This window comes from Roseburia sp. AF02-12 (assembly GCF_003461765.1).
Lineage (GTDB): Bacteria > Bacillota > Clostridia > Lachnospirales > Lachnospiraceae > Roseburia_C > Roseburia_C amylophila.
This window is the reverse complement of the sequence record NZ_QTXS01000002.1, coordinates 115,344-230,686: the sequence shown is the minus strand read 5'-3', so window position 1 is coordinate 230,686 and position 115,343 is coordinate 115,344. Positions and strand designations below refer to the sequence as shown.

Below are 115,343 nucleotides of genomic sequence, written 5' to 3'. Positions count from 1 at the left end.
TCCCCTTTCCAAGCAGTTTTTTCACTTTATATTCTTTTCCGTTTAATGTCATTATCTCTTCTTCCGGCAGCTCCATTTCCGCTCCGATATCCAGTTTCTTTTCATAAGCCAGCTTATCCGCCATGCGGATGCTGCGCTGTTTTCCGGTATCATCCACCAGAAGAATCGTAACCATCGGTTCTTCCCCTTCCGGCCGTCCTTCACAGCCGAATTCATCCTCAATAATATCTGTGATTTTGTATTTTTTCATCTGTTGATTCCTTTCCTGTTACTTCCTTTATTTCTTTTGAAATATCTATGCTTCTATTACGAGACCAACTTTTAACTGCTCCACCATATCGCCTAACTCCTGCTGTAGAATCCGAAAAGCTCTTCCTCCCGTACAGTGACCGGTATAAATCTTTTTTACACCGGTTGCCTTTATTTTTTCTGCCAACTGCCGAATTTCAGTTTCCCCCTTTTGAAAAATGTGGAAGCCACCAATCATCATTTTTGCCGGCTTTTCAAACAGTTTGCTGACCTCATTTATAATATTGTCTGCGCCACCATGCGAACAGCTGTTAAAAATAATAAGACCATCCTCTTCCTCTATTACAAGACTTTGTTCATGGGCGAAATCGTCCGGTCGCCAACGTCTGCCGTCTCTGATATACATTTTATTGGCGGCTCCGATTGTCTCAAGACCTTTTGTCGTATGGGGAATCAGATATACATTTTCATAAAGTTTGTACTTTCCGGTCACATATTCAATTCTATCCTTCTGTCTGGTTAAGATATGTTTTGGAATTCCAATATATTTATGAATAAACCACTTCTTAAAATAACAGTTTTCACCGGTTCCCTTTTGAAGATAAAATTTCGCATTCTCATTTTCTTCAAAAAATGCCTGCATCCCATTTGCATGGTCATAATGGGCATGGGACAATACCCCATAATCCACTGCCCCGATATCCTTTTCCAATGCTTTTGCATTTACCAGAAAACGGTTTGATGCACCCGTATCAAGCAGTATATTTTTTCCTGCCTGTTCGATATAAATGCTCAACCCCCATTCTCCAGTTGCAATTTCCGTTCCTATATTATCTACTAATACAGTTGCTTTCAAATTGAATCCCCCTTTTCTTATCTCATTACTTTTCATTATACCAATTTCCACTATTTCTACAATCATATCCTGGCAGCTTTCTTCCTGCAATTTTCTTCATGCATCTATCATCCATTGTAGTTTCTCCTGTTTCTCGTATTGTTAACTCATATCTTATTTCAGGTTGACATTCTATTGATTTTTGTTTATCATAAAGAACTGTAAAATTCATACAGATACAAAGGAGACAAACCATGGATGCACTGACACTGGCACAGGAAATTATTGACGGACGACGCATTACGAGAGAGGATGATTTATCCTTTTTTCTTACCTGCGATTTAAAGGAATTATGCGAAGGAGCCGACAAAATCCGTGCTGCAAGAATCGGAGATAAAGTAGATTTATGTTCTATCATAAACGGACGAAGCGGACGCTGTCCGGAAGACTGTAAATATTGTGCCCAGTCTGCACATAACCATACCAACTGCGAAGTATATGACTTCCTGCCGGAAGAAGATATCATCAAAGCCTGCAAAATGAACGAAAGCGAAGGCGTTGACCGATTTTCTATCGTAACTGCGGGAAAAGCACTAACCGGTCCGGAGTTTGAAAAAGCCATTCACGCCTTTGAATCCATGCATCGGGAATGCAAAATCGATTTATGTGCTTCCATGGGATTTTTAGACGAAGAACAACTGCACCGCCTTCATGAGGCAGGCGTTACCAGCTATCATCATAATATAGAAACATCACGCCGGAATTTTCCAAATATCTGCACCACCCATACCTACGATATGAAAATTGAAACTTTAAAGAAAGTAAAAGCGGAAGGCATGTGCGCCTGCTCCGGTGGTATTATCGGAATGGGCGAAACCTGGGAAGACCGTCTGGATATGGCAGTAAGTTTAGCTGAACTGGGAATTGATTCTATTCCAATCAATGCTTTAATGCCAATCCCGGGAACTCCTTTAGAAAATCTGCCGCAGTTAAGTGAAGATGATATTCTGCGTACCATCGCATTCTTCCGTTATATCAATCCGGATGCAAATATCCGTCTGGCTGCCGGCCGTGCGCTGCTTACCAACGATGGTGAAACTGCTTTTCAGGCTGGTGCATCTGCAACCATTACCGGAAATATGCTGACTACCGTTGCCTGCGCTACCATAAGAAGTGACCGAAAATTGTTAGAAGATTTAGGCAGGGATGTAACTCCGGATTACTGGAAAGAAGCATAATAGATTCTTATGGACCTTTGATAGAAAAAAGGAAGCCGTTCCACCATCGGAACTGCTTCCTTTTTTTTATGCGGATAACCCACAAAATATTTTCCCGCGTTTATACGATTTTCCTACACCTGTATTCGGTCTGCAATTTCATTTCCCATTGCAAATCTGCTGTCTTTTGCCCCAATAATTACACAGTCACGCATTTTCTGGATGAGCTGTATGCGTTCCCCCTCATCTACAGAGTGGCTATGCAAGAAATCAAGCACTTCCGGCTGACCAAACATCCACTGAATGGTATAGGTTTCACCTGGTGTTGCTTTTGACAATGCCTGCATAGAAATTCCTCCTTTTCTCCTATTGTAGTTTTCACCTGCCCTGTTAGTCAATTGCTATCTTAGTTGCAATCTTCCAACAAATAGTATACATATATAACAGGAGTAAGATACGGATTTTCTCTTTTATCTTTTTAAAATATCTTCCAAATCCAGACCATAACGTTTGGCAATATCTCTTGCATAACTTAAGCCATCCGGTGTCGTCCGGATGACCCGGTAACTCCGGGTACCCTCTTCTTTACTTTCCATCATTGCCACCAGATTATCGATTTTGCCTTTATTCTCCGGATGCTCATTATAGGTATCCAGCTGTTGTGTCAAATCATGAATATGGGTCACATAAAGACCGCAGCAGCCGATAATTCCAATTCCGGTCAGCACCTCTGACGCTATGTAGCCAGCCTCAAGTCCGCTGGTACTGGAAAAAGATTCATCCATCAACAGCATATCCGTATCTGACAGTTGTTTCATGATTTCACTCAGCCTTGCACACTCACTTTCCAGCCTGCCCATTCCATAATTATTTTCATCAGAGGATGGAAAATGTGTAAATATTCCGGACACCGGACTCATTACCGCCTCTTCTGCCGGAACAAACAGCCCCAGTTGAAATAACGCCTGCGCCATTCCGATAGAATAGGCAAAAATAGATTTTCCTCCGTGATTTGGACCGGTTATCAGATAGAATCGTCCATTTTCATCCAGTTCAAAGGAATTAGACACAATCGTTTCCTCTACGGAATTCACTGCCAGCATAGGATTGTATACATGCTTTAACTCACAGCGTTTTTCCTGCATGGACGCTATCTTCGGTCTGCACATGGCAAATCCCTTTTCTTTCATGGAAAGAATAAATTTTACTCCGGCAGTCAGAAAACGGATATCATCCAATAAAGCAATAAACATATTGGTATTAATGTGATAATAATTCTGTACCAGCGGTTCAAACTCCCTCAGCGACTTTGCAAAAATAGTCTGCAAAGCCGCATTCATGGAATAGTCTATAGCATCCTGTTCATCATTGTGCAGCACCCGGCTCAGAGGATAGAGTGCCGACATCAGATGCCATTTATCATTTTTCCCTTTTTTCAAAAGCCGGTCCATGATGGTTCCCGGATGGAATTGTTCCTCATTGACAGAAATCAGCCCGGCTTCTTTCGGTCTTAAATTGCCATCAAGATTAATGCCTACGGTTACGCTTTTGATATGCCCGAAGTTCATTTCCATTTTAGGAAGTTCCTCATTCAGGCTCTGGTACTCACTGCCTGCTACGATTGAGTGAATTTCTTTTTTGAAATTCTGCATACCTTTTGAATGAATCTCTGCTTTTTCCAATGCATCCGCAAATAAATTTACAATTTCCTGATACATTTCAAGATATCGCACCGAACGCAGGGCTGAATCTGTCGTAAAATCGCTGTTCAATACCCTTCGCATGTCATTGATATTATAGATAATGGATACCGCCTTGCAAAATGCCTCATAAAGCGACGGATTCTCCACCAGATCTTCTACTACACCCAGACGATACTCTAATACCCGCTCATCTGTAGAGAAGAAATTTTCCAGTGAAAGATCTGCCACTCCCCGGTAGCTTTCTTTAATCAGTATCACCATGGCATCAATTTTTAATGCCTGGATAAACTTATAATCCTTCATGGGAACTGCTTTGCTCCGGTCATAATCCGGTGGATATAATAAATGAAAATCTGTCTGCATTGCACTTATGCTCCTTTTCTCTATCGTATCTTTCTTCGTTATGCATCTGAGCGTGAATATGCATTTTTCATCTGGCTGCTTAATTCAAACAGCACTTTATCCAAAGTATCCTGTGTCTCTTTCTTAAGCATTTCTGCAATTGCATCATTTGCCTGCTGCATCAGCTGCTGTCTTTTGGCAGTCTCTTTTTCTGCCGCTAAAAGCGCATCATATTGATGTAATAGTTCCCGTCCTTTTGCCATAACATGCATCTGATAGCGTTCAATGTGAAACAGGGAGCTGCGGTAAGAAGCATCTGCCATTGCAGCAATCATGCGGCTTGCCCAGTAGAAATTGTCTGTGGAAACTTCTCCTGTGGTATTGGATACATATTCCGGCGTTGTCTCCACTTCACCATAAAATGGAACCAGCACATTAAATGCATTGGATGCAAATGCCACCCACTGTATAATGCTTCCTGTATTTTCGGTAATGTCTGCCTGCTCCGGCCGCATTTCAATGACAGAAAGGAAATCATTCCGGTTGACTCCAATAGAACGGAATGCGCCCTTCATGGATTTCTCTCCATAAGAACCGTATGGGTCATAAGGTGTTCCCTGAAAATGTGCGGACAAGACATATTTTACATCTTCGATTGTTACCTTTTTCTCCGGTTTTAAGCACCATGGAATATCGTCGGATGCCGGCGTATAATCTGCCTGCTCGCCATCCCATTTATAAGTATGTGGATTCAGATAACGCTCCATAAACCAGGCTCTCGGTGTATTGTATACATGGTCGGAATCATCATGGGAACCAAATGCATCTCTTGGATTTAACTTTCCATCCAAAGAAAGGTCAAGATGATTCTTTTCAATAAATTCCCGCAGATTCTTTGAGCACATATAGTCCTTCTGTGTAGTAAGGGCATCCTCTAAATCAAAGCTGTCAAGTCCCAGCTGGTTTGGCATTACCACATAGACATCATCCGGCACTCTTCCTGCCATCCAGTGATGTCCGCCAATGGTCTCAAGCCACCAGATTTCATCCTTATCCTGAAATGCAATTCCATTCATCTCATAGGTTCCATACTGCTCCAACAAACTGCCCAGGCGAATGACACCCTCTCTTGCACTGTGAATGTACGGAAGCACAATGTATACAATATCCTCTTCTCCAATGCCGCCGATAATCTCTTCCCTGCCATTTTCTGCCGGATGGTAGGTCACCAGAGGATCTGCTCCTAAGACGCGGGGATTGGAAGTTATGGTCTCTGTTGCAGTCATGGCAATCTTCGCCTCATTGACACCGCAGGCAGCCCAGACACCTTCCCCGTCTACCGCATTCGGCATTGCCGTGTAACGCATCGGATGCTCCGGCAATTCTATTTTCACATGAGATAATACCGACTGATAGATTGTCGGCTGTTCTTCCGGATGAATTACCACATATTTCTTAGGTGTAAAATGTCCGGCACCGGAATCATCATTTCGTGCAATTATAGTTGCTCCATTATAAGAAGCTTTTTTCCCTACTAAAATAGTTGTACATGGCATATCTGTTCTACCCCTTTTCCTGTTTCATTGAATGTTATTTCTAACGATAGCCCATCTTCGTCTCATAGTTCACGATGGTATCCTCATTGGTTCTCTCTATTTCCGATAACATATCTTCTTTGAAATCGTCCGGTTCAATGGTTCCGTTGTACCAGGATTTTCCATCGAAATATTCCTGCAGTCCTTCATCTAAGAATTTTCTTCCATGTCTTGCATAGATTTCATTTCTGGCAATCCGAAGGTCCTCCTGGGTCAGATTCTCCAAATCAGCTTCCGTTAATAATCGGCTGGCACTCTCCGGAAGAATATATTCTGCTTCCTCTTCTCCAACTGCTCCGTCTGTTCCCATGTCCTCATTTCCGGTTGTATCTTCTTTATTTATTACTTCGGAAGTTTTCTCAGATGCTTCCTGCTGTCCGCTTACACCTTTCCTATCTGTCTGCTCTGTAGACATTTCCGTCTCTGTGGTCTGCTCCGTTGTAACCACCGGCTTATCGGTAATATCATCCTGCTTTGCCGGCTGATTGCCCTTGATAAATAACAATACTATAATTGCAATCAGAATAATAAGAAGAACTGCTGCACCGATTAATAAATATACCATGGCACCGGAGCCGGATTTCTTCTCAGTTTCATTCTTATTTTTATTTGATATTTTTTCACTGTTCTTTGTTTTTGTTACTTTCTCATTCTCATTCTTTTTTTGTTGTGGATGTGGTGCCGGGCTTGCCTGTCTTACCGGGGTCTGCTGCTGTGTCGGTGCCTGTTGCGGTACTGAGTTTCTCTGCGGTACCGGAGTCGGTTGATTTACCGGTGCTTTCTGCGGTGTCGGATTTGGCTGGATTGCTCCCGGCTGAAAAGCTTCTACTTTCGTTCCGCATTTGGTACAGAATTTTGCATTTACCGGTAATGCATTTCCACATTTTGTACAAAACATTTTCTTTCCTCTTTTCTGTTATTTTATGTTTCTTTTGTTTCAAATTTTCAAATTATTTTTATTATAGATTCTATTGTACAAAAATGCGGGACACCAATTCCGTATCCCGCATTATCTTTTTTATCTTTTAAATTTCTTCCCGTCCTGTTTTGGAACGAATTACGAATAATACGCCAATTAATACCACGATACAAACCGGAAGTGCCAGCCATGAAATTCCTGCCAGTCCGACTGCCTGCAGGATACCAATCAGGAAATAGCCTAATAAGCAGACAACCGCAACAGTCAATGCATACGGAAGCTGGGTTGCTACATGGTTAACATGCTCACAGTGACCACCGGCAGATGCCATAATTGTGGTATCTGAAATCGGTGAGCAATGGTCTCCACAAACTGCTCCTGCCAGACAGGACGCAATGGAGATTACCATCATCTGTCCACTTGGGAATACACCAAGGACAATCGGAATCAGAATGCTGAAGGTTCCCCAGGAGGTTCCGGTTGCAAATGCTAAGAACGCTGCTACCAGGAAGATAATCATTGGCAGGAAGCCCTGCATTGCATTTGCTGAATTTGCTACCAGATCAGCCACGAATACTTTTGCTCCTAAGAGATTGGTCATTCCGGATAAGGTCCATGCCATAGTCAGAATCAGAATCGGAGCAATCATCGCCTTAAATCCTTCCGGAATACATTCGGTAAATTCCTTAAAGGATAAAACATCACGCAACATGTAATAGATAAAAGTAAATACCAGTGTTACTGCGCCGCCAAGAACCAGTCCGACGGAAGCATCACAGCCAGAGAATGCCTCTACAAAGGAAGTTCCGCTGAAGAAGCCACCGGTATAAATCATGGCTACGATACAGCTTACAATCAACACAGCTACCGGAAGAATCAAATCCAGTACGTGAGAGTTTTCTTTTACAACTTCCTCTTCATTATCTTCATACGGTCTTCCCGGTGTGGTAAACAAATCACCTTTGATTGCATTCATTTCATGGGTTTTCATCGGTCCGAAATCCACGCGCAAAAGAGTAATTCCAATTAACATTACCAATGTCAGCAATGCATATAAGTTATATGGAATTGTCTGGATAAATACCGCAAATCCATTGATTCCGGAATCTGCCGGAACAGAAGAAGTAACTGCTGCTGCCCAGGAACTGATTGGTGCGATGATACATACCGGTGCTGCCGTTGCATCAATAATATAAGATAATTTTGCACGGGACACCTTGTGCCGGTCTGTAACCGGACGCATTACACTTCCTACGGTCAGACAGTTAAAATAATCATCCACGAAAATCAATACACCAAGAATCATAACGGAAATCTGCGCTCCGATTCTGGTTTTAATATGCCGGGATGCCCACTTTCCAAATGCGGCAGAACCACCTGCACGGTTAAGAAGGGATACCAAAATGCCAAGCATGACAAGGAATACTAAAATTCCCACATTCCATGCATTCGCAAGCTTGTATACCATACCGCCCTCTTCTTGGAAGAAAATGGTATTTATCATCAACTCAAGGTTGAAGTTGGAATACAGCAAACCTCCTGCAATAATTCCTGCTAGAAGTGAGGTATATACTTCCTTAGTAATCAGTGCCAGTCCGATTGCAATAACCGGCGGAAGCAATGATAAAATTGTCGCATAAGCTTTACACTGATAGCTGTCAGCATCAGCAATTGTTCCAGGTGTCTGGCTTGTTACGACCATAAATATCACGATAATCGCAATAAATACCAGCATACCAATCTGTTTTCTTTTCATTTTCACTGTTTTCGTCTCCATCTCATTGTATTTTCAAAATAACCTACTCTGCCTTAATTGCCCAGCGCATCTTAGTAGAACGTGCCCGTCCGTTCTGCGCACACTCCTGTGCAGATGGGCGGATTACATCTTTGGCATAATCGGCATAAATGCCTGCCCGATAGCCTTCTTTTAATGCTTTCTTTACTAACTTGTCTTCGCCGGAATGGAAAGTTAAAATTGCAGCTCTTCCGCCCGGTTTCAATGCATCCGGCAGTTTCTCCATGAATTCATACAGTACTTCAAATTCACGGTTCACATCAATACGAAGTGCCTGGAAGGTTCGCTGGCAGGTCTTTTTTATCGTATCCTTCTTCTCTTTTTCCGGTAGAAAATCAAGCGTCTTTTCAATGATATTCCTTAACTTTGTGGTGGTATCAATCCGGTTGCCTTTTCGAATCTCATCGGTAATCGCTTTTGCCAGTTCTTCACAGTATGGCTCATCCGAATTTTCATAAAGCATTCCCGCCAGTTCATCCTTTGTAATGGCAGCCAGGCGTTCTGCTGCACTGATTCCGGCTTCCTGGTTCAGCCGTAAATCCAGTGGGCCATCCACTTTAAAAGAAAATCCACGCTTCGGATTATCAATCTGCATGGAAGATACACCCAGGTCCGCAAGAATAAAATCAAATCCGCCGGCTTCTTTTGCAATTTCATCTATCGTACAGAAATTCTGTAATCGTATTGTCAGAATATCTTCTCCAAAACCGGCCTCTTCTAACCGCTTTCTTGTCCTGGCTGATTCCTCCGGGTCTACATCCGTTGCATAGATATGTCCCTGCCCGTTTAAGCACTGCAGCATGGCTTTCGTATGACCGCCATATCCCAAGGTCGCATCAAAGCCTGTTTCTCCCGGCTGGATTTTTAAAAAATCCAAAATTTCATTTACCATTATGGAAATATGCATTCCGGCAGGTGTGTTTCCTTTTTTTATTACATGCTCAATCGTATCTTTATATTTTTCCGGCTGAAGTTCTTTATATTTTTCTTCAAATTTCTTCGGATATTTTCCACTGTAACGCACCCTGCGTTTGTGGGTTGTCTGGTTTTCCTCTGCCATAATTAAAGAGCCTTCTTGATTGCTTCCATTAACTCATCATAAGTCTCAAATGCAGGCAGTTCCGGATGGTCTTTCTTAATCTGCTCGGTGCTGCGGAATAAGAATCCTGCTTTACTCGCCTCAATCATGCCTAGGTCATTGTGGCTGTCTCCGCTGGCAATCGTCTCATAACCAATGGACTGTAATGCTTTTACTGTAGTCAGCTTGGAATTTTCAATTCTCATCTTAAATCCGGTAATCTCACCGTCCTCTGCCACCTCCAGAGAATTGCAGAAAATGGTAGGCCAGCCTAATTTCTTCATCAGAGGTCCTGCAAACTGGGTAAAGGTATCACTGATGATGATAACCTGTGTCATGGAACGAAGTTCATCTAAGAACTCTTTTGCTCCCGGCATCGGGTCGATTTTTGCGATGGTTTCCTGAATCTCTTTTAATCCAAGTCCATGTTCTTTTAAGATGCCAAGTCTCCATTTCATCAATTTATCGTAATCCGGTTCGTCTCTTGTAGTTCTCTTTAATTCAGGGATTCCGCTTGCTTCTGCAAATGCAATCCAGATTTCCGGTACCAATACTCCTTCCAGATCAAGGCATACAATGTTCATGTCCATAATTAATCCTCCATACAAACATATTTAATTCAACAAATTACTTCCCTAAAGTATACCTTATTATGAATAAAAGTACAAGAAAGAACCTCATTTTTCAGAAAGCTAAAGCTTTTCTCATAGCCAATATGTGACAAGCTATGTTAATCTTACCAGAGGTATCGGTACACCATACAAACATTCCGCCATCCGGCTCAATACACTTTATCGCCTTTGGAAGCTTTTCCCTGATTAATTTGCACATATATTCGCTCTTTTTCGCATAGAAAGCGGATACCTCTGCAATATGTTTCTTAATATCATAATTCTTATAATACTCATAAACAATCATCTGTGCAAGAATATTTGTATGTACATCGGTAAACTGTTTTAACAGTGTTCCATGTTCTATAATCTTCTTGTTGGCAATCATAAATCCCACACGAAGCCCCGGTGCCACAACCTTGGAAAAGCTGCTGGAATAACATACAATTACCTCTGTTGGAAATGTAAGCTTCAGTCTTGCGCTGATTTTCCTGGGTGCAGCTCTTTCTTATATTTCCTTAAAGAATCTCGACTTTATTTATGATTATTTCTTTCTGGTAATTGTCAAAATGATTCTGATTCCGGTTGGTGTTGCTGCTGTGGTATCACATTTTCTTTCTCCGACCGAAACAACCATTCTTACCCTGATGGCATGTATGCCAGCCATGTCCGCCATTCCGATGATGGCAGAAAACTACCATTCCGATGCGGAATTTGCTTCAAAGACCTGCTTTGTCATGACACTTTGCTCTGTCTTTACAATTCCGCTGGTCTTCTTCCTCTTAGAGCTTCCCGGCATCCACATTGGCTGATGATTTATCTTCTTTCTGAAATATGCTATAATGAGCAGTGCGTACTAACTTAATAGTGACTTATCAAATGCTTATTTTAACTTTAAGAAACCCTTCAGAAAGGAGTCTCCATGAGTATCTTATCCAACCTATCCAGTAAAAAACGTACCTTTGAAGTAGCAGAACCGGACCGGAAATACCTGGCACAGGGCATCTTCTTCATTGCCCTTGGAACCATTCTTATTTCCTGCATTACCGTTACAGAGCTTGATCTGATGCCTCGTTATCTGCTGCTGGCTGCCGGTATTATCCTTGGCATCTTCGGCTGTTTTCGATTATTGAAATTCTATAAAGACGCCAAAGCTTTCCGGGACTACGAACCCGCCTGGGACAAAGGCCGAGGCATGTATGACCGGTTTGCCAAAGAATATAACCAGTGGAATGAAGATGGAACTCCTCCGGTAAGCTGTGATGGTGATATTACATATTTTTTGAAATTGCAGCAGGAGCGTCTTAAGGAAAAGGGCCTTCGTATGAAAAACCGTGTCATTCCGGGAAAAGGCAATACCTACGGCACTGCCTGTCTCACCCACAAGAGTACCTGGTATACCTCGGATACAACTTATGAAGAAATCCGCCATAAGTTCTCTTTTTCCAACACTTCCGGTGAACTCTATTCCCGTGATACCGAGCAGGTTATGTATGAAACAATTGTACACAGCCCTAACGAACAGCAGCTTCCCTTTATTACCGCAACCTGTCCAAGCTGTGGTGCCGTTAATCTGGTTTCCAATCTGACGGAAGGCTGTCCTTACTGCGGTACAAAATTTCGCATAACGGATTTATTTCCCCGTGTCATGAATTTATCCTTTGTAATAAATCCATCCTCTAACCGGAATATGCAGGTATTTCACAATACCATTTTACTTACCATGCTGACATTTTTTGCTGGATTCTTCCCATTCTTTCTCATTGAAAAACAGGAAATTCTTCCTCTGGCACTGTTCTCTGCTTATCTTGCCGCACTAATTGGTGGCGGATTCTTAGGCTTGCTGTTAGGAGATTTGCTGCTTCTTATGGGGCTTGGCAACCGGGATGGCATGAAACATATTTCGGCTTTTGGCTTTCTGCGTACAAAACGGAAGTTAAAGGATACGATGCTTCGTTATGATCCGAATTTCTCTTATGAAAAGTTTGAAAGCCAGATGATTTCTCTTGTACGCATGGCGGTATTTTCCAATGACCCATCCACGCTTTCTTCCTATCGTGGTGGTACATTAGACGAGCGTTTCAAAGATATCATTGAAATGACTTATACCAGTGGCATGACACTGAGAAATCTGTCCGTGGAAAACAATCAGCTGCATATGACCTTACGAACCTGGTGGATAAATTACAGCGAAAAAAATGGAAATATTTCCAAAACCGGTGACTGTATTGATGTCACTCTTTTGCGAAATATTTCCACTCCGGAACCACCTGGATTCTCCATCAGTTCCGTTATCTGTAATAGCTGCGGTGCCAGCTTTGATGCAGTACGACAGCGGTATTGTCCATTCTGTCACAGCGAATATCATATGGAAGATAAGACTTTTATTATCGAAGATATGAAATTAATCCGATGAACTATTCTTTTTCTTCAAAACCATGCTGCAGAAATTCATTCCATGCAGCATTGGTTTTTTCTAATTCTTTTTTCTGCATAATCGCATTCCGGTCACTTAAAATGGCAAGCATTTCATCTACAATTTCACCCTCCGGCAGATATTCATAGTGTGATAAATACCATAACATCCTCTGTGCCGTAAAATCCGTATTCAGATTCCGGGTAATGACATCACAGAATTCTTCCGGATACCCTCGCTCTGTCATGATATGATAAAGCTCTATACTCTTTTCCGACTTCGGTTTCATTTTCCATTCCTGCCCTTCGTCTCTTAGAATTCATATTTTAATATGGCACAGTTCTTCACGCCAAATGCAGCATATTCTTCATTGGTCATTTCATAAAAATAGGACTGCACAACTCTTGATATGCCATTGTGTGCCACCAGAATATAAGTCTTATCGGAAGCTGTTACTTCATCCAGAAGATTGTAAATTCTCTGTGCCAGATGCAGCATAGATTCTCCGCCGTCATAGCGGGTGATAAACTGTCCCTTTGCAATCTTAAATTCTGTTCCATCCCGCGGTGTGGATTCAAATCTGCCAAAGTTCTGCTCTTTTAAACGAAGCTCTTCCCTTGCCGGAATTCCGGTAATTTCCGAAATATGCAATGCAGTATCTTTTGCCCGGATTAATGGGGAATATAATATTTCATCCGCCTTTATGCCTTCTTCTAATATTTTCTTTCCGGTCTCAATTGCCTGCTTATGTCCAAGCTCAGTCAGTGCAATATCTGTTGCACCACATATCTTATTTTCTACATTCCATATGGTCTGTCCGTGCCGGACAAAATATACATATCCCATACTGTTATCTCCCTTAATGCCTTATTTATGTTCTTCGTCATTTTAGCGGTTCACCGGAAAAATGTCAATTTTCATATGTTTAAACAAATTTGAGGAATAATCAGTTTCCAAGTCACTTATTGTCTAAATAATTTTGACTTATTTCCCATAAAGTAGTAAAATTATGATAAATATTTAGATTTTCGCTTTTACTTTTACTATTGTATAACGCAATTGGTGCCATAGTGCCATTGTATATAACGAAGGAGGAACGTTATGTTTGAGAATCTTAAAATTAGAAAACGTCTGGGGAAGGCATTCCGTATTATCGTGACATCCTGCTCCATCGCAGCCGTCCTTGGTGTGGTTATGCTGATTGTAACCATGACTCTGTATAAGAATGCCCTGAACAATTATGGTTTTTCACAGGGTGACATCGGCAAAGCAATGGTTGCCTTTACCGATACCCGATCTGCCACCCGTGCTATTATCGGATATGATGATGACAGTCTGATTAGTCAGATGTCCGATACCCATGATGAAAGAAAGGCCACTTTTGAACAGTATTGGGAAATCGTAGATGAAGTTACTACCACCAGCAAAGAGCAGGAAATCTATGATTCCATTGATACCAAGCTGGAAGATTACTGGACTACTGAGCAGAAAGCAATTGATACCGGCAAAACAACTGACCCGGGTCAGAGCGCAAAAGCCCAGAATATAATGGTTGATGAAGTAGCCCCATTATATGATGAAATCTATTCCGGAATGAGGGACTTGATGAATACCAAAGTAACAGAAGGAGATCGTTTAGCAGATACACTTTTTGTTGTTTCCCTTATTTTTATCATTATCATTGCTGTAATTATTATCGTATCCATCCTTGTTTCTTCCAAGATGGGAGCTTCCATTGCAAGGGGAATTTCAAAACCTTTAGTCGCACTGGAGAATCGTCTTAGCACTTTTGCACAGGGTAATTTACATGACCCTTTCCCGGAGGTGAAATCCAACGATGAAGTTGCAAGTATTGTAGCCACTTCTACTGAAATGGCCGAAACACTAAACGCACTCATCACTGATGTAGGTGTTCTGATGGAGGGCATGGCAAATGGTGATTACACCATTCAGTCCGAGCATTCCGACAAATATGTCGGTGACTTCGAACAGTTACTGACCGCAATGCGTGGCATGCGTGATGCAATGGTACATACTATCCAGATGATTGGAGAAGCTTCTTCCCAGGTTTCTGCCGGTTCCATGAACCTTGCAGAATCTTCCCAGAGTATGGCAGAAGGTGCTACTGAGCAGGCCGGTGCCGTACAACAGCTTCAGGCAACAATCACTGATATTACAAGTAATATTGAACAGTCCGCTGATCAGGCTCAGATTGCTTATGATCAGGCAAAGCAGTATGCTGCTGAAGCAGAAGACAGCAGTGCTGAAATGAAAGCCATGGTTGATGCTATGGCACGTATTGATGAAACTTCTAAGAAGATTGGAAATATTATTTCTGAAATCGAAGATATTGCTTCCCAGACCAACTTACTTTCTCTGAATGCTTCTATCGAGGCTGCAAGAGCCGGCGAAGCAGGACGTGGATTCGCCGTTGTTGCTGACCAGATTCGTCAGCTTGCAGAGCAGACAACCAAATCTGCTGTAGATACCAGAGACTTAATCGAAGGTGCCCTTCAGGAGATTGCTGAAGGTAATGCTGCTGCAGACCATGCTGCTGAATCTATCGGAAACGTTGTAAATGGTATCCAGCAGATTGCTGAATCTTCCAAGCACATCAGTGATGTTGCTAAGACTCAGGCAAATGCCATGGATCAGGCAGAACAGGGTGTAAACCAGATTTCTGAGGTAGTTCAGTCCAACTCCGCATCCGCAGAAGAGACCTCTGCTACCAGCCAGGAGTTATCTGCACAGGCAACTTCCTTAGATGAACTTGTTGGAAAATTCATCTTACCGGAAGACACTGAACAGTAAAATATACCAAAGCCCGTGAAATCATAAAACAACTTTGATTCCACGGGCTTTTCTTTTATTCCAATTTCTTTATTTCAATTTTCCCTGTTCTTCTGCCAGGCTTCGCAGTTCTTTATTTAACATATTATAAGGTCCGAAATTCTCGCAGGTGCAAATACAGGTTTCACAGCCTGCAAGTATTTTCTTAGCTTCTTCCAGTTGTGCTTCTTCCATCGGATAAAAAGCTTTTGCAGTAATGACTTTTGATGCCAGTGCCGTTGCAACAGGATATTCTACGTCATTTTCAAATAAGATTCCTGCTGCAAATGGAATATGCTCTCTCTGCAGTCTGTAATAGGTTGGTATTGCAGCACCACCGCCTCCGATTACGAATACATTCGGGGCCGCTTTATTTCCCGGCATCTGCATGATTCCAAGCATGGAATCAAAGTTCTTTTCCTCAATTCCATAAAGCTTCTGTACCAGCGAACCCTGAAAGATTTCTTCCGGTGTTCCTATGTGGCTGACGGTGGTTCCATCTACACAGGCTACCATATCCGATACTTTCTGTACCAAGTCAAGTTCATGCAGTGACATCATTACTGCTATATTCCGTTCCCTTGCCAGTTTCCGGATGCTGTTTAAAATATCAAGCTTATAACGGATATCCAGATAAGAGGTAGGTTCATCCAATACCAGGATTGCTGTATCCTGGCAGATGGCTCTCGCCAACATAACACGCTGTCTCTGTCCGTCACTGATTCTTGTAAATGACTGCTCTGCCACCTCTTCCGCATGAACCATGGTAATTGCCTCATCCACCAGTTTCCAGTCCTGCTTATCTAAGATTCCAAGTCTTCCGGTATAGGGATATCGTCCGGTTGCAACCACATCCCGGCAGGACATCAGCTCCGGATGAATATGCTCTGTCATTACCATGGAAAGGCTCTTTGCAATTTCTGCCTCTTTCATTTCCGAGGTTGCTTTCCCGTTCAGGTATACTACACCATCAAGGGATTTCAACTGCTTTACAATACTCTTTAGAATCGTAGATTTACCGGAACCATTCGGGCCAATCAATGTCAATACCCTTCCCGGCTCTGCCATTAGATTGACATTCGAAAGAATGACCTTTTTTCCATATCCAACTGTGAATTTGTCTGTTACAAGCCCCTGTTTTCTTTCAGAAGATTTCATTTTTCCTGCCATGCATTCTTTCTCTGTGGACTCTTTTTTTCCTGCTATCTGTTTTGTCATCCCCGCTCCTCCTGTCTGCGCAGCATCATTACAATTACCACCGGAACCAAAAAGACCGCTGTAACGGTACTGATACTTACTTCTGTCGGTGCAAAGAGTGTTCTTGCGATTCCATCACAAAACAGTGTCACTACCGCTCCCCCCAGAAAGCAGCCCGGTATCAGCACCAGTGGTTTTGCTGTTCCTGTGGCAGATTTTATCAGATGTGGCACCGCAATTCCTACAAAGGAAATCGGCCCTGCAAACGCTGTTACACAAGCCGACAATAAGCTGGATAACAGAATCAGGCTTACCCGGAGCACCGTTATATTAACACCCATATTTCTGGCATAAGTCTCTCCCATCTGATACGCACCAATCGGCTTTGCAAGAAACATTGCCGCAAGAAAGGACAGCAAGGTCAGGATAAATATCATCAGGATATTCGACCAGTTCATTCCGGAGAAGCTGCCCTGGGACCAGTTGTGCAAATTTACGATATTCGAATCATCTGCAAAAGTAACACAGATGTCTGTAATTGCCGAGCAGATATATCCGATTAGAATTCCGCATACAATCAGAAGAGACATTCTATGTACCTTCATGGAAATTAAAAGTACAAATCCCATTGCCAGAAGTGAGCCGGCAAAGGCTGCTGCTACCATTCCAAAAGAACTGATTGTAATTCCCCTTCCCAGAAGATAAATCATTGCCAGTGCTACCATAAGTTTGGCACCGGAAGAAATTCCAAGCACATACGGACCTGCAATTGGATTTCCAAAAAAGGTCTGCAGTAAAAATCCGGAAATGGACAATGCTCCCCCCAGCATGACAGCAGCAAGAATCCGTGGCAGTCTGATATCCCAGATAATATGATAAGCGGTGCCTTCTTCTGTCTGTTTCAGTAAAATATTCCAAAGTTCATCCCATGAAATCGAAATACTTCCAGAACCAATATTCCAGAAAATTAATCCCACCAGCAATATAATAATTGTTATAAAAGAGACTGCATACCGCTTCATTTTCTTTTACCTCAGCTTCTTTAAATATCCTGCTTCTTCTGTATCTGTATTCTGAAATATTTTATTCAGATCTTCCATAAAATCTCCGATTGCCGTGGATTTCTGGAAGAAATTATTTGTGGTACAATAGACATTTCCATCCTGTACTGCCTGAAAATCTGCAAACAGTGCATTCTTCTGCTTCAATTCCTCCAGCGTACTGATTTCGCCTTCAATTGTACTGTTATATATTAAGATATCGGCATTCTTTGCATCTGCATAGAAATCCTCCATCTGTATGTTCATTGTGGAAAGTGCATTTTCTTCTTCGCCCGCCAGTTGTTCCGGCACATAGGTTCCACCGGAAAGAGCAATCATCTGCGCTACATAATCATTTGATTTCCGCACACTGATTGTTCCGTTTGCTGTCACACTGAAAAATGCTACTGTTACATTGCAGCTTTCTTTCTTCATAATCGGCTCTAATTTTTCTAATTCTGCTTCATAGAAAGAATCTGCTTCTTCCTCTTTATCAAATAATACTCCATATAAACGGATCCATTCCAGTCTGCCCAATGGGTGTGATTCATAGCTGGAACGCTCCACAAGTACAGGGATTCCAAGTTCTTCCAACTTTTCTTTTACTTCCGGGTTATGATAAATCATTGTATTTTCAATTGCCAGATTGCAGCCTTCATCCAGAATGAGCTCATAGTCCGGAGTACTGTATTTTCCTGCATATAAAATGTCTCCTTCCTCCATTGCCTGCCTGGCTTCTTCTACATACCAGCCATCTTCCTTCGTTCCGGAAAGCCGGATATCTGACATGGCATCAATCTGTCTTACTAAATCCATGACAGAAGTGGATACCAGATATGTTTTATCCAGCGGCTGCTGTAAAACTGTAACATCCTCCGGTATATTCAGCGGCACTGCCGCTCCCTCCGGAATAAGCAAAAAACGACCGCCATCCACGATCGTAATCATTTTGTACCCGCCATATTCATCAACACTATACTGTGTTGCATAATTTAATTCCATACTCCCGGTCCTGCTGAGAGAACTAAAATCTACGGTATCTGCTTTTTTCTCCTGCTTCTTTGTACCACAGGCACAAAGAGTCAGAAGAAGTATACAGATAACGCTTACTATCATAATTTGTTTTTTCTGCATTTTATTTTACCAGTTTAAAATTCAATGTATATTCAATTTCATGAGGTGTGCTCATTGCAACAGTATCACCCACTACTGCAATGTCACAGTCAAAGCCGGATACCGGAATCGTAAAGGTGGAATTTCCACCCTTGTTCTCATTCAGATACTTCGTTCCATCTACTAACATGTAATCATAGTTTGGACTGCTCCACACAACGGTTGCAGTGATTTTTCCATCTTTTATCACAACCTTCGCCGGTGAATCCACCGTTGCTCTTCCGGTTCCGCCCTCTAAAGTTACTTCTGCCTCATAAGAGCCATCAGCTAATTTTTTTTTTCAGGATTAGAAACAGATACTTTGTGGTCGTACCATTTTCCCTTTGTTCCAATTAATGCAAGGTCAAAGTCTTCATCCACTGCAGGAACCGGAACATCAAAGCCGTATACTTCTTCGCTGGTTCCATCACTGTATTCTACTGTATCTGTAGTCGGCTCAAGAAGCTTGGCTCCATCCTTCTGTGCATCTGCTGCTGTTCCAGCAAATAAATTTACAATGTTCTTAGATGGAAGCGTGATATGTGCTGTCATTTTTCCATCCTTTACCGTAAGTTCTGCCTTGCCTTCTTTTGCTTCATTTACGTGAAACATTGTGCTGTCTGTGTTGAAGTCTACGGTATAAGTTCCATCCTCTAAGGTTGCAGAGGAATTGGAACCACCTGCTGTTGCAAGTGGCTCTGCCTCTAAAGCAGCCTTTGTATGTGCTACATAAATATCCTGGACTGCTTTAATTCTTCCAAGACCTTCAATCTGTGTATCTACACTGTCAAATGCTTTGGATGCTTCAAACTGGCTCTTCCAGGAATCTTCATCATCTCCAGCCATATCGTTGTTTGCGTGGTCTCCGGCAACAACCATTAACGGACGAAGAATTACTTTTTTGTATCCTGCTTCTTTTACTTTTTCAATAACTGCTTCACATGCGGTATCTTCCGGTTCACCTTCTACGGTTCCAACAAATGCATTTTTATAATTCAGTTTCTCTAACTGGGTCTGCATCTGGTCATATGTTACATTTGCAGTATGGGAAGTACCATGTCCCATAAATACAAATGCTGTTCCATCTTCTGCTGCTGCATCCATGCTGTCATATCCTGCAGCCTTAACTGCTTCTGATGTAATTGCTTCTGCAACGGCAGCTTTATCTTCGTTGATTACAGTTGCGTCGCTTCCAACTTCACCTAACAGAGGTTCTGCGATACGGACTGTTTCGAATTTATCCTGATACTTCTCAATTGCTTCTACCAGTTCATCATATTCTGCACCATGCATTAAGTGGGTCGGCTGTACCACAAGATTCTTAACGCCATTGTCTACCGCACGCTCTAATGCCTGATCCATGTTATCGATTTTTTCGTCATCACGGGCCTGTATATGGTTAATAATAATCTGTGCTGTAAATGCTCTTCTTACAGACCAGTCAGGATTTGCTTCCTGTAATGCTTTTTCAATGCCGCCGATATCTGTTGCGCGGCTGTCATTAAAGGATGTACCAAAGCTTACTACCAAAAGCTCATTTTCTCCAATATCATCCTGATTTAAAGGATCATCCTTTGATGCATCTCCGGTATCTCTTCCAAAGTAATCCGGGTCTGCATTTTCTCCGGATACCAGTTCCTTCTGAGCATCTGTCAGTGCATCCCATGCTTCTTTTGCTGCCTTACACTGTGCATCTGTCTCATCAGTTCTTTCCTGCACATAAATTGCATCAATCAATGCTGCTACTTCATCTGCTTTTGCCTGATCATCCTTTTCATCTTCTGTCGAAACAGCTTCTGTTGTTTCAGTTGTCCCTGTTGTTTTCTTATCACCACATCCCGCAAACATGGTTGCAGCCATAGTAAGTGTAAGAACTACAGTCAATGCTTTCTTTTTCATTTTTTTCTCCTTTTCTCATGTTCTGGTTTCACTTACACATGAAAAAACTCCGTTCCATATTGCTATGAACGAAGTAAATGACATACTAACTACAGGAAATACGCTTTACGGATTTCCCTTGTTATCAAACAGTACAGCCAATTACTCGTGACCCGGAATCTCTTCCCGTACCAGATAAACGGCAGGTTTCCTGACTCAAAGATTAACGCTCCGTAATCACCTTCCCAATGTCTGTGCATCAGTGGCGCTTTTAAAAGCCTGACTACGTTACTCCCTTCTTACAGTGACGAGTTCGTACAGGATTTACACCTGTTTCCCTTTTACCCTGCATATGAATGAATTTCATTGCAGGCACCGGTTATCTTTCTATGAAATCGCTACTATACTAACACACTTTTTATTTTTTCACAAGCCATAGTTCACCCCGCCTCAACAATCTTCACCCTTAAAAAGTTCTCTAGCCTTTCAGCCGATGGGTCAGTACCTTCATAATGGCATCATAATGTTCTGCCTGATGGGGATATGTGCAGTTGGTACAAATCTTAAGTTTTCTGCCATTTGTCTCTTTGTACTCCGGTGTTCCCGGACAATGCTCCATTTCATACATCGGGCAGTAGCAGAACATACAGTTAATCTGCTCAATGTCCCTATGGCAGGGATAATAAGCGCATGCACGATTCTCAAAAAAGCGGCTGCTGTTATGCACCGGCTCATCTTTGGTCTTTACAATCACGATGGTAAAATATCCGCTGTTTTCCGGTATGTTATCCACACCGGAAAAGACTTTTTCTTCCTCTTTTCCACAATCAGAAACACTATACACTTCTAACGGACGGATAGTGCTTTCCTTTTGCAGCATTTCTTTTAACTGCTTCAGCTTCCTTCCGGACTTCATATAGATTCTGGTGCCGGAAAATTGTCTCGATTCTTCTATCTCATAGGAACCGGGAATAATATGAATCTGCTCTTCCTTTTCTCCCAGCGAAATGCCAAGTCTTGCTGCCACTGCACAAAAAGACGGTACACCGCTGACCATTTCCGTATGGCCACCATGCTCTTCGATTTTCTGTGAAAGATAAGTATAGGTGGAATAAATTGCCGGATCCCCCAGCGTTAAAAAGGCAACCTTTTCTCCCCTTGCAAGATATGCTTCTATATTTTCGCATATCTTATCATGGGCTTCTTCTAACTTTTTCTCATCTCTGGTCATGGGAAAATTCCATGCCACAAGCTGATGTTTCCGGATGTCCGGCACCAGTTTTTCTACAATCTGAAAAGCATTACACTCTTCTATCGGTTCGGACGGCACTACTATGGTATCGCAGCATTCTATCACCTGAACCGCTTTATGGGTCAAAAGCTCCGGCTCCCCCGGACCTACTCCGATTCCATATAAAATTCCGCTCTGTGCTTTTTCTTTCTGCATCTGTCTTCCTCTTATTTTAAATTATCTTTTACTTCTATTTATCTTTTTGCTTCAATTTCGATTGTTGATACAATCCTGCCTGCTGATAGAAATGCTCCACAAAAGAAGGGTTGGACGGATAATAAAGATGAGGAAATCCCCACCAGTGATTTTCTCCTTCCCAGACACACTCCCAGCTTCTGTTTCCGGTCGGTTTCTTTGCCACGCAGTCCGTTCCATTTTCCGTACTGTCAAAATAATGGAATTCGTGTCCCCGGATTCCTTCTTTTTCCGGCAGGAAACAGCTCTCTTTCTCGGTAAGCTCCACATAGCCAAAACGCACCAGCTTTCCCCGGTAATCTGCATCTGCATCAATTACGCCCGCCATGGAATATTGTCTGCCTTCCATATCCTTCAGTGATTTATGAAGATAAAGAAAACCCCCACATTCTGCCAGTGACGGAAGTCCGCCCCGGATGGCTTCCCGGATGGCTGTCTTCATGCTGTCATTTTCGGATAATTCCTTTGCAAAAAGTTCCGGATATCCCCCTCCTAACAGTAATCCGCTGATATGCTCCGGCAATTTCTTATCATGCAGGGGAGAAAACGGCACCAGCTCAAAGCCCCTTTTTGAAAGCAGTTTCAGGTTCTCCTGATAATAAAAACAAAATGCCTCATCTCTTGCGATGGCAAGGCGGAGTTTACTTTCATGGGTGTCATTTTTTTTGATATCTGCTCTCTGGAATACCATATCATTTTCATAGATATCTGCTCTCTGATATGTCACTTTGTTTTCGTGACTATCAACTTTTGGGGCTGCCGCATCCTTTTCTCCGGCTCCCCCAATTGCTAAAATCCGCTCTATCGATACCGTTTCTTTTAAGCTGTCTGCCCCGCGGCATACCTGTTCTTTTAAATCACGCTTTTCTTCTGGAAGTTTTAAGCCTAAGTGGCGGCTCTCCAGATGAAGCTCCTTCTGTTCGGTAAAACAGCCCAGCACTTCTATGGATAATTTGGTTTCGATTAACTCTTTTAATGACGCATAGAACATTTTGCTGACCCGGTTTAGTATCACGCCCTTTATGATTCCGGCTTTGTCATAGGATAAAAGTCCCTGTATCAGTGGAAGTATCGTTCTTCCCATGCCATGTGCATCAATTACCAGAATCACCGGCAGGGAAACAGAATTTGCCAGGTGATAGGTGGAACCTTCTTCTAAAATTCCGCCAAGTCCGTCATAAAGCCCCATGACACCCTCTACCACTGCAAATGCATCTTCCGGTGTCTCTTCCATAAATATCTCTTTTGTCTTTGTTTCGCCGGTAAAATATGTATCCAGATTTCCGCCCGGCACACCTAAAATCGTCCGGTGAAACATCGGGTCTATATAATCCGGTCCGCATTTAAATGCACAGACATTGACTCCTGCTTCTTTCAAGGCTTCGATTAACGCACAGGTAATCAATGTCTTTCCACTGCCGCTTTTGGGTGCTGCAAGAACTACTCCTTTACGCTTCTGCATCCGCTTCTCCTCCCTGCAAATCAAAGGAACATATCATAACCGGATTTTCCGCCTTTGGCATATAATAAGAGCCAAGCTCATGATAACGGCTGACCTGCATCTGAATCAGTTCAAAACCACAGACCGGAAAACGCTCTTTCACCTGCTTGAATTCTGCCACCGTCTCAAGACTTATAGCATTCATTACAACTCTTATTCTTCTCTTTTTTGCTGCCAGTACTTCTAAAATTTCCATCAAATGTCCACCGCTTCCCCCGATGAAAACATGGGTTGGCTCCTCTAATCCATTGCATGCCTCCGGTGCCATTCCCCGGATAATCTCCATATTTGCTACCTGAAACTTCTCTTTATTCTGTGCCAGAAGTGCTAGCGCCTCTTCTTTCTTTTCAATGGCATAGACTTTGATTCCTTTGGATAAATGGGCTGCTTCCACAGCAATCGAACCCGTTCCGCTTCCAATATCATAAAGCACCGAATCTTTCTGAAGCCGCAGGCTGCAAAGGCTGACCTGACGCACTTCCCCTTTGGTCATTGGAACTTTCCCACGAATAAAGGCTTCATCCGGGATTCCCGGTGACAAAGTTGCCGGCTCTTCCTGCGCTTCCTGTTCCCTGCGCTTTCCCTGCTCCGCACATTCTTCATTCGCTTTCTGTTCTTCCTTCTCTATCATGACAACATACAATCCTTCCTGTTCTATCTCCCTGCATGCTTCCGGTGTAAGCACCATCAGCTTCTGCTGCGGATAAGATAACTGGTACCCCACTGTAATTCTGCAATTCTCTTTATCCGAAAAAAGTGCTCCTAATTTCCTGATGTCTTCTGCTCCGGATACCAAAAGAAACAGCTGCCCATTTTCATGCAGCCTGTGCAGCACTTCTGCCTGCCAGCCATCCGTATCTGTTTTGCCATGTATACTGTAAATTCCGGCATTTTCCCAGCTTACGCCACAGGCTGCTGCCATCATCTGAATGGAAGAAATGCCCGGAATGCTTTGCAAGGTTCCATGAAGTATGCCCTTTTGCAGCGCTTCCTGCAGACAGATTCTTACCTTGCTCCAGCCACTATAAAAACCAATATCCCCGGAAAAAAGGATGACTACCTTCAGTTTTTCATGCACCGCATACTGTCTGCTCTTTTCCTGAAGCCATGTAAGGATTTTATCCGGCAGATAAAGTGCCTCTTTTTCAAGCTTCGGTGTCACCGCCTCTATCAGACGTTTCGCACCTAATACAAGGTCCGCTTCTGCCAATGCTTCCTTTAACCGGACGGTCATCATATCTGCATCCCCCGGTCCGATTCCTGCCAGCGTAATCATAAGCTCCGCCGGTCTTAAGGAAAGGTTTACCCCTGTTAATGTTTCGATTTTCTCACAGACTGCATCAAAGGAAAGTCCGTCTTCCTCTGCTGCCTCCCGACGAATGACCAAAAGCGGGATATGATTTTTTAAAGCTGCTTCTTTTTTTTCTAAAAAGCCTCCGGTAATGCCGCCCTGCTTTGTTACCATACATTTTATCCCGTACTGATGAATCAGTGCATCATTGAATTCTTCAGAAAAAGGTCCCTGCAGTGCCAGAATCTGTTGTGGCAGAATTCCTTCCCTCCGGCAGATTTCAAGACTTTCCAGCCCCGGCAGTACCCGGACATAAAGACGTTTTTTTACTTCTTCCGATTCGGTATATACGGAAAGTTCCTTGCTTCCTGTAGTAAGAAGAATGTTTCCCTTGATTTCCTTTAATGCTTCTGCACAGGCCTCATTGCTGTCAAAGAAACGAAGTCCTGCTTCTTCTGACGCATGGATGCTCCGTTTCAGCCGTAAGTAAGTGACCTCAAGTCCATCCTCTTTCATTCCGACAACGCAGCTTTTTATGGTTCTGGTCACTTCCACCGCATAGGGATGAGTGGCATCGATTACAAGGTCAAAGGATTCTTTCCTTAGATATTCTGACATAGCTTCTTTGGAAAGGCGTCCTTCCTGAATCTTCACCTCTGGATGCTCTTTCATGACCAGCTTTCCATAATCGGTTGCCACCGATACAGTGTGGGCTATGCCTGCTGCCGCCATCAGCTCCGATAATTTTCTTCCTTCTGTTGTTCCTGAAAAAATGATTATTTTTTTCATTGCTCTATCTTATAGCCTCTTGGTGTGATTAATTTTCCATCCTGAATTCTGGTTCTGGAATTTCCAACAAAAACGGTAGTAAACATATTTACTGTTTTACTCTGTAATTCTTCTAAAGTACAGGTAACTGTGCTTTCTCCGTCTCTTCCGATATTTTCCACATAACCGCATGCGCGCTCCGGTTCTATCTCCTGAAGCAGAATTTTGCATGCTCTTTCCAAATAGTCTGCCCGCTTCCGGCTGGATGGATTATAAAGTGCAATAGCAAAATCTCCCCGTGCCGCCATAATCAGCCTCTTTTCAATTAACTCCCATGGTGTCATAAGGTCACTGAGACTGATTACACAGTAGTCATGATTTAATGGTGCTCCAAGAACCGCTGCTCCGCTGTTGGCTGCGGTAATTCCCGGTATCACTTCCAGTGAAATCGCCGGATATTCTTTTCCGATCTCATACATCAGTGATGCCATTCCATAGACACCGGCATCGCCGCTGCATACCATTGCCACGCTTTTGCCTTTTTCTGCTTCCTCAAAACACATTCTGCAGCGTTTTTCTTCCTGCCGCATCGGCGTGGAAAGAAATTCCTTGTCTTGAAAACGTTCTCCTAACAAATCAAGGTATACGGTATATCCGATGATTACGTCCACCTGTTCTAATACTTCGATGGCTCTGCCTGTCATCATCTCTTCATTTCCCGGTCCCATTCCAACAATCCATATTTTATTCTTCATATAAAGTCAGTCTCCAATCTTCTTTTGCTATTGCCAGTGTCATTCCATTTTCCGCTTTTTTCTGAAGCACCAGCCTTCCATTATCCCGGCAGGCTGCCATGGCTGCCCGCTCGCAGACATTGTCTACGCCCACCTGACTTTCCACGAATGCCGATGTATCAAATGTCCCGGGCACCCGGCTTAAGGTCTCTGCGTCAAAGACAAGAAATGGAATGCCATGTTCTGCCGCAAGTTTTAGAATTGCCTTCTCATCCTTCTTTTTATCAATTGAAGCAATCGTCCGTATCTGTTTCCAGTCTACTCCGGCTTCCTTTAAACAGCTTTCTGCAAATGCCTTAAGTTCCTGTTCTTCTTTATTCCTTCTGCATCCGATTCCAAGAATATATTCTTTGGGGATTAAGGTCAATAATGGTTCCGGCTTCTGCCCATCCTCTGGTGTGCCGATTGCCACATCCACTTTGGCAGCATATTCCGGAGCGATTGTCATGGAAAGCTTCTTTTTTTCCAGCACCTTTGCAGAAACCTTCTTAATGCCTTCTTTTTTATCAATGGAAAGGTCATGCTTTTGGGCGAATACATCTATGGCAAAGGCATTATTAATGTCGGTCGCTGTGGTAATTACCGGAACTGCTCCTAATAACTCTGCCAGCTGCAGTGCTATCTCATTTGCACCTCCTACATGCCCGGATAAAAGAGGAATTACATAATTGCCTGCCTCATCCAGTACCAGCACCGGACTGTCTGTCAGCTTGTCCTTAAGAAATGGGGCAATTGTCCGTACTGCAATTCCGCATGCTCCGATAAAAAGGATTACATTTCTTAAAGAAAACTGCTCCTTTGTCCACGCATTCAGATTTTCCACCTGTTTTCTTCCATGATAAGTATGAATTTCACAGGGAAGCTGCTGCTCTTTGGAAAGTCTTTTTATCTTTTCGGCAAGCTCTGCTCCCTTTTCGGTAAAGCTGATGACACTCCATTTCAATGACTGCATTTTCTTTCCGCCTTCTTATGATTTTTTTGCTGCCCGGAATTCTGTAGAGAAATCTTCTGCATACAGTCTGGATTTGCTGTATCCGCTCTTGTTAATGACATCTCCAACGAGAACCAGTGCCGTTTTGGTAATTCCATGTTCTGCCGCTGTCTGTGCCAATGTTTCTACCGTGCAGATATATATTTCTTCCTCCGGCCAGCTTACCTTATAAGCCAGTGCCGCAGTGGTATCCTTTGAATAGCCGCCCTTTATCAGACGCTCGGATAACTTTTCCAACATTCCGGCACTTAAATAAATTGCCATGGAACACTGATGGGCTGCAAATGCCTCGATGCTTTCTTTCTCCGGAACTGCAGTCCGGCCTTCCATTCTGGTAATGATAAGGGACTGGGAAATATCCGGCAGGGTATACTCCAGATTCATGGCTGCCGCTGCTCCAAAACAGGCACTTACTCCCGGTGTGGAATCATAGGCTATCTTTCTTGCATCCAGTTCCTTCATCTGCTCCTGCACCGCTCCATATATGCTTGGTTCTCCGGTATGCAGCCGCACCACATCTTTTCCTTCCTGCTCTGCCTCCACCATAACTGCAAGGACTTCTTCCAAGGTCATCACTGCACTGTTATATACCTGACAGTCTGCTTTGGCATAGTCTAAAAGCTTGGGATTTACCAGTGAACCGGCATAGATAATCACATCCGCTTTTTCCAAAAGATGCATTCCTCTTACAGTAATCAAATCCGGTGCTCCGCACCCTGCTCCAACAAAATGAATCATTGCTTTTCCTCCAACAGTTCTTTTAATAATGCCTCTGCTCCCGGCGTTACACCTAAAAGTCCGATATCATTACTATAAACCATACATTCTATTTCCAGTCCATCCCCGGCACGATGCTTAAGATGGTCTTCAATTTTTTCCATGACATATTCCATGGCAGGTTCTAAAAGTCCGGCTTTTCGAATCCGTTCTACCGCATCCTCTGTACCAATGCAGTCTAATATTTCCCGAAGCAGTGTCACTTCTGCGCCCGCCCGGATTGCTGCCGCCGCCAGAAGCTCCATCCGGCAGTCTGCCTCTTTGGAATGGGTGTTCATAATGCCGCCGGATACCTTTATCAGCTTTCCGATATGACCGGTTAAGAGCATTTTGGAAAATCCAAGTTCTTTTACCATGTCAATGGTCTGTCCGATAAAGTTGCTGCATTTTACACTGCGCTCCAAATCATAACCATAGGTCCGTTTCATAAATTCCAATCCGTAGTTGCCCGGTGATATGGCAACAATAGAATGACCTTCTGCCCGCTTCTGTTTCAATTCCACTGCTATGGTATCTAGTAATGCCTTATCACTCATAGGCTCCACAATCCCGCTGGTTCCAAGTATCGAGATTCCGCCCTTTATTCCAAGTCTCGGATTAAAAGTCTGCGCCGCAAGATTTTCTCCTTCCGGCACTGAAATTACGACTTTGATTCCGCCCTGAAAATCAAACAGATGGCAGACCTCTGATACTTCTTTTACAATCATCTGCCGTGGTACCGTATTAATTGCGGCATTTCCTACCGGCTGGTCTAATCCCGGCCGCGTAACCCTGCCAACACCGATGCCGCCATCTATTTCTATCTGATTGTTATTTTCTTCACAAATGCTCACCGTTGCATAAATCCATGCCCCCGTTGTCACATCCGGGTCATCCCCTCCGTCCTTCTGTACCGCGCAGGAAACTTCTGTTTCCTGAATTTCGATATGCTCCACCGTTGCATGGTAGGGAATTCCCTTTGGTGTCTCAATGGTAATCTCTGTTTTTCTTCTTCCACTCAGCAGCATATAGACTGCTGCCTTTGCTGCGGCTGCGGCACAGCTTCCGGAGGTAAACCCATATTGCATCTTTCTTCCCCCTGATTTTACTATCGTCTTAATTGATACAAAATTGCATTGCAGATAGCTGCGGCAACATTGCTTCCGCCCTTTCTGCCCCGGTTAATGATATAAGGTACTTCTGTTTCCATAATCAATTCTTTTGCCGGTACCACATTTACAAAACCTACCGGAACTCCGATAATAAATGCCGGCTGATAGCGTCCCTCGGTTATCATTTTATGAAGCTCGATTAATGCCGTCGGTGCATTTCCCACCGCAAAAATAACCGGTTTTTCAATGGCTGCGGCTTTCTCCATGCTGATGGTTGCTCTTGTTACCTGCCGCTCTCTGGCAAGCTGTGCCACATCCGGGTCTGCCATAAAGCAATGGGCTTCTCCGCCAAAGGAAGCTAATATTCTCTTATTGATTCCGGCAAGTGCCATATTGGTATCCGTTACAATATCCGCCCCCTTAAGAATCAGTTCTTTTGCAATTTCTACTGCATGGTCAGAATAACACATTGTCTCTGCATAATCAAAATCTGCGCTGGTATGTATCACACGCTTGGTAACAGGTTCCTGCTCCCTGGGCAATACAATATGACGCTTTTCTAATTCCTCTGAAATAATCTCAAAGCTGCGTTTTTCGATCTCTCCCGGCAATACAAATTCGATTGGATTCATTTTCCCATCACCTCTCTTAATGCGCTTATCAGCCGCTCATTCTCTGTCTGCCCTCTTACTGCAATCCGGTAATACCCTTTGGACAGACCTCTGTAATTTTCACAATTTCGAATCAAAATCTGTTTCTTTAAAAGTAACTCATATAATGGCAGCTCTGTGTAAAATAAAATATAATCTGCCCGGGAAGGATACACCCGGAAGCCTAAGGATATCAGCTCTTTTGTCAGAATACTCCGCTGCTCTTTTATGAGTTTTCTGCTTTCCCCGATAAATTCCGTTTCTTTTGCTGCAGCGCATCCTGCCATCTGGGCAAATACCGATAAGTTCCATTCCGGAAGCTGTCTTGCAATCTTCTGACATACTTCCCTGTTCCGGCAGATAAGATAACCCAGCCGGACTCCCGGTATGGCAAAGGTCTTGGTAAATGCTCTCACCTGAATCAGATTCCTACATTTCATGCCAGCTTCCATTTCTTCATAAAGCTCTGCTTCTTCACAAAACGGCAGAAAGCATTCATCTACCACCACTATTATATCAAGCTCCTGACACCGCTTTAAAATCCCTTTTAAAATCTCCGGTGGAATTAACTGTCCGGTGGGATTATTGGGATTAGCAAGGTATATAAGCTCCGTTTCTTTATCTAATGCCTCAATAAAGTCCTCTCCCAGCACAAAATTATCCTGTTCCCGCAATGGAAAATAACTTACTTCACACGCTTCCGTTCCGGCAGCCCACTCGTAACCATAAAAAGCAGGAACCGGAATCAGTATTTTCTTTGGTTTTAATGCATGTAGAATTGCAGGAAAAAGTTCGGAAGCTCCATTTCCGCACAATATCTCATCTGCCGATACCTTATCCATCTCAGCAATGGCTGCCTTCAGCTTCTCCTGCCTGATGTCCGGATACCGGCTGCATAAAGCCACCGCTTCCCTAAGGGCTGCCTCTACAGATGCCGGCATGCCCAGAGGATTGATATTTACAGAATAATCTAACGATATGCAATTACGGTAGATGTCTCCTCCATGTACCATATTCCTGTTCCTTTCCTGTATTGTTATCCTTTCAATCATATAAAGAATAACAATCCCATCACCAAAAGGCAAATGCCTTCACATAAAAATGCAGTCGCATACAAAAGCCGGTTTGCTCTTCTGATGTCCTCGTATTCCACCGGACGCAGTGCATCTCCGATAAATGGCTTTTTCACCAGTCTGCCAAAATACCAGGCATCTCCTGCCAGCCGTATGGACAGTGCTCCTGCACAAACTGCCTCTGTCTGGGCAGAGTTCGGACTGGCATGATGATACCGGTCCCTCTTATAAATGTAATATGCATGCTTCCCGTCATATTCCTTTCCAAGGAAATATGTCCCTGCAATCATCAGATATGCACTGATACGGGATGGGATATAATTACAGATATCATCGAATTTTGCGGCAGCTCTGCCAAAATGAAGATAACGTTCATTCTTATATCCTACCATGGAATCCATCGTATTGACTGCCTTATAAAAAAAGCCCAGAACCGGTCCGCCAAGTGCGGTATATAGCATCGGTGCAATGACTCCATCCGAAGTATTTTCTGCCACCGTTTCAATGGCAGCCTTTGCCACTCCTGTTTCATCCAGCTTCTCGGTATCTCTGCCTACAATCATGGAAACGGCATGTCTTGCTGCTAAAAGGTCATTCTCTTTTAAACACTTATATACCTTCATACTTTCTACTTTCAGGCATTTTGCCGCAAGAATCTGATAGGTCATAATCATTTCCAAGATAACACCTGCCACCGGATGAATCCGGTACGCAAGAATCAGAAGAAGTGTGGTCACCATAAGAACTGTCAGCAAAACAAGCGCAACCATTCCAATGCCTGCTCTTACAAGGTATTTCTCACTGCACTCCTTTTTATTCATTCTTTTTTCCAATATCCCTATAAAATTTCCAATCACCCGGATGGGATGTGGCAGCCAGTATGGATCTCCCAAAAGAAGGTCCAGGCAAAATCCCAGTCCGAACGCAATCATGTGATAAATCATATTGTAATCTCCTCAAGGGAATCTAATTTCCATTCTTCCCCGCAAAGTCTAAGCTTACAGCAGTAGCCGCCTCCATTTTTCACCTGATAATCAAAATAATTTCCACCTGCAAGGATGTGAAGCAGAGCCATAATTGTGCCGCCGTGTACAACCGCTGTCACATTCCGGGGCTGACTTTCTGTTATCGGATTTTCTGTCATTTGATTTTCTTCTATCAGTTTTTCAGGCTCCCGGAGTTCTGTTATCTCATTCGCTGATGATGTCTTTGCAATATCTGCTACTTCTCCGGCAATTTTTTCCTCTATGATTTTTGTCGCGGTAAGAAGCCCTCTATGGCAACGTTTTATATATTCCTGCTGGCTTTCGCCTTCGGGAAAAGGTAGTGTGCCATTGCTGTCAATCCATTTCTGATAATAGGCATCATTTTTCAAATCTTCGTAATTTTTTCCCTCATATGCGCCAAAATTCATCTCCCGCCATTCTTCTATCGGATAAGCTTTCTTTCCCGGAAAAAGTATACCAGCACTCTCCTGACAGCGCAGCATCGGACTGATGAAAAGCAGCCATGGTTTTTTTAAAATATCTTTTTCTGCAAGAATCTCCAACTGCTTTCTGCCTTCCCCTGACAAAGCTTCTTCTGTTACACCCAAATACCGGTGTTCCCGATTTGACGGGGTCTTTCCATGACGGATAAGCAATAAATTTATTTTAATCTCTGGCTGATTCCACATACAATGCGTTCTACCCTTTCTGCCTTCTCGGCAATCCATATCTGTAGTCTTCCGGTCCGCTCCCTGTAATCCCGTTCCAGAGCATCCATCGGTACAATTCCATTTCCAATCTCATCACAGATGAAAATAAGTCCCGGATATGTTTCCAGCAGTTTATCAGCCAACAGCTCCACATCTGTCTGCTGCTCAAGACATTTCCGGACCCACAGGTGTAAATGGTTGATGACCGGATTCTCAAATTCCTGCAGTTCTTTTATCATTCCATCCCAGTCTGCAGGAAGGTTTTCGCCCTCTATCACCTGACCTTTACATTCCGGGTGAAGCTTTAACACATATTCCTTTTTTCCCTGGTAACATCCGCCCAAAAATAATTCCATGATTTTTCCTTTCCAGCCTGCTATAAAACAAAGAATGTGCCTCGGCTCATTCTCGCGCCTGCGGCGGTCGCTTGCGGCATCTACCTTATACGCCGCAGTGCGCATACTCGCGGAGCGTTTTTTACTTTACAGGAAAGCAATTTCCTGTAAAGTGAAAAACAACTGCCACTGCAACTGCCATGGCATTTTCGCATAATGACACAAAATATCCTGCGGTATCACCATTGATTCCGCCAAATTCCTTCCGGCTTTTCCAGCTATAATAACCATAACAGAGCAATGCCACAACTACTGCCGCAAGCCCCGCCCATAGGTTTACATAAATCATACATCCACTGTAGACAACTGCCTCTATGATGAGGACTGCCAGCACTCTTTTTTTCTGGGCGCTGTCTGCAAAATAAGCAAGCATACCATCCTTTTTTGCTGCCTTCAGGCTCACCACACCAATTCCGCTTAAGCTTCGTGATAACGCAAAGCCAATTCCCACTACAAGAATTGCAGACAATTCCGTAAGCTCCGCATATGCTGCTCCATAAATAAGATAATATAAAACTAGCATCAATACGGAAAATGCGCCAATATGAGGGTCTTTTAAAATTGCCAGCTTCTTCTCCTTATCCTGATAGGAATGAAATGCATCCATGGTATCCATAAACCCATCCATATGAAAGCCACCGGTAACAAGCAGTGGAATTGCCACCGCTATCAGGGTTTTGCAAAGATGGCTTATCCCGGCTGCATTTCCCAAAAAGAACCAGCCGGCTTCCAATACTCCAATGATAAGACCAATCAATGGGAAGAAGCAGAGGTGATACTGCATATCTTCTTTCTTCCAGTCAAACTGCGGCACCGGTATTTTTGAATATATGGAAAATGCAATGACGAATCCTTTTAAAATTTTCATGTATTCCTCTTCTTTCTTAAATTCCATCCTTTTTTATGAAAATCGGAATTCCTGCTACTACTTCAACGACCTGCTCTGCCCGCTCTGCAATCTGCCGGTTTATATCTCCTAACAACCGGATATAAGCCATTGTGGATGCATCATAACGGATTCCGTCTTCAAATATCTGATTCGTGACAATAATCAGTATATCACAGGAATCCTGCAATGCTGTTACTCCACTTATAATTTCATGGGAAAGCTGCTTTACTTTCGCTTCATCCATCACAGCAGACAGATTTTCTTCTGAAAACATTTCGTTGGCAACGAGGTTCGACATACATTCCAGCAAAACTATTTTCCCGGCCGACACTCCTTCTGCTGCAACTTTTCCTGCTGACACTTTTTCGGTTGCCACTTTCTTTGCTGCCTCTTTAAGTCTTCTCGGCTGCTCTATCGTAAGAAAGCCTTTTCCTGCCCGCATTTTCTGGTGACGTTCTACTTTTTTCTTTCCTTCTTCATCATACACCTGCATGGTGGCTACATAATAAAGGCTGCCGTTGCCTGCGGCTTTCACTGCCATTTGTTCTGCATATGCGGATTTTCCGCTGCCGCTTCCGCCGATTACCAATGCAATCATTCTTCATACCTCTTGTACTGTTCTATCTCAAAATTTGCAAAGGATGCTCCCTGCAAATACACGCCCAGTGCTACATCCAGCAGGGACATCATCATCACTGCACCAGTTCCCTCACCCAGCGCCATATCCGCATCCAGTACCGGATCTAAACGCAGCTTTTTCATAATCGCTGTCTCTGCCAGTTCCCGGCTCTTATGGGATGGTATCATATAATTTACGGCACCCTTGCAAAGTGTCTCTGCCAAAAGTGCCGCAACGGCACTGATGACGCCATCGATGACAACCGGTATCTGCTCGATTGCTGCTCCGATAAATACGCCTGTCAATCCGGCTATGTCCAGTCCACCTACCGTCTTTAATATGGTAAATGCATCCGCATCACGAAGGGAATATTTTTCTATCGCTTCTTCAATTACCCTGCATTTTCTTTTTAATGCCCCATCGGTTAATCCGGCACCTTTTCCGGTCACCTGCTCTACCTCTAAATCCAAAAGTGCTGCTGCAACGGCTGTGCTGGTGGTTGTATTTCCGATTCCCATCTCTCCTGTAGCAAGTATCTCATAGCCGTCTTTATGGCATTGCTGCACCAGTTGTATTCCGGTTTCTATTGCCTCTAAGACCTCTTCTTCTGTCATTGCAGGTTCCTTTGCAAAGTTTTTCGTACCCTTTGCGACTTTTCGTGGCAATACTCCGGGAATTATTTCCTCCGTATCAATTCCAATGTCCACCGGAATTACATCCACGCCCGCTACTGCTGCCATTTTTCCTACAGAAGAATTATTTACTCCCATGGCTTTTGCCACTGCAAGCGTTACTTCTTTTCCACTCTGGCTGACCCGCTCTTCCACCACGCCATTGTCTGCACACATAACAAGAACTGCTTTTTTCTGAATGGATATTCTGGTCGTCTTCTCTATGGCTCCAATCTGTGCAATCAGATGTTCAAACTTTCCAAGTCCATCCAGGGGTTTGGCGATTCCATCCAGCTTCTCTTTTACCCTGCGATACCAACTGTCATCTAAAGGCAAAATCTTTATGCTATCCAATTCTGCTTTTGTCATATTCTGCCTCCTGCAGCATTCCATAAACCGCTTCCATATCAAGATATTTCCGCAGTGTATCCGCCAGCAAATCGTACTGGCTCTCCTTATACTGCTGATAATTCATGCCCTGATTATCTTCATAATGCACTCCCTTTTTCTCCGCTAATGCCCGGATAAAAGTGGATGCGATATCTCCTTCATCAAAAATGCCGTGGACATACGTTCCGTAGACATTTCCCTTCTGCACAACGACTGCATCCTGTATACAGGATTCCTCCTGTTCATGAACTCGTGTATGATTATGAGCTTGCTCCTGTGTCTGCTCTGATGCATGCATCCGCTCTGTCTTCTGTGTTCCGCCGGTATGTCCCATATGAATCTCGTAGCCCTTGTATTCTTTGCCGGAAAGGGAAACTAACATACCGGTGAGAGGGTCTATGGTTCCCGTTACCTGACGGCGTACCTTTTCCCGGCTCATCACCGTCTTAAGCGGCAACAGCTCCATGCCCCGTAAGCTGCCGCCTTCCTCTACCGAATAGGGGTCTTCGAGGCTTTCTCCTAACATCTGGTAACCGCCGCAGATTCCAATGACCGGAGTGTCTGCGGAGAGTTTCTTTATCATAGCTTCCATGCCATTTTCGCGCATCCATTTCAGGTCACCCATTGTATTCTTACTGCCCGGCAGAATAATGGCATCCGGATGATGGATTTCCTGCACCGAAGTCACATAGCGCACCGATACGCCTTCCATATGCTCGAAAACATCAAAATCCGTAAAATTAGATATTCTCGGATAACGGATAACTGCCAGATCTATCAATGCCTCTTTCCGATGCTCAAATTTTCCGGTCAGGCTGTCTTCATCCTCAAGCTGTACCTTCATATAAGGCACCACTCCGCAGACCGGAATGCCGCCTTTTTCCTCTAACATCTGAATACCCGGTTCCAATATGGATACGTCTCCGCGGAATTTGTTGATGATTAAACCTTTTACACGGGATTTTTCCTGCTCTTCTAAAAGCATCAGCGTTCCTAAAAGCTGTGCAAACACACCGCCCCGGTCAATATCTCCTGCCAGAAGAACCGGTGCATTTACCATCTCCGCCATGCCCATATTTGCAATGTCATTTTCCTTGAGATTAATTTCTGCCGGACTTCCGGCTCCTTCTATTACAATAATATCCGCCTGCTCTTCCAGTTTGTGAAATGCCTTTAAAATATCCGGGATAAGCTTTTTCTTATAGTTAAAATATTCCCGCGCCGGCATATTGCCAATGACCGTACCGTTGACAATCACCTGGGAGCCAATATCATTTGTAGGCTTTAAAAGAATCGGGTTCATGCAGACCTGTGGCTCGATTCTAGCTGCCTCTGCCTGCATAACCTGTGCCCGTCCCATTTCAAGCCCTTCTGCTGTAATATAGGAATTCAATGCCATATTCTGTGACTTAAAAGGCGCCACGCGGTATCCATCCTGATGAAAGATACGGCATAAGCCTGCTGTAATCAGGCTTTTTCCGGCATTCGACATTGTTCCCTGTATCATAATCACTTTTGCCATGTGATAAGTTCCTCGATTTCTTTTGTTTTCTATACTATCTTGCTTCCAGTCCCTGAAGCAGTACCACATAACATGCGAAGTCTCCGATTCGTTTTCGCTCTTCCCCTAACCAATCATCCCAGTCATTGCCCAGCTTATGCTCATACATATAGACGGACAGTTTGTTTTTCGCACTGATCACAAGATTATGACAGCGGGTGCGCTCCGCATCTGCCTGTCCTTTCTCTGCCAGCGATTTCTGGTTCCATCCGTTTCTGATTCGCACATAGTCTACTGCACATTTCAAAAAACGGTCTATGAGTTCCCTGCAGGCTGCATCCGCTTCCCCCTGCTCTGCAATCTGGTTCCAGATCTGCATGGCTTCTTCAAAGGGCAGTGACGTCTCCTGTTTTAAGTACTCTTTGTATGTTGTATACATTGGACATCCTCCGCATATTTTTATCTTAACAGATATATTGTATAACATTCCTTGTTTTTAGAAAAGATACTTTCCTTTTTGATTTATGATTCTGCTTTTCATATTTCTCTTCATCTATGTGCGCTTACTCCAAAGGAATATATTAAGCATCTCTAACCTGCTACCGGCAGTTTTTATATTTATTTAACTACTATTATGGAGATGTCCATTAACCATATAGCCAAATTTTTGTATAATTTTGTTATCAAACAGGGCGGTGTTTTTATGCCAACAATTAAATCAAGTGCTGATTTAAGGAATAATTACAATGAAATTTCTACATTTTGTCATAATTATCCTGAACCAGTTTTCATTACGAAGAATGGAAAAGGTGATCTTGCTGTTATGAGCATTGAATCCTACGAAGAACTGACCAGCCGCTTTGAACTTTACAGTCAGATTAAGGAAGGAATGGACGATATTGCCACAGGCAATACCAGACTATTTTCCGAAGCTATGGCTGATATCAGGAGCCACCGCAGTCGATGAGCTATCAGGTTTATATCACTTCCACCGCAGAACACGATATTATGCGTGCTGCGGATTACATTGAATTTACCTTCAAAAATCCTGATGTTGCAGATAATCTGTTAGATGCTGCGACCGAGTGGATAGACTCATTAGCCGACCTGCCACAGAAGTTTCATCCGGCAGACGATCCAATACTGGCAAGCTGGGGCATTCGTTTTGTGAAAATTAATAATTACCTTGCCTTTTATACGATTGATAAAGAAAAACAGACTGTAATCATCGTCCGTTTTCTCTATCAGAAAAGTAACTGGACTTCCATTCTTCGACAGGGATTTCACCTCGTTTAAGGAATCTGTTTTTATGCAGGTTCCTTTTATTTTTTCAATATATATCATGAGCAAAATTTACTCATAATTAACATTCTCTGCTCATTATATTACCACTCCATTGCAGTGGTCGATCTCATGCTGGATAACCTGCGCGGTAAAGCCGAAATATTTTCCATGTTGTGGTTTAAAATCACCATTCAGATAATCTACCTCTATCTCCTGGTATCTTGTGCAGGCTTTGGCTCCATCCAGCGAAAGACAGCTTTCCTCTGTACTGTAGCCGCCTGACTTCTTCGTAATCACCGGATTCACCATTGCAAATTGAAATGGGCCTACTGCAAAGCCTCCTTTGGCATTGCCGTCTGCCCTTTGCGGTTCCAGTATTGCGCTGCCTGTTCAAATTCTTCATCCTCTCCCAATTTTTTGTCTTTCAATATAATTCAAATAATTTCTCTCTTAAGTTAAAGTTTAGCACGAAAAAAGAGGTGCCGCAACCGACACCTCTTGTGGGGTTTTATCCTATTTTCTACTTTGGAATGTTATGAAATATAATGGGACAGGAACTCAAATAATTTCTGATTCGTTTCTTCATTCAGTTCTTCAGCCTGCAAATATTCAGGCAGTGGAATTCCCTGCTGGCATTCTCCACAGATATCAATGCCAAGTATATTTCCATTTTCCAGAAAATGTGAGAGCAATCGCTCCAGCATCGGAAGTGACATATTCCCCTGACTCCAGTTTGTCTCTGTATATTGTTTATCCAAGATGTCTTTGTCTATGGATATATAAACCGGCAGATTCTTTTTCATTTTCTATATAAAATGGATAGATGTCCACCTTATTAACTTAATTCTGTTGTATTATTCCTAAGCCATTCTGTAATGTCATCAATTACCTTATCCGGATCACAGTAATAACGACGGTCACATATTTCAAACGAAATTGTCCCCTCATATCCTCTGCGCTTCAGATCTTTATAATACTTTTTCATTGGAAAATCTCCGTCTCCGGGAACTGTATGTCCCCGATCGTTAAAATGCACATGAACAAGCTGAGCGCCTAAATTATCCATATAGTCATCTATGCTTTCTTCGGCGTAGGTCATCTGATCCAGATCTACCATACCATGTATGTGAGATGAGCCTGTTTCTTCTATCATTCGTTTCAGATCTGAACTTTTTATCAGCACATTTGTTGTTGTTACCTTCAACTCCTCCAGCATCAGCTCCACATTCTTTTTCTCACAATAAGCACCCAACTGCTGCAGAGAATCCCTGCAATACTTCCATGCATCTTCCGGTGACTGATCGAAATATCCAAATCCGGTACTGATCTGAACTTTATGGCAGCCAAGAAATTCCGCCGTATCAATAGCTCGCTGATAATAACGAATACTGGACTCACGTGTTCCTCTATCCTGTGTGCAGAAGTTAACCGGGTATGTACAATTCTCCGGTGTCATTGCCATAACACTTAGGTCTCTTCTCCTAATCTCCTTTTCCAATTCAAGTAATGAAAAAAGAGAATAATCAAATATATTAAACTGTGGTGCACTACAATACAGATCAATACTGTTAAATACTGACTGTTCTACCTTGTCTAGGAATTTCTTCAGCGGATATCTCAAATAATGATAATTCATTGGTGCAAATTTCATTTCTTCCTCCTGTATTCTCCATAATAATTCTAAGATCATGCGCATGTCTTTATTGGTAGTACGTACAATAGTAATTTCATATCTCGCATTTGATATGTATCACTTTGTATCTGATACAATAGTATATCTGCACAACTTCTTTGTCAATACTATCTATTTTTTTCGTTAAATCGACCAATTTCCATTATTATTTTTTATTGTATTTGCATAGTAAAAATACATTATAATACATATTCTATTTCAAAATGTATCTTTTTGATACTTGCAAATGTGCTCATAGATGCATTTATCAATATCATCCAACTCATTTTTGTATTATATTGTTATACTAAAAGCATAGAAGTTTGTATTTTATTTTTCAATATTTTTTCTTTTTTTGCTACAAAATAACAAATCTGCATATACAAATAGTCTCAAATGTATTATTATATATACACAAAAGTATTCAACTATAAAATCAGATTACAATATCTGTTTTTTTATTTACCGGAAAGGAATTTTCATTAAATGGAACTTGATAATGCCATAGCCACACCACTTTATAAACAGCTTGAAAAACTGATTCTGGACAAGATCACCAATGGAACACTTACTCCCGTCAGTAAACTCCCGACAGAAAATGAACTAAGCGAACAATACCATATCAGCTGTGTTACTGTAAGAAAAGCCCTTGCCGCACTGGACAGTCAAGGATACCTGGAGAAAAATCAGGAAAAGGAACATTTATCGCAGAAAAGAAAATGCAGCGTTCCCTTTCTCCTGCTGTTGTAAGCTTTTCTCAAATGTGCCAACGCATGAACCAAAAACCCGGATCAAAAACCATAAAAATTGCCATTGAAGATCCAACTCCTCATGAAGCAGAATTAATGGGACTTGATGAAACCGAAAAAATTTTAGTAATGTATGCAATCATACATCCCATCTTTAATTCCGGATAATGACGATGTGCATAATTACAAATTTTTGCACTTGCTAATAATTGATGGTGCAATGCCTGCATACAGATTTCTTCCCGGTTATCCTCCTCTGTAAAAATCAATCCCCCCGCCTCATAAGATGCAAAACCTGATAATAAGACATTTATTTCATTAAAAGTTATCCAATAACGTACCCGTTTTCCATATCTGTCTAAAAGAAGCTTTGCATATTTCTCATACAATTCAATTAATTTGCGATTTCTCCATCCTCCATATTCCGTACATAATTTCATCGGCATTTCATAATGAGAAATCGTTATAATTGGTTGAATCTGGTATTTTTCAAGTTCTTCTAAAACCCTGTCGTAAAATTTTAATCCTTCTAAATTCGGCTCGCCTTCCCCCTCCGGAAAAATTCTGCTCCACGCAATAGAGAAACGTAATGCCTTCATATTCATCTTTCCAAATAATGCAATGTCCTTTTTATAATTATGATAAAAATCAACGGCTTCATGATTTAGATATTTTTCATCTTTCGACAATTCCAATGTAAGAAAACGCTTTCCATCCTCTCTTGAACCTGTCAGATAATCAATGATACTTGGTCCCTTTCCGCCTTCATTCCAGGCACCTTCCGCTTGATTTGCCGCCATAGCTGATCCCCACAAAAAATCATTAGGAAACCCCATCGTCTACCTCCTTTTTGCATAAAAAAAGCCCAAACCTACAGAGAAATTTTCTCTTATAGATTTGGGTTTTGCCTTCTTTCAAAGTTACACTCCAAATAATTCACTTGTATATTCATATATTATATCAACTTACTATTGTCAATACTTTTATATCGATAGCTTTGGAGCGCTTGTGGGGGATATCCTCTTTTCTACTTTAGAATGTTATGAAATATAATGGGACAGGAACTCAAATAATTTCTGATTCGTTTCTTCATTCAGTTCTTCAGCCTGCAAATATTCAGGCAGTGGAATTCCCTGCTGGCATTCTCCACAGATATCAATGCCAAGTATATTTCCATTTTCCAGAAAATGTGAGAGCAATCGCTCCAGCATCGGAAGTGACATGTTCCCCTGACTCCAGTTTGTCTCCGTATATTGTTTATCCAAGATGTCTTTGTCTATGGATATATAAACCGGCAGATTCTTTTTTATTTTGGAAATCTTATTTTTGTCTTCTCCGGCACGAATCTCTTCTGCAGAAAAAGTAAGGAGTTTTTCTGATATTTCCTTACGATTCATCAAGCCATCTTTTTCCCAATAAAGCTGCTCTATATCCTTCGCCTGCGGTCCGATTAATATCAGTTGCTGCAACCATGGATTCGTCTCTAACACCTTTTCTGCCCAGTCTCCGCAGCTTGTCATGTGCTCAATCATCGGCTTTTGCATGTCCGTATGATGGTCAAATACAACAAGCTGGAATTCCTTTTGAATCTGGCTTGTCATAATTTCTGTCACATAATGATAATTTCCGGAATCCAGAAAATGGATTCCATGAATTCCATATGGCTTGATTTTTTCTCTGATTTTCTCTTCTGCCTGTCTGGAACAATACAAATCACACTCCTCAATTTCAGAGCAGTCCAGCCAGTGGATGCCGGTATTCTTTGGTATGTTTTCATCGCAATATACATGCGAAAAATCTAAAATCAGATGATTGGTTGTCATTGTTGTGCCTTTCTTAGTCTTGCTACTTTTCCAAAGGGTGGATTCACATCTTCATTATCAATCAACCAGAGAACCGGAGTATCAGGTATATCTGCTTCTTCTGGAAATAAACCATATCCATCAGTAAATATAATAATGACAGCTGACAGGTCGTGTTTCATATTACTTTTTATATAATGAAACACAACCGTAAAATCAGTACCACCTCCACCATATGGTATTATTTTTTCTAATTCATTAATATTTTCAAACGAAATTGGTGTGGTTACATCTGTATCAAAGAACCCAAGCTTTCCCTTTATTTTACCATTAAATTGCTCAATAACACCTCTAATTTCTGCATATACTGCTTCAAGCGCATCTTGATTTACTGAACCGGAAGTATCTGCCCAAAACAAAATTTCTTTTGCGACAAAATCTCTTTCGTTGAAATCTGGCAAAAAGAAGTCAAAATCAGAGAATCTTCTATCAGGAGAAAATGAATAATCCATTCCACCCTAACCCTTAGAATATATTGGCTTGGTATCTATCTTGAACTTTATATTCGGATTATTTGTGATAATGATTTTCGAAATAAGTCCCTCCTCATTTACAACAATGCGGACAATTGACGTAAAATTATATTTTTCATCTTCCGCTAATATAATACAACGTTGAATGCCTGATATAATGGGTTATGTGTCACACTTCTTCCATCCAGCGAAATAAACATCCGCTTACCAGAAGCATTCTGATTAAAGGTAACAAGCTTTCCCAAATAGCTCTGTATTCTGCGGCGCTCATTATCATAGCTTCGGGCACTTTTCCGGTCATACTCTCCTCTTGTTTTGAATCCATAAATAAAGAAGTCACGCATGTAGCTTCTTATATTGTCAAAATTTTTTATTAACTCTGAATATGCCATGGCGACCTCCAAATAAAATTTTTATTCTTGTATTTATCTATGTTTACATCCCAGGAATACCGTATACTTATCTTCCCAAATCCGCAAACGGAGCAAACAGCTCATTTAAAGATTCTGACTTTTTCCAATCTATTTTTGAAACATAGGTTGCAAAAGATCTCATGGCATGTTTAGGATCTCTTACGCTAAAAAATGTTCCTATAGTTGCCTTGTTTGCATAATTTATCTGCTCTAGTTCTGGAACTAACTGTACTTTCAATGAATCAATAAACTGTATTACTTCTTCAATCAGAGCCTGTTCCTCATTTATTTCTTTCAAAGCGTCAATTATTACATTTTCAAGAGCGCCTTTCTTATCTGGTGGTACGACTAAAAGATATGTATCTATTGCCTTGGTTAATCCAAAAGAATCCTCTATGGAAATATCACTCCATTCACCAATCTTGAATGATATATTTTCAAACAAGTCGTTTATTCTTCTTCCTATTTTAGGGAGTGCTTCATCATCTCGGTCTGTGACAACCATGATAGAAGCAATTTCTTTCTCTATAATCATGCTATTAATTCTATGCTGCTTAATAAAATGCGAAAATCTTCCATTTCCGCCTACGCCACATAAAATAAGCTGATTTCCATTCTTTGAAAGATTCTCTATATGATCATGAGCATCCAATGGAATCATTCTCAAATTATTCTCTTTTTCGTGTTTCCAGTCATACACATTTTGCAGATAATAACTGATTAACTGCACATCTGATACGCCTTCAACAAGTATTAGTTCTGTCATCATAGGCGCACCTCAAACTCGAACGCTTTTCTGTTTTCATAGACGTACTGACCATCTACATTTCGAGCCACTACGTTACTTCCCTTTCCATCCTTCGATTCTACTTTCTTTAAGGTGATAACTTTGATTGGATCAATCTTATTATCGATATCATCATATTTTCCATACTCGAGAATTGCATCAATGGCTTCCATACTATGTGTTGCAATAAACAATTGTACATTAAGCTTTTTCGCCAATTCAAAGACCACAGGGAATAACTTGTCGTAGTATTTTTTGTGTAAGCCTGTTTCTATCTCATCTATGAGCAAAATAGAATCTGTTGCATCAAACAACTTATTTAAAATATATAATATTTTCTTTATGCCATCTCCATACACTGAAAAAGGCATATTAACTCCATCTTCTGTAATAACGGTTTCCAAGAAAGATCCATCATCTGCTTTTGTATAGCAAATATCCACGATAGCTTCATCAAACTGTTTCAAAATACTTATAGCCAAATTTTTGTACTCAGGATTATCTACGATATTCTGTAACAGATCATATCTTAAATGACCAAAGGAAGGAATATATTGCACTTCCTTCTTAACCACTGGTCCAACAAATGTATTGTCCAAAGAAGTAAGTTTAATCTTCTTTTCCACTAACTTCTTTCCTTTTTGACTAATAATGCTGCCATTAAAAACTTTTACCATCTCAGGAACGAGTGTAGATGTCTTTTTATAGTATGCCTTTTGACGTGACGACATAGTTGATATTTGAAGAGCATCTTCTCCGGAGATATTTTTTTCTGTTCCTCGCATTTCAAATTCGATAGGTCCAACATTGCTTTCAGCGTAAATATCTAATTCTAACGAGTCGCTTCTTTGCATAGCATTAAACATCTTAATGAACGAACTGTAAAAACTACTGTCATTCACGTTCAGCACAGTTCTCTGCTTTATTATATTTTTTATAGAGCCCAACTGAACATTTGCAAATAACAACTGAATGGCCTCCAAGAATGAAGTTTTTCCGCTATTATTATCCCCGACAATAAGGTTGATATTGGAAAACCTGGAAACTTCTAATTTCTTGATTCCTCTAAAATGGTTAATCTCAATTTTTTTTATATTGGCCATTATTACTCATCCCCTTCCACACTTTCAAAGCTAATGACTAATCTTGTATGCGTAGCATCCGCAATCTTCTGTAAAGTCTCTATTCTTGGAACAACTTTTCCATTCTGTATTTTGCTTATATTAGATTGAGACATATTGGTTATGTGACATAAGTCCTCCTGTGTAAGATTATTCTCATCTAATACCCTTTGTATTTCCTGTGATATACCATTTAATATCTCTTTAATATTACTTGTTTTATTCTCAGGTTTTATTTCACTCATTTCAGTCTCTGGTTTTTTTAAATTATTTATCTGTTCAAAGATTGCATTTAATGCATCATTATCCATAAATAATCCCCTTTCACTATGTCAGCATTAACATAATTATTCAAATTTAGTCTCTTTTATGTTATGTGTGACATATTTTCATTATCATTATATCTATATTGTTATATATAACATATTTTAATCAGAATTTCAATATAATTGTTACGTATAGCATATTTTTAATGCTTTATCTGGTAAAATGGGGCATATTGTGATTCGCCTCAGCCTTATAATAGCTTCACCTAATAGCTTCCCATTATGTCCCTGCATTGAATAACACTTCCAACAAACATGCTTTGATCTTGCGAATCTTAGTAGTATTCTTTCCCATACAGTACACAACATACCTATGATACCCCTAATTATGTTTCAGAAGCTTTCGCTTCACTAAGATTACTGAACATGCCTAACTTCCACAATATATATTATACATAAAACCCCCACCAGACAGATTTCTCTATCTAATGGGGGCAATCATCATAATATATTTTTAGTACAGCTTTGCTCCTGCCGGAATGTGGTTATCAACCATCAGAAGATGAAGTTCTTCATCCTCTGAATCCTTAAGGTTGTTGACTGCGGAAAGTAACATACCACAGGAATCAATTCCCATCATCTTACGTGGTGGAAGATTTGTGATGGCGATAAGTGTCTTGCCAACAAGCTCTTCTGGCTCATAATAAGCGTGGATTCCGCTTAAAATAGTACGGTCTGTGCCTGTTCCGTCATCTAAAGTAAACTGTAATAATTTCTTTGATTTAGGAACTGCTACACACTCTTTTACCTTAACAGCTCTGAAATCTGACTTGCTGAATGTATCAAAGTCTACTTCTTCCTCAAATAAAGGCTCAATCTTTACGTTGGAAAAGTCAATCTTTTCAACCGGTTCTGCAGCCTGCGCAGAAGCAGTGCCTGCAGCCTGTACTTCGTTGTTGTTAGATGCCTTAACTGTCTTTTTATCGGAATCAAGACTCTTCATTGTCGGGAGCTTTTTCGCTCCTGCTGTAAAGAGCTGTAAGATGATTTACATTTCTTTAAATCATTACATATTAGATAAAAGCATGTAAAATTTCTTTTACATAGCTTAATTGCGGTCTATTTAGCTTATTTCTTGACTACTCAGGAAAAATATTTCTACCCTCGCCCCACCTGTATTTTCAGAATTTGAAAGTTTAATACCTCCACCATATTTTTCAGCCACAGTTTTGGCAAAAAATAGTCCCATCCCATAATGGGCTTCGCCATTTCTACTTGTGTCATCCATAAAAAACTGCTCTGTGCCATGCAATAATGCTTCTTTTGTAAATCCTGATCCGCTATCCTCCACAATGAATGTCAGCCGGCCATCCTGCTCCTTTGCGTCAATATAAATGATTCCATTTTCTTTTGTATGCTCCACTGCATTCTGAATCACATTCATTACGGCCCGGAACATTGGATCATAAGCAATCGTTACCTTTTTATCACTTTGTTCCGCCTTCCAATCTATCTTCTGGTGATAGATTTCTACCAGTCCGAGTGCCTGTTCCTTTATATCTGCGAAAAAATCTTCTAACCTCACCGTTGTATAGGTAACATCACTGCAATTCCATGATTTTGTGACATCTATCAACTGTTTTACATAACTTTGTATCTGTGTTGTGCCGTTCAAAACATAAGTGATATTTTTCTTCTGTTCTGTGGTCAGTTCAGTCTCTGAAAGTAGTTCTGCATTTCCCCGTACAATCGTAAGAGGTGTTTTAATATCATGCGCCAAAGCAGACATCTGCTGTTTCTTTTCCTGCTCTGTTTTCCACTGCTTTTCTAAAGATTCTCGCAATGCATCTCGCATATCATCGATTGCCGATAAACAGTCATCAAACTCTTTGATACCGGAACAGGATGTCTCATATTCCAGATTTTGATCCTTTATTTGTCTGATTGCGTCTAATACAGGCTGCATCTGCTTTTTGATTCTTTTTCCAAAACGTATGGACGGAATGATGATAATCGCTACCGCTCCAATCACAGACATAATACTCATCACATTCTGTGGTCCTATAAAATGCTCCCTCAAAAAAGCTGAATGATATTGAGGTGTCAGGCGATATTGCAATACAACATATTCATTTTCCCTTACAATTACTTTATAAAAATATTTCCCGGATGCGTTTCCGTACTTTGCAACATTCCATGCTATCTGTTCGTATTGTTCTGACAGATCTCCACCTATTTTCTCTCCATTCTCTGAAAAGATTACATAATCACAAAGTGCAGGAATCATCTCAGCAGTTACTTTATCCGCACGTAAAATCGTATCATATGCTTCATTAATCTTTTGCTCTGCATAATTCGCCGGATAGATACAGCCCACACTAATCAAAAGGTACAGCAGCAGCCAAGCAACAATCACCAAACCTACTAATGATCCAAGCATGACCAGTACATATCTCATAAAAATCCAGCTGAGTGCATTGCTTCTCTTTACTCTTCCCATTTATATCCAATCCCCCAGACTGTTTTTATCGGTGTATAATCATAATCCGCAAATTTTGCTCTTATATTTTTGATATGCGTGATTATAGTACTGTCATTACTCTCATTGTCAAAGCCAAAGACCGCTTCCAATATCTGTTCCTTTGAGAAAACCTGTCCTCTGTTTTTAGCCAGGAATTCACAAATTTCGTACTCCGCTTTCGTAAGAGGAAGTTCCTTATCATCCATCAACAGTTTCTTTTGAGACATCTGAATGCAGACTCTCCCTAAAACCATCCGGACAGAATGTTCCCTGTGCTCTCTTCTAAGATGTGCATTGATCCTTGCCCGAAGTTCCATCACTCCAAATGGCTTTGAAATATAATCATCTGCTCCTAAAGAAAGTCCGTTTACCAGACTGTTTTCCTCCGTTTTTGCCGTAAGAAACAAAATCGGACAATCCACAAGTGCCCTGATTCTTTTGCATAATTCGAAGCCATCAATTCCAGGCATCATAATGTCCAGTAAAATCAGGTCATAACGATGTAATTCTTCCATATTAAGTTTTAGTGGATTACTTACTTTGGTAACCAGATGTCCATCCTTATTCAAAATGCTTTCTATCATTTCCAGAATTGCCGGTTCATCATCAACTGCCAGTATTTTTGCCATAGTTTTCCTCGATTCTATTCCAATATTCTGTTTCCTTCCCAGTGGTTTACCCACCAAAAATAGTATACCATACTAATCCCTGTAAATATTAAGCAACCTGGTATGAATGACAACCATTCACCTACACTAGTTTCTCCCAATACAGATTGCAGATAAGTATATGGTACTCTACCCGTCCAGCAGACAAATACATATTTCCACACATAATCTCCAAGTCCGGTAAGCATCAATGCACTAATTAGTCCTGATATAATCCCTGCTCCAATGGATACCCCTTTTCCAAACTGAAAAGCCAGAATCAGCTGCCACAGATAAAGTGGAACACTGCTTCCCCACAGCAGCAATGCTGCAAATATACATCCTTTCATGATTTCGATATCGCTTGATGCGATTCTTCCAAATCCAATTCCGAATATGATTGCTGTCAATAGGATAGAGCACAGACACAAAACCAGTAGCATCAACAGTTTCGATAAAAATGCTGCAGGTTTATCCGGTAAAGACAACAGATTTTGAAAATTACCTGCATTTTGTTCCTGTTCCATCACACTTGCTGTAAAAATTCCAATAAGTACCGGAAGTCCTGCTCCTATTGCCTGATAAAATGCAATCACTTTCATATTTTCATTCCATGGTGAAAAAAAGTAATATATTAAGAATATAACGCTGGTTATAATCGGAATCAGTAAGTGTGCCAGAATCACAGATGTTCCTTTCATCTTTCGCAAGTCTGCATTAAGAGATTTTCCAATCATCTTATTTCACCTCTCTTCTCTCAAACCATTTCAAAAACAGAACCGTTACAAAAACAAACCAGATGATTGAGAGACACATTCCCGGAGCAATGACTCCCGTATTCAAAAATGGATTCCCCGATTCTGCCGCAAGACCATTCGGTAAAATATGAAGTAACGGACACATCATTCGCATAGGGATTGCCGAAACAAGTACATACCAGATCCTGGTTTGTGATATTACCACACCGCTGACGGTAATAAACAGGCAGACGAACAGGTTTACAATCATTCCAAAGCGTTCGCTTAAAAACAAAGCTACCGGAATCTCCCATAACTCAGAAAACGTCAGAAACAATACTGCAATCAACGCTCCTTTCACCGGAACATGTGTCGTTAGAAGAAAGCCTCCAAGCGTTGCTCCTGCAAACACAATCACATTGGAAAACAGAATCATGCACCCAATATAAATAATTTTCCCCAGCAACAATTTTCTTCTGTCTGTTGGAATAGTCGTTAAATGATAGTATTTTATCTTTTTCTCCTGCGCCACAGAAAGATAACAAAATAGGGCAATCATCCCCGGCAGCAAAAGTGTATACCACCAGTTCCAAACACTTTCTGCATAAGCATTTGTCATCCCAAGAGTAAATATAAATGCCATGACAAATGTAAGAAGCGGAAATCCCCAGATAAACTTTTTTCGCATGGTTCTTTTGGCTTTTTGATGTTCTGCTTTTATAATATTAACCATGGATTTCACCTGCTTTCTGGTTTTTTCTTACCACATTCATAAACAAATCTTCAAGATTATCTCCCTGCTTTAATGCTCCTTCGTATCCTAAGATTCCACCTGAAATAATCCCGACTTTATCTGCAAGTAACTGTACCTCCGAGAGAATATGACTGGAGAGAATTACAGTGATTCCCTGTTCCGGAAAAGACCGGATCAGCTCTCGTAATTCCTCGATGCCTATTGGATCTAATCCATTCGTAGGTTCATCCAATATCAAAAGTTCCGGTTCTCCAAGCAATGCCATTGCAATGCCTAGTCTTTGCTTCATCCCCAAAGAAAACTGTCCTGCTTTCTTCTTTCCGGTGTTTGTAAGTGATACAATCTGCAAGACCTCATCAATTCTGTTTTCATCTGTACCAAGCAATAATTGTCTTACTTTCAAATTCTCTCTGGCGGAAAGATTTTCATAAATAGGCGGATTCTCAATTAACGCTCCTATTTTTGATAAATCTTTCCTATCCCAAAGTTTTCCATCAAAGTAAATCTTTCCTGCAGTGGGTTTCATCATACCGGTCAACATTTTCAATATGGTAGATTTTCCCGCACCATTCGGTCCAAGCAGTCCATAAATCTTTCCCTTTTCGATATTAAGCGAAACATTATTTACCGCTTTCTGTTTTCTAAAATATTTACATAGATTTTGTGTCTGCAACATCATTTCCATCTTTACTATCCTTCCTTCTATATTTCATTTCTCACTGAAATATAATCTATCAGGGAAAAATAAAGATTTGATGAAGCTTGCTACATTTTAGAAAATCTGTCCCGGAAGTTTTTTCTTCTCCATATACGGGAACTCTCTATCAAATGCCTCTGCTTCCTTTTCATTTACCAGATAACCTGCCGGAGGTGCATACTCTCCTGTAATTCCATTAAGATATCCCGGCATCAGTTCTTCGCACAGAAAAAAAGATGCATCCTCGCCTTCCGGCAATCCATGATAGCGGATGCCAAACTCACTCGCCTGTCTGAATCCGCTTTTTCCATAAAAATCAATATTTCCTTCAAAACATAGTGCTCCGCATCCAAGCTCTTTTGCTTTTTCTAAAGAATAATCCAGTAAAATCTTTCCATACCCCTTCCTTTTAAGCTCCGGTGCAATACAGATCGGTCCCATAGTCATAATGGTAATACTTCTGCCATCATCGGCTGCAATCACAGCCTTCATAAACATGTTCTGTCCAATTAACTGTCCATCTAATGTCATGACAAAATCCAGTTCCGGAACAAATGCCGGATCGTTGCGAAGCTGATGGAGTACATAATGCTCCAGACAGCCTGGTCGATACACATTCCAGAAACTCTCCCTTACCAGATTTTCTACCTCATGGTATTCATTTTCTCTTTCCAATCGAATGATAATATTTTCCTTCATTTTCTTTTTCTCCACTTCTTTATATAATGCTGCTAATACTTTTTTCAAACTGCTCTTTTATTCTTTTTTTATCCTTTGCTCCATCATACAGACTATAGTAGAAAAACATGATGGAATAAAACATGGTTGCTTTTTTATCTGCCTCCACTATCCCCATGCTCTTGAATAAATCCTTCACATATTCTGCCGGACCAGACACAAGATACTGCTGATACAATGCCTGCATCTCCTCATTCCGAAACTGCTCTAACGTAAGCATCTTTCGAAATGACGATGCAAAATCATTTTCTGTCCAATACGAAAACATAGATTTACTGTATTCCACGAAATTGTCCGTAGAAATCTCTTCATACTGTTCAGGTTCATTTTCCTTTTTATCAGCAGGCATATCATGTGATTCTGCCTGTTCGCCATCCCCCTGCTCCATCCTTTTTACAATATGTTCAAAAATATCTCTCTTACTCTCATAATGCCTATACAATGCACCTTTTGTCATGCCAAGCTCACCCGCAATCTGACTGACAGAAACTGCTTCATATCCATCTCTCGCAAATAAATGTAATGCAACAATCAATATATCTTCCTTTGTAGTTTTTGACATACCCAAACCTCCTGCCCATAAAATAAACGACCGTTTACATTTTGATCATAGTAAACGGCCGTTTATTTGTCAAGTCAGATATCTCTACACATTTTTACATAACTTTGTTTATGATAATTTTGTCTTTAATGGGAAACAGATGTCAATCTCCATATAACCATCTTCCTCTATCTTCCGATAAATATCAATAATCGGTCGCTCATCCAGCTCATTCTTTCCCTTAGGAGGACTCATAAACAAGGGGAAAACGATATAACACGATACAAGATGTAATCGAAAGGATACCAGTGAAAGGTTTAGTATTTTCAAGGGGGCGACGAGATTTTTATAACAAGATATAACAGTTATTAAATCCTTTAAAAATCGTCATCTGAAAACTGGAATTTGACTAATTATTGTGTTTTAATGATTCTATAAACTACCCCCAATTGAGCAGGGTATGTTTCTTGAATCATTCCATTAAACCATATTGTAACGATATCTCCCACCTGAACATCTTCCGCTAAATTTTCTGCCGATACATAATACTCTCCATCATTCATCTGACAAAAGCCTTCAGCTGTACTCACATGCGTTACAAGAAGTTCTCCATCATCGGTAATTTCTTTTACTTTTGCATTAAAATTGATAACCTCTATTGGAATAGACGTATCATCTTTTTCAATATCTCTAAATATGATTCGTTCGTCATCAATGACTACTATGAGCTGACCTTCAGAACTCCTTTGATAATGATATCCGCTTCCGAAATTTGATTGATTATTTTCAGATGGTAACTCTGTCCCTGCCACTGTTGACACAATTTCTCCATCCATTGTTCCACAACCAGGCATTGACGCTACATATCCTGTGTCTTTATATATAACACCATCAACCATAACACATGGAGGATATGAGCCAGTATCTGCTATTTGCTCATTTTGTACTACATCATCATTTTCTTTATTTTCTGTTTCTACGGACACATTTCCAGACACAGGTTCTTTATTTTCTTGATTCGTTCCACATCCAGCCATTCCCAGCACCATACATAATACAAGCAGATAGATTACTTTTTTCATAATACATGCCTCCTTAACTTATATTTTTTAACTCTATAAACTGAAAGTTTCTTTTTCTTGATAAATGGGGATTAGTTTTCCTTTTTTCCAATCAGCAATAACCACCTATGGTCAAAGCATATTTGTCCCTCCTTGATATAGGGATTAAAACCTGTTTTATCTCCACCATTCAAATCGTATTCCATTTTATCAATAATATCTTTTTGAATATCCTCTGGTGTACTTGTCAAATCCATCCAACTTTGTAGATTTACAGGAACAAGTGTTGTTTCTTCAAGCTGAAGCTCAAAAGCATCCTCAAACAATGCTTCAAATTCTTCTCTGCTAAGTATTCTTGTATGTGAGTTATCACGCATCGTTTCAATAGCGTCATTAGTTTCACGCAATTCTTCTGTAGTCGCTACCATGTCCCAAATAACAAGTTTTCCACCTTTTTTCAAAACTCGTTGCATCTCCCGAAAAGGCTTTTCAGGCTCAACAAAATGGTGCAATGAAAGTCTTGTAATCACAAGGTCAAATGTTTCATCTTCAAAAGGTAAGCATTCCGCATTCCCCGATACAAATGATATGTTCTGAATACCTTCTTGCTTTGCCAGTTTTTTTCCCTGCTCCAACATTGCTTCTGTCAAATCCAAACAAGTAATGTCCTTAACATAAGGAGCCACTGCTCTTCCACATATACAGGTTCCAGCAGCAACCTCCAATGCATGTTCATTGCCCCTTGCCTGAATACTACGAATCAAATAATCGGTATATTCTGCCTTAGACATATGATATGAAGCAAATTTCTCTGCTTGTGTACCAAATGATTTTTTCACTTCATTATAGTTATTCATAAACTTTTACCTCGCTGTAAACTTCAAAGCTTCGCGAGCTTTGTACTTTCTTTAATTTTCTCAGTATTACTGAAAGTTTCAAGTGGAAATTATCAAATCAATTTTTTCGCATTATCTGCATTCAATTCAACATATCCACATTTTGGACATACATAACATGAAACAGTACTATTCTTTTCATTCTCAAAGATACCGTTTTTCTTATTAGTTAAATAAACAACCGTACCTACTGCATCTCCTTTTAATTTTGCTTTAATCATTTCCTCTTTACATCTTAAACAATCCATCTTTATTCCTCCATAAACTTCAAATCTTCTGTTGCTTTCAGTCTCTGCTGAAGACTGAAAGTTACCTTCACTTTACTATTTCTAATAGTTTTCTCACATAATCATCTGCGTGGTTTATTGAAAACTCTCCATGATACATATTAGGAAGAACTTGTATAAAACTATCCTGCAATTTTTCATGAATGATTTTAGCAGATTTTTTCATTGATTGCTTTTCTTTTTCTCCAACATAAATTTGAACGGTTGCTTCACACTCTCCAATGCCATCTTTTAGTGAATATACTGAGTTTTCCTGTAAAAAGGCAATCATATCACTCTTTCTAATAGCACAAGTATCTTTGTAATATTCATCAAACAAATTCGACTTTATTCGTAGTGATTTGAATTGCAATTTTGAAAACCACTTATACTTTATTAAGCCATAGCAACTTCCAAACGCCGGTTTAATCATAGAATATGTAAATTTTGAAGGTATCACAAGTACACTTTCCACTATTGCATACTTACATATATCTTTGCGTTGAGATAAAATTTCAAGCAAAATCTGCCCTCCAAGCGATAGTCCTCCCATCATTAAAACAGAACCGCCCAATTTGCTATTTACAAATTCTATAATATCCAAAGCATTATTCTCTATCGTTGTAAACTGCTTATCACATCCTGCATGACCATCTAATATAGGCAAAACCACATGATAATCTGTTTGAAGTCTTTCAGCAACCTCTTTGTAATTCCACCATGATAAACCGCCTCCGTGTAAGAGGATAATTACATCGCTGTTTTCTTTTCCATATTCTACATAATTCAACCTCTTTCACCTCGCTGTAAACTTCAAATAAACGCGTGCTTTTATAGCTCGCCTCTCAAACGTGCTTCTATATCAGATGCCGTGTATAACACATCCGTTACAATTACCCTTTCATCACGGATTGTATAAAACACTGAATAATTATCGACGAGCATTCTCGCAACTCCATTCTCTTTTCCGGCTCAGAATCCATAATCCTAAATCGTTCTGGGAAAGTGTCTAATGTAAGTATTTCATCAGCAATGCGATTATATTGCCCCATTGCATTATCTGGAGCAAGCAAATCTATAGCAATATAATTGTATATATCTTCCATATCCTGCAAAGCTTCTTTTGTAATCTCTACCTTATATTGCTTCATTAATGCCTCTCTCTAAATGCCACAAACGCACTAGCTGCATCCTCAACATTTCCTTTCTCTATATCGGCATATCCTTTTTCTAACTTTTGATGAATCTGTGTAACAGACATCATATCTGCATTCACTGAATTAGCTGCTTTTGGTAATACAATAGAAAAGGGAATTCCTCCTACTAATGATATTTGTTTTAAATACATATCTATAGCAGTAGCCATTGGTATCCCTAATTGTGCCAATACACTTTCTGCATTTTTTTTTACATCTGGATTTACTCTTATATTTAATGTTGCTGTTTTTCCCATAGAATACACCTCCATCTTTCTTTTATTGTAACGTCTTTTGCGTTACAAGTCAATCTATGAAATATATTTTCGATGCGATAGCTTCACATTGTTTTGATTAACCATTGCATATCTGAGCGTTGTATCTATTTGCTCATGTCCCAGAATTTTCTGTACCTGTTCAATCGGCATACCTTTCTCAATTGCTCTGGTGGCCATCGTCCTTCTAAACTTATGTGGGTGTACCTTTTCTACACCTAACTTCTTCCCCATTTCTCGTAATCGTAACTCCACACCGCTTTCAGTAAGTCTACTGTGTGGTTTGTTTAACGACACAAATAACGCTATATTATTATCTGTCCTTGATTCAATATAATTCAACAAATGAATTTTGGTCTTAGCATCAAAATATGCTTTCCTCTCTTTGTCTCCTTTGCCATAAACCACGCATTCCCGCTCAGAGAAATCTATATCATCAATGTTCAGCCTTACCAATTCGCCTACTCTAATTCCTGTTGAAAGCAGAAAATCAATCATTGCCCTATCACGCAGATTATTACAATTATCTCTAAGAATTTCTATTTTCTCATCTGGAATGGTATCTTTTACAATAACGGCAGTCTTTACCTTATGAATTCTTTTCATTGGGCTTTTTATAATATAGTCCTCTTCCTCTAGCCACGAAAAAAATGTGGAAAGACTTCTACGAATATTATCAATAGTTACCTTTCCACAATTATTTATCGTTTGATACTCTACAAGATATTTTCGTAGCATCTCGGTCGTTATCTTTATGACCGGAATATTTATTGTATCCAACATCTTTTCAATATTACACCTATAATAGCGTATTGTTTTGTCAGAACACCCTTCTAAATGCTTTGCAGTTAAAAACATATCTAGAAAGTCCATATTCGTTGTCTGCAAATAATCAGATACAGTATTTTCAGATAACCGTTTTACCAACACCTCTTGTAGTTTCTGCATCTGCGATGCATTTAATACTTCTGCCATGTCATTGATGATGTCATAAATTTCTCTACCCATAAGAGCACACTTCTTTTTGAAGGAGTATATCGTAGAAAAATCAGCACATCAACAGAGCGTATTACTGAAAGTTTCACCTTATCTGGTTAAAACATGTTTGCAATATTTTGTACATCCACATTTTGGACAAGTTAACTTTCTTTTGGTAATTGTATGAGGTCCCATAACATAGGATTTCATATCAGGAACAAATCGCTCCTTGCATTCAGGACATTCAAAGGCTCCTGCTTCTCTATCTAATACACATGCAATAGCGATTCCCATAACCATTATTACAAATCCAATCCCCATCAATAGCACTCTAGTCCATACCTGCATTTCAAACATTCCCGCAACAACAAATAAAGGTACTGCTGCAACAATTACCAAAACACTAACCATTGCAGACATTATAATCTTCTTTTTACTCTCTTGAGCTTCTTTCACTAAATTCACCATATTTTCCTCCGCTTTCTTTTTATAATCCATCGCTTGCAATCTTTCACCAGATAGAAGTTCATTTACTGTAATTTCTAATTCATTGCAAAGTGGAAGTAACAATGATACTTCTGGGAAACCATTACCCCTTTCCCATTTTGAGATTGTTTTATCGCTGATACTAAGCTTATCTGCCAATTCCCGTTGAGTATATTTTTTTGCTTTTCTTTCTTCAGCAATAAATTTACCTATTTTAATTTGGTCCATAGGTTCGTGTCCTCCTTTCTGGATTCATTGTATAAATTCCTACTGTTTATTTACACCCACGTAACGTAGAATATGGTGAGTTTTAGCGGTTTCTATGCTCCGTAGAGTTGTAATTTACTTAAAAAAATTCCGATTTGTTTACTTTCTGTTCCACTAATAAAACCCTTTCATGAATTACAAATAAGGCTTTAAAAACTTAAAAACATTCAAATATCCATTTGCATACATATGTACACCATCAATGGCATACTCCGATTTCTGTTCACCATGTTCATCAACAAGTGCTTCATTACAATCAAGGTAACGACAACCGTATTTTTCTGCTATTTCTTTTAATCGATGATTACATAATATAAGATTTTCAGGAGTACGGAGTTTCATCCATTGGATTGATTGTTCTGTCTGCCATGGCAGGTGAAGATTTGCAGGATAAAACGCCATGATAAAAATTTCCACATCTGGAATACGGAATTTGATAATTTCCATGATTCTACAGATATTGTTCATTAAATGTAACATCCACTGATCTCCAAATCGTTCTTTTGTAATATCATTAGTACCGATATTGATAAATATCTTTGATGGCTCAAGATCTAAAAGCAATGTATCGATATTTTCCAGAAACTCATCTGTATTCAATCCACTAACGCCGCGATTATATATCACTTGTTCGATACCCTGGCTTCGTGCAATTTCACAGACAGGAAACATTTCCATCAAGGATGATCCTGTAAAAAGAATTTGCCCTGTTGACTCCCGATTTTCTTAATTATACAAACTGGAATTCATCTATCTGCATCGCAGCCATCTGCAAATATCGACCACCTGCACACCCTGATAATCATAAGTTTCATGATGTGTCCTTGCAATTACCATCTTAGGATATGCATCTCGTATTGCAAGCAATGGCGAATATTCCCTCTCAAATGTTGTTTCATCTGAAATATTGTCACTTACCTGAATGTATATCAGTGTGTCTCGTTTCTTTGCTACAAAGTCCACTTCTTTTTTATAAAGTTTACCAACATATACCTCATAACCTCTCCTTCGTAACTCCAGATAAACAATATTCTCATAAACCCTTCCAAAGTCCATATTTCGTGTACCATTGACTGCATATCGAAATGCTGGATCACAAAGATAAAACTTACTATTGTTTTCGAGATATTTTTTCCCCTTTAGGTCATACCGTTTTGCCTCATAAAATAGAAATGCGTTCTCTAAATAACCAATGTATTTTGATACTGTCTTTCTGGTAATCTCTCTTTGGTCATTATTTAATGTCTTGCAGATATTATTGGGAGAAAGCAGGTTGCCAATATTATCCATCATAAATTCAGATATACTGGCAAACTCTGATGTATTTCTTATTCTATATTTCTCAACCAAATCTCTTATAAGAATAGTCCCATACACATCTCTGATATAATCATACTGTCTATCCTCTGTCTTATATACATAAGCTCCCGGCATACCACCGGTTCGGACATACTGATCAAATGCATCATCATACCCATCCGTAATTCCATAATAAGTCAGATATTCCACAAAAGAAAAAGGATATACCTTTATTTCCATCGTTCTTCCAGTAAAAAGTGTTGCCAGATCTGAACTTAACAAAAATGCATTTGATCCGGTAACATAAATATCATAGATTCCTTTTGTATAAATACTATTGATTGCAAGTTCAAACTGAGGGCACATCTGAACCTCATCAATCAATAATACGTTATTCATTCCTTCTTTATATTGACCCAGGATATACTTATGCAATGCATGATATTCCAGCAAATGATCAAACTCTAATTCCTGAAGGTTTATCATTACAATATTGCTCTTTTCCTCTAACGACTGCAGATAAGTGATAAATTCCTGCAGCAAAACAGACTTGCCGCTCCGTCTGATGCCCGTGATTACTTTTATATCTGGCGTCCCATATAATTCAATCAATTCATCTAGATACTTTTGCCTTACCATAAACTGCATATCACTATCTCCTATTCCCATTTTTTGAAATTTCTTTATATTTTGGTAATACATTTCATGCATATTCTAGCACAGTCAGCTGCTTCTGTCATTATTCTATTCCCATTTTTCTTAAATAATTCATTTTCTGGTAATGGCATTTTCTTATAGAACAAAAAAGCAGCAGACATTTCGTAAGCGCATGGTTTGACGTTTCTTCCTAAAACAGACCACTCTGATTGCAGTATAAATAGATTATCTTCACACCATTCATTTTAAATCTCGCCTCTGCATTGCCCTGTGGATACGGCTTCTTCCTGCTGTAACTGCAATCCATGACACCATTCTATTTCAGCGTATGTATATCCTCAACCTACGGAGAGTAGAGTTCGAATTTGCTCATTTATTTTTCCATCCCATCCAGAAGCTTTATAAATCTTTTATCATTCATCTGCTCATTCGTAAGGTATTCTCCATTATAAAACAATGCATAGGTTGTAACCGGTGTCGGAGCATTCTGTGCTTCTTCTTTCGTTTCCAATCTGGTTGCCTGAAACGGAACCTCTCTTTCCCTGGCAACTTCAAGAACACGGTATGTGTGCAAATGATGAAAAATTTGTGCAAAAAAAGAGGTGCTGCATTGTGCAAACACCTCTTTAGATAGATTTTTAAACGATTCTAAATTTCTATTATCTGCTCCACTTTTTTCTGAATATTGCCTAAGTTATCATGAAATATCTTAGTATAACCTCATTGCGAAACACCTCCAAGATTTAATTCATTGGAAATGTATTCAAGGATATTGTGATACTCAAATAGTCCCATATCTCTCAATCTGATAACCAAGGCTGTATAAGATACTCCGATATAAGCTGCCATTCTACGAATAACTGCTTTTTCCTTTGAAGCAATGGTATTATCACCATAAACTTTTATCGGATTTGACTGATTATATTTCGCCAAGGCATTTTCAATAATCCTTCTCGGCATAAGAAGCGAAGCTCCCATTGTATCTGCCTGCCACTCAACAGACGCAAACATCTGAGCCAGTTCCTCTTTGGAATAACTACGCTCACTGTCATACTCTGCATGAAAGCGTCCTTCACTCGGCATTGCATACATCTTACTCAAGATATGATGTGACGCTTCGTGTGCCATTGTAAACCTGCGACGTCCTTGCTCCTTTTCGGCAAGAAGAAATTTATCAAGTATGATGGTATCTTTCGGGAAAACAAAGGGAATAATTTTTCCGTCCTGATGTATCAGCAGTGGTGTTGCTCCATCTGCCAGAAAACCAATCCTGCCTGCATCATCTTCTGCGAAAGAAGCGTATTCAATTCGTAACATAAGAAATTCTGTAATGAAATGTTCTATGTCGATGGATTGAATCACTCGATTGCTAAACTTATTAGCATAAGCTGTTATCAAGCCTTCGCTGATTTCTTCCAACTCGGCTCTTGACATATAAATACTCAAGTTGTGTCCACCTCCGACTCCACCTTGTCCGGCGGTGCAACTCCTCCGGCAAAGTTCTGTTGTATTTCCGCACTATCCAAATTGATTAGATAGCGAATTCCTTCAAGTGTTCTCATTCGTCTGTCCTCTGTTATAGTTCTTTGATGATGTGACAAGCCACACCCTGAATGCAGCACTCATCTACAATGATGTCTTTCATCTTCTTATTTTCCGGATGGAGAATGATTTTCTTATTCTCATCATCTCGGAAGTACCGTTTCAATGTATTCTGATTATCCACAAGGGCAACTACTATATCGCCCTCTTTGGCTTCTACCTGCTTTTTAACAACCACAAGGTCGCCGTCATCAATCCCTGCTTCAATCATAGACTGACCGCTTGCTCTTAATATGAAGAAATCTCCTTTGCCGAAAATAGCAGTAGGAAGTGATACATATTCTTCAATATTTTCTTCCTCATACTGAGGACTGCCACAAGGAATAGAACCTACAATCGGTGTCTGTGTTTGTTCGCCACTGTACTTACGGGTCACATTGGTGCGAATCTCCTGCCCGTCGTACTCAATCATATTCTTCTCAGCCATCTCTACTAAGTATTTATATGCTGTACCTCTGGCAATGCCAACAGCTTCAGCAATTTTTGTAGTCGATGGGGATTGTCTGTTTTGCAGGTAATAATCCTCGATATACTTTTTTATTTCACTCATAAGTTCAGGACTCTTGCTTCTCATACCTGCACCTCACTTTCTTTTCTATCAGAAGCAGTTTGCTAACACCTCAAAATTCCTTTGCTTGCACTGAAATCATTAACTCCAATGGCTTACTATTTTTCTCTATTTTCATCTTTTCTTATACAATACAAGTTCCGGATTCTTACCGAGAAGTTTCTTCTTCATTTTCATTCCTCCAAAATAATTCTATCCGCTATTTTCTTTCTCCGACAAAAGCGCCGTATTGCTACGACGCTTTTGTTTTGCTCGGAAGCTGGAGCAAGGGAACGCTATTCAATTATTTGTTGTACTTTTTCTTTCTGCTGACAACCGTTGTACCAATGGCAGCACCGCTGCTGACAAACAGCAGGGCAATCCACAAAGCAAGGTTGCTTGTATCGCCGGTCTGCGGAGATTTGGAATCGTCCTTCAGCTTCGCCGTTACGGTGTCGGCTTTTTTGATTTCCTTTGTACCGTCCTTGTCGCTGTAATATTTACCGCAGCCTTCGCAGTACCAGTACTCGATATTGCCTTCGGTGGTCTTGGTCGCCGCAGTTGCCGGGAAGTGCTTTAAGTCGGTGTGGTTCTTCGCATCAAGCTCACCGTATTCCGCACCGCAGACTTCGCACTTTGCCTTGTCCTTGCAGGTCGCTTTCCCGCCGGTGTGCTCAATCAGCTTCTTGCCGCAATAATCACACTTGTGGTCTTTGTTATCGTCTGCACACTCGCTGATTATATAATCGCAGATATCACATTTGTGGTCTTTGTTTGCATCGATGCAATTCTCGGTTTCCGTATGGCTGGTGTCACGCTTACAGATTCGGGTGTGTGTCTTTTCATCGCTGTTCTGCGTCCAAGCGCCCCAGTTGTGGTCCAGCGCATTGCCGGAGAAGAAGGTCGCCTCATCCGCCGTGCCCTCGGAGCTCAGACCGCAGACTGCGCAGGACTTGTAGTAGACCGCCTTTTCCGTGCAGGTGGCGGCGGATTTCAGGTACTTTGCATCCACGGTCTCCGCCGTGAAGTCGTGGGGCAGCTTTTCGCCATACTCAGCCTTGCAAAACTCACAGACGGCATTTTGGGTGCAGGTCGCTTTGCCGCCGGAGTGCTCCGCGTAGCCTTTCTTTCCCGCGTTATCCGTCACATCGCAGTTTTCATTGGCACATTCATGCCAGTGATGCGTTGCATCGGACGTCCAATCGGACTTCCAGCTATGGCCCGTAGCTGGAATCGGCTCTATTTTTGTTGCGTCGCACTTGGTGCAGCTATATGTCTTTTTGCCCGCTTTTGTGCAGGTAGGCGCTGTTGTTATCGTACCGTTGTCCCAAGTATGAGGGCCTACGTCATCCTTTTTATCGCAACGGGAACACTGCTTCCAGTGCTCGTTATCATCATGTGTCCAACTGGTAGTAAAATCATGTCCCAGAACATCGCCATATTCCGCACCGCAAACTGTGCATTTTGCTCTTTGGGTGCAGGTTGCCGTGCCACCGGAGCAGTTTTGTGTTTCCACGACATTGCAGGTGCAGCGGCGGCTGTGGGTGCCGTTGTCGTTCGATGTCCAGTTCCCATTGTGGGTATGTTCATCGCCCTGTCCCTTGAACACGGGCAGGGTTATTTTTGCCGCAGCCACATACTGGCAGCTGTCCCATGGAGAATTGTCGCGGTCAGCCTTGAGCAGCGCCAGCACCGTGTCGTTGGCGAAGTTTGCGGCGGTTTTGGACTCTGTTTTTGTAATGTTGCCATTACTATTGTTTTGGCCAACTGCGTTCAGGTTCGTACCGGCAAGATAGTAGCAGTTTTCTACAGTGCCATGATTACGGCCAACGATTTCGCCAACAGCATCACTATTATAGGGTGTTTTAATCGTTCCAACATTGTAGCAATTGGAGATCGTGCCCATGTTAAGCCACGTAACACCGCCAGTTCCATTAATTGTGCCGGTAATTGTGCCAACATTATAGCAGTCGATGATTCTCGCATTGTCAATATTACTGCCAGCAATACCGCCAATATAATCGCCACTGCCGCCAGTAACGCTGCAATTGTTGCTGCAATTTTCAATCGTCGCAGCATCCAAAGCGCCGCCCACAATGCCGCCGACGTGACAGGCTAGACCCGTCAAATTATAATTATGGGATACGTTACCTGCCACTGTCAGGTTTTTAATCGTGCCGCCTTTTACAGCACCGAACAGACTGGCATACCTGAAGTTGTCCGTAACGTTCAGGCCGGAAATGGTGTGGCCGCCGCCGTCAAATGTGCCCTCGTAGTAAATCTTATTTCCTTCGGTATAGTTTCCGATTGGCGTCCACGGTTCGTTATTCAAATCAATGGCTGCTGTCAGCACGGCGCAGATTTTGGTTTCTTCTTCGGTTTTTGCATCATTCACCTTATCCCGGAACCATTTCAGCCCCGCGGCGGTGCTGATTTGATAGGGATCTGTCTCCGTGCCGCTGCCGGTGATGTGATCGGGGGTGCCGTTAAATGTGCCGCCGTTGATGATACCGCTGCCGGAAACTGTGCTGTTAAAAACGCCGCCGGTGATGGTTCCGTTGTTGATGACCTCGCCGTTGAATTTACCGTTTTCGATGGTGCTGCCGGGGGTAACGGTCACTTTGCCCTTGAACACAGTCTCGCCGGAGCCTGTAATGGTACAGGGACCCTCTGTTGTATCTCCCAGCACGACGTCGCCGTCAACCGAGCCGCCGTTGGCGAAAAGTTTCCCATAGCCAGGTGTCGTAGATCCGGTGATGTATAGTCCGCTTCCGTTTGCCGCAGCACAGCCGGCAATGCTCGCACTGCCCGCCAAGGTGATCTCCCTCGCATAAAAGGCGCGCACACCGCCGCCATAGGCTTCGCCGGAGTTGACGGAATTCGTTGCCGTGCAATTTTGAATCACGGCGTTGCCCGACAGGGTGAGCGACGTACCGTTTGCGAGAAAGACACCCCCGCCGTTGGAAGATTTGGAAGAGTTGGAGATTGCCTTACAGTCTTCGATTTTTGCCTCACCAGACATCACAAAGCTGCTGCTGCTGCTGACATATACGCCTCCGCCGTTGGAAGAATGGGAAGAGTTGGAGATTGCCTGACAGCCTTTGATTTTTGCCTCACCAGACATTTCAAAGCTGCTGCTGCCGTTGACATATACGCCTCCGCCGAAAACAAATTGGGTCGCGCTTTCGGCGGTGCAGCTGCGAATGACCGCCTGACCTGACATTTTGAACGTGCCGGAAGCACGAACACCGCCGCCGATGATGGAGGCGACGCATCCGGCGATGCTGCCGCCGGACATAGAGAACTGACCCGATTCACCATCAATATGTACACCGCCGCCGTACGTCGCGGAGCAGCCGATAATATTGCCGCCGGTCATGGTCAACTGCCCGCCGGATGCGATATACACACCGCCGCCATAATAGTAGTAGGAGCCATATAGCAGAATCGGATAGCCCGTGCCGCCGGTGATGACGCCGCCGGTGACGGTCTCTGTGCCGCTTGCCTCGTCCAGCACCCACAGTTTGCCATTCGGATTGAATCTGTGCGAGAGATTACTCGTATTGCTGTCCTCGATCGTCAGCTGCCCGCCGCCCTCGACCACAATCACGCTGCCCTTGTTTGCGCTCTCGTATTTGAGCACATGACCGTTCAGGTCCAGCGTCACGGTGCGGTTGACGGTCAGGGAGTTGCTGATGCTAATGTCCCCTGTCAGCTTGACGGTGTTGACCTTAGAATCAGCAACAGCCGCAGTCAGCTCATCCGCGGTGCTGACTTCTGTTACCGTCTCGCTCCCGCCAATTAACGATGTCAAGGCTGTCTCCGGCTGGGGGTCGGACACTTCCCCCTCCGACTGTTCTTCGTTCTCTTCGCCTTCCGGCTCTGCGTTCTCAATGGGCTCGCTGCATTCGCAGTTTTCCGGCAAAGCGCCCTCTGCGCCGCAGATGGGACAATCTGCGTTCATTGCTTCTGCCGTGCAGGCCGTTTCGCAGGTGCATACAGGCGGTTCTTCCGTCTCGCTCTCGGCAAATGCCGTGGTCGGCACAAGGCAGAGCACCATGCACAGAGCAAGCAGGATACTGAATAATCGTTTCTTCATCTTGTTTCCTCCATTTCGCCGTTCTTTGACAGCTTAAAATCGTATTTCATTTCCAACATGGCAAACAGTTTATACATAACCTCTGTGGCAATTGCTTTAATATCTAATGATTGAATAAAGGCAAGCACCTTTGCCTGCTCTGCCTCCGGTACACGATACACCCGCATCGCCGCCGTCAGAAAACGGCTGAGCTTGCGTTCCAACGGAAAATGAATATCACATTTTCTCGCCATATAGCTGCGCATCAGTCCCGCCGTGCCGATTTCCATCTCGTAAAAGTCGCTCTCGGTATCATCGGGGAAATTTTCACCAAAAATCTGCTTCAGCTCTGCCGTGGTATGCAGGTAGATATACTCCGATGTTTCGGGCAGGGAATAGGCTTCAATGTAGATTTCCCGCAGGTTCTCGTTCAGCTCGGTCAGCGTCAGTTGGATCGCCGTTTCCACCGCATAGGCGTAAACCGGCGGCAGCTTGCTGTCTGCAATGCTTCTTGCCACGCCGAACTGTCCGCCGAACATCGTTTCGGTCAAGTCCAGCAAAATTTTATCCTTGGTGGGAAACAGATTCAAATAGCTTCCTCTTGCAACACCTGCTTCGTCCACAATCTGACTGACAGTGGTGTTTTTATACCCCTGTTCCAGAAAGAGACGGACGCACACAGTCAGTATTTTCCTCTTTGTTTCACTGCTGTCTCTCCGCAAATATATCACCTCTCTTCAAATATTATTAGTATATATACTAATAATATCATCTCGAGAGTGAAAAAGCAACTGGCATTTGATATTTTTCCGCTTAACTCAATTTATTTCTTTTTAACTCAACCAATGTTAAAAGTAAAGTTTTTGTTTTCATTGAAAATTACAGCCTATAAAGGCTTTTTTGTTCAATGAACTTTTATCCTGCAATTTGTGCAGACCGTCTGCACAATTAGATTGTTGCCTCACTGTGGCAACAATCTAAGCAATATATAAATCTTCAATAACAGCCGTATAGATTTTGGATTCACGGAGTCCAAAATCTCTAAGAACACTTTTACTATGTATTATCCTTCAGCCAATAACACTGATACAACATATCTGTCATTTTTATTCCATTGAAAATTTCCGCCCATAAAGGCTTTTTGTTCAATGCAATTTAAATTTGCAATTTGTGCAGACGGTCTGCACAAATTACTTTTTCATATCAATTCTACTTCTAATATCTTCTACGGCAGGTAATGCATTTTTCAAATCTAACGGTAAATCCGTGCATAAGTGATATTCACTGACACCAATCGGTTTTGACATATCTCTCAATGCATACTCTGCAATTGTTCTATTTTCATCTCTGCACAAAATAAGTCCCACTGATGGATTATCCTCTGGAGCTTTCACTAAATCGTCTAAAGCAGATAAATAAAAATTCATCTTTCCTGCCTGTTCTGGCTTAAACTCGCCAGTTTTAAGGTCTATTGCTACATAACATCTAAGCTTTGTGTTATAGAACAGAAGGTCTATATAGAAATCTTTTCCTCCAACTTCAAGATGATACTGCTGTCCCATAAAAGCAAAACCAGTGCCTAATTCCATCAGTAGAGAAGTAACATTTTTTACAAGTTCATTTTCTATATCTGTTTCCAACATTTCTTGCCTGCCATTCATGACCGCAAGCACCTCTCCACCATACTTTTTTATTTGAACCGAAAGTAATGTCATCAGGCGTAAGCGTTAAATTCTTTTCCGACCACTCCGAAACAAGCTCCGGGTGTACTTCTGCTAAACTGTTATTCATAGCCAAACCTCAATCTCCTTGTGCTTAGAGTATATGAAGTTTTGGCTTTATCTTGTAGTTTGCGAATATCCGTATAAATAGAAAAAGCCCTATGGGAAAGGGATTTCTCCTCTCTCAAAGGACAAGTTGGCAAACTGGAAGTTATAGTGCAATCTTTTTCCATTTTCTAATCTTGGTTCTAAAGGTTCCGAACGGAGCAACTGTATTAACATGTATGAATTTGTATACTTCCCAGACAGCTGTTTTAGTTGCTTCGTCAGCCCATTTTCTCATATGTGGTTTAAATAATTCTTCCTCACTCAGAGAATCAATCATTACATAAATAGAGTTGATATTCTCATTCAATCTGTCTTTCAATTCTTGCAGTGACAGCTGAGCATATGTATCTGCGAACCATTGATATAATTCGCCAAGCTGATTCCACTTAAAATTATCCGAAGGAGTTTTGACAGGAATACCCTTTCTTTCGTCTGATTCCCATTTAATAACAAGAGTTGTCCAGCCAACCTGATAAGCAAGATTTTCTGCCGGAGTTCGATCGACCTCATCAATTCTCTTATCTTTTAAATGCTCCGGAATATCATTAAATTCTGAAATATACTTTGCAAAGCTTTTATTTATCTCGTTTTTAAGCTCGTCTTTATTCTCATATGTTCTCAATAGTCTATCTCCTCAGCTTCCGATTTTCCAGTTTCAAAAAAAGGATTTTTCAAATTAGTCTTTGCAAATAACCTTTGAACCTTCACCATCAATTACAATTCCCTGATGGTTGTTAATAGGGCATAGATTCAAATCCGAAAATTCAGTCATTATTTTCTCGGTAACTTTCTTAAATGGTGCTGTAAGATAATGCGGAAGAACATAGAAATCAATCAAATCAAGCCCTGCATCATCTTCTTGTGAGTAGTCCTCCGGCTTTTCATCCATTTGCTCGATATATTGGATGCTTGGAGCGCATATAATCGCACCTGCCGATTCACCAATCATCAGTTTTCCCTTTGCCAATTCTTTTTTCAACAGCTCATCCGTTCCCGTTTTACGGAGCTGGTCTATAAGGAAAAAAGAATTTCCGCCGGTAAAATATATCACATCCGCATCTTCAAAAACAGACTGTATCGTTGAATAAGCCTCCGTTGAAATATCAATTTCAGTTACGATTGCTCCCAACTTTTTGAATAATTTTCGAGCCGAGCCGACATAACCGGTGTAGCCTTCACGCAGCGAAGCTGTTGGAATAAATGCGACTTTTTTATTTTCAATTTCTTCCTTTATCAGACTTCCTACACTTGAAAAGTGCGAACATAAAAACAGTTTCATCAATATTCTCCTTTATATATAAATTCTAATTTTCCAATTTAACAAACTTGAATTTGTAAATATCATTTTACATTTTTATATGAAATCACAATATGACTTGGTGCAAATAATACTGATGCAATAATCAATAGCACTGACCTACTCATAATCCCACTAAATAAGAACAACATTGAAGGAATAATAGAAAGTGCTAATGCTCTGAAAACGCTGTTTTTCTTAAAACATATAATCCAAATAGCACAATAAAGCATTACCAATATGGTATCTACAATCAGATATAGTGCAAATGCTTCGTCAGACCACCACCCGAACCAAGTTCCCGGAATATTGATTATCATGAATCCGAAACAACCTAATCTCCCTACTTGTTCTGTGACCTCAACATATTTATTGTTCCACTTATTATCAAATCCATCTTTACACTTAATCGCAAATACAACATTGGGTATCATAATGACTGCAATAAAAATCAGCCCAAAAACATTAAACCATTCCATATTATCTACCATCACAAACTCTGATTTGTATTTCTGTTTGTTTTAAAAATGGGCAACTCCGATTGGAATTGCCCACTCATTGCACTAATTATGCGATTTTTTCTTGCTTGCACCGATTTCTGCATCAATTGATATAAGTTTGATGTAAATCGCTGTTTTTTTAGTTTTTTATCAAATGAAGTACGTCCCGTCTATTCGGTAAAACGGTACATCTTTACATCATCTTAATAGAGCTTTGCACCTGCCGGAATGTGGTTATCAACCATAAGAAGATGAAGTTCTTCATCTTCTGAATCCTTAAGGTTATTTACTGCTGAAAGTAACATACCACAGGATTCGATTCCCATCATCTTTCTTGGTGGAAGATTGGTGATAGCGATCAGTGTCTTTCCAACCAGTTCTTCCGGCTCATAGAAAGCATGAATTCCGCTAAGGATGGTACGGTCTGTGCCTGTTCCGTCATCTAAAGTAAACTGTAATAATTTCTTTGATTTAGGAACTGCTACACACTCTTTTACCTTAACAGCTCTGAAATCTGACTTGCTGAATGTATCAAAGTCTACTTCTTCCTCAAATAAAGGCTCAATCTTTACGTTGGAAAAGTCAATCTTTTCAACCGGTTCTGCAGCCTGCGCAGAAGCAGTGCCTGCAGCCTGTACTTCGTTGTTGTTAGATGCCTTAGCTGCCTTTTTATCGGAATCAAGGCTCTTCATTGTCGGGAATTTTTTTGATTGCTAAGCTAACTCTTGTATATCCTTGTAAACCCTTGGAAAATGGGCTTTCCCGGATTCTATATACTTGGATACTCTTGGACGTTTTTTTGACTTTTGTGTGTCCAAAAGATGTCATTCGCCTTAAAATACGTCTTTTTATTTTATGCATGTACTGCTGTGTCAAACACAACAATACTTAGCAAGTATAACATATTTGCCACAGTATGAATAGGTATATTTTTCAATCTTCAAAGAGTTCAATCGCAGGACTCTTTTCTAAAAAATATCCATATTTTTTGATAATTTCTCAATTACTGATTTGGTAACATCTGGGTTTGCTTCTGCATATATGTTCATGGTAGTCGATACATCAGCATGTCCCATTACCTCTTGAATTACTTTGATGTTGGTTTCATTCTCGCAAAATCTTGATGCAAACGTATGTCTGAAGATATGGCAGGAGAATCTTGGAATCATAACAGGTTCTCTCTTCTCCTTTTTAGCAGCCACCTCTTCTTCTGAATTATGTGTATCCACAATTCTCTTGATTGCCCGGTTTACTGCTGCTGGGTTATGTGGCATCCCAAATCGGTTTGTAAATACAAAATTGGTCATTCCATCCACATTCTCAACACAAAAGCCTTCTTGCTTCTGTCTCTCATATTCTTCCTGAAGCACATCATATACCTGCTGCATCATAGGTATTCTACGATTACCAGCTTCCGTCTTTGGCAAAGATACTCTAAACTCACATTTATATGAATCATCCGCTCTCTGGTAATAGGTTAAGCTATGATTGATATCAATGATTCGATTCTCCAAATCGATATCATCCCAGCGTATCCCAATTGCTTCTCCTATTCTGCATCCAGTTCCTAACAAAAATACAAAGAATGGATACCAGTGATAAAAGAACGGATTCTTTGCTACATACTCCATGAATTTTCTCTGCTGATCCACAGTCAACGCTCGCCTTGTTTTTCTGGCACCACCATTACGCTTCTTTACTTCACAGTATGCTCCGTCTACCGGATTCTTCCTTATGATATCATCTCTGACAGCAAGCTGAAATGTAGGTCTTAATACTGTGTTAATTGTCTCAAGCGTATTAATCTGTAATCCCTGATTATTAATCAAGTCTGTATAAAAGAATAACACGTCTGAGTATTTCACATCTCTTACTTTCTTCTTGCCAAATGTATCACGAATAAAATGATTCCATGTATACAAATAATTACTGTAAGTAGTGCTACGCAATTCTGTTTTAGTTGATATGTACCTGTCAAACAAAAAGTTTACATCAGCTTTTCCTGCGACATAGATATCAAGTCCATCCAACTGGTCTTTTTGTAACTGTTCTTCTCTTTCTCGAAGCTTTACCAAAGACTTTGCATAAATGGTTCTTTTCTTGCCTAATGGATCAATATATACATATGAGTATCTTCCGTCGCCTTTTCTGTAACCCTCACCCTTTCTTAATACTCTGCCTTTACCATCTTTTCTACAAGCCATTATTCTCTCCTTTCCGGAGAAAAGAACCTGTTCTACTGATTAGCCTGCTGCTTCATTTGTAATTCAACACCCATTCTAATCAATTGCGAAATGGATAGATTATGAGTCTCAGCATACTCAACCATTATCTGGTATTCCTCTTCTTTGAATTTAACAGTTACCTTATGATCAAAAGGTTTATCTGCTTTTGGTCTTCCAGTTCTAGCCATCTGTATGCCTCCTTCATATCTTAGTCATATTATACTTTTGGTCTGACCGAAAGTCAATACATTTTTTCTCTCTTTGCTCATTTTTCTCCATACTTGTTTGTATTTCTTCTATATTAATGCGTCATTTCTCATAATTACTTATAAAACTCGTCATCTACAATATGGAAAGTCTCCAGATATTCATCAATAATATCCAGATTAACCAACACCAGCTGATTCACTTTATAACATGCCTTTGCATCCTTCGCTAACTGCATAAACTTTGACACACTCATTGAATACATCTCTGCTCCTTCTGAATATCTGACAAATCTTTTATTATTAGTCTTTTTAGTTCTGCTGTCCATTTGCTAACTCCTCCATTACCATTTTGCGAGCTACAGGTAACAGATCAAACTGTCGTATCAATGCTCTGTCTATTTCTTCTCTCACGCCGGAATCCTCAATGACAGTTCCACTTTTTGCTCTAATGCAGCCTTTTGAAATTGTCTGTGCATCTTCAGGCATAAAATCAGAGATCTTACTTAATCCAAATCCACTCACATCCTTCGGATTTAAAATCACATGTACCGGAATATCCTTTAACTTACTGCTCAAAGGGACTACTGACACCTGCGGTGCACCATCATGATTACTTGCATCACATGAAATAATTATTCCTGGTCTGATTCCGCCCTGAATGCCATGTGGGTTTTTCCCAAAATCCGCATACACGACATCAAATTTATTATATTTACCATACTTTCTTTTTTCTGTTCGTCTGCTCATATCTATGCTCCCTTCTTGATGTGCATATCCAATCTGCCCTCATCTACAGTCACCACAATGCCGCCTGCTTCAATAACCAGTCCTACCTTAAAATAAGCATCCGCAACACTGCTGGATATAGCTGCCATATTCGCAACAACTACTCCACTGATTTGCTTTTTGCGAATCATATTCACAATCTGATTCCACTGGCGATCAACATCTCTCTGCGAAAAGCCATTGCGTCTTATCTTTCCCACGATTGAATATTCTTTTCTCTTTACAAATTCATGTATATATTTGCTCTGCTTGTCTTCAAGCATATTTACTTTTTCCAATGGAGCCTGCACTGAAAGATATTCTATGCAATCCATCTTTTTAATCTTTCTTCTCATTCTCTGCCTCCTATGCTGACTTCAAAGCCTGCTCTATCATAAAATCAAATGTCTTTTTCAAATAATCCTGCTTATCTGCAGGTAACCGCTTTAGCCTCGAATCTAATGAATCCGGTGTACAGTCTATTGCAAGTAAGCTATTTGCGTCTGTTTCATAAACTTCCATAAGCATATACAAATTTTTCATGCTCAAGTTTCTTCCTCCTTGCTCCACCTGTCCAAGTGTCGAAACACTTATTCCAGTTTTAGCAGCAACCTCTTCAATGAGAAGTCCTTTGTCCTTACGGATATCACGAATCACCGGACCAATTTTATATCCTTCATATTTCATCGTCGTACCCTCCAATGTCCTGTGCCATTTCCCTAATCATCTCTACAGCTGCATCTTCTGTCTCGTACTGACCAAGCCACTTCCCACTTGAATCATGTACAACTGTTCCGAATGCAGTCTGTGTAAATCTGCAATCCTTCACAGCCGAGACTTGTTTGTCCCGACCGGAATGATTTTCTGTTGTCGCTCTACCAAAGGACTCCGTTAGCATCCAAAATCCTCTGCATGAGATACAATAATTGGCACCGGACCGACTTCAAGAGAATAGAGCCATATGCCCATATCTGTGATGGTCTTAACAAATTCTTCCAAATCATAAATGTCATCTGTGATCTCATTCAGGCTTCTGACTACTACAACCTCAAAGTCTTCCTCTTTAAGTGTTGCAAAGAAAGCATTCAGACCTTCTCTGTCATAGTCCCTTGTCATTGAACGATCACAATACGCATCATTGATTATTACTCCATTAGGCATTGCCTGATCACGCATATTCTCGACCATCTGGACTACATTAAGTTCTGCTCTGCGTGACTTTACAAATGCAATACCCTTTGCAAGCTCCTGATTATCTGTACCTTCGTTTCCTACTACGTTAAAATCTCTTTTATTCATTTTGTTATCTCCTTTACATTTTGATTTGTATTGGAGAGTATTGGCGCCTCCACTCTCGTGGTGTGCTGTTTCTAAGCACAATTATATTTTACAAAACATCCATATTTAATTTAATCTATTGGTATTCGGCTTTTATAAAAATAACCCCGAATACTATTCGAGGTTTTTTGTTTCTTGTATATCACTTGCTAGGTGTTATAATTGACTTAACATTTTTGTAGGAGTAGCATTTTCATGATTAACGCAGACAATTTGAAATGGATAATTCCATCTAAAGAACACAGTACAATTTCTGAAAATTGTATCAGATATATTAAAGCCGGACAGCAATACAATATGAATACTGTCGATGATGAAGTAATCATCCAGCTTATTAATCAATACCTTTGTTCTCTATGTATTCCAGCAGTTAGTAATCCGAAGGTAATTCCTAAAGCTCGTGAACTCAGACGTTTTGATTATGCCAGCTATAAAAAAATTTATAATCTAAAAGATAAACGAGATATTGTTTGGTTAAAATTCACCAAGAAAAAACATCACATCGGTGTAATCGGAGCCAGTTGTGACATAAACTTTAATTATGATACTACATCAGGCAAAATAATATCTCACTTGGGCGAAAGTTGGGATGAATCATATGTATTTATTTTTCCACTATATAATATTCCAGAAGAGCTAAATCGATCAGACATTGAAAGTGGCATTGGTAACTATCTCATAGCAAATAATATACCTATTATTGACTTCTATTCTCACAATTATTAATTACAACAAAATAAGCCAACTGCTAGTCTAACAATTTATATGTCAGACTAAGCAGCTGGCTTAGCTAATAAGATGTCTATTATCTGTTCAATTTTTGACAGTTCAAATGGATTACATCCCTTAAGTCGTTGAAATATACGTTCTATACCATCATTCCCCTGTAATTTATAATTTTTACCGAAATAGAAGTAGTCAGCAGAAACATCAAATATCTGGCACATTTGGATAACATGTTCTGGCATACACATAGTTTTTCCAGTTTCAAAATTTGAAACGCTTTCCTCTGAAAGAAACAATAATTCCGCTAGTTCTTGCTGCGTCATTTTCTTCTGTTTACGAATTGTCCTAATTCGTCTTCCAAACTCAACAGCATTATAATGAATTGTTTTGTGCTCCAACTTTCCACTGACACCTCCTTCCTTTCACAACAAATTATAAAATATTATTTACTCAAAGAACTTCTCTAGATTCTTTACCTGAGCATACTCCTCGATTCTTTTTGTTTCCTCAGGATTATCCTTTAAAAAAGCTCCTATTTTTTTTAGCCATGGATAGTATTCTGAAACCATCGTTATATTTTCAGGATCTCTAATCATTTCTATAGCTGTTTCACAATCCGATACCCCTTTTGCTAAAGCATAGCATTCAATAGCAGGTATAGCCTTGTCTTTAGCATCTTCTATCATAAAATCAATGATTTGCTCTAATACATGATAGTAATCCTCCTGAAAACTCAAATCTTTGACAATACTCTTCAAAAGCTCATCAGATAAGGTTTTCTTTTTCTTTTCATAATGGGATGCATAGTCCCTAAATCCATTTTCATGACCTATTACAATATCTCCACAAGAAACAGTACTGTCTCTTACCAATGTTTTAACTCGAAACTCCTCCAATTTATTCTTCAAAGCAATAGTGTTTTCTGCCATATCTACATTTAACAACCCTTTAATTGTTGCTAACCATTCATCTACTGTTACCATATCAGATTCACCAGTCATTTCTGCCCTCATAATTGGTTCTTTTACAGACCAATATAAAAGCAGACATATTTCCGAATCTGATAAATCTAGGCTTCCATTGAACCAGTCTACAATAAGTGGATACTCATCATCTAACGAACTCATTAATAAATTACGAACAATAGCAGCATCCGAATTAGGGATGAGTATATTATTTCCCTCCTTAAAATCTGATACCTTTCTTAACGCCACCTTCTCCACCAAAAAATTCATCTTTTTACGCAAATTCCTAACATAACTCTCCTGTGCCTGTTCTGAAATGTTCTTCATTGTTAAAATATCCTTGTAAATTTCTGCAGCTCTTATGCTCATACTTATGACTCCTCCAACGTTTTTCTTTTATTATATCATCGGGATTTCTTTTTAACAGGAACCAGTTTTGATATTTCTGATTCCTCTTTATGATTATAGAATACTTACTTTTTTCATTTCTGCATAGGACACACGATGTCAAAAAAAGAAGCAGAAATCAGTGAATTCCATCTGCTTCCTACTTCTTTTCCCTTTAAATTCAGTATTAAGATATGACATGCAATGTCCTACTGTTTATTTTTTTCTTAGTTTTTATTATAGATGAAAGAGATGTCAGTCCCATTTGTTCCAGGAACTCATTACATTCATCTATGCTACACTGGTAAAAAACATGTATTAATGCTATATAACCTCTTTCTATTTTCAAGTTTGTTCTAAGTTTGTAACCAGCGAGATCTATGAGTTTGTCACTCTCCCATGGTAAAAGTGACATTGCGATACAGCAAGCAATTATAAATTCTAAAGAAGGCAAATAATCTTCCTTGGTTCGCATTCTAGTTATTGTGCGCTCATCTATCCCAGTAATATCTGCTAACTCTTTTTTTGAAATATTATATTTTTCATCCATTAGCCATGTGAAGTATAACCCAAATGAATCCCCCGGACCTAGACCTCCTGTACCATTAACATAACCCCCCACCTCATTCATAAGATAGCTAGTACTATCTATTACGACACGACCTTTGCGTGACAGTTCTTGATATTGTTTTGCATGTATGAAATATGTTCTCACCTTTATTTCACATGTGTTATTTCTAGGCTTTCTATGTAAATGACCTCGATTGATTCGTGTCAAAAAATACAATGAAGGATTCTTTTTTACATCTTCCGAATAATATACTCCATCATTATTAACAACTATCGTATTATTTAAGCATATGCACAATTTATTCTGAAAATAAAAATAAGCACCTGAGCTTATAATATCTTTAAACTGATGGTTTCTTTTAAACTCTTGTTTAACATCATTTAAAGAAAAGGCATACTTATCGGCTACAAATACGCCATTACTTAATGTAGTATTTATAATCTCTGACATTTCTTTATTCGATAGTTTTTTTCTATAATTACTAATTTTCTTTTCGACTGCTTTGTTGACTTCTTTATCTGTTTTCACCATAAAGACTACCTCCAACTATATATATGATTATATCACATCATTCTCTATATGTATCTATCCAAGAAACAAGGAAATCATCTTATCAATCCTGTCCAGTTCATCCGCACTACAGCCACTAAGCTTAGCCATTATGCTGTCCATTAAAGGATTCTTAACTTTTGATGCACTCTCTATCCCATAGTATATGTAATCAGATGTCACCCCGAACAGCTCACATATCTTTGCTATATTCTCAGGCATACACATTGTCTTGCCATTTTCAAAATTTGAAACACTTTCTGCTGTAAGATATAATTCTTCCGCTAACTGCTCCTGTGTGAACTTGTTCTGCTTTCTGATTGCTCTGATTCTCTTTCCTGTCTCTACTGCATCATATTTGTAATTCATATTTATCCGTCCTTTCGTTTCTGTCGTGGCTAGAAACGTCTAAGAACCGATAAATACTCCTCGATATGTAATTTTCTGCAAATAAAAAAGGACACATGAAAAACAGTTCCAGTCCTCAAACTGGTTTCTAATTTTTCATGCGTCCTTAGGATGGCTCCTTTGCGTATCATCAGCTTACGCTTATTGCAGGTGTCTCCCATATCATGATGACCACTAATTTAATTGTCTTGTCCTGTTGCGACCAAATATCTGCCGCAGCATCTGATGTCTGACTGTATTAATCAGATATAATACTTATCCTGTTCTACTCTATCCAGTAGCTCGCCTTCCTTGAAATTCTTCAAGGTCATTACTCTGCCACAATGGTGACATTTCATCATTACTCTCGGCAGTACCAGATAATTTCTGTTACCTGTAACCATGTATGAAACTTTCATACTCTTCTTACACTTCTTACAATAAAAATCTATAACTTTTAACTCTTTGTTCAATTCAGTTCGCTCCTTATTCATACAAAATCATCAATCTACAATTCTGTACTCGTAAAGGAAAGGGAAATCACCTTTGCAAGCCTTTTGCCGGGAGTTCCGATGAATGTCTGCACATTCCCCGGCTTTGCTGATCTAAAGCCAACTGATATGAATTGTGCTGTCAGCACATAATCACATCAGGCTCCGGCTCTTTCCATAAACCACATATTGTTATCTTCATAGAAAAGGAATATTTCCTTTCCATCTACCACACAGGTATAACGCTCTCCAACGCCGCCAGCCCTTGTACTGGCTGCTCTGCGCTTGTCTTTTACTCGTGTAATCTCATACTTTCTGCCATCTTCCCATGTTATCTCTTTGGGAATGAGCAGTCCGTCCTTTGAAAACTCTGCAAGTACATCAACATATACCTTATTGCTCAATGTAATCACCTTCCTTACAAGATTGCTATTGCTCTGGAAGCATCCATCTTCCTTGCTATATAGCCTTTTTCTTCTAATATTTTCAGATGTGCATAAACACTTGAAGTCGATGCCACCCCTACCATCTTGCATATCTCCCTAATAGTAGGAGCATAACCATTCACACACTGATATTGCATAATGCTTTCATACACATTCTGTTGCTTCTCCGTCAATGGTGCTCTGTCTACCAGATCAATTCTCGCTGCTTCGCTCATGTTCCGCCTCCCTCTTTTTTACTCTATCGCTACTCGTAGTGCAGCTCAATTCCGCTTCGCTTCATTTCGCTCACGGCAGTCGCCGTATCAGATAACCAAGTCCCATATGTTTATGTGCAAGCACAACACATCTGCGCCTTGATTATCTAGCACTTCTCGTTGCTAACCTGAAAAGTATCCATGTGGATGTACTGTGTGTTCTTCTTTTGCATTGACTGCCGACAGAATCCTGTCCCGGTACATAAGTCCTCTCTGGATACTGTAAAATCCAAATCTTCTGCGTATCTCATCCACCGCTGAATCCATCTTCATCTGCTTTTCACGCTTCTCCACACTTGAGAACAAATCAATCTGTTCCCAATAATTATCTGTCACTAAATCTGCACCTCGGACACCAACACTACGGATTGGCTTGCTCCAGTTATAGTTTTCCTTAAATATCTGATAAGCGTATGCAGCTATCTCTCCGGTGATATTCGTTGCGTGGTCAATCTTTTTCTGACGGGTAAAAGAGAATAACTCATTATCCCTGACACTTATCTCAACCACTCTGCACCGGAATCCATTCTCACGAAGTCTTGCTGCAACACTCTCAGCCAGAATATAAAGAACAATCTTTACATCCTCATCGCATACTAAATCCTTTGGTGTCGTTGTGCTGTTTCCCACCGATTTGATTGGAGCGTGGGTATTCTCCAGCTTGACAGGTGAATCATCATAGCCATTAGCAAACGACCATAAGATACTGCCCATCTTTCCAAGGTGACTGTTAAGCACATCTTCATCTGCCCTTGCAAGATCACCTATGGTTTTGATACCAAATAATGCAAGCTTTCTGTTCGTACTTTTGCCAACGTATAGAAGATCTGCCACCGGAAGTGACCAAGCCTTCTGCTTAAATTCACTCTTATACATAGTTGTGATTGCATCAGGCTTCTTATAATCAGAACCAAGCTTTGCAAATATCTTATTGAAAGAAACACCAACACTTACTGTGATGCCAAGCTCTGACTTCATTCTCCTGCTGATTTCCTGTGCAATGAGCAATCCATCCCCTTTAAGGGAGCTGCTCCCTGTCACATCAAGCCAGCACTCATCAATCCCATATGGCTCCTGTCTGTCCGTATATTCTGCATATATCTCATGTGCCATTCTTGAGAACCGAAGATATAAGTCCATTCTTGGTGAAACAAATGTTATGTCCGGACAGACCTGCTTTGCCTGCCAGAGTGCCATTCCTGTTTTCACACCGTACTTCTTGGCAATATAGTCGGCTGTTAAGACAATCCCATGTCTTGCCTCCGGGTCACCGCCTACTGCCAGTGGCTTTCCTGCAAGCTCCGGATGATGCAGATGCTCAATCGAGGCATAACAACAGTTGATATCTGAATGAAGTATTACCCTGTCTCCCATCTTCATCACCTCCTGCATTTAATCTGTCACTACCATAACCTTTAGTCCAAGTATATGAGTAATGTTTCTTACAGAGCATAGTATAACCCCAAGAATAATCGACTGTCAACGGACACATATGTCCTTTTTCTCATTATATTGGATTTTTAGCTTGAATAATTGGCACTATTGCTATATACTATGGAGTGAAAAGAGAGATTTGAAATCAACAAAATGAAAGAAAAGAGGCGTATGTATGTACTCAATCGGAGAAATCATTTCAACATATAGAAAAAAGAAAGGCTTGCTCCAGCAGGATCTCGCTGATGAACTGGCAAAGGAAGGCATTACCATTTCCTATAAAGCCATATCCAACTGGGAGAGAAATCTTGCTGAACCAAGCGTTACCATATTTTACAAAGTGTGTAGAATCCTTGGTATTACTAACATGTATGAGGCATATTTTGGAGTAAATCCTGCCGATCCTTTCTCATCACTTACTGATGAGGGCAGGGAAAAAGCTATGGATTATATCAATCTGCTCCATGCATCCGGAATGTATGAAAAGCAGACTGCTAAGATAATTCCATTCCGTAGCATTGATATTTTTGAAAATGCCGTATCAGCCGGAACCGGTAACTTCCTTGTAGACGGACCGAAAGAGACTGTACACATAGATGAATCTATCCTGCCGGAAGATACTACTTTCGGTGTCCGTATTAGTGGTGACAGTATGGAACCTGAATTCCATGATGGTCAGATCGCATGGGTATTACAACAGGAATCTGTTGCTAATGGAGAAATCGGCATCTTCGCTCTTAACGGAGAAGCCTATATTAAGAAATTACAAAACGATAAAGACGGAATTTTCCTTATCTCACTCAATGAAAAGTATGCACCTATCAAGGTTAGTGAAAATGACCGCTTAGACATATTTGGAAAAGTTCTTGGAAAATCTGATGCTTCTGCTATTACAGGACATTGCCGATAAAATTGCAAGCCCTTTTTATCGGACACATTATTTTGCATAATGACAATAAGAAAATATCTATAGAACTGAAAGAAGGGATTTTTATGGCGGTTACCAATAATATCAGAGAAATCCGGGAACAGCGTGGCATTTACCAGGATGACCTTGCTGCTGCTATTGGATACAGCACCAAAACTGTCGGCAGGATAGAACGTGGGGATAGCACCCCATCTGCCGAATTTATGTTGCGGATATCAAAGTACTTTAATATGCTGGTGGAAGATGTATTCCATGTAGAAGATTGAGTCGGAGCAGCAATCCGGTTCTCCTTCTATTTTGGACAGCTTTTCATGTCCTTATCAACAACTATAATTTTTTGATAAATGCTTGACTGTAAACCTTGTTTATAGCTTATTATTAAGTAAAATAGAGTTGCTCGAAAGGGGGGCATAATATGACTATAAAAGACGTAGAAGAGCGAACAGGTTTATCCCGTTCTAATATCCGTTTTTATGAAAAGGAAAAACTTATTGAGCCTTCGAGAAATGAAAGTAATGGTTATAGAGATTATTCTGAAAATGATGTGGAAAATATAAAGAAGATTGCATATCTACGTACATTGGGAATTTCTATTGAAGACATACGAAGTATTATATCCGAAAAAGTAACATTGCAGGAAATGCTTGAGAAGCAAAAGGAAGTATTAAAAAATCAGATTACTGATTTGAATAAGGCGAAACTCATGTGCGAAAAAATGCTGGATGAAGAAAGTATTAGTTATGAAAAATTACAGGTAGAACAGTATGTAACAGATTTGCATGACTATTGGAAAGATAATCGAACTGTTTTCAAACTGGATTCAGTCAGCTTTTTGTATATATGGGGAAGTATGCTTACCTGGACTATGATTACCGCACTATGCTTGATTATTGGGGCTTTGTCTTATTCTAAGTTGCCGACAGAAATTCCAGTACAATGGAGTAAAGGAGTGGCAACATCCCTAGTTAATAAAAACTGGATTTTTATTTGTCCTGTTATATGTATCATAATCCGTTATTTATTAAAACCTTTTATCTATGCAAAATTGCAAATGAACAATTATTATGGAGAAATTATAACAGAGTATTTGACAAATTATATATGTTTTATTGTGTTGTCAGTGGAAATCTTCTCCATACTTTTTACTTTCGGAGTGGTAAAAAGTGTTGTTGTACTGTTATTTGTGGACACGGCAATTTTTATTGGATTGTTAGTAGTTGGTTTGGTAAAAATGGATTTGAGAGGGAAAGAAGTTTTATGATTCAAATTTTATATTTCAGAAATAACAATAAGATACTATTTTTCCCACGCCTACTATGAGAACGGCGGCTATGAGATAGAAATTGCATATACCGGCGAATAAAAGAACCGCTGTTGCATGGTTTATTGGCTCTTCCATGTAGCAGCGGTTTATACTATGGGTTATTCAGTTAAATTTTCAGAAGGGACAATTAGAATTTTCTTTTCTATGCATTACTTATTGTATCTGTTTGTAAAATAAATATATGCATCCTCCAATGTTGCCGGAACTGACATACACTCCAATTCTGGCTGTATTTCAGAAATCACTCTTAATTGTAATCCTCCCTCAACGTATTGTTTTGATGTAATGCGATATTTACGTTCCACTTCTCTCGCTTTTTCCTCATCTGGTACTTTGCAAACCCATATTTTTCCCTGTGCTTCTTCAGTCAAATTCTTCATAGACCCAGCATATAAAAAACTGCCTTTGTGCATAATTGCAAGTTGGTTACAGGTCGCAGCTAAATCTTCTACCACATGAGTTGAAAACAAAACTGTTCTGTTCTCAGAAAAATCTACTAATAAATTTCGGATACGAATACGTTCTTCTGGATCTAATCCGGTAGTCGGTTCATCTACAATTAGAAATTCTGGTTCATTCAAAAGTGCCTGCACCAATCCAACCCGCCTTTTCATACCGCCTGATAATTGTTTCATTTTTTTCTTTCGATGTTCTATGAGACTGGTCTTTTTCAAATAATATTCTATCCGCTTTCTACATTCTGCTTTCGGGACACCTGCCAGATCTCCCATATATTCCAAACACTCCTGAACCGTCAAATTAGGATATAGTTCAATTTCCTGTGGCAGATACCCTATCTTTCTTTGGATTTTTTCATAGTTTCCTTCGCTATACAAAATTCCGTCTAATGTAACCATTCCGCTTGTGGGTTTCAGCACAGTAGTTAAAACCCTCATCAATGTTGTCTTTCCCGCTCCATTTTCTCCCAATAGTCCAAATATCCCATTTGATATATCTAAATCTGCATGGTCGATCGCTGTGACACCATTCTTAAATCTTACTGTTAAATCCTCAATATGAATACTCATAAATTTACCCTCTCTTTCTTACGATCTTCGGCAATGCCAGTAACAAAATCAGTCCGATACAAATACACAAGCCTTTTCCATACAGCCATGTAATATCAGTAGCATTTTCTATATCTCTAAAAGAATAAGAAAATACATTCCATGCACCTAAAAACTTGTCCGCTCCTGATGAATTTGTTGCTACCCATATCAAAAGACAACTTCCAATTCCCATCCACATATTGCGAAAAAGCATAGACAATGTATTAGCCAATATTCCCCAAAAGAAAATGGTTACTACAATCGCCCCAAAATATGCAATAAACTGAAGTATTTCACTTTCTGTTACTGGATGTGTAACTGGTTTCTGAAACGCAAAAAACAATCCATATCCAAGAACAGCGAGCAGCAGCAAAAAAGTTCCCTGTATCATCAGTCTCTGTATAATAGAATAAATTCTCTTTTTTATCTGATACAACCTCTGAACTTCGGAACGGTTGCTTGTAATTTCCTGAACATAAGTATCTGCACAAAAAACAGCGATCAATATTGCAAATGGTCCCTCTATGGAAAGCCCTATCTCATTTGTAAATACTACTCCACGTATCAAACTCAAAATTACAACAAAAGCGAACGCATAAACCATCTTATAAACTGGCAAAATAATCTTCATTTCCTTCTTCATTCACATCCGCCTCCTCTTCCAAATCTGCATCGTAATCAAAATAATTGCTACAGATGCTAAAATAAGAAAACTCTGATTTAAAAGTGCCATTGGCGGCGGTGCCGTATCAAAAAACTGTCCGGGAAATCGAACCATAATTGCGAAAGGTCTTCCCACATATCCGTAAACTCCTTCCGCATTTCTTCCCCCCATATTGGAATACACCATATAAAGAATCAGAAGTGGCACTCCCGGAAGTGGATTTTTAAATATAAGTGCAATCAAAGCATACATACTCACAATCATTAGCATATTTGGCAGTATATAAAGTATGGTAGATATTATAAAATTTGACAGATGTATTTCAAATCCACTATCTCTTGTATAAAGAATACATAATATCCAAAACAGTAGGTTTAAAACTGCTAAAACAAATGTACAAGTAAGAAATCCAGCGCTTACTTTTCCAAGCACATATTTTCCTGCACTAATTGGTTTTGTATGGAGTAATTCATAAGTATGCCTTTTTGTATCTTGTAAAAACAAAACGGAAAACATTATCGTTGCAAAAAATCCCATATACAGACCTGTAAAATCAGCAAATTTCCTTGCGTAATAATATGAAAATGGTTTCTTTTCCATTTTCTGATCTAAATACGAATTGATTTCTTCTGCCGTCCCCTTAAAGTAAGAGGTATCTTCATATAAATACCTCGCTCCGTACCATTCATATTTTTCGTTAAGATAATCATATGCTTCTTCTAATTCCATATTCTCTATTTTTCCGATAACTTTTTGCACCTCTGCATCGGTTTCTCCATCTTCAAGCAGGGCTTGTTTTAACTGTTCATGCCATAATTCCCGATGTTTCTTCGGATCTGCCGGTATATACCCTTCATACACTTCACCCTCATCAGAAATAGCTGGCTTATCATTGGCGATTTTCTCCCCTTCTGCAAGATAACGTGTATGCAGATAAGGACTTGTATCGCTAAAAACTCCATAAATGACCAACAAAACACCAATCCAAAATAATGGTCGCTTAAAATAGTTTTTTATCTCCCTCCTAATAATTGCAATCATACGTTTGCCTCCTTTCCTTCGTTATAGACATCATAAAATATAAATCACAACAAAAAGACAACAGCGTAAAAAAAATCGGACTGCTCATGCAATCCGATGAAATACTGCTGTTATTACAGCTCCACTCAGTTTTTCGTTTTCTATAAGCAACTGTCCGCCATGCTTTTCACAATACAATCTGCTGATATAAATACCCATTCCTGAGTGTTTTAAACTATCTTTCACATTTTGCTGATAAAAAAGTTCTGTTGCCTTTTGCTTGTCTACTGTAAATCCCACTCCATCATCTTTTATTCTGATTTGTAATTCAGAACTGGTAAGAAACACTTCCATTTCCACTTTTGTCTTGGCATAACGAAAGGCATTTGACAAAAGGTTTTCTATAACCTCTAAAATCACTTCCTTATCTCCTGAAAATTTTTCTGCTGTTTCCGAACATTTTAATTCATACAGTTTTCCAAATTTTTTCTCAAACACATTCATCTCTGCCCGTATGTCTATTTCCAACTGCTTGCTTGTAATTTCTTCTGCCACCAACTCCCTTGCATCTAAACTGCTCATCTTCCGCATTGTTTCCACAAATATATCCATACGTTCAATCTGTTTTTTGCTTTCATTTACCATTTCTAAGGCTTGTTCCATATTTATCTCTTTTTTAGGGAGATATTCTGAAAGCATTTCCTGATACCCCTCAAGCACAGATAGCGGAGAACGTATATCATGCGCAATGGCAGCCCGCAAAGCCTTTTCTTCCTCAAGCATTTTCCATAACTGTTGATTATTTTCTGCAAGTTGTCCTCTCATTCGTTCAAACTCTCTGCACAATCTGCCCATTTCATCTTCATTTTCATAAGTGATATGGAAGTCTAAATTATTTCGACCAACTTGCTGGGAAGCCAGTTCTAATTCTTCAATAGGACACTTCAATTTATGCTTATAAAAAAGAAATACCGCTATAATACTCCCTGCAACAGATACGATAAGCACTGTAAATGTCTGAAGAAAATCACATATTTCCGATACATGATAATCAAATTCTTTCATTTCATAAGAATGTGGTCTCGGAACATCTGGCAAATACCTTCTACCATCCCCTTCAGCCATTTCAAAATATTCTTCCTGGTCTACATACTTCCACCAAATGTTGTTTTGTACTGTGGTTGCTATTCGCATAATTAGTGCTGAAAGATAAAAACTAATTATTAAACTAATTATCATATACAAAACAATGGTTTTCCTTAACGAAAGATTTTTTATTTTGCCCATTTATATCCCATCCCCCATACAGTTTCAATATATTCGTGTTCCGAATACATTTTCATTTTCTTGCGGATTCTGCGAATCAACTCTGTAACCACCCGGCTGTCCCCTTCTGCATCATATCCTCCAATCTTTTCATAGATTCGTTCTTTATCAAACACAATTTCAGGGTTCATAGACAAAAATTCTATAATGTCATACTCTAATTTCGTAAGATCTAAAGTTTTCTCTTTCATATGTACACATTTGCCGGCATAGTCAATTACTAAATCCCCATAAAACCGTTGTTCTGTTTTCCTATGTAAGCGTTCCTCACGTTTCAAATGGGCAATAATTCTGGCATCGAGTTCTTTCAAACTAAATGGTTTCAAAACATAATCATCTCCGCCAGACAGTAATCCCATTACCCGATCCTGTTCTTCTACCTTTGCAGTCAAAAAGATAATCGGACAGGAAACCCTGTCTCGGATTCTTCTGCATACTTCAATCCCATCCATTCCCGGCATATTCACATCCAATAGAATAATATCAGGGTTTGCACTTATCTTTTCCATTGCTTCTATGCCATTTTCTGCAATCATTACTGTATAATTCTTCAATGTAAAGTATTGATTCAGCATTTTTAGCAATTCTCTATCATCATCAACCATTAAAATTTTATATTGCATTATATTTATGTCACTCCTTAAAGTATAAATGCTTTTGAAGATTATCTTTGATTCATTATGCACTATCTAGTATCCCATAATCGGGACTTTTAACTCAACTTTTCAATTATTTTACTTTACTAACGCCGATAAACATTATTATGAATTTCCAATAACTGCTTCAACACATCCTCTATTATCTCATTATTTTCGGTATATAAAATGTTCTCTTTCTCGTTCAAAGTATTTTCCATGATCTCGATATTGCTATCTTTATCAAAGCAACCTTTTATGCTTCTAAAATGATTAAATTCAATAGCAAAATCCTTGCCATCATAAATAGAAATACTAATCTCTATATCTTCAATCATAAAATCGGCATAACTGTTTTTTACATGAAAGTCTTTCTTTAAGAACGGGAGTTTTTGGTTTGGCAGTCGATACCGAACATTGTCTTTTTCTAATTCATAAAGTTCTCCTTTTATGAATCCCAATTTCTCCGCATTCATTTCATCTGTAAAAGCTGACCATCTATCTTTTTATGTATTTTTGTCTTTTTACTTTTTGCCAAATTTCTCCCACCTTTATATAATTAATAACTTTTGCTAGTATAGCGCATGTTTCGCATTTATCTTTTCACATTATAACATCTATCAAATTGATCCGCACTAAAAAAGGACGCAGAATCTCTCCCACGTCCTCTAAATTATCTGGCTTTATCTTCCCTTACCTTCGATACTTCCTTATGTGCTGCTTCCTGCTTCACCTCATCCGCACCTCTTGCCTCAAATGCATCTGCATTATACTGATACTCCTGTGGTTCAGCGACCATAGGAGAGTATACAATCTCCGCTTCCACTCGCTCAGCTTCTACCCTCTCCGGCTCTGTCTGTTCCTTTGTTTTCGCATTCTCCATATGCTTTTCCTTATCAAGCTGCACATTCATAGCCAGATTATCCAGTTTATCAATCGAAGCATCAAGATGAAGTTCCATTGATACAAGCATCTTTTTCACTGCTTTCATAGGTGCAAGCACCGCCTTTGTAATGGGATGTTTCTGCTCTTTCTGTGAATAATCTACCTCCGGCTTGTCTGCAAAAGTACGAAATGCATTGGCTGCTGTCTGTCCTGCCTCACGAAGTCCTTTTCCAAGCAATGCCGTTTTAGCTATATCCTTATCCGTAGTTCTGATTGCACCTCTTACATTCTCCCGGATATTAAGAAGTTTATTCTTAATTCCTAAGAACTCTGATACTCTGTATAATGCAGCTCTGCCTTTTACCTTTGCTTCATCTACAATACTTTTTGCAGTAAATTTCACCTGTTCTTTCACTTCTAATACCTGTGACTTTATCTGCTCACATCTGGTATTAAGTCGCTCCTGTGCTTCTGACAATGCCTTTTTAGCATTATTGACAAGAGTATCTTCCTGCATTTCTTTGATCTGGTTCTGCATATTGGTGAGTTCTTCCGTCATGGAATCAATCTTTTTCTCCAGTCCATCCACATAGCTGCATATCTCAAATACATCATTTGCCTGCTCTTTCATGGCATTCTTCTTTAACAATTCGAGAAGTTCTCTTATGACCTCCTCATTGGTAAGTGTTTTTCCTGCTTCCATATCCATTCTGTTTCCTCCATTCTGTAAATGGGGCAGCCTTGACCGCCCCTGTAACTTGATTACTAATTATCGAAAGGGTGTTGCCTCTTTATCCTTCTCTTTATCGGGATTACCTTAATTGAATACTTCATATGCTATTCCTCGCTTTCTTTTTGTTCTTTGTTTTGCTTTGGTATGATAAGCTCACACCAAAGCTGTTCTATCTGTTCACAAGACAATCTGCCATTAAGCCAGTTGCCAAGTGTAACAACCATTCCATAAGGTCTCCCGGCTGTAACTCATCAAAGGAGACAGTCTTTCCGGCTTCATCCAGTCCCTGTGCCTCCGCTGCCGCTGTGGTTGCACCGCCATAACTAATATCCACGCCTGCATCTTTCCATGAGTAATATGCAAGAGAACTGCAATCATAATAATTGCCGGAATCTCTCATATCCTGACTGTATGGAAAACCAACTCTGTGAAGTGCGTATGAGCAGACTTTTTTCTGCCTGCTGTCAGTGATTCCACTAAGAATAGCATTGATTTCATCCTCTGTCATGGAACTTACTCCCGGACTGCCGCCTCCACCACCGCTTCCGCTGCCAGCGTACCCAAGCTGTCCCATAAAGTCAGCACTCATAATCTGCTCAAGCATTTCCACCTGGTTAGCGTCAAATCCATACACCGAAATCATATCCCGATAAGATTTGAGTGTGACATTCACATACAGAACCGACTTCGTGACAGTAGTTACATTACCGTCTGCATCTGTTTCTTCCACATCCTTTGTTCCGGTGCTTGTGGTGTATGAACACATATCATTTACAACTGCCTGCAGCCAGCCTTTAGAAGTATCATTCATGACTGTTGCAGTATCTCCGACACCATGCTTGACCATATAGACTGCCATGATGTCATAGTAATTGCTTGGATTTTCTTCCATACCTTCATAATCCACATAGACAAGCTCTCCAAGGTCATATCCGGTATGCTCATTCACTTTCGTGTTCACATCCCGGTTAAACTCCTGCACATAGGCACTCGTTACTGTCTGCACGGTATCTCCTGATTCAAGTGGTGGCAGGAATAAAGCAAATGGAGAATTGTAAAGGATTGCTATCACCGCTATAACCGGAACCGCAATCATGGCAACTACAAGAACAAGTAATAAAAGCACCAATCCGATAATCGGTGCAGCTGCCTTTACCCAGGTAATCGCTTTTCGCACAATCAGATCCTTTACCAGCTTTGCCACACTATCCGTCTGATTCTCCTGTGCTTTCATCTTATCCAGAAAGAACTTTATCTTCCTGCTCCGGTTTGTCATCTTTTCATCCTTGACCTCTATGGACACACCTGCCGCATATCCGGCTGCCATGCCGATTGCCGTGCCTACTCCCGGTGCAACCGCTGTTCCTGCCGCCGTAGCAGCTGCCTTTGTAGCAGTTTTCGTTGCAACCTTGGCAGTAGTCTTTGCTGTTTCTTTTGCCGTCTCTTTAGCTACAGTCTTGGCTGTATCTTTGGCAGCTTTCTTTGCTGTCTTTTTTGCCAGCTTCTTTCCTGCCTCTACCTTCTTGATACGCTTCTTTGCCTCGGCTGCCGCCTTTTTCCTGAAAAGTGCAGCCCCCTTAGAAGCAGTTCCGGTAACAGGGCGGCTTGCTTCATATGCAAGATATGCTGCCTGCGATACCTCCTGACCGCCTTCCACCTGATCTGTTACTGCCCCCGCTACAAGTGCTCCAGTTCTTCCTGCAATGTGAAGATTCGTGTTCTTGGTCTTGATGGAAGTGTTTGATTCCTTAAGGTTTTGCTTGAATCTTGATAATCCCTTATTCTTCGGCTCCGACTGATGAATGGTACTCTTGCGATAGGACTTCTTTCTATCCGTATCAGTTACCTTTGCACCAGCTGTCTTAGGACCTCTCTCTACTGTATAGATGTTACTCCCCTTAATCTTGGCTCCCTTCGGTTCGTGGGCATGAATCTTGGCTTTCTCCTTGGTGTGAATGACCATCGGTTTGTCATCAACCTTTCTAATTTTCAATTTTCTCACCTCCTACTTTGAAAAATAAAATAAGCCGCTAGGGAGCAAAAATTACTCCTTAACGGCTATGTAAAATCATTCAATATTCAATTATTAAAAGCAACATGAAACTGAAATTTCACGCAGACTATTCCTATACCGTAATGTCTATTCTGACCGATGATTTCTTCTCACCAAAATGCTTTATTTCGATATCCTTCATTTCCTCTATAACATCTTTTTCAATTTGGTGAACATCACTTAATTGTAAATCTCGCTTCGAATCATTTACTATTTTTGCTGCCTCATCTACTGAAACAGTTGTATCTGATGTTAACTGTTCAGACATTTCAGTATCGTTTGAATCCTCTGCAACCTGCCCCTTTTCTATAGATGTCTCTACAATTTCCTCTTCTGTTGGCAAATCCCTATATTCTGTACTTTTTACAAATCTTGTGAATGACTCTACAGCTCTAAAAGTATTTCCCATGATACGTTGAGCTTCCTTAAGCTTTTCACTCTTTGGAATATTTGGATTATTCACGATACTTTTTAGTTCTGCCAAATTTCCATTCATCTCATTTACTTGAAGCCTTTGAGCCTCTTCTTTTGTCTTACATCTCTCCAACCTACGCTCATAAGCTTCTTGTTCCATTCTTGCCGCTTTATATTCCATATAGGCTTTAGGGTCTTTCTGACGAATAGCATCTTCTTCTGAAGCTGTTAATTCTTGACCGCTTGCAATCTTGTTATAAATCTGACTATATGCAGAACTTTCTTTGTCTCGCTCAAGTTGCTCTCGGAAATGCTGAATCATGCTTTCTTCCTGACTTGTTACAGTCATACCCTCTTGCTTCTTTACAACATCCCCGGTAGCCTTCTTTTGCTCCCAATCATTTACTAACTGCATCTGATTCACAGCGTTTCGTATTGTACCTGCAATCATAGCACACCTCCAATTCCCGGTTAATGCTACGATTAAATAGTGATATCAAACTTCATACCCTGTGTTGCCTTTTCTTCTGTTATCTTACTCCAATCCAGTTCAGAAATCTTTTCAAGTAATTCTTCTTTTGAATTTGCCTGAATTGTAGTCCGCTTAACAGTTACATCCTTCTTTTCCTGCTTTTTCTCCTCTGCACGTTTTTCCTTTAATTCTTCAAGCCGTTCTTTCTGCTTTTCTGTAATCTTCTCCAAATCAGCAAAAAGTGTCATCTTTCCATCATCATCAAAGGACATAGTTAACTTATTTAATACAGTTCCACTATTGTCTGTCGTTCCCCAAGCACGTTCAAACCCAAACTGTTCATTGATTTTATCTGACATCTCAACTGCAGTTTTTACCGTAGACAATTTTTCCCGTGCATATTTCTCATCGGATGCCATTCTTTCAAGTTCAGCACTTGAAAAAACAACTGTAAATTCCTTATCGCTTTGGTCTACTAATCCTCTGAAATCATCGCCTTTATCAGCAATAATAAAATCGAAATCCGCATTATCCTTACGCAATGTTTCCAGATATTTCTGTGCCTTAGAAGATAACTTATCTTCGCTGGATTTTATTTTCTGTGCATTGGGCTGCACATCTTTTGCTTTCTCTGTGTTATTTTGCTTACTAACAGTATTGCTCTTATAATAATCTGTTACCTGTGTTAAATTAGCTGCTCTAATCATGGTATCATCCTCCTTGAAAATTGATACAGAAATCCGTTTCTATATCTGTAATATCGGCACTTTATATCCAAAAGTTAATAGTGCGTAAAATTCAAATTTTCTTTTCCCTAATAATTACAAATATTCCTTGGAAATTGCTTCCACACCATACATTTCCATAAATGCATCCAGGTCCGCTGCATCCCCAATCAACATATTCTCGTCAAAGTGTACGATAAGCATATCTTAAAATCCAGCCACATGTTCTCCGGTACAAATGATACATTTTAGAACTGCTTCCTTATTTATTTTTCATATCGAATCTTATATGCTTTCTTCTTAAAAATAGGGAATATCTAATTTATTATCATCAAGGTCGGACATTCATCCGACCTCTTGATTATACTATAGATTCTATAAAAATTCATCTGTTATCACTGCAGCATTGCTTCTTTTTTCTTCTGTTCCGCAATCTTCTCATGAATGTTGGTATTATACAGCCTGTACAAATCCGTATCCTTGCTGATCTGATTATCAAAGGGAATTACTACCGAACCACACTTAATAAGTCCCATTCCAGAGGCGGTATTAGTTACGAACCGAAGCTGTGCCTCTGATACCCCGATAACCTCCGCCATCTTTGAACTGTCTGTATTTGCCTGCTTCAAGAGTGCCACAAACTCAGAGTTTGCAAGCATTGTGGTTGTCTGCCATTCGTGACCGCAAGCACCTTTCCACCATACCTTTTTATTCGAGCCGAAAGTTATGCTGTCCGGTGTCAGTGGCAAATTCTTTTCCGACCACTCGGCAACCAATTCCGGATGTACTGCCGCTAAGCTGTTACTCATATCAAATCCTCTCCTTCCTTTGGCTTTATTATATGAAGAAAAGGTACTTGCCCCAAGTTTGCGAATATGCGGATAAATTAAAAAAGCCCTTTGAGAAAGGGTATTCCTCTCTCAAAGGGAGTTAATCAAACTGAAATTTGTCGCTTTAATACCCGTGGTCAACATGTTCCCAATTCCCACTGTCATTCCTAATTAGAATCCATTTCCAATCATCATATGTTGAATCCGGATTAAGCGAACCATCCCCGCCTGATGAGTCTACATCGAAAGATGATAATATTACGATTGCTTCATCCGCGTCATATTGTTCAGCCCATTCATCAAATTCATCGGCGTATGTATCTCCGGGATAGGACAGTTTTGTCAGTGTGCAGCCGTCAAATTCGTTGCCGAAATAGTCTTTTACTGTTTGGAAAGCCGCCTCAATATCACTGTCTGAATATATTTCCGATGGTTTCCAATCAGGAATTTGAACATTGTCAATATTCCCACCACTATTCTTTCCACTACAGCCGGCAAGAACAAAAATCATTATCAAAGCTGTCAGAAAACAGAATAAAGTTTTCCTATTCATTTTTCGATACCTCCTACGAATTCAAATTTTCATCCCTACAGACTGAAATTTATTTTTTCCTTGTGGTTATACGAAGTAACAAGCATCCTATCAAAAATCCAACGAGAGTCCCACAAGTATTCATAATCACATCATCTAACTGTGCAAACCTTCCAATAAATGTTTGCAAAAATTCTATACCAATCGAAAATACTGCTCCAAGTATAACGCCATTCCACCAATGCTTGTGGATATTCTTAAAAATAAATACTGGCAAAAATCCATATGGAATGAATAGACATATATTCAAAATAGTTGCCGCATTAAATCCATCCTCAAATAATTTAAAACTAATATAACTATCAAGTGGTGAGGATATTCCAAAACTACCACCAATAATTCCTGTAATTTTTAATATTGATACAACTATTAGAATCCATAAGAATTGACATAACCAATTTAAAATCTTAACTTCAATTTTCTTCTTCTGGATAAATTCAATACCCACTTCGATAATCATAACACCTGCAAAAATAATAAGTGCCATTGGAAATAATCTCACTAATATCCATATTCCAGTCCATATTTCCATTGTAATATAACTCACTATCATTCCTCCATAACTTCAAATTTGTCGTTTTCTTTTATCCCCATTATAACTGTTCTCCATAACCACTGCAATGAAAACCTAATCGGTGATTTACATTTCTCTCTCTTCTAAAAATGGGCAATCCCATTAAGGACTGCCCATTCATTCTGCTTATTATGCGATTTTTTCTTGCTTGCACCGATTTCTGCATCAAATGATGTAAGTTTGATGTAAATCGCTGTTTTTTCAGTTTTTTATCAAATGAAGTACGTTCCGTTTATTTGGTAAAACGGTACATCTTTACATCATCTTAATAGAGCTTTGCACCTGCCGGAATGTGGTCATCAACCATCAGAAGATGAAGCTTTTCTTCGCCTTCTTCTTCGTGAATAGCACTGAGGAGCATACCGCAAGAGTCAATGCCCATCATAGCTCTCGGTGGAAGATTTGTGATAGCGATAAGAGTCTTTCCAACCAGTTCTTCCGGCTCGTAATAAGCGTGAATACCGCTTAAAATGGTTCTGTCTGTGCCTGTTCCGTCATCAAGAGTGAACTGTAACAGTTTCTTTGACTTCGGTACTGCAACACACTCTTTAACCTTTACTGCACGGAAATCTGACTTGCTGAATGTATCAAAGTCTACCATTTCCTCAAACAAAGGCTCAATCTTTACCTTAGAAAAATCAATCTTTTCAGGCTCTGCTTTCACTTCTTCAGTAGCCTTAGATTTTACATCATTTTTCTTATTTACATCATTCAGGGTCTTCATTGTCGGGAACAGCAATACGTCACGGATTGCCGGTGAATCTGTCAACAGCATAACCAGGCGGTCGATTCCATATCCGATTCCACCGGTAGGTGGCATACCGATTTCCAGTGCGTTCAAGAAATCTTCGTCGGTATGGTTTGCTTCCTCATCACCGGCTTCGAATGCGGCATCCTGTGCTGCAAAACGCTCACGCTGGTCAATCGGGTCATTTAACTCGGAATATGCATTACACATTTCCCATGTATTGATAAATAATTCAAAACGTTCTACCTTGGTTGGGTCAGACGGTTTCTTCTTGGTAAGCGGAGAAATTGCTACCGGATGATCCATGATAAAGGTCGGCTGAATCAGTTCTTTCTCACAGAATTCTTCGAAGAAGAGGTTGATGATATCACCCTTGGTATGACGCTCTTCGAATTCAATGTGATGTTCTCTTGCCAGCGCCTTTGCTGCTTCATCATCTGCTACGGTATCAAAATCGATGCCGGCATATTTCTTGATGGCATCATTCATGGTCAGACGCTCAAAAGGCTTTCCAAGGTCGATTTCAATGCCATTGTAAGTAATCTTTGTAGTGCCGCATACTTTTTCTGCAAGATAACGGAACATGCTCTCGGTAAGTTCCATCATGCCTTCATAATCGGTGTATGCCTGGTATAACTCCATCAATGTAAATTCCGGATTATGGCGGGTATCAACACCTTCGTTACGGAATACCCGTCCGATTTCGTAAACACGCTCCAAGCCACCAACAATCAGTCTCTTTAAGTATAACTCAAGAGAAATACGGAGTTTTACATCTTCATTTAATGCATTGTAATGTGTTTCAAACGGTCTTGCGGCTGCTCCACCTGCATTGGAAACCAGCATCGGAGTCTCAACTTCCATGAAGTCACGTCCAGCTAAGAAATTACGGATTTCCTTGATAATCTGGGAACGTTTGATGAAAGTCTGCTTGGATTCCTGATTCATGATAAGGTCTACATAACGCTGACGATATCTGGTATCGGTATCAGTAAGTCCGTGGAACTTCTCCGGTAAAATCTGTAAGCTCTTGGATAATAAAGTTACCTCAGATGCATGGATAGAGATTTCTCCGGTCTTGGTCTTAAATACTTTTCCTTTGATTCCTAAAATATCTCCGATATCATATTTCTTGAAATCTTTATAAGAATCTTCTCCGATTTCGTCTCTTGCGACATATGCCTGGATGCTTCCCTTTAAATCCTGTACATTACAGAAAGAAGCTTTTCCCATCACACGTTTGAACATCATACGACCTGCGATAGATACCTCTTTTCCCTCAAAAGCATCAAAGTCGTCTTTGATATCTGTGCTGTGGTTTGTTACATCATATTTGGTTATCTGGAACGGATCTTTTCCATTTTCCTGAAGTTCTTTTAACTTATCACGGCGCACCTTGATTAACTGGTTAATATCCTGTTCCTGTACGTTCTTCTGTTCCGCCATCTTTGTTCTCCTAATCTATTAGTTTGATCTGTGGATTCCTAATACTTTATATTTTAAGTTACCCATCTGGGTCTCAACTTCTACTACGTCACCAACGCCGGCACCGATTAATGCTTTACCAACCGGAGACTCGTTGGAAATCTTTCCCTTTAAGCTGTTTGCCTCTGTAGAACCAACAATTTTATATTCCAGTTCCTCATCGAATTCCATATCAAGGATTTTTACCTGACATCCGATGTTAATCTTGTCTAAATCAACTTCTTCTTCTACTACGACTTCTGCATTCTTTAAGATTTTCTCGATCTGTTCGATTCTTGCTTCGATATCACGCTGCTCATCTTTTGCTGCATCATACTCAGCGTTCTCAGATAAGTCTCCCTGCTCTCTTGCTTCTTTAATCTTCTGTGCAACTTCTTTTCTTCTGACCACTTTCAGATTCTGTAACTCGTCTTCCAGTTTCTGTAAACCCTGATAGGTCAAAATGTTTTTCTTATCCATGCTTATTAGCCCTTCCTTTTATAGATTTTCTATTCTGCATAAAATTCTCGCTCTAATCGATCTGAAACCGCTTCACAGCCTGTAAAACCGGTTCCCTTAACAATCATAATATTATACCCAATAGGTACTTCAATGTCAAGATTTGCCCGCTGATACCAGTTCCTTTTATAAATGGAAATATAGATACTTTTTTCCGATAGAAATTCTTCCCGGATTCTTCCGTCAGCTTCAAAATCCAGTATCAGTCTGCCCTCTTCCGGACCGGTTCCCTTTTGAACTGCATTTTCCTCTTTTCCAATCACTTCTACAATCAGTCCCATCTCTTCATAAAGATAATCCATTTCCTTCCGGTGACATTCCGGCTGGCCGGTGCAAAGCGTATATGCATTAAGTCCCGGATAAAGCTGTCGGAGCATATACTGTTCTTCCTCCTGTCTTAGATATGCGCCATCTTCCGCATCAATGACAAATAGCCGCATGTCCCGGTAGGAAATGCCTTTCTGCTCTAATACTGCTTCGATTATTTTCCGAAAAAATGCATTGCAGGGAAAATAAATTTCTTTTTCAATCAGGTCATCCTGATGGCTATTCCTGTTTTCTGATTGCAGATTGCTTTTATTCCTGCGTAAAAGACTTTTTAATTTTTTCCACCATTTCATGCTTCATTATATGATGCAAAGGTTTCTAATAATTCCTCCAGCTGTTCGTAAGTCTCCACTTCATTGAGCAGGCTTCGAAGCCTGGATGCATGCTTGTAGCCGCCGGTGTACCAGGCTGCGTGCTTACGCATTTCCCGCATTCCGGTAAATTCGCCCTTAAAGGCAATCTGCATCTTTGCATGACGCAGCACCATATCCACCATTTCTTTGGCGGATGGCTTCGGCAGTTCTTCCCCCGTTTCTAAGAAATGGTTAATCTGTGCAAATATCCATGGATTTCCCTGTGCTCCCCTTGCTATCATCAGCCCGTCACAGCCGGTTTCCTGCTGCATCCGATATGCATCCTGCGGTGTAAAAATATCACCGTTTCCGATGACCGGAATCTTTACTGCTTCTTTCACTTTCCGGATAATCTCCCAGTCCGCTTTGCCGGAATAATACTGTTCCCTGGTCCGTCCATGCACCGCAATGGCAGCTGCCCCGGACTCTTCCGCAATATGTGCCATCTCTACTGCATTGACATGGGCTTCATCAAAGCCCTTTCTGATTTTTACCGTCAGAGGCTTCTTTATGGCTTTCGCTGTCTTTTCGATGATTTCACCTGCCAGAATCGGATTTTTCATCAGTGCAGAGCCGTCACCATTATTGACTACCTTTGGCACCGGACATCCCATATTGATGTCAAGAATATCAAACGGTCGATGTTCGATACGCTTTGCCATCTCGCTCATAATTTCCGGGTCGGAGCCAAAAAGCTGCAGGGAAACCGGATGTTCCCGCTCATCAATGGCAAGCAGGCTCTCGGTGTTCTTATTATTATAATAAATGCCTTTAGCACTGACCATTTCCATGCAGATAAGTCCTGCTCCCTGCTCTTTGCAAAGTACACGAAATGGCAGGTCTGTTACCCCTGCCATTGGTGCTAATATCAAATTATTATCAAGTGTTACATTTCCTATTGTCAGTTTCATCGTTTCTGTTTTGCGTAAATAAGACGCATTCCTTCTAATGTCAGTGTCGGATTGTAGTACTGAATATATTTTGTCTCATTTGCGATGATTTTACCCAGTCCGCCGGTTGCAACTACTTTTACATCCTTAAGTCCGGATTCTTTTATCATATTTTTTACGATATATTCTGTCTGTCCAATCTGTCCGAATATCAGTCCTGCCTGCATACTGCTGATAGTTTCTCTTGCAAGGATGGTAGACGGTTTCTTAATCTCGATTTCCGGAAGCTTCGCCGCATCTTCCCAGAGTGCCTTTGCAGAAATGCGGATTCCCGGTGAAGTTACTCCTGCGAAGAAATCTCCATTTCCATTGATGAAGTCATAGGTGGTTGCTGTACCATAGTCAATTACTACAACCGGTCCGCCATAAAGCTCATATGCACCTACAGCGTCTACAATACGGTCTGCGCCAATCTGTGCCGGATTCTCGGATGTGATACGGATTCCTGTCTTCACGCCCGGCTCCACCACCATTGGCTGAATCCCAAAATATTTAATCATTCCACTGCAGAGGGAGTGCATCACATTTGGTACTACCGATGAAATGATGGCATCTTTGATTTCATTATGGGAAATCTCGTTATGCTCTAACAAATCAATGATTGTAATACCGTATTCATCAGAAGTTCTCTGCATTTTTGTTGTCATACGAAATGTTGTAACTAATTTTTCCTTATCAAACACCCCGATGGTAATGTTGGTATTTCCTACGTCAATTGCCAGTAACATATTAGTCCTCCTTATCCTCTGTGAATTCTTCTCCCAGGAAAAATACACGGTAATACATTTCAAGCGATTCAAAGAGCTCTGTCTTTTCCCGCTGCATCTGTTTGATTTTTAACACACTGCCGATTTCATCATAAAAGAAATCTCCATCCTCACATTCCGTCCGGAAATTAAGATTTCCCTCTTTGTCAAATATAAGCTGCAGTGTTCCTCCGATATCCTCTGTATACAGTACACAAAGAATATTCAAATCCTCTTTGATTCCCTCCGGAAGTCCGTTAAACAACGGATTCAGATAGAATTTCTTGGTATAAGCGCTGGAACCGCATAAAACGATTTCTTCCTGCTCCATATATTCATACTCCTTTTTTTATTTATGCCTTTTTTATATCTGGTAAATGTGGCTTTTCCTGTCTATCCTATAAACATCTATCTCTATGCATATCTATACATATCCATAAATCCCGCGGACAGATACTTCCCCGGAAGACACCAGTTTTCTTGCTTCCCAGGTATCCACGATTAATTCGCCCCGGTCGGTAATGCCCTGTGCCACTCCATCAAATGGCTCTTTCGGGTCTAACACTCTTACCTTCTGCCCTTTATTGGCAAGGCTTGCATCGTATTCCTTCCGCAGATCCCGTAAATCCTGATATGCCATAAACCGGTCATAATAATGCTCGAATTCTTCCCAGACAGCTTCTATTAATGCTGCACGGTTTACCCGTTTTCCACTTTGTAACAGAAGTGAGGTGGCATTCTGCGCAATTTCTTCCGGGAAACTTTCATTATTCACATTGATACCAATGCCTACCACAATATGGTTTACATAATCCATCTGTGCACTCATTTCCGTCAGGATTCCTACTACCTTCTTACCATTGATGACAATATCATTTGGCCACTTTATCTTTGCTTCCATACCGGTGCAGCGGGTAATGCCCTTTGCCACCGCCATAGCTGCCACCAGTGTCAGCATGGATGCATTGGAAGGATTCAGCTCCGGTTTTAAAATCAGTGTCATAAAGATTCCGGTTCCCGGCAGGGAACTCCAGCCTCTTCCACGTCTTCCTTTTCCGGCATCCTGCTGGTCTGCCACCACAAGGGTTCCATGCTCTGCACCCTCTTCTGCAAGACGGCTGGCTCTTACATTAGTAGAATCTGTTTCATCATAATAATAGATTTTTTTCCCAATCCAATCTGTTTTACGGATACTGCTCAATTCATTTTCGCTTAAGATATCCGGTGTGCCTACAATCCGGTAGCCCCGGTTCTGCACCGCTTCAATTTCATAGCCATCCTTTTTCAACTGATTGATTGCCTTCCACACTGCGGTTCTTGATACACCAAAGCGTTCACAAAGCTCCTGTCCGGAAACATAACCTTCCGCTTCCCGCAGTGCTGCAAGTATTTTTGCTTTCATAGGTTCCTATTCTCCTAAAGTTGCAAGCATAACTGCCTTAATCGTATGCATACGATTCTCTGCTTCATCAAATACGATGGATTTCTCACTTTCGAATACTTCATCGGTTACTTCCAGTTCGGAGTATCCGAATTTCTCATAGACATCCTGTCCAATCCTGGTCTTAAGGTCATGGAATGCCGGGAGACAATGCATAAACAATGCCTGCTCTCCTGCATTATCCATCAGCTTCTTATTTACCTGATATGGCATCAGGTCTGTAATACGCTCTTTCCATACCTCTTCCGGCTCACCCATGGATACCCACACATCAGTATAGACAATATCTGCACCCCTGGTTCCTTCCATGGCATCCTCTGTTAAGGTAATGGTTCCGCCTGTGCGGGATGCCACATCTTCACAATATGTAACCAGCTTTGGATCCGGGAAATACTTCTTATTAGTACAAGCCACAAAATGCATTCCCAGTTTTGCACAGGTTACCATCAGGGAATTTCCCATATTATAACGGGCATCTCCCATATATGCCAGCTTTACGCCCTTTAATCTGCCAAGATGCTCGCGGATGGTTAACATATCTGCTAACATCTGGGTCGGATGAAATTCATTGGTCAGTCCGTTCCATACCGGAACGCCTGCATATTTTGCCAGTTCTTCTACGATATCCTGTCCATAGCCACGATATTCGATTCCGTCAAACATACGTCCCAAAACTCTTGCGGTATCCGGAATGCTCTCTTTCTTTCCAATCTGGGAACCTGACGGGTCAAGGTAAGTTACGTGCATGCCAAGGTCATGGGCTGCCACTTCAAAAGAACAACGGGTTCTGGTACTGGTCTTTTCAAAAATCAGTGCAATATTTTTGCCAATCAGGCTGTCATGCAGAATACCCTGTTTCTTCTTTGCTTTCAGGTCTGCTGCCAGATCTATCATATAGAGGATTTCTTCTGGTTCAAAATCCATCAGTTTTAAGAAATTACGTCCTTTTAAATTCATTGCTTTTTCCTCTTTTCTTCTTACTCTTTGATACAAAACGGGCTGTCCTACATAGATGTGGCAGCCCGATTTCATTTTAGGTTTATGGTTTCCTTTTTAATTATTTATCTCCGGCAACCTCTGTAATTGATTTTACCAGTCCTGCAACGCCCTGTATCTCAGATGGAATGATAATCTTTGTTGCCTTTCCGTCCGCAGCCTTTGCAAAAGCTTCCAGGCTCTTAAGCTGTAATACAGCATCGTCCGGTGCTGCTTCTTTCAAGAAACGAAGTCCGTCTGCATTTGCCTGCTGAATCTTTAAGATTGCTTCTGCCTGACCTTCTGCTTCTTTTACGGTTGCTTCCTTCTGTGCCTCTGCACGTAAAATTGCGGCAGTCTTCTCTGCCTCTGCATCTAAGATTGCTGATTCTTTCTTACCTTCTGCTACAAGAATCGTAGATTTCTTCTCACCTTCTGCACGAAGAATTGCTTCACGTCTTTCACGCTCTGCCTTCATCTGTTTCTCCATGGCATCCTGAATTGCCTTTGGTGGGATGATATTCTTTAACTCTACACGGTTTACCTTGATTCCCCATGGGTCTGTTGCCACATCCAGGGAAGCTCTCATCTTGGTATTGATGGTCTCTCTTGAAGTAAGGGTCTCATCTAATTCCAGATCACCGATAATATTACGAAGTGTGGTTGCTGTCAGATTTTCGATTGCCATAATCGGATTTTCAACACCGTAAGCAAATAACTTCGGGTCTGTAATCTGGAAATATACAACGGTGTCAATCTGCATGGTTACATTATCTTTGGTAATTACCGGCTGTGGTGGGAAATCAACCACCTGCTCTTTTAAAAGAACTCTCTTTGCGATACGGTCAATAAACGGTGCTTTAAAATGAAGACCTACGCCCCAGGTTGCAAGATATCCACCCAGACGCTCTACAACAACTGCATTTGCCTGCGGTACAATCTTGATACAGGATACAATAATTACCAGTACTAGTATTACTAAAATGATAAGTGCTATTAATCCTTCCATTTTTACCCTCCAAAACTTATATTTTGAATAACTATTCACATATTACTATACTTTTTCCAAGATTACAACAGGGTGCCAAAAACTTCTTTTGACACCCTGACTTTATACTCTCTTATATTTTCTTACATTTTCCTAGAAAAATACATGGTTTCCGATGACTACTCCTGCCTGACCGGAACTTGCACGGCGGAAGCTTAATGCCCCACCGGTATTATCTACACCGGATAATGCTTCCTGTGCTGCCTGTAAACAGCTTCCGCTGACACCGCTTGAAATAACAGATGCAACTTTTCCGTTTCCTGCTGGTGTAAACTGACCGCTCTGGTAAATTACATCATAAAGGCTGGATGGATATACACCACTTCTCAGACGGTTCATAACAACTGCTCCGACTGCCAGCTGGCCTTCATAACACTCACTGCCTGCTTCGCACTGGATTAATGCAGCAAGAAGTGTTACTTCATCACAGTTTGCTGCTACAGATGCATTCTGTGTTACCATGGTTGTTGTAGTCTGTGCAGCTTTCTTTGCTGCCTCTTCTGCAGCCTTCTCTTCCAATGCAGCTCTTTCTTCTTCCATGGAAACTGCTGATGCTACATTTAAGGATACGGTTACATAATCTGCAGATACAAATGCAGTGGAATTCTTTAAGCTGACTGCGACCCATCCTTCCGGAGATTCTGTCTGTGTATCAACTACAAGCTTATCTCCTTCTGATGCTGCCTTGATAACAGATGCATCCGGATTTGCTTCACTGCGGACACGAAGACCGCCGGTGGTTACGGTTGCTACGGTGTCACATACGGTCTGTGCATAAGCATATGCTTCCTGACCTGCCACACAATATTCGCTCTTTACATATCCGTCTACAGAACCGGATGTAATATGATACCAGCCATCTAATGTCTCTACGATATCAGCTGCTGCACCTTTATATAATTTTCCAATTACTTCAGACTCTCCATCTGCGGAGCTTCTTATATATAAGAAATCATCCACATCTGCCATAAGCTTACTGTTCCATGCCTGCTGCTCCTCACTGAGCTGAGGCTCCTCTTCCTGTGCTTCTGCAACAACCACTACATCTGCACGTTCAATGGATGCCTGCTCGGTTGCCGCGTCTCCCAATGATGCCAATTCTTCTATAATGCCGGCGGAGCCATCTGCCTGTACATCTGCCACAGCTTTTGTTTCCTGCTGCGGTTCTGGTACATTTTCTACTGGTGCTGTCTGCATAACTGCTGTGACTGCGGTTACAACGGTAAGCATCACTGCTATAATTGTGCTCTCAATCACTCTTTTTCTTAAATTCATTTTGACCTCCATAACATATACCTTGTTTTTCTTTTTTAAGGATTATTAACAAGTATATGTCATTTTATTCATTTTTATTACATTTATTACAAATTTGTTACATCATGGATTATAACAAAGTAATTTTTATTTGTCAAGTTTCTGTACTTTTTATCCAATTCATGGTATAATTTCCTAATAATAATTACGCAAAATCACAAGAAAAGATTTCGTCTTTTTTCGTAATGGTTATCAAGGAGGATGTATTTTTATGAAGGAACGTAAGCAAAAAGATTCTGCTTTGAAGCAGAATCCAGTAAAGGCTCCAAAGCCTGCAAAAGCACAGAAAGTGCCAAAAGCACCAAAAGTGCCTAAGGAAAAGAAGGAGAAAAAGTCCGGACTTCACTCCATGCGCTTTAATGTTGTACAGTTAGTTCTGCTGAGTATTATCATCAGTGTTGCTTCTCTTCTGATTATGATTATACCGGTTGCTGATAATGCAATTTCCACTCTGGCAGAAAGCTATATGCGTGATGTCTGTGATACCTGCGGTTTAAATGTTGATGCTGCCCTGAACCGGAGCGGTAACATTATTTTAAATCAGGCATATCTTGAAACTCTGATCGGTGATGTCCGCATCAATGATCTGGATTCCAGTTACGCCTATGTGGTTGGTTCAGATGGAACCATGATTTATCATCCGGATGAAAGCAAAGTCGGACAACCTGTAGAAAATCCCGCAATTAAACAGGTGGTAGCTGATTTGGAAGCAGGTAAAGAACAGCAGGATGGTATGGCAATCTATGAATTCAGAGGTGCTGAAAAATATGCGGCTTACTATGTTACTTCCAATAAAGCAGCTATTTTGGTCATTACTGCTGACCGTGGAGATATTTTAAGTGCTAAGGATGCAATTTATGCCCGCGCCGGTGGTGCCGCTATTATTATCTTTATTGTACTGGGAATCATTTCTTTCCTTATTGCAAGTAAAATGACCCGTCCGATTGTAGAGATTACCAATGTTATCAAACGTTTCTCTTCCCTGAACTTTGCAGAAAGCCCGACTACTATCCGCATCAGCAAACGTAAGGATGAAACCGGGCAGATGGCAAGAGCTATCGGAGATTTACGTGAAAAGTTAGTTACAATTGTTTCACAGATTAAGTCCCAGAGTGAACTGCTTTACAATGCATCTACTGAACTGGATACCAATGCATCCCACACAACATCAACCGTAGGAAATGTTGAAACCGCAGTAAATGAAATTGCTACCGGAGCTACCAACCAGGCTTCCGAAACCCAGAAAGCTACCGATGATATCGTTAATATGGGTAACATGATTGAACATACCAACAGTCAGGTTGAAAATCTTACAAGCACTGCTAACCTGATGCGTGAATCCAGCGAGGAAGCTGCTGCCACCCTGAAAGAACTGGACAACATCAACCAGCAGGCAATTGCTTCTATTGATGTTATTTATGAACAGACCAATATAACTAATATCTCTGCCCTGAAGATTAAAGAGGCTACAACTTTGATTTCTTCCATCGCAGAAGAAACAAACCTGCTTTCCTTAAATGCTTCTATCGAAGCTGCCCGTGCCGGTGAGGCAGGACGTGGATTTGCCGTTGTTGCATCGCAGATTCAGAAACTGGCTGACCAGTCCAATGAATCTGCAAACCAGATTGACCAGATTATCCATGCTTTGATTGAAGATTCTGAAAAAGCAGTTAAGACCATGGATGAGGTTAAAACTATTATGAACCTGCAGAGCGAAAACGTACATAAGACCGGTCAGGTATTCGAACAGGTTCGTGATGGAATCAGTTCTTCTATCAGTGGCGTAGGCGAGATTGCCACCAGAACAACACAGCTTGATAAAGCCCGTGGAGATGTTGTGGATGTCGTACAGAATCTTACCGCAATTGCCCAGCAGAATGCAGCAAGTACCGAAGAAACTTCCGCTTCCGTTATGGAAGTCAGCAATGTTATGCAGGAAATCATGGAAAATGCAAATCGTCTGAAAGAGATTGCTTCCATCCTGGAAGAAAATATGAATTCATTTACTTTATAATATGCATAAGAATGTGCCTTGGCACATTCTCGTGCCTGCGGCGGTCGCTTGCGACATCTACCTTATACGCCGCAGTGCACATCCTCGCGGAGCGTTTTTTGCTTTACTGGAAAGCAATTTTCTGTAAAGCAAAGAAAGAACTCCACCCGGCTGGATATCCAATCGGATGGAGTTCTTTTTTTCTTTAATGCAAGGACTGATTCAAATTTAAATGATTTTATCTTACCCTGCTTCAGCAGTTTTTATAAACGTTTCATTAATGCTTCTCTTGCTTCTTCATAACCTGGTTTTCCAAGTAATGCGAACATGTTCTTCTTGTAGCTTTCTACACCTGGCTGGTTAAATGGATTTACTCCAAGCAGGTATCCGCTGACACCACATGCAAACTCGAAGAAGTAGAATAATTCTCCTAAGTAGAATTCGTTCTGCTCTGGAATCTTTACCATGAAGTTTGGAACCTGACCATCGGTATGTGCAAGAATGGTTCCGTTCATTGCACTCTTATTTACAAAGTCCATATCTTTTCCAGCAAGATAATTTAATCCGTCTAAGTCAACCGGTTCTTCCTGAATTGTAATATTGTGCTTCGGAGTCTCAACGTTCATAACAGTCTCAAACATAATTCTGGAACCATCCTGAATGAACTGTCCCATAGAATGTAAGTCTGTTGTTAAATCTACAGATGCCGGGAAGATACCCTTCTGGTCTTTTCCTTCACTCTCTCCAAATAACTGTTTCCACCATTCAGATACATAATGAAGACTTGGCTCGTAGTTGCAAAGAATTTCTACTGCTTTGCCTTTTCTTAATAAAATGTTACGAACTGCTGCATACTGTAATGCATCGTTCTCTGCGAAATCCTGCTCTAAAGCAAGTTTTCTTCCTTCTGCAGCTCCATCCATTAATTTCTGGATATCTGCACCACTTACTGCGATTGGAAGAAGTCCTACAGCGGTAAGTACAGAGAAGCGGCCTCCGACATCATCCGGTACTACAAATGTCTCATATCCTTCTTCATCTGCAAGATGTTTTAATGCTCCCTTTGCTTTATCTGTGGTTGCATAAATTCTCTTTGCAGCTTCTTCTTTACCATATTTCTTCTCTAACTTCTCTTTGAAGATACGGAAAGCGATTGCAGGCTCAGTTGTTGTTCCTGATTTAGAAATAATATTTACGGAGAAATCACGGTCTCCTACTACATCAAGCAGTCCCTGTAAGTAGCTTCCGCTGATGCTGTTTCCTGCATAATAAATCTCAGGAGTCTTACGAACATCCTTAGAAACATTATTATAGAATCCATGTCTTAAGAATTCGATTGCGGCTCTTGCACCAAGGTAAGAACCACCGATTCCGATTACTACTAACACTTCAGAATCAGACTGAATCTTAGCTGCTGCTTTCTGAATTCTTGCGAACTCTTCCTTATCATAATCTACCGGAAGATCCAGCCAGCCCAAGAAATCATTTCCGGCTCCGTTTTTATCCAATAACTCTTTTTTTGCATTGTCTACAAGTTTGCTCATATAGCCAACTTCTTCTTCACTGATGAAGGAAGCTGCCTTTGAGTAATCAAATGTTACTTTACTCATTTCAAATTCACTCCTTTGTTTTTTCTATACACAATTCCCTAATTATGAATAAAATTTCATTAGAGTTTATTTTATCAAACCTATATACATTTATCAAGGAAAAATTTCCTTCAAAACAGCATTAAATACCGCTTCTTCCTGCTGTTTTCTCTTCTTTTCAATAGAATCCCGCATCAGTTCTTCCTGTCTCGATACCAATGGTTCTTCTTTTCCACTGTCTTCAGTTAATATGACATTCAGATAATCTTCTACTTTTCCCTGTATCATTTGCAATCTGCGGCCTGTCCGGTTCACTTTAACCAGAACCTGTAGAATTATTATCATTTGTAAGAGCATTCCTGCCAGAATTATGTAATTTGCATATTCATACACCAAATTCATGAAAGCTCCCATTCTTATAACCTCTTTTCCTTTTTCTTTCTATTATAAAAAGGAACATTCCATTTGAAAAGAGGACAACGCCGTGTTTTCGCCGCATCTTTTTCCATTTTTCCCTTTGTTTCTGCGGTCTTCTACAAAAGCTGCTGATATTCTTCCCCATCCAACATATAGCCGGAAAGGCAGCAGCCATATTCTTCATTTACGCTGATAATCCGGTTATAGGACCCAGCCAGCAGAATATCTTTTAGTATCTTCGTATCCATTCGCTCATTGATATTTCCAACCCAATAACGGATACCTTCTCCTTCAAATTTCCACGGAAATTCCGGATTCCATTTTGACACATCGTCATTGCCGGGAATCGATACAATCCGTACCGTCTTTCCATAGCCCCGATAACGTTTTAAAATCTCTTCCATATTTTTGTGCATATCAATATTTCCCAAAAACAGTACGCCCATTCGAAGGGTTCTGCTCTCCCTGGTAAACTGGTTCCGGAGCATTCCATAATCATTTCGCTGGATACATTTTAACATGCATACCGTTCTGCCGGCATCCAGATACGGAGAACAATGATTTTCTCTGCCAAAAGACTGTTCATACATGGCACCATTGATTTTACTTCCGCTTTCTTTTACCTGACCCGGACCTGCATACATAATAACTGCTGCAAATGCTTCCAAACCGTAAGTCTTCTTATATGCCTCTAATAACCGTTGCATTCCCGCCTGATACTGTGTATTTTCCGGATGACGAAGTGCCCTGTCATAGCCTTCTTTCGTATAATATCTTCTGGTAAACTGATATAGTTCCATTACATTCATTCCATATGCAGAAAAATAAAATACCCACTTATTTTTAATGATGCATCCGGCCTTGACCACCGGAATGTATTCCCGTTCCATAATCTTTATCGTTTCTAAATCCTCTGCATCTGCCAGTTCGAAATAATTTCCTTTTCTGGCATTCTGCACTGCGTCCAGGGAACAGGGCGGACAATTTCCATATAATAAATAGACATTTTCCACCCCCATATTCTTTAATGCATGGTAAGGATGCCGGATGAGGCAGGAAAATTCTAATAGTTTTTCCGGTGACATTTCCGGCCCCAATATCCATTGTTCCGGTAATGCCTTCTCTTCCATATCCTGTTCCTCCGATATCCACTGCTCCACCAGCATACGGTGAATCGGTGCTACATAAGGCATAATCACCGTCTGAATCGTCGTATTTTGCAATAGTGCATACAATATACCAAGACAGTCCCTCGTATATTCTCCTACTACCACAAGATCTATCGGTGCACCGGCCAGTCTTCTAATGGTTCTTTTGTCCAAGATACCGATGCCTGTTATATCATTTGTTCTGCTGCTGTCTTTGCTGCTTACACCGTCGTTTATGTTACTGTTCGTAGGATTTCCGGATAAGTATACATAATTCACACTGCAGTCATTCTCCTCGTTATAGATACTGCCTGCCTGAATCATTCCATTTTCCACATTTTCAAATAAGTACCGATAATACAATGCTTTCATTTTCACATACCCCCCGCTTTATTTTCTGGTATTTTTACGATTGTATAAGGTTTTAAATAGAGTTGACTTTTTTTACCAAGAGTATAATATATTATTCAGCAAATCATTTTACATTATAAGTAATCTGATATTAAAGAAAGGATTCTTTTCATGAAAAAAATCGTTTTAACAGGCGGTGGTACCGCCGGTCATGTAACTCCAAACATTGCTCTTTTTCCTGCTTTAAAAGAGGCTGGTTATGAAATCTCTTATATCGGTTCCTATGCCGGCATGGAAAAACAGTTAATTGAAGAGCAGAACATTCCTTATTATGGAATTTCCTCAGGAAAACTCCGTCGTTATAAGGATCTCCGTAATCTCACAGATCCGTTCCGTGTGATCAAAGGCTACGCACAGTCTGTATCTCTTTTAAGAAAAATCAAACCGGACGTTGTCTTTTCGAAAGGTGGATTCGTTTCCGTTCCTGTCGTTCTCGCAGCGAAACGCCTCCGTATTCCTGCTATTATTCATGAATCTGATATGACACCTGGTCTTGCTAATAAAATTGCAATTCCGGCAGCCTGCAAGGTCTGCTGTAATTTCCCGGAAACTGTAGACTATCTTCCAAAGGATAAGGCAGTTCTTACCGGTTCTCCAATCCGCCAGGAACTTTTAAGCGGCGACAAAGAACAGGCTGCCAGACTTTGTGGTTTTACCATGGATAAACCGGTTATCTTAGTAGTCGGTGGAAGCAGCGGTTCCAAATTTATTAATGATGCGGTACGTGGTCTCTTAGATGACCTGCTTGCCAACTATCAGATTATCCATCTCTGTGGGAAAGGAAATATAGATAAATTATATAACAACCGTTCCGGCTATGTCCAGTTTGAATATGCCGGGAAAGAACTTCGGGATATGTTTGCTTTAAGCTCTCTTGTCATTTCCCGTGCCGGTGCAAATGCAATCTGTGAATTACTTGCTCTTCACAAGCCAAATATTCTGATTCCACTGTCTGCTGCTGCAAGCCGTGGTGACCAGATTTTAAATGCCCGCTCTTTTGAAAAACAAGGGTATAGCTATGTAATTGAAGAAGAGAATCTGACCAAAGAAACCTTAGATGCTGCCATTAAGAAAGTCATGACAGAAAAGGAGACTTATATTTCTAATATGAAGTCCAGCCAGCAGTTAGATTCTATTCATACTATTCTTAAGCTCATTGAAGAAGCCAGTGAGAAAAAGAAGAAGAAAGCATAAGTGCAAAAGGTGTAAAGTCCTGATTCTATATAAGACTTTACACCTTTATTTTTTCTTTTTATTTTACTTTTATCATATCCAGAATTTCTTTCATTTCATCATCAGAAAGCTCTAATGGAGTATATTTTAAAATATCATCATTCTTGTCTCCCTTGTATCTTGGAATCAGATGCATATGGAAATGAAATACTGTCTGTCCTGCAGTCTCTTCATTGTTCTGAAGTAAATTGAATCCATCACAGTTTAATTTTTCTTTCATATGAACTGCCATTTTCTTAGCAAGCTTCATTGCTTTTGCTGCTACTTCCTCATCCATTTCATAAAGATTTGCAAAGTGGTCTTTGGGAATAATTAAGGAATGTCCCTTTGTTGCAGGATTGGCATCCATAATGACACGGAATGTATCATCCTCATATACGGTATTTGTCGGAATATCGCCTGCTGCCAGTTTACAAAAAATACAATTATCGTCTTTCATGGTTACTCCTTCTTTCTATTCAAAAATAAAAATCTGATCTAAGGTACGCAGTGTCTTAAAGTTTCCTTTTGCCGTCATCTCACCGGTCATAAATGCTCTCTGGAATGTCATTCTGCCAGCTAAAATATTATTCATGACTTCTCCCGTAAGTTTCGCATATACATCTACATTTTCCTGTTGTCCATAATAGCAGTTTAACTCTTCTCCTGCTACTTCGACTACCAATGGTTTCTTTTTCTCTTCAATTATAAAGAGATAGTTCGCCGTGAAATCCCCCTGTGGCACAAAATGGCTTTCTAATTCTGTAATATATTCTGTCTGCGTGTCATTCTGCTGTACACTTAACTTATCCTTAAACATGGACGCTAATTCTTCAATATCTTCTTTCTGTTTCTTTACATAAGAATCATCTGCCACGTACTGTGATAACTGCTCACTCTCCTGTGGTGTTAAATCCATCTGCTGTGTCCGCAGGATGGTTCTGGTTACCGCCTGATTAGAAGTCGGCAGACTCTTCTGTTTCTGAGAAATTGTACGATAAAGATTTTCTGCTTTTTTCTCAATAATCAGGGAATAGTCATGATTCATTTCAAAGCTTACCAGATCATCTACATAGCCACACATTCCACTGCACGGCAGACCGCCTAAAATTTCCCATGCATTGGACAATGTCAGTTCCCCTTCACGTTCTCCATACGTGGTTGACATAACAATTGGCTGCATATAGGTTGTCTTAATCTTTTCCTTGTCTCCGTAAAGCCAGCAGGAATCCAAAAACTGCTGCATATAACCACCGATTCCAAGCCACTCTACTGTCGTTGCCAGAATGATTCCATCTGCATCCTTTAAGGTCTGTGGCAACGTAGAGATGCTATTCTTGTGCTCGTATATATTATATCGTTCCACACTGACACGAAGCTCTTTTAAAACTTCTTCCATTTTCCCGATTACATATAAAGTAGGATCATCCAGAAGTCCTCTACCACCGTAATATATATTTACTTTCATTTCTGCCTCCGTATCTTAAGTTTTTCATCTTACTTCATTCAATCATATATCAACAGTATATAAATTTTCCGGAATAAAATCAATCCTTTCTGCGATATAGAAGCAGTGACAGGAAAAATCCGCCAATCAGTCCGCCTACATGACACCAGTTGTCCACTCCGGTACTGGTAAATCCATAATATAGGCTCAATGCAATCATAATTACAATTCCTCTGATATTCAGTTCTTCTACCCTTCCTCTGTTGGCAATTATTACCCAGAGTAAAGCTCCAAATACACCAAAAATGGCACCTGAGGCACCTGCTGACACCGTCAGGGTTCCTTTGCCCTGTGTTACCAGAAGTGAAAGCAGATTACCGCACAATCCTGCGCCAAAATAAATGATAAGATAGCGCCACTTTCCTATCAGACGTTCCAGTCTGTCTCCAGTCCAGAATAATACAATCATATTATTTGCAAGATGTGCCAGTCCAAAATGTAAAAACATGGCCGTAAACAGTCTCCACCATTCTCCCTGTCCAAATACATCCGGCAGAAATACTGCTCCATGTTGTTCCATAAAAGCTGCAGATTCCGTATCGCCAAGTACGCTCAATGACAGAAATACTATGATATTTATCAAAACAATGCCGGCGTTACACCAGGACGGATACTGCTTTATCCTCTGCCACAAAGTAAGATCTCGCTTCTTTTCTGTTCTACGGTAATTATCCGTCTGTGCATACCCCTGTGAAACATAACCTCTTTGCCTTCCACCACCGGATATCTGTTCCTGTAATGCATCTCTTAATCCATAGAAATCTCCCGGCTGGTTTTCAAAAATCATAAGCTGCCCTGTCTGCTCATTAATAAGCCAGACATTCCGACAGCTGCCACCGAGCATACGTGCCTGTCCTATATCATCTGCAACCAGTAACGTCAGTAACTCCACCTGATAGATTGCCATATTCTGTTCACAGCCCGGAATCCTTCCTTCCGGATGAAGAAACAGCTCCTGCAGTTTTTTCTGAATTGCCTGCAATTTTTCTGTTTCCAGTACAAATCCCGGATGCATAAAGATTCCAGCAACCACCTGTGCCCTTCCTTCTGTAAATCTATAGTATACCCCAACCTCTTCCGGCGACACTTTGATAAAGGAATATCCCCGCTCTTTTAAACATGCATCTATTTTCTGAATCAATATAACTTATCCTTCTTCCAGTCTTTTATGAATCTGACAATAACACTTTCAAAAGGCACTGTCAACGAAGGAAATATAACCTTTTTCTTAAAGAAATGTAAACCTCTCACGTCCCAGCTGAATCACATCATTCATGCATAACTGCTCCTTCTCCCGGTATGCCAGCATTTTCCCATTGAGCCATGTTCCGTTCATGGAATTTAAATCTTCCACATAATAATCCTCTTTCTCTCTGGTAATGCGGGCATGCATGCGGCTGACTCCCTGTATACATACATTTCCATCTGCCTGCTCACTGCTTCCTATGATAAAAGGGAAATACTCCATCCGGATATTCGAAATATCCTCTTTTCCATCATAACGCAGAACTCCTTCCGGAGCCCGCTCCGTTCCAAGATAAACGGTCGGATTTTCCTCCTGCATTTCTTTGTAATCCATAGGTGTACACACGATTGGTTCCTCCTCCTTCTCATGATTTATCTTTCCTGTTAAGAATGCCGGAATCCGGCTGATTGCAGCAATGCATTCCTGCAATTTTTCTTCCATTGCCATATTCCAGCCACGGCTTTGAGCATCCTTCTTATAATATTCATCATCCTTTTCAATTGTATCTATCTCATATTTTTTCCAATACCCCTTCTTTTTCTTTGCAGTTGGCTTTTCCTCCACAGCTGCATCTTTCTTTTCCTGCTCCCATGGCATAATGCCCTTCTGCAATGCCTCTACCTTTTTAGATGAAACAGATTTCTGTCGGACCGGTACATAATCCTCTACATCCTGCTGCCGGTACTGATATAATATCCTTAGGATTTCACCCAAAGAAAATCCTTCTTCTGTTGATTTCTGATATGCCTCATAAGATGCAAGAACCATCTGTTCATCTTCATGATTAATCTTTGCCAGAAGATACTCCATCAGCTTTCGGAATCCTTCTGTAACAGGTTCCTGTCTGCCGGGGCAATAGGTGAAGTAGAACTTCTTGGTTCCATTCTCAAGATAAATACTCTCCGGGTCTAATAGAATTCCCTCTTCCTCCAAAAGATATGGCCGGATTTCCTGACAGATTCCCAATAAAGTTTCTAACATTTTTGCAAACATATCTATGGCAAAATCACTGCTCTCCAAAACATGATC

Annotated in this window: 128 protein-coding genes, 6 pseudogenes and 1 riboswitch (2 of these 135 cut by a window edge); of the genes and pseudogenes, 13 read left to right on the top strand and 121 right to left on the bottom strand. The window is 40.5% G+C overall.

Going from position 1 to position 115,343, the window contains the following annotated elements; all coding sequences use genetic code 11:
* A protein-coding gene (locus DV740_RS10715; RefSeq protein WP_330415628.1) for a hypothetical protein crosses the window boundary here: on the bottom strand, window positions 1-250 show its beginning. The gene continues 470 nt to the left of window position 1, outside the view; the window shows 250 of its 720 coding nt (coding positions 1-250); the start codon lies at window positions 248-250; its stop codon lies off the left edge, out of view.
* A gap of 45 nt (window positions 251-295) precedes the next feature.
* Complete coding sequence (locus DV740_RS10705; protein ID WP_022244123.1) at window positions 296-1,105, bottom strand: MBL fold metallo-hydrolase; 810 nt, start codon at window positions 1,103-1,105, stop codon at window positions 296-298.
* 233 nt (window positions 1,106-1,338) lie between these two features.
* On the opposite strand from DV740_RS10705, the gene bioB reads away from it, so the two are divergent.
* Entirely contained in the window at window positions 1,339-2,322 is a 984-nt protein-coding gene (bioB, locus tag DV740_RS10700; RefSeq protein WP_022244125.1) for a biotin synthase BioB, read from the top strand.
* A 113-nt stretch (window positions 2,323-2,435) separates the two neighbouring features.
* On the opposite strand, the gene DV740_RS10695 is transcribed toward bioB, so the two are convergent.
* From DV740_RS10695 to DV740_RS10660, 8 genes are all read right to left on the bottom strand, one after another.
* Window positions 2,436-2,648, bottom strand: a complete 213-nt coding sequence (locus DV740_RS10695; protein ID WP_022244126.1) for a FeoA family protein — start codon at window positions 2,646-2,648, stop codon at window positions 2,436-2,438.
* A gap of 123 nt (window positions 2,649-2,771) precedes the next feature.
* Window positions 2,772-4,367, bottom strand: coding sequence for a MutS-related protein (locus DV740_RS10690; RefSeq protein WP_118088061.1), 1,596 nt, complete (start codon window positions 4,365-4,367; stop codon window positions 2,772-2,774).
* 38 nt (window positions 4,368-4,405) lie between these two features.
* Window positions 4,406-5,902: a C69 family dipeptidase gene (locus DV740_RS10685; protein ID WP_118088060.1), complete on the bottom strand. Its 1,497-nt coding sequence runs from the start codon at window positions 5,900-5,902 to the stop codon at window positions 4,406-4,408.
* A gap of 40 nt (window positions 5,903-5,942) precedes the next feature.
* The gene (locus DV740_RS10680) at window positions 5,943-6,839 is read right to left on the bottom strand and encodes a YARHG domain-containing protein (RefSeq protein ID WP_118088298.1); all 897 of its coding nucleotides are present in this window, start codon (window positions 6,837-6,839) and stop codon (window positions 5,943-5,945) included.
* 127 nt (window positions 6,840-6,966) lie between these two features.
* Entirely contained in the window at window positions 6,967-8,616 is a 1,650-nt protein-coding gene (locus DV740_RS10675; RefSeq protein ID WP_118088297.1) for a Na+/H+ antiporter NhaC family protein, read from the bottom strand.
* A 43-nt stretch (window positions 8,617-8,659) separates the two neighbouring features.
* Complete coding sequence (gene rsmH / locus DV740_RS10670) at window positions 8,660-9,715, bottom strand: 16S rRNA (cytosine(1402)-N(4))-methyltransferase RsmH (RefSeq protein ID WP_117697361.1); 1,056 nt, start codon at window positions 9,713-9,715, stop codon at window positions 8,660-8,662.
* 2 nt (window positions 9,716-9,717) lie between these two features.
* Window positions 9,718-10,317 (bottom strand): bifunctional phosphoserine phosphatase/homoserine phosphotransferase ThrH, encoded by a 600-nt coding sequence (gene thrH, locus DV740_RS10665; RefSeq protein WP_117697433.1) that lies wholly within the window; start codon window positions 10,315-10,317, stop codon window positions 9,718-9,720.
* A gap of 100 nt (window positions 10,318-10,417) precedes the next feature.
* Complete coding sequence (locus tag DV740_RS10660) at window positions 10,418-10,792, bottom strand: aminotransferase class I/II-fold pyridoxal phosphate-dependent enzyme (RefSeq protein ID WP_255415054.1); 375 nt, start codon at window positions 10,790-10,792, stop codon at window positions 10,418-10,420.
* Here DV740_RS10660 and DV740_RS10655 point away from each other — a divergent pair.
* On the top strand, window positions 10,791-11,156 hold the full coding sequence (locus tag DV740_RS10655; protein WP_330415651.1) for a hypothetical protein: 366 nt from the start codon (window positions 10,791-10,793) through the stop codon (window positions 11,154-11,156). The two genes, DV740_RS10660 and DV740_RS10655, sit on opposite strands and share 2 nt — an antisense overlap.
* Before the next feature lie 110 nt (window positions 11,157-11,266).
* Window positions 11,267-12,760 (top strand): hypothetical protein, encoded by a 1,494-nt coding sequence (locus DV740_RS10650; protein ID WP_118088057.1) that lies wholly within the window; start codon window positions 11,267-11,269, stop codon window positions 12,758-12,760.
* A 1-nt stretch (window position 12,761) separates the two neighbouring features.
* Here the strand turns inward: DV740_RS10650 and DV740_RS10645 are convergent, their stop codons facing one another.
* Together DV740_RS10645 and DV740_RS10640 are read right to left on the bottom strand one after the other, a co-directional pair.
* A complete protein-coding gene (locus DV740_RS10645; protein ID WP_197420827.1) occupies window positions 12,762-13,049 on the bottom strand; it encodes a hypothetical protein in 288 nt (95 codons plus the stop codon).
* A gap of 23 nt (window positions 13,050-13,072) precedes the next feature.
* Window positions 13,073-13,606: a histidine phosphatase family protein gene (locus DV740_RS10640; RefSeq protein WP_118057653.1), complete on the bottom strand. Its 534-nt coding sequence runs from the start codon at window positions 13,604-13,606 to the stop codon at window positions 13,073-13,075.
* Between the two features lie 255 nt (window positions 13,607-13,861).
* Here DV740_RS10640 and DV740_RS10635 point away from each other — a divergent pair, with 255 nt between their 5' ends.
* Window positions 13,862-15,571, top strand: coding sequence for a methyl-accepting chemotaxis protein (locus DV740_RS10635; protein WP_118057652.1), 1,710 nt, complete (start codon window positions 13,862-13,864; stop codon window positions 15,569-15,571).
* Window positions 15,572-15,640: 69 nt separating this feature from the next.
* On the opposite strand, the gene DV740_RS10630 is transcribed toward DV740_RS10635, so the two are convergent.
* The 22 genes and pseudogenes from DV740_RS10630 to DV740_RS10525 form a co-directional block, all read right to left on the bottom strand.
* Window positions 15,641-16,747: an ABC transporter ATP-binding protein gene (locus DV740_RS10630; protein WP_118057664.1), complete on the bottom strand. Its 1,107-nt coding sequence runs from the start codon at window positions 16,745-16,747 to the stop codon at window positions 15,641-15,643.
* Between the two features lie 56 nt (window positions 16,748-16,803).
* Window positions 16,804-17,808 carry a FecCD family ABC transporter permease gene (locus tag DV740_RS10625; protein ID WP_022244138.1) on the bottom strand — a complete coding sequence of 335 codons (1,005 nt, stop codon included), beginning with the start codon at window positions 17,806-17,808 and terminating at the stop codon, window positions 16,804-16,806.
* A gap of 6 nt (window positions 17,809-17,814) precedes the next feature.
* Complete coding sequence (locus DV740_RS10620) at window positions 17,815-18,960, bottom strand: ABC transporter substrate-binding protein (RefSeq protein ID WP_118057651.1); 1,146 nt, start codon at window positions 18,958-18,960, stop codon at window positions 17,815-17,817.
* A gap of 1 nt (window position 18,961) precedes the next feature.
* Complete coding sequence (locus tag DV740_RS10615; protein WP_022244140.1) at window positions 18,962-19,210, bottom strand: hypothetical protein; 249 nt, start codon at window positions 19,208-19,210, stop codon at window positions 18,962-18,964.
* A 464-nt stretch (window positions 19,211-19,674) separates the two neighbouring features.
* Window positions 19,675-20,877 (bottom strand): annotated as a pseudogene (locus tag DV740_RS10610) (sirohydrochlorin cobaltochelatase); the annotation flags it as partial.
* Between the two features lie 163 nt (window positions 20,878-21,040).
* Window positions 21,041-21,251, bottom strand: a riboswitch (cobalamin riboswitch).
* Between the two features lie 83 nt (window positions 21,252-21,334).
* Complete coding sequence (cobI, locus tag DV740_RS10605; protein WP_118083005.1) at window positions 21,335-22,303, bottom strand: precorrin-2 C(20)-methyltransferase; 969 nt, start codon at window positions 22,301-22,303, stop codon at window positions 21,335-21,337.
* Window positions 22,304-22,337: 34 nt separating this feature from the next.
* The gene (locus DV740_RS10600) at window positions 22,338-23,804 is read right to left on the bottom strand and encodes a cobyrinate a,c-diamide synthase (RefSeq protein ID WP_118057649.1); all 1,467 of its coding nucleotides are present in this window, start codon (window positions 23,802-23,804) and stop codon (window positions 22,338-22,340) included.
* A complete protein-coding gene (gene cobK / locus DV740_RS10595; protein ID WP_118057648.1) occupies window positions 23,791-25,923 on the bottom strand; it encodes a precorrin-6A reductase in 2,133 nt (710 codons plus the stop codon). The genes DV740_RS10600 and cobK overlap by 14 nt, the downstream gene beginning before the upstream one ends.
* Complete coding sequence (cobJ, locus tag DV740_RS10590; protein WP_118088056.1) at window positions 25,920-26,657, bottom strand: precorrin-3B C(17)-methyltransferase; 738 nt, start codon at window positions 26,655-26,657, stop codon at window positions 25,920-25,922. The genes cobK and cobJ overlap by 4 nt, the downstream gene beginning before the upstream one ends.
* Window positions 26,647-27,648 (bottom strand): cobalt-precorrin 5A hydrolase, encoded by a 1,002-nt coding sequence (locus tag DV740_RS10585; RefSeq protein WP_242994297.1) that lies wholly within the window; start codon window positions 27,646-27,648, stop codon window positions 26,647-26,649. Before DV740_RS10585 ends, cobJ begins: the two co-directional genes overlap by 11 nt.
* Before the next feature lie 15 nt (window positions 27,649-27,663).
* Complete coding sequence (cobM, locus tag DV740_RS10580) at window positions 27,664-28,425, bottom strand: precorrin-4 C(11)-methyltransferase (protein WP_118088055.1); 762 nt, start codon at window positions 28,423-28,425, stop codon at window positions 27,664-27,666.
* A complete protein-coding gene (gene cbiD, locus DV740_RS10575; RefSeq protein ID WP_118088054.1) occupies window positions 28,422-29,531 on the bottom strand; it encodes a cobalt-precorrin-5B (C(1))-methyltransferase CbiD in 1,110 nt (369 codons plus the stop codon). The genes cobM and cbiD overlap by 4 nt, the downstream gene beginning before the upstream one ends.
* 20 nt (window positions 29,532-29,551) lie before the next feature.
* On the bottom strand, window positions 29,552-30,187 hold the full coding sequence (locus tag DV740_RS10570) for a precorrin-8X methylmutase (protein ID WP_118088053.1): 636 nt from the start codon (window positions 30,185-30,187) through the stop codon (window positions 29,552-29,554).
* Complete coding sequence (locus DV740_RS10565) at window positions 30,184-31,218, bottom strand: pyridoxal phosphate-dependent aminotransferase (RefSeq protein WP_242994296.1); 1,035 nt, start codon at window positions 31,216-31,218, stop codon at window positions 30,184-30,186. Before DV740_RS10565 ends, DV740_RS10570 begins: the two co-directional genes overlap by 4 nt.
* A gap of 35 nt (window positions 31,219-31,253) precedes the next feature.
* A complete protein-coding gene (gene cbiB, locus DV740_RS10560; protein ID WP_118088051.1) occupies window positions 31,254-32,222 on the bottom strand; it encodes an adenosylcobinamide-phosphate synthase CbiB in 969 nt (322 codons plus the stop codon).
* Window positions 32,219-32,953, bottom strand: a complete 735-nt coding sequence (locus DV740_RS10555) for a histidine phosphatase family protein (protein ID WP_158561556.1) — start codon at window positions 32,951-32,953, stop codon at window positions 32,219-32,221. The genes cbiB and DV740_RS10555 overlap by 4 nt, the downstream gene beginning before the upstream one ends.
* Complete coding sequence (locus DV740_RS10550) at window positions 32,926-33,330, bottom strand: bifunctional adenosylcobinamide kinase/adenosylcobinamide-phosphate guanylyltransferase (protein WP_118088295.1); 405 nt, start codon at window positions 33,328-33,330, stop codon at window positions 32,926-32,928. Before DV740_RS10550 ends, DV740_RS10555 begins: the two co-directional genes overlap by 28 nt.
* 121 nt (window positions 33,331-33,451) lie before the next feature.
* Complete coding sequence (locus DV740_RS10545) at window positions 33,452-34,237, bottom strand: adenosylcobinamide-GDP ribazoletransferase (RefSeq protein ID WP_118088294.1); 786 nt, start codon at window positions 34,235-34,237, stop codon at window positions 33,452-33,454.
* Window positions 34,238-34,253: 16 nt separating this feature from the next.
* Window positions 34,254-34,856: a bifunctional adenosylcobinamide kinase/adenosylcobinamide-phosphate guanylyltransferase gene (locus DV740_RS10540; RefSeq protein WP_118088049.1), complete on the bottom strand. Its 603-nt coding sequence runs from the start codon at window positions 34,854-34,856 to the stop codon at window positions 34,254-34,256.
* Window positions 34,853-35,917: a nicotinate-nucleotide--dimethylbenzimidazole phosphoribosyltransferase gene (cobT, locus tag DV740_RS10535; RefSeq protein ID WP_242994295.1), complete on the bottom strand. Its 1,065-nt coding sequence runs from the start codon at window positions 35,915-35,917 to the stop codon at window positions 34,853-34,855. Before cobT ends, DV740_RS10540 begins: the two co-directional genes overlap by 4 nt.
* Window positions 35,895-37,460: a cobyric acid synthase gene (locus DV740_RS10530; protein WP_118088047.1), complete on the bottom strand. Its 1,566-nt coding sequence runs from the start codon at window positions 37,458-37,460 to the stop codon at window positions 35,895-35,897. Before DV740_RS10530 ends, cobT begins: the two co-directional genes overlap by 23 nt.
* A 34-nt stretch (window positions 37,461-37,494) precedes the next feature.
* On the bottom strand, window positions 37,495-37,878 hold the full coding sequence (locus DV740_RS10525; protein WP_118057637.1) for a hypothetical protein: 384 nt from the start codon (window positions 37,876-37,878) through the stop codon (window positions 37,495-37,497).
* A 264-nt stretch (window positions 37,879-38,142) separates the two neighbouring features.
* On the opposite strand from DV740_RS10525, the gene DV740_RS10520 reads away from it, so the two are divergent.
* Together DV740_RS10520 and DV740_RS10515 are read left to right on the top strand one after the other, a co-directional pair.
* Window positions 38,143-38,406 (top strand): type II toxin-antitoxin system Phd/YefM family antitoxin, encoded by a 264-nt coding sequence (locus tag DV740_RS10520; RefSeq protein ID WP_118057661.1) that lies wholly within the window; start codon window positions 38,143-38,145, stop codon window positions 38,404-38,406.
* Window positions 38,403-38,735 (top strand): type II toxin-antitoxin system RelE/ParE family toxin, encoded by a 333-nt coding sequence (locus DV740_RS10515; RefSeq protein WP_118088046.1) that lies wholly within the window; start codon window positions 38,403-38,405, stop codon window positions 38,733-38,735. Before DV740_RS10520 ends, DV740_RS10515 begins: the two co-directional genes overlap by 4 nt.
* 84 nt (window positions 38,736-38,819) lie before the next feature.
* On the opposite strand, the pseudogene DV740_RS10510 reads toward DV740_RS10515, so the two are convergent.
* From DV740_RS10510 to DV740_RS10500, 3 genes and pseudogenes are all read right to left on the bottom strand, one after another.
* Window positions 38,820-39,056 (bottom strand): annotated as a pseudogene (locus tag DV740_RS10510) (peptide deformylase); the annotation flags it as partial.
* Between the two features lie 200 nt (window positions 39,057-39,256).
* Complete coding sequence (locus DV740_RS10505) at window positions 39,257-39,481, bottom strand: hypothetical protein (RefSeq protein WP_199534950.1); 225 nt, start codon at window positions 39,479-39,481, stop codon at window positions 39,257-39,259.
* Between the two features lie 77 nt (window positions 39,482-39,558).
* Window positions 39,559-40,374 carry a sugar phosphate isomerase/epimerase family protein gene (locus DV740_RS10500; RefSeq protein ID WP_117841919.1) on the bottom strand — a complete coding sequence of 272 codons (816 nt, stop codon included), beginning with the start codon at window positions 40,372-40,374 and terminating at the stop codon, window positions 39,559-39,561.
* A 507-nt stretch (window positions 40,375-40,881) separates the two neighbouring features.
* Here DV740_RS10500 and DV740_RS10495 point away from each other — a divergent pair.
* On the top strand, window positions 40,882-41,145 hold the full coding sequence (locus DV740_RS10495; RefSeq protein ID WP_118088044.1) for a GntR family transcriptional regulator: 264 nt from the start codon (window positions 40,882-40,884) through the stop codon (window positions 41,143-41,145).
* Between the two features lie 79 nt (window positions 41,146-41,224).
* On the opposite strand, the gene DV740_RS10490 is transcribed toward DV740_RS10495, so the two are convergent.
* The 45 genes and pseudogenes from DV740_RS10490 to DV740_RS10270 form a co-directional block, all read right to left on the bottom strand.
* The gene (locus tag DV740_RS10490) at window positions 41,225-41,980 is read right to left on the bottom strand and encodes a glycoside hydrolase family 1 protein (RefSeq protein WP_118088043.1); all 756 of its coding nucleotides are present in this window, start codon (window positions 41,978-41,980) and stop codon (window positions 41,225-41,227) included.
* Window positions 41,981-42,184: 204 nt separating this feature from the next.
* On the bottom strand, window positions 42,185-42,967 hold the full coding sequence (locus tag DV740_RS10485; protein ID WP_118088042.1) for an arginase family protein: 783 nt from the start codon (window positions 42,965-42,967) through the stop codon (window positions 42,185-42,187).
* Complete coding sequence (locus DV740_RS10480; protein ID WP_118088041.1) at window positions 42,964-43,458, bottom strand: VWA-like domain-containing protein; 495 nt, start codon at window positions 43,456-43,458, stop codon at window positions 42,964-42,966. The genes DV740_RS10485 and DV740_RS10480 overlap by 4 nt, the downstream gene beginning before the upstream one ends.
* Before the next feature lie 146 nt (window positions 43,459-43,604).
* A complete protein-coding gene (locus tag DV740_RS10475) occupies window positions 43,605-43,871 on the bottom strand; it encodes a hypothetical protein (protein WP_199534949.1) in 267 nt (88 codons plus the stop codon).
* A gap of 67 nt (window positions 43,872-43,938) precedes the next feature.
* Window positions 43,939-44,661 (bottom strand): DUF3226 domain-containing protein, encoded by a 723-nt coding sequence (locus DV740_RS10470; protein ID WP_118088040.1) that lies wholly within the window; start codon window positions 44,659-44,661, stop codon window positions 43,939-43,941.
* The gene (locus tag DV740_RS10465; RefSeq protein WP_118088039.1) at window positions 44,658-45,782 is read right to left on the bottom strand and encodes an AAA family ATPase; all 1,125 of its coding nucleotides are present in this window, start codon (window positions 45,780-45,782) and stop codon (window positions 44,658-44,660) included. The genes DV740_RS10470 and DV740_RS10465 overlap by 4 nt, the downstream gene beginning before the upstream one ends.
* 2 nt (window positions 45,783-45,784) lie before the next feature.
* Window positions 45,785-46,111 (bottom strand): helix-turn-helix domain-containing protein, encoded by a 327-nt coding sequence (locus DV740_RS10460; RefSeq protein ID WP_118088038.1) that lies wholly within the window; start codon window positions 46,109-46,111, stop codon window positions 45,785-45,787.
* Window positions 46,112-46,346: 235 nt separating this feature from the next.
* A complete protein-coding gene (locus tag DV740_RS15435; RefSeq protein WP_442969788.1) occupies window positions 46,347-46,430 on the bottom strand; it encodes a hypothetical protein in 84 nt (27 codons plus the stop codon).
* A 150-nt stretch (window positions 46,431-46,580) separates the two neighbouring features.
* Window positions 46,581-47,069, bottom strand: a complete 489-nt coding sequence (locus tag DV740_RS10455; RefSeq protein ID WP_118088037.1) for a hypothetical protein — start codon at window positions 47,067-47,069, stop codon at window positions 46,581-46,583.
* Window positions 47,070-47,189: 120 nt separating this feature from the next.
* Entirely contained in the window at window positions 47,190-48,566 is a 1,377-nt protein-coding gene (locus DV740_RS10450) for a sensor histidine kinase (protein ID WP_118088036.1), read from the bottom strand.
* Window positions 48,554-49,216 carry a response regulator transcription factor gene (locus DV740_RS10445; protein ID WP_118088035.1) on the bottom strand — a complete coding sequence of 221 codons (663 nt, stop codon included), beginning with the start codon at window positions 49,214-49,216 and terminating at the stop codon, window positions 48,554-48,556. The genes DV740_RS10450 and DV740_RS10445 overlap by 13 nt, the downstream gene beginning before the upstream one ends.
* 14 nt (window positions 49,217-49,230) lie before the next feature.
* The gene (locus DV740_RS10440) at window positions 49,231-49,971 is read right to left on the bottom strand and encodes a lantibiotic immunity ABC transporter MutG family permease subunit (protein ID WP_118088034.1); all 741 of its coding nucleotides are present in this window, start codon (window positions 49,969-49,971) and stop codon (window positions 49,231-49,233) included.
* Window position 49,972: 1 nt separating this feature from the next.
* Window positions 49,973-50,704: a lantibiotic immunity ABC transporter MutE/EpiE family permease subunit gene (locus DV740_RS10435; RefSeq protein ID WP_117841907.1), complete on the bottom strand. Its 732-nt coding sequence runs from the start codon at window positions 50,702-50,704 to the stop codon at window positions 49,973-49,975.
* Complete coding sequence (locus tag DV740_RS10430) at window positions 50,697-51,410, bottom strand: lantibiotic protection ABC transporter ATP-binding protein (protein WP_117841906.1); 714 nt, start codon at window positions 51,408-51,410, stop codon at window positions 50,697-50,699. The genes DV740_RS10435 and DV740_RS10430 overlap by 8 nt, the downstream gene beginning before the upstream one ends.
* A gap of 87 nt (window positions 51,411-51,497) precedes the next feature.
* Window positions 51,498-52,121 (bottom strand): GNAT family N-acetyltransferase, encoded by a 624-nt coding sequence (locus tag DV740_RS10425; protein WP_117841957.1) that lies wholly within the window; start codon window positions 52,119-52,121, stop codon window positions 51,498-51,500.
* 19 nt (window positions 52,122-52,140) lie between these two features.
* Window positions 52,141-52,722 (bottom strand): TetR/AcrR family transcriptional regulator, encoded by a 582-nt coding sequence (locus DV740_RS10420; protein ID WP_117841905.1) that lies wholly within the window; start codon window positions 52,720-52,722, stop codon window positions 52,141-52,143.
* 392 nt (window positions 52,723-53,114) lie between these two features.
* Window positions 53,115-53,783 (bottom strand): hypothetical protein, encoded by a 669-nt coding sequence (locus DV740_RS10415; RefSeq protein WP_008402220.1) that lies wholly within the window; start codon window positions 53,781-53,783, stop codon window positions 53,115-53,117.
* A gap of 71 nt (window positions 53,784-53,854) precedes the next feature.
* Entirely contained in the window at window positions 53,855-54,619 is a 765-nt protein-coding gene (locus DV740_RS10410; protein WP_117699067.1) for a class I SAM-dependent methyltransferase, read from the bottom strand.
* Window positions 54,620-54,711: 92 nt separating this feature from the next.
* On the bottom strand, window positions 54,712-54,906 hold the full coding sequence (locus tag DV740_RS10405; RefSeq protein WP_117691176.1) for a hypothetical protein: 195 nt from the start codon (window positions 54,904-54,906) through the stop codon (window positions 54,712-54,714).
* A gap of 67 nt (window positions 54,907-54,973) precedes the next feature.
* The gene (locus DV740_RS10400; protein WP_118087261.1) at window positions 54,974-55,714 is read right to left on the bottom strand and encodes an alpha/beta hydrolase; all 741 of its coding nucleotides are present in this window, start codon (window positions 55,712-55,714) and stop codon (window positions 54,974-54,976) included.
* A 41-nt stretch (window positions 55,715-55,755) separates the two neighbouring features.
* Window positions 55,756-56,075: pseudogene (locus DV740_RS10395) on the bottom strand (type II toxin-antitoxin system RelE/ParE family toxin).
* Complete coding sequence (locus DV740_RS10390; RefSeq protein ID WP_199534370.1) at window positions 56,075-56,377, bottom strand: type II toxin-antitoxin system RelB/DinJ family antitoxin; 303 nt, start codon at window positions 56,375-56,377, stop codon at window positions 56,075-56,077. The pseudogene DV740_RS10395 and the gene DV740_RS10390 overlap by 1 nt, the downstream one beginning before the upstream one ends.
* A 54-nt stretch (window positions 56,378-56,431) precedes the next feature.
* Window positions 56,432-57,403, bottom strand: coding sequence for a site-specific tyrosine recombinase/integron integrase (xerA, locus tag DV740_RS10385; RefSeq protein ID WP_117841904.1), 972 nt, complete (start codon window positions 57,401-57,403; stop codon window positions 56,432-56,434).
* A gap of 78 nt (window positions 57,404-57,481) precedes the next feature.
* A complete protein-coding gene (locus DV740_RS10380) occupies window positions 57,482-58,087 on the bottom strand; it encodes a helix-turn-helix domain-containing protein (protein WP_118057620.1) in 606 nt (201 codons plus the stop codon).
* A gap of 174 nt (window positions 58,088-58,261) precedes the next feature.
* The gene (locus DV740_RS10375) at window positions 58,262-58,804 is read right to left on the bottom strand and encodes a GDSL-type esterase/lipase family protein (RefSeq protein WP_118088033.1); all 543 of its coding nucleotides are present in this window, start codon (window positions 58,802-58,804) and stop codon (window positions 58,262-58,264) included.
* 72 nt (window positions 58,805-58,876) lie between these two features.
* Window positions 58,877-60,073 (bottom strand): ATP-binding protein, encoded by a 1,197-nt coding sequence (locus DV740_RS10370; RefSeq protein WP_117699137.1) that lies wholly within the window; start codon window positions 60,071-60,073, stop codon window positions 58,877-58,879.
* Window positions 60,074-60,455: 382 nt separating this feature from the next.
* Window positions 60,456-60,635: pseudogene (locus tag DV740_RS15205) on the bottom strand (YoaP domain-containing protein); the annotation flags it as partial.
* A gap of 167 nt (window positions 60,636-60,802) precedes the next feature.
* Window positions 60,803-61,528: an ImmA/IrrE family metallo-endopeptidase gene (locus tag DV740_RS10360; protein WP_117699135.1), complete on the bottom strand. Its 726-nt coding sequence runs from the start codon at window positions 61,526-61,528 to the stop codon at window positions 60,803-60,805.
* A 130-nt stretch (window positions 61,529-61,658) separates the two neighbouring features.
* On the bottom strand, window positions 61,659-62,234 hold the full coding sequence (lexA, locus tag DV740_RS10355; protein ID WP_227572943.1) for a transcriptional repressor LexA: 576 nt from the start codon (window positions 62,232-62,234) through the stop codon (window positions 61,659-61,661).
* A 301-nt stretch (window positions 62,235-62,535) separates the two neighbouring features.
* Window positions 62,536-66,330, bottom strand: coding sequence for a pectate lyase-like adhesive domain-containing protein (locus DV740_RS15090; RefSeq protein ID WP_242994294.1), 3,795 nt, complete (start codon window positions 66,328-66,330; stop codon window positions 62,536-62,538).
* Window positions 66,327-67,040 carry a TetR/AcrR family transcriptional regulator gene (locus DV740_RS10345; RefSeq protein ID WP_242986271.1) on the bottom strand — a complete coding sequence of 238 codons (714 nt, stop codon included), beginning with the start codon at window positions 67,038-67,040 and terminating at the stop codon, window positions 66,327-66,329. The genes DV740_RS15090 and DV740_RS10345 overlap by 4 nt, the downstream gene beginning before the upstream one ends.
* A 459-nt stretch (window positions 67,041-67,499) precedes the next feature.
* The gene (locus DV740_RS10340; RefSeq protein ID WP_330408426.1) at window positions 67,500-67,952 is read right to left on the bottom strand and encodes a DUF1016 domain-containing protein; all 453 of its coding nucleotides are present in this window, start codon (window positions 67,950-67,952) and stop codon (window positions 67,500-67,502) included.
* Window positions 67,927-68,100 carry a zinc-ribbon domain-containing protein gene (locus DV740_RS10335; protein ID WP_117947885.1) on the bottom strand — a complete coding sequence of 58 codons (174 nt, stop codon included), beginning with the start codon at window positions 68,098-68,100 and terminating at the stop codon, window positions 67,927-67,929. The genes DV740_RS10340 and DV740_RS10335 overlap by 26 nt, the downstream gene beginning before the upstream one ends.
* Window positions 68,101-68,241: 141 nt before the next feature.
* Complete coding sequence (locus DV740_RS10330; RefSeq protein WP_117699394.1) at window positions 68,242-68,760, bottom strand: ClbS/DfsB family four-helix bundle protein; 519 nt, start codon at window positions 68,758-68,760, stop codon at window positions 68,242-68,244.
* A gap of 54 nt (window positions 68,761-68,814) precedes the next feature.
* Window positions 68,815-69,417 carry a Type 1 glutamine amidotransferase-like domain-containing protein gene (locus DV740_RS10325; RefSeq protein ID WP_077326061.1) on the bottom strand — a complete coding sequence of 201 codons (603 nt, stop codon included), beginning with the start codon at window positions 69,415-69,417 and terminating at the stop codon, window positions 68,815-68,817.
* Between the two features lie 62 nt (window positions 69,418-69,479).
* Window positions 69,480-69,926 (bottom strand): hypothetical protein, encoded by a 447-nt coding sequence (locus DV740_RS10320; protein WP_005330834.1) that lies wholly within the window; start codon window positions 69,924-69,926, stop codon window positions 69,480-69,482.
* 212 nt (window positions 69,927-70,138) lie between these two features.
* Complete coding sequence (locus DV740_RS10310) at window positions 70,139-70,627, bottom strand: hypothetical protein (RefSeq protein ID WP_118088032.1); 489 nt, start codon at window positions 70,625-70,627, stop codon at window positions 70,139-70,141.
* Between the two features lie 276 nt (window positions 70,628-70,903).
* A complete protein-coding gene (locus DV740_RS10305; protein WP_004611641.1) occupies window positions 70,904-72,139 on the bottom strand; it encodes a tyrosine-type recombinase/integrase in 1,236 nt (411 codons plus the stop codon).
* Between the two features lie 32 nt (window positions 72,140-72,171).
* Window positions 72,172-72,348, bottom strand: coding sequence for a DUF6290 family protein (locus tag DV740_RS10300; RefSeq protein ID WP_004611640.1), 177 nt, complete (start codon window positions 72,346-72,348; stop codon window positions 72,172-72,174).
* Between the two features lie 134 nt (window positions 72,349-72,482).
* Complete coding sequence (locus tag DV740_RS10295) at window positions 72,483-72,695, bottom strand: DUF6462 family protein (RefSeq protein WP_004611639.1); 213 nt, start codon at window positions 72,693-72,695, stop codon at window positions 72,483-72,485.
* The gene (locus tag DV740_RS10290; protein WP_008395276.1) at window positions 72,679-73,116 is read right to left on the bottom strand and encodes a type II toxin-antitoxin system PemK/MazF family toxin; all 438 of its coding nucleotides are present in this window, start codon (window positions 73,114-73,116) and stop codon (window positions 72,679-72,681) included. The genes DV740_RS10295 and DV740_RS10290 overlap by 17 nt, the downstream gene beginning before the upstream one ends.
* 2 nt (window positions 73,117-73,118) lie before the next feature.
* Complete coding sequence (locus DV740_RS10285; protein WP_004611637.1) at window positions 73,119-73,490, bottom strand: recombinase family protein; 372 nt, start codon at window positions 73,488-73,490, stop codon at window positions 73,119-73,121.
* Between the two features lie 10 nt (window positions 73,491-73,500).
* Window positions 73,501-73,821, bottom strand: a complete 321-nt coding sequence (locus DV740_RS10280; RefSeq protein ID WP_004611636.1) for a helix-turn-helix domain-containing protein — start codon at window positions 73,819-73,821, stop codon at window positions 73,501-73,503.
* Window positions 73,811-73,963 (bottom strand): hypothetical protein, encoded by a 153-nt coding sequence (locus tag DV740_RS10275; RefSeq protein WP_242994293.1) that lies wholly within the window; start codon window positions 73,961-73,963, stop codon window positions 73,811-73,813. The genes DV740_RS10280 and DV740_RS10275 overlap by 11 nt, the downstream gene beginning before the upstream one ends.
* A gap of 62 nt (window positions 73,964-74,025) precedes the next feature.
* Window positions 74,026-74,433: a recombinase family protein gene (locus DV740_RS10270; protein ID WP_077326070.1), complete on the bottom strand. Its 408-nt coding sequence runs from the start codon at window positions 74,431-74,433 to the stop codon at window positions 74,026-74,028.
* 234 nt (window positions 74,434-74,667) lie between these two features.
* Here DV740_RS10270 and DV740_RS10265 point away from each other — a divergent pair, with 234 nt between their 5' ends.
* Window positions 74,668-75,198, top strand: a complete 531-nt coding sequence (locus DV740_RS10265; RefSeq protein ID WP_117719293.1) for a hypothetical protein — start codon at window positions 74,668-74,670, stop codon at window positions 75,196-75,198.
* Window positions 75,199-75,245: 47 nt separating this feature from the next.
* Here DV740_RS10265 and DV740_RS10260 read toward each other — a convergent pair whose 3' ends face one another.
* From DV740_RS10260 to dinB, 8 genes are all read right to left on the bottom strand, one after another.
* Complete coding sequence (locus DV740_RS10260) at window positions 75,246-75,596, bottom strand: helix-turn-helix domain-containing protein (RefSeq protein ID WP_117719292.1); 351 nt, start codon at window positions 75,594-75,596, stop codon at window positions 75,246-75,248.
* Between the two features lie 48 nt (window positions 75,597-75,644).
* Window positions 75,645-76,532 (bottom strand): hypothetical protein, encoded by an 888-nt coding sequence (locus DV740_RS10255; RefSeq protein WP_117719291.1) that lies wholly within the window; start codon window positions 76,530-76,532, stop codon window positions 75,645-75,647.
* Window positions 76,533-76,737: 205 nt separating this feature from the next.
* The gene (locus DV740_RS10250; protein ID WP_117719290.1) at window positions 76,738-77,652 is read right to left on the bottom strand and encodes a helix-turn-helix domain-containing protein; all 915 of its coding nucleotides are present in this window, start codon (window positions 77,650-77,652) and stop codon (window positions 76,738-76,740) included.
* Between the two features lie 54 nt (window positions 77,653-77,706).
* Entirely contained in the window at window positions 77,707-78,039 is a 333-nt protein-coding gene (locus DV740_RS10245) for a helix-turn-helix domain-containing protein (RefSeq protein WP_118088030.1), read from the bottom strand.
* A gap of 281 nt (window positions 78,040-78,320) precedes the next feature.
* Entirely contained in the window at window positions 78,321-78,530 is a 210-nt protein-coding gene (locus tag DV740_RS10240) for a hypothetical protein (protein ID WP_117719288.1), read from the bottom strand.
* Between the two features lie 176 nt (window positions 78,531-78,706).
* Entirely contained in the window at window positions 78,707-78,961 is a 255-nt protein-coding gene (locus DV740_RS10235; RefSeq protein ID WP_004611568.1) for a hypothetical protein, read from the bottom strand.
* A gap of 5 nt (window positions 78,962-78,966) precedes the next feature.
* Window positions 78,967-79,209, bottom strand: a complete 243-nt coding sequence (locus DV740_RS10230) for a LexA family protein (RefSeq protein ID WP_118088029.1) — start codon at window positions 79,207-79,209, stop codon at window positions 78,967-78,969.
* 162 nt (window positions 79,210-79,371) lie between these two features.
* Window positions 79,372-80,622: a DNA polymerase IV gene (dinB, locus tag DV740_RS10225; protein ID WP_016213262.1), complete on the bottom strand. Its 1,251-nt coding sequence runs from the start codon at window positions 80,620-80,622 to the stop codon at window positions 79,372-79,374.
* Between the two features lie 235 nt (window positions 80,623-80,857).
* Between dinB and DV740_RS10220 the strand changes: the two genes are divergently transcribed.
* From DV740_RS10220 to DV740_RS10210, 3 genes are all read left to right on the top strand, one after another.
* Window positions 80,858-81,592, top strand: a complete 735-nt coding sequence (locus tag DV740_RS10220) for a helix-turn-helix domain-containing protein (protein ID WP_117998372.1) — start codon at window positions 80,858-80,860, stop codon at window positions 81,590-81,592.
* 83 nt (window positions 81,593-81,675) lie between these two features.
* Complete coding sequence (locus DV740_RS10215; protein ID WP_004611564.1) at window positions 81,676-81,876, top strand: helix-turn-helix transcriptional regulator; 201 nt, start codon at window positions 81,676-81,678, stop codon at window positions 81,874-81,876.
* Between the two features lie 149 nt (window positions 81,877-82,025).
* Window positions 82,026-82,871: a MerR family transcriptional regulator gene (locus tag DV740_RS10210; protein ID WP_117998369.1), complete on the top strand. Its 846-nt coding sequence runs from the start codon at window positions 82,026-82,028 to the stop codon at window positions 82,869-82,871.
* A 212-nt stretch (window positions 82,872-83,083) separates the two neighbouring features.
* Here the strand turns inward: DV740_RS10210 and DV740_RS10205 are convergent, their stop codons facing one another.
* From DV740_RS10205 to DV740_RS10095, 24 genes and pseudogenes are all read right to left on the bottom strand, one after another.
* A complete protein-coding gene (locus tag DV740_RS10205; protein WP_117715640.1) occupies window positions 83,084-83,962 on the bottom strand; it encodes an ABC transporter ATP-binding protein in 879 nt (292 codons plus the stop codon).
* Between the two features lie 4 nt (window positions 83,963-83,966).
* Window positions 83,967-84,626, bottom strand: a complete 660-nt coding sequence (locus DV740_RS10200; protein ID WP_117715641.1) for a hypothetical protein — start codon at window positions 84,624-84,626, stop codon at window positions 83,967-83,969.
* Window positions 84,627-85,688 (bottom strand): ABC transporter permease, encoded by a 1,062-nt coding sequence (locus DV740_RS10195; RefSeq protein WP_117715642.1) that lies wholly within the window; start codon window positions 85,686-85,688, stop codon window positions 84,627-84,629.
* 84 nt (window positions 85,689-85,772) lie between these two features.
* Entirely contained in the window at window positions 85,773-86,954 is a 1,182-nt protein-coding gene (locus tag DV740_RS10190) for a HAMP domain-containing sensor histidine kinase (protein WP_117715643.1), read from the bottom strand.
* On the bottom strand, window positions 86,942-87,616 hold the full coding sequence (locus DV740_RS10185) for a response regulator transcription factor (RefSeq protein ID WP_117715644.1): 675 nt from the start codon (window positions 87,614-87,616) through the stop codon (window positions 86,942-86,944). Before DV740_RS10185 ends, DV740_RS10190 begins: the two co-directional genes overlap by 13 nt.
* A gap of 119 nt (window positions 87,617-87,735) precedes the next feature.
* Window positions 87,736-88,104: a hypothetical protein gene (locus tag DV740_RS10180; RefSeq protein WP_117715645.1), complete on the bottom strand. Its 369-nt coding sequence runs from the start codon at window positions 88,102-88,104 to the stop codon at window positions 87,736-87,738.
* Window positions 88,105-88,301: 197 nt separating this feature from the next.
* A complete protein-coding gene (locus DV740_RS10175) occupies window positions 88,302-89,222 on the bottom strand; it encodes a DUF6674 family protein (protein ID WP_118088028.1) in 921 nt (306 codons plus the stop codon).
* A 193-nt stretch (window positions 89,223-89,415) separates the two neighbouring features.
* The gene (locus DV740_RS10170) at window positions 89,416-91,209 is read right to left on the bottom strand and encodes a hydrolase (RefSeq protein ID WP_242994322.1); all 1,794 of its coding nucleotides are present in this window, start codon (window positions 91,207-91,209) and stop codon (window positions 89,416-89,418) included.
* A 163-nt stretch (window positions 91,210-91,372) separates the two neighbouring features.
* Complete coding sequence (locus DV740_RS10165; protein ID WP_012740998.1) at window positions 91,373-92,164, bottom strand: hypothetical protein; 792 nt, start codon at window positions 92,162-92,164, stop codon at window positions 91,373-91,375.
* 32 nt (window positions 92,165-92,196) lie between these two features.
* On the bottom strand, window positions 92,197-92,892 hold the full coding sequence (locus tag DV740_RS10160; RefSeq protein ID WP_015521659.1) for a DUF6033 family protein: 696 nt from the start codon (window positions 92,890-92,892) through the stop codon (window positions 92,197-92,199).
* A 413-nt stretch (window positions 92,893-93,305) separates the two neighbouring features.
* A pseudogene (locus DV740_RS10155) lies at window positions 93,306-93,584 on the bottom strand (VirB4-like conjugal transfer ATPase, CD1110 family); the annotation flags it as partial.
* Window positions 93,585-93,719 (bottom strand): annotated as a pseudogene (locus DV740_RS15355) (zinc-ribbon domain-containing protein); the annotation flags it as partial. It lies immediately after the preceding pseudogene.
* A 145-nt stretch (window positions 93,720-93,864) separates the two neighbouring features.
* Window positions 93,865-94,293, bottom strand: a complete 429-nt coding sequence (locus DV740_RS10150) for a hypothetical protein (protein WP_055291182.1) — start codon at window positions 94,291-94,293, stop codon at window positions 93,865-93,867.
* 49 nt (window positions 94,294-94,342) lie between these two features.
* Window positions 94,343-94,879 (bottom strand): VanZ family protein, encoded by a 537-nt coding sequence (locus DV740_RS10145; RefSeq protein ID WP_049946793.1) that lies wholly within the window; start codon window positions 94,877-94,879, stop codon window positions 94,343-94,345.
* A 292-nt stretch (window positions 94,880-95,171) separates the two neighbouring features.
* Window positions 95,172-97,100, bottom strand: a complete 1,929-nt coding sequence (gene lysS / locus DV740_RS10140; RefSeq protein ID WP_118088025.1) for a lysine--tRNA ligase — start codon at window positions 97,098-97,100, stop codon at window positions 95,172-95,174.
* Between the two features lie 18 nt (window positions 97,101-97,118).
* A complete protein-coding gene (gene greA, locus DV740_RS10135) occupies window positions 97,119-97,598 on the bottom strand; it encodes a transcription elongation factor GreA (RefSeq protein WP_022242894.1) in 480 nt (159 codons plus the stop codon).
* A 29-nt stretch (window positions 97,599-97,627) separates the two neighbouring features.
* Window positions 97,628-98,257, bottom strand: coding sequence for a hypothetical protein (locus tag DV740_RS10130; protein WP_118088024.1), 630 nt, complete (start codon window positions 98,255-98,257; stop codon window positions 97,628-97,630).
* Entirely contained in the window at window positions 98,254-99,228 is a 975-nt protein-coding gene (gene dusB / locus DV740_RS10125; RefSeq protein ID WP_118088023.1) for a tRNA dihydrouridine synthase DusB, read from the bottom strand. Before dusB ends, DV740_RS10130 begins: the two co-directional genes overlap by 4 nt.
* A complete protein-coding gene (locus DV740_RS10120) occupies window positions 99,225-99,995 on the bottom strand; it encodes a type III pantothenate kinase (protein ID WP_118088022.1) in 771 nt (256 codons plus the stop codon). The genes dusB and DV740_RS10120 overlap by 4 nt, the downstream gene beginning before the upstream one ends.
* Before the next feature lies 1 nt (window position 99,996).
* On the bottom strand, window positions 99,997-100,344 hold the full coding sequence (locus tag DV740_RS10115; protein ID WP_022242890.1) for a DUF6145 family protein: 348 nt from the start codon (window positions 100,342-100,344) through the stop codon (window positions 99,997-99,999).
* Window positions 100,345-100,437: 93 nt separating this feature from the next.
* Window positions 100,438-101,415, bottom strand: a complete 978-nt coding sequence (locus DV740_RS10110; RefSeq protein WP_118088021.1) for a biotin--[acetyl-CoA-carboxylase] ligase — start codon at window positions 101,413-101,415, stop codon at window positions 100,438-100,440.
* 6 nt (window positions 101,416-101,421) lie between these two features.
* Complete coding sequence (gene argF / locus DV740_RS10105) at window positions 101,422-102,411, bottom strand: ornithine carbamoyltransferase (RefSeq protein WP_022242888.1); 990 nt, start codon at window positions 102,409-102,411, stop codon at window positions 101,422-101,424.
* 100 nt (window positions 102,412-102,511) lie between these two features.
* Window positions 102,512-103,438, bottom strand: coding sequence for an SPFH domain-containing protein (locus tag DV740_RS10100; protein WP_022242887.1), 927 nt, complete (start codon window positions 103,436-103,438; stop codon window positions 102,512-102,514).
* A 132-nt stretch (window positions 103,439-103,570) separates the two neighbouring features.
* Window positions 103,571-104,752, bottom strand: coding sequence for a cell wall hydrolase (locus tag DV740_RS10095; RefSeq protein ID WP_118088020.1), 1,182 nt, complete (start codon window positions 104,750-104,752; stop codon window positions 103,571-103,573).
* 250 nt (window positions 104,753-105,002) lie between these two features.
* On the opposite strand from DV740_RS10095, the gene DV740_RS10090 reads away from it, so the two are divergent.
* On the top strand, window positions 105,003-106,805 hold the full coding sequence (locus DV740_RS10090) for a methyl-accepting chemotaxis protein (protein ID WP_022242885.1): 1,803 nt from the start codon (window positions 105,003-105,005) through the stop codon (window positions 106,803-106,805).
* 242 nt (window positions 106,806-107,047) lie between these two features.
* On the opposite strand, the gene DV740_RS10085 is transcribed toward DV740_RS10090, so the two are convergent.
* The 3 genes from DV740_RS10085 to DV740_RS10075 all read right to left on the bottom strand — a co-directional run bounded on the left by DV740_RS10085 (window position 107,048) and on the right by DV740_RS10075 (window position 110,310).
* The gene (locus tag DV740_RS10085) at window positions 107,048-108,394 is read right to left on the bottom strand and encodes a glucose-6-phosphate isomerase (RefSeq protein WP_022242884.1); all 1,347 of its coding nucleotides are present in this window, start codon (window positions 108,392-108,394) and stop codon (window positions 107,048-107,050) included.
* Between the two features lie 93 nt (window positions 108,395-108,487).
* On the bottom strand, window positions 108,488-108,718 hold the full coding sequence (locus DV740_RS10080) for a hypothetical protein (RefSeq protein WP_158561555.1): 231 nt from the start codon (window positions 108,716-108,718) through the stop codon (window positions 108,488-108,490).
* Window positions 108,719-108,906: 188 nt separating this feature from the next.
* On the bottom strand, window positions 108,907-110,310 hold the full coding sequence (locus tag DV740_RS10075) for a hypothetical protein (RefSeq protein WP_118088018.1): 1,404 nt from the start codon (window positions 110,308-110,310) through the stop codon (window positions 108,907-108,909).
* 150 nt (window positions 110,311-110,460) lie between these two features.
* Here DV740_RS10075 and DV740_RS10070 point away from each other — a divergent pair, with 150 nt between their 5' ends.
* Entirely contained in the window at window positions 110,461-111,543 is a 1,083-nt protein-coding gene (locus DV740_RS10070) for an undecaprenyldiphospho-muramoylpentapeptide beta-N-acetylglucosaminyltransferase (protein WP_117947307.1), read from the top strand.
* A 58-nt stretch (window positions 111,544-111,601) separates the two neighbouring features.
* On the opposite strand, the gene DV740_RS10065 is transcribed toward DV740_RS10070, so the two are convergent.
* The 4 genes from DV740_RS10065 to DV740_RS10050 all read right to left on the bottom strand — a co-directional run.
* Window positions 111,602-112,021, bottom strand: coding sequence for an HIT family protein (locus tag DV740_RS10065; RefSeq protein ID WP_022242880.1), 420 nt, complete (start codon window positions 112,019-112,021; stop codon window positions 111,602-111,604).
* Window positions 112,022-112,036: 15 nt separating this feature from the next.
* Window positions 112,037-113,029 (bottom strand): SCP2 sterol-binding domain-containing protein, encoded by a 993-nt coding sequence (locus tag DV740_RS10060; protein WP_118088017.1) that lies wholly within the window; start codon window positions 113,027-113,029, stop codon window positions 112,037-112,039.
* 79 nt (window positions 113,030-113,108) lie between these two features.
* Entirely contained in the window at window positions 113,109-114,209 is a 1,101-nt protein-coding gene (locus DV740_RS15080) for a rhomboid family intramembrane serine protease (RefSeq protein WP_242994291.1), read from the bottom strand.
* An 87-nt stretch (window positions 114,210-114,296) separates the two neighbouring features.
* A protein-coding gene (locus tag DV740_RS10050) for a DUF6382 domain-containing protein (RefSeq protein WP_117698111.1) crosses the window boundary here: on the bottom strand, window positions 114,297-115,343 show its 3' portion. The gene runs 186 nt beyond the window's last position; only the last 1,047 of its 1,233 coding nucleotides appear in the window; its start codon lies off the right edge, out of view — the gene reads right to left on this strand; it ends in the stop codon at window positions 114,297-114,299.

Bases quoted from the DNA above. Each gene is read 5' to 3' on its own strand.
- bioB (WP_022244125.1), top strand. From the start codon at position 1,339: ATGGATGCACTGACACTGGCACAGGAAATTATTGACGGACGACGCATT.
- DV740_RS10695 (WP_022244126.1), bottom strand. From the start codon at position 2,648: ATGCAGGCATTGTCAAAAGCAACACCAGGTGAAACCTATACCATTCAG.
- DV740_RS10690 (WP_118088061.1), bottom strand. From the start codon at position 4,367: ATGCAGACAGATTTTCATTTATTATATCCACCGGATTATGACCGGAGC.
- DV740_RS10685 (WP_118088060.1), bottom strand. From the start codon at position 5,902: ATGCCATGTACAACTATTTTAGTAGGGAAAAAAGCTTCTTATAATGGA.
- DV740_RS10680 (WP_118088298.1), bottom strand. From the start codon at position 6,839: ATGTTTTGTACAAAATGTGGAAATGCATTACCGGTAAATGCAAAATTC.
- DV740_RS10675 (WP_118088297.1), bottom strand. From the start codon at position 8,616: ATGAAAAGAAAACAGATTGGTATGCTGGTATTTATTGCGATTATCGTG.
- rsmH (WP_117697361.1), bottom strand. From the start codon at position 9,715: ATGGCAGAGGAAAACCAGACAACCCACAAACGCAGGGTGCGTTACAGT.
- thrH (WP_117697433.1), bottom strand. From the start codon at position 10,317: ATGAACATTGTATGCCTTGATCTGGAAGGAGTATTGGTACCGGAAATC.
- DV740_RS10650 (WP_118088057.1), top strand. From the start codon at position 11,267: ATGAGTATCTTATCCAACCTATCCAGTAAAAAACGTACCTTTGAAGTA.
- DV740_RS10645 (WP_197420827.1), bottom strand. From the start codon at position 13,049: ATGAAACCGAAGTCGGAAAAGAGTATAGAGCTTTATCATATCATGACA.
- DV740_RS10640 (WP_118057653.1), bottom strand. From the start codon at position 13,606: ATGGGATATGTATATTTTGTCCGGCACGGACAGACCATATGGAATGTA.
- DV740_RS10635 (WP_118057652.1), top strand. From the start codon at position 13,862: ATGTTTGAGAATCTTAAAATTAGAAAACGTCTGGGGAAGGCATTCCGT.
- DV740_RS10630 (WP_118057664.1), bottom strand. From the start codon at position 16,747: ATGAAATCTTCTGAAAGAAAACAGGGGCTTGTAACAGACAAATTCACA.
- DV740_RS10625 (WP_022244138.1), bottom strand. From the start codon at position 17,808: ATGAAGCGGTATGCAGTCTCTTTTATAACAATTATTATATTGCTGGTG.
- DV740_RS10620 (WP_118057651.1), bottom strand. From the start codon at position 18,960: ATGCAGAAAAAACAAATTATGATAGTAAGCGTTATCTGTATACTTCTT.
- cobI (WP_118083005.1), bottom strand. From the start codon at position 22,303: ATGCAGAAAGAAAAAGCACAGAGCGGAATTTTATATGGAATCGGAGTA.
- DV740_RS10600 (WP_118057649.1), bottom strand. From the start codon at position 23,804: ATGCAGAAGCGTAAAGGAGTAGTTCTTGCAGCACCCAAAAGCGGCAGT.
- cobK (WP_118057648.1), bottom strand. From the start codon at position 25,923: ATGAAAAAAATAATCATTTTTTCAGGAACAACAGAAGGAAGAAAATTA.
- cobJ (WP_118088056.1), bottom strand. From the start codon at position 26,657: ATGAAGAATAAAATATGGATTGTTGGAATGGGACCGGGAAATGAAGAG.
- DV740_RS10585 (WP_242994297.1), bottom strand. From the start codon at position 27,648: ATGCAGTCATTGAAATGGAGTGTCATCAGCTTTACCGAAAAGGGAGCA.
- cobM (WP_118088055.1), bottom strand. From the start codon at position 28,425: ATGATTCATTTTGTTGGAGCAGGGTGCGGAGCACCGGATTTGATTACT.
- cbiD (WP_118088054.1), bottom strand. From the start codon at position 29,531: ATGCAATATGGGTTTACCTCCGGAAGCTGTGCCGCAGCCGCAGCAAAG.
- DV740_RS10570 (WP_118088053.1), bottom strand. From the start codon at position 30,187: ATGAATCCAATCGAATTTGTATTGCCGGGAGAGATCGAAAAACGCAGC.
- DV740_RS10565 (WP_242994296.1), bottom strand. From the start codon at position 31,218: ATGGTACATGGAGGAGACATCTACCGTAATTGCATATCGTTAGATTAT.
- cbiB (WP_118088051.1), bottom strand. From the start codon at position 32,222: ATGATTTATCACATGATTGCGTTCGGACTGGGATTTTGCCTGGACCTT.
- DV740_RS10555 (WP_158561556.1), bottom strand. From the start codon at position 32,953: ATGTGGAATCAGCCAGAGATTAAAATAAATTTATTGCTTATCCGTCAT.
- DV740_RS10550 (WP_118088295.1), bottom strand. From the start codon at position 33,330: ATGGAATTATTTTTGGGCGGATGTTACCAGGGAAAAAAGGAATATGTG.
- DV740_RS10545 (WP_118088294.1), bottom strand. From the start codon at position 34,237: ATGAAAATTTTAAAAGGATTCGTCATTGCATTTTCCATATATTCAAAA.
- DV740_RS10540 (WP_118088049.1), bottom strand. From the start codon at position 34,856: ATGATTGCATTGGTAATCGGCGGAAGCGGCAGCGGAAAATCCGCATAT.
- cobT (WP_242994295.1), bottom strand. From the start codon at position 35,917: ATGACAAAAGCAGAATTGGATAGCATAAAGATTTTGCCTTTAGATGAC.
- DV740_RS10530 (WP_118088047.1), bottom strand. From the start codon at position 37,460: ATGGCAAAAGTGATTATGATACAGGGAACAATGTCGAATGCCGGAAAA.
- DV740_RS10525 (WP_118057637.1), bottom strand. From the start codon at position 37,878: ATGTATACAACATACAAAGAGTACTTAAAACAGGAGACGTCACTGCCC.
- DV740_RS10520 (WP_118057661.1), top strand. From the start codon at position 38,143: ATGCCAACAATTAAATCAAGTGCTGATTTAAGGAATAATTACAATGAA.
- DV740_RS10515 (WP_118088046.1), top strand. From the start codon at position 38,403: ATGAGCTATCAGGTTTATATCACTTCCACCGCAGAACACGATATTATG.
- DV740_RS10500 (WP_117841919.1), bottom strand. From the start codon at position 40,374: ATGAAATTTGCACCAATGAATTATCATTATTTGAGATATCCGCTGAAG.
- DV740_RS10495 (WP_118088044.1), top strand. From the start codon at position 40,882: ATGGAACTTGATAATGCCATAGCCACACCACTTTATAAACAGCTTGAA.
- DV740_RS10490 (WP_118088043.1), bottom strand. From the start codon at position 41,980: ATGGGGTTTCCTAATGATTTTTTGTGGGGATCAGCTATGGCGGCAAAT.
- DV740_RS10485 (WP_118088042.1), bottom strand. From the start codon at position 42,967: ATGACAACCAATCATCTGATTTTAGATTTTTCGCATGTATATTGCGAT.
- DV740_RS10480 (WP_118088041.1), bottom strand. From the start codon at position 43,458: ATGGATTATTCATTTTCTCCTGATAGAAGATTCTCTGATTTTGACTTC.
- DV740_RS10475 (WP_199534949.1), bottom strand. From the start codon at position 43,871: ATGGCATATTCAGAGTTAATAAAAAATTTTGACAATATAAGAAGCTAC.
- DV740_RS10470 (WP_118088040.1), bottom strand. From the start codon at position 44,661: ATGATGACAGAACTAATACTTGTTGAAGGCGTATCAGATGTGCAGTTA.
- DV740_RS10465 (WP_118088039.1), bottom strand. From the start codon at position 45,782: ATGGCCAATATAAAAAAAATTGAGATTAACCATTTTAGAGGAATCAAG.
- DV740_RS10460 (WP_118088038.1), bottom strand. From the start codon at position 46,111: ATGGATAATGATGCATTAAATGCAATCTTTGAACAGATAAATAATTTA.
- DV740_RS10455 (WP_118088037.1), bottom strand. From the start codon at position 47,069: ATGAAGAGTCTTGATTCCGATAAAAAGACAGTTAAGGCATCTAACAAC.
- DV740_RS10450 (WP_118088036.1), bottom strand. From the start codon at position 48,566: ATGGGAAGAGTAAAGAGAAGCAATGCACTCAGCTGGATTTTTATGAGA.
- DV740_RS10445 (WP_118088035.1), bottom strand. From the start codon at position 49,216: ATGGCAAAAATACTGGCAGTTGATGATGAACCGGCAATTCTGGAAATG.
- DV740_RS10440 (WP_118088034.1), bottom strand. From the start codon at position 49,971: ATGATTGGAAAATCTCTTAATGCAGACTTGCGAAAGATGAAAGGAACA.
- DV740_RS10435 (WP_117841907.1), bottom strand. From the start codon at position 50,704: ATGGTTAATATTATAAAAGCAGAACATCAAAAAGCCAAAAGAACCATG.
- DV740_RS10430 (WP_117841906.1), bottom strand. From the start codon at position 51,410: ATGGAAATGATGTTGCAGACACAAAATCTATGTAAATATTTTAGAAAA.
- DV740_RS10425 (WP_117841957.1), bottom strand. From the start codon at position 52,121: ATGAAGGAAAATATTATCATTCGATTGGAAAGAGAAAATGAATACCAT.
- DV740_RS10420 (WP_117841905.1), bottom strand. From the start codon at position 52,722: ATGTCAAAAACTACAAAGGAAGATATATTGATTGTTGCATTACATTTA.
- DV740_RS10415 (WP_008402220.1), bottom strand. From the start codon at position 53,783: ATGAAAAAAGTAATCTATCTGCTTGTATTATGTATGGTGCTGGGAATG.
- DV740_RS10410 (WP_117699067.1), bottom strand. From the start codon at position 54,619: ATGAATAACTATAATGAAGTGAAAAAATCATTTGGTACACAAGCAGAG.
- DV740_RS10405 (WP_117691176.1), bottom strand. From the start codon at position 54,906: ATGGATTGTTTAAGATGTAAAGAGGAAATGATTAAAGCAAAATTAAAA.
- DV740_RS10390 (WP_199534370.1), bottom strand. From the start codon at position 56,377: ATGGGAAAAACAGCAACATTAAATATAAGAGTAAATCCAGATGTAAAA.
- xerA (WP_117841904.1), bottom strand. From the start codon at position 57,403: ATGGGTAGAGAAATTTATGACATCATCAATGACATGGCAGAAGTATTA.
- DV740_RS10380 (WP_118057620.1), bottom strand. From the start codon at position 58,087: ATGGACCAAATTAAAATAGGTAAATTTATTGCTGAAGAAAGAAAAGCA.
- DV740_RS10375 (WP_118088033.1), bottom strand. From the start codon at position 58,804: ATGGAAATGTTTCCTGTCTGTGAAATTGCACGAAGCCAGGGTATCGAA.
- DV740_RS10370 (WP_117699137.1), bottom strand. From the start codon at position 60,073: ATGCAGTTTATGGTAAGGCAAAAGTATCTAGATGAATTGATTGAATTA.
- lexA (WP_227572943.1), bottom strand. From the start codon at position 62,234: ATGAGTGAAATAAAAAAGTATATCGAGGATTATTACCTGCAAAACAGA.
- DV740_RS15090 (WP_242994294.1), bottom strand. From the start codon at position 66,330: ATGAAGAAACGATTATTCAGTATCCTGCTTGCTCTGTGCATGGTGCTC.
- DV740_RS10340 (WP_330408426.1), bottom strand. From the start codon at position 67,952: ATGTTGGAAACAGATATAGAAAATGAACTTGTAAAAAATGTTACTTCT.
- DV740_RS10335 (WP_117947885.1), bottom strand. From the start codon at position 68,100: ATGAATAACAGTTTAGCAGAAGTACACCCGGAGCTTGTTTCGGAGTGG.
- DV740_RS10325 (WP_077326061.1), bottom strand. From the start codon at position 69,417: ATGAAACTGTTTTTATGTTCGCACTTTTCAAGTGTAGGAAGTCTGATA.
- DV740_RS10320 (WP_005330834.1), bottom strand. From the start codon at position 69,926: ATGGTAGATAATATGGAATGGTTTAATGTTTTTGGGCTGATTTTTATT.
- DV740_RS10310 (WP_118088032.1), bottom strand. From the start codon at position 70,627: ATGAAGAGCCTTGATTCCGATAAAAAGGCAGCTAAGGCATCTAACAAC.
- DV740_RS10305 (WP_004611641.1), bottom strand. From the start codon at position 72,139: ATGGCTTGTAGAAAAGATGGTAAAGGCAGAGTATTAAGAAAGGGTGAG.
- DV740_RS10300 (WP_004611640.1), bottom strand. From the start codon at position 72,348: ATGGCTAGAACTGGAAGACCAAAAGCAGATAAACCTTTTGATCATAAG.
- DV740_RS10295 (WP_004611639.1), bottom strand. From the start codon at position 72,695: ATGGACAGCAGAACTAAAAAGACTAATAATAAAAGATTTGTCAGATAT.
- DV740_RS10290 (WP_008395276.1), bottom strand. From the start codon at position 73,116: ATGAGCAGACGAACAGAAAAAAGAAAGTATGGTAAATATAATAAATTT.
- DV740_RS10285 (WP_004611637.1), bottom strand. From the start codon at position 73,490: ATGAGAAGAAAGATTAAAAAGATGGATTGCATAGAATATCTTTCAGTG.
- DV740_RS10280 (WP_004611636.1), bottom strand. From the start codon at position 73,821: ATGAAATATGAAGGATATAAAATTGGTCCGGTGATTCGTGATATCCGT.
- DV740_RS10270 (WP_077326070.1), bottom strand. From the start codon at position 74,433: ATGAATAAAAGAGATTTTAACGTAGTAGGAAACGAAGGTACAGATAAT.
- DV740_RS10265 (WP_117719293.1), top strand. From the start codon at position 74,668: ATGATTAACGCAGACAATTTGAAATGGATAATTCCATCTAAAGAACAC.
- DV740_RS10255 (WP_117719291.1), bottom strand. From the start codon at position 76,532: ATGAGCATAAGAGCTGCAGAAATTTACAAGGATATTTTAACAATGAAG.
- DV740_RS10250 (WP_117719290.1), bottom strand. From the start codon at position 77,652: ATGGTGAAAACAGATAAAGAAGTCAACAAAGCAGTCGAAAAGAAAATT.
- DV740_RS10245 (WP_118088030.1), bottom strand. From the start codon at position 78,039: ATGAATTACAAATATGATGCAGTAGAGACAGGAAAGAGAATCAGAGCA.
- DV740_RS10230 (WP_118088029.1), bottom strand. From the start codon at position 79,209: ATGAGCGAAGCAGCGAGAATTGATCTGGTAGACAGAGCACCATTGACG.
- dinB (WP_016213262.1), bottom strand. From the start codon at position 80,622: ATGGGAGACAGGGTAATACTTCATTCAGATATCAACTGTTGTTATGCC.
- DV740_RS10220 (WP_117998372.1), top strand. From the start codon at position 80,858: ATGTACTCAATCGGAGAAATCATTTCAACATATAGAAAAAAGAAAGGC.
- DV740_RS10215 (WP_004611564.1), top strand. From the start codon at position 81,676: ATGGCGGTTACCAATAATATCAGAGAAATCCGGGAACAGCGTGGCATT.
- DV740_RS10210 (WP_117998369.1), top strand. From the start codon at position 82,026: ATGACTATAAAAGACGTAGAAGAGCGAACAGGTTTATCCCGTTCTAAT.
- DV740_RS10205 (WP_117715640.1), bottom strand. From the start codon at position 83,962: ATGAGTATTCATATTGAGGATTTAACAGTAAGATTTAAGAATGGTGTC.
- DV740_RS10200 (WP_117715641.1), bottom strand. From the start codon at position 84,626: ATGAAGAAGGAAATGAAGATTATTTTGCCAGTTTATAAGATGGTTTAT.
- DV740_RS10195 (WP_117715642.1), bottom strand. From the start codon at position 85,688: ATGATTGCAATTATTAGGAGGGAGATAAAAAACTATTTTAAGCGACCA.
- DV740_RS10190 (WP_117715643.1), bottom strand. From the start codon at position 86,954: ATGGGCAAAATAAAAAATCTTTCGTTAAGGAAAACCATTGTTTTGTAT.
- DV740_RS10185 (WP_117715644.1), bottom strand. From the start codon at position 87,616: ATGCAATATAAAATTTTAATGGTTGATGATGATAGAGAATTGCTAAAA.
- DV740_RS10180 (WP_117715645.1), bottom strand. From the start codon at position 88,104: ATGAATGCGGAGAAATTGGGATTCATAAAAGGAGAACTTTATGAATTA.
- DV740_RS10175 (WP_118088028.1), bottom strand. From the start codon at position 89,222: ATGGATATGGAAGCAGGAAAAACACTTACCAATGAGGAGGTCATAAGA.
- DV740_RS10170 (WP_242994322.1), bottom strand. From the start codon at position 91,209: ATGGTCATTCACACCAAGGAGAAAGCCAAGATTCATGCCCACGAACCG.
- DV740_RS10165 (WP_012740998.1), bottom strand. From the start codon at position 92,164: ATGATTGCAGGTACAATACGAAACGCTGTGAATCAGATGCAGTTAGTA.
- DV740_RS10160 (WP_015521659.1), bottom strand. From the start codon at position 92,892: ATGATTAGAGCAGCTAATTTAACACAGGTAACAGATTATTATAAGAGC.
- DV740_RS10150 (WP_055291182.1), bottom strand. From the start codon at position 94,293: ATGAATAGGAAAACTTTATTCTGTTTTCTGACAGCTTTGATAATGATT.
- lysS (WP_118088025.1), bottom strand. From the start codon at position 97,100: ATGGCGGAACAGAAGAACGTACAGGAACAGGATATTAACCAGTTAATC.
- greA (WP_022242894.1), bottom strand. From the start codon at position 97,598: ATGGATAAGAAAAACATTTTGACCTATCAGGGTTTACAGAAACTGGAA.
- DV740_RS10130 (WP_118088024.1), bottom strand. From the start codon at position 98,257: ATGAAATGGTGGAAAAAATTAAAAAGTCTTTTACGCAGGAATAAAAGC.
- dusB (WP_118088023.1), bottom strand. From the start codon at position 99,228: ATGAAACTGACAATAGGAAATGTAACACTTGATAATAATTTGATATTA.
- DV740_RS10120 (WP_118088022.1), bottom strand. From the start codon at position 99,995: ATGTTACTGGCAATTGACGTAGGAAATACCAACATTACCATCGGGGTG.
- DV740_RS10115 (WP_022242890.1), bottom strand. From the start codon at position 100,344: ATGGAGCAGGAAGAAATCGTTTTATGCGGTTCCAGCGCTTATACCAAG.
- DV740_RS10110 (WP_118088021.1), bottom strand. From the start codon at position 101,415: ATGAAAGCAAAAATACTTGCAGCACTGCGGGAAGCGGAAGGTTATGTT.
- argF (WP_022242888.1), bottom strand. From the start codon at position 102,411: ATGAATTTAAAAGGACGTAATTTCTTAAAACTGATGGATTTTGAACCA.
- DV740_RS10100 (WP_022242887.1), bottom strand. From the start codon at position 103,438: ATGGAAGGATTAATAGCACTTATCATTTTAGTAATACTAGTACTGGTA.
- DV740_RS10095 (WP_118088020.1), bottom strand. From the start codon at position 104,752: ATGAATTTAAGAAAAAGAGTGATTGAGAGCACAATTATAGCAGTGATG.
- DV740_RS10090 (WP_022242885.1), top strand. From the start codon at position 105,003: ATGAAGGAACGTAAGCAAAAAGATTCTGCTTTGAAGCAGAATCCAGTA.
- DV740_RS10085 (WP_022242884.1), bottom strand. From the start codon at position 108,394: ATGAGTAAAGTAACATTTGATTACTCAAAGGCAGCTTCCTTCATCAGT.
- DV740_RS10080 (WP_158561555.1), bottom strand. From the start codon at position 108,718: ATGATAATAATTCTACAGGTTCTGGTTAAAGTGAACCGGACAGGCCGC.
- DV740_RS10075 (WP_118088018.1), bottom strand. From the start codon at position 110,310: ATGAAAGCATTGTATTATCGGTACTTATTTGAAAATGTGGAAAATGGA.
- DV740_RS10070 (WP_117947307.1), top strand. From the start codon at position 110,461: ATGAAAAAAATCGTTTTAACAGGCGGTGGTACCGCCGGTCATGTAACT.
- DV740_RS10065 (WP_022242880.1), bottom strand. From the start codon at position 112,021: ATGAAAGACGATAATTGTATTTTTTGTAAACTGGCAGCAGGCGATATT.
- DV740_RS10060 (WP_118088017.1), bottom strand. From the start codon at position 113,029: ATGAAAGTAAATATATATTACGGTGGTAGAGGACTTCTGGATGATCCT.